Source organism: Dulcicalothrix desertica PCC 7102, from assembly GCF_003991905.1.
GTDB classification, from domain to species: domain Bacteria; phylum Cyanobacteriota; class Cyanobacteriia; order Cyanobacteriales; family Nostocaceae; genus Dulcicalothrix; species Dulcicalothrix desertica.
The window spans coordinates 1-115343 of sequence record NZ_RSCL01000005.1 but is presented as its reverse complement, the minus strand read 5'-3'; the positions used below and the strand labels follow the sequence as shown (position 1 = coordinate 115343).

General features: G+C 38.8%; 87 protein-coding genes and 2 pseudogenes (1 of these 89 running past the window's edge). 46 read left to right on the top strand and 43 right to left on the bottom strand.

Annotation, left to right across the window (positions count from 1 at the left end; genetic code table 11):
• Nucleotides 1-546: the 5' portion of a prephenate/arogenate dehydrogenase gene (locus DSM106972_RS11875; RefSeq protein ID WP_127080906.1), read on the bottom strand. The gene continues 291 nt to the left of window position 1, outside the view; only the first 546 of its 837 coding nucleotides appear in the window; it begins with the start codon at nt 544-546; its stop codon lies beyond the left edge, outside the window.
• Nucleotides 547-590: 44 nt separating this feature from the next.
• Here DSM106972_RS11875 and DSM106972_RS11870 point away from each other — a divergent pair, with 44 nt between their 5' ends.
• On the top strand, nt 591-2156 hold the full coding sequence (locus DSM106972_RS11870) for a pentapeptide repeat-containing protein (protein ID WP_127080905.1): 1566 nt from the start codon (nt 591-593) through the stop codon (nt 2154-2156).
• 22 nt (nt 2157-2178) lie between these two features.
• The gene (locus tag DSM106972_RS11865; RefSeq protein ID WP_019490080.1) at nt 2179-2760 is read left to right on the top strand and encodes a DUF1517 domain-containing protein; all 582 of its coding nucleotides are present in this window, start codon (nt 2179-2181) and stop codon (nt 2758-2760) included.
• Between the two features lie 25 nt (nt 2761-2785).
• On the opposite strand, the gene DSM106972_RS11860 is transcribed toward DSM106972_RS11865, so the two are convergent.
• Nucleotides 2786-4519 carry a hypothetical protein gene (locus tag DSM106972_RS11860; RefSeq protein WP_127080904.1) on the bottom strand — a complete coding sequence of 578 codons (1734 nt, stop codon included), beginning with the start codon at nt 4517-4519 and terminating at the stop codon, nt 2786-2788.
• 310 nt (nt 4520-4829) lie between these two features.
• Here DSM106972_RS11860 and DSM106972_RS11855 point away from each other — a divergent pair, with 310 nt between their 5' ends.
• Nucleotides 4830-5717, top strand: coding sequence for a hypothetical protein (locus DSM106972_RS11855; RefSeq protein ID WP_186538340.1), 888 nt, complete (start codon nt 4830-4832; stop codon nt 5715-5717).
• A gap of 88 nt (nt 5718-5805) precedes the next feature.
• Here the strand turns inward: DSM106972_RS11855 and aroF are convergent, their stop codons facing one another.
• The 3 genes from aroF to rpsO form a co-directional block, all read right to left on the bottom strand.
• Entirely contained in the window at nt 5806-6864 is a 1059-nt protein-coding gene (gene aroF / locus DSM106972_RS11850; RefSeq protein WP_127080903.1) for a 3-deoxy-7-phosphoheptulonate synthase, read from the bottom strand.
• 194 nt (nt 6865-7058) lie between these two features.
• Nucleotides 7059-7544, bottom strand: coding sequence for a PAM68 family protein (locus tag DSM106972_RS11845; protein ID WP_073616159.1), 486 nt, complete (start codon nt 7542-7544; stop codon nt 7059-7061).
• Between the two features lie 18 nt (nt 7545-7562).
• Nucleotides 7563-7832, bottom strand: a complete 270-nt coding sequence (rpsO, locus tag DSM106972_RS11840; RefSeq protein ID WP_127080902.1) for a 30S ribosomal protein S15 — start codon at nt 7830-7832, stop codon at nt 7563-7565.
• 258 nt (nt 7833-8090) lie between these two features.
• On the opposite strand from rpsO, the gene DSM106972_RS11835 reads away from it, so the two are divergent.
• The 5 genes from DSM106972_RS11835 (at nt 8091) to DSM106972_RS11815 (ending at nt 15985) form a co-directional block, all read left to right on the top strand.
• Entirely contained in the window at nt 8091-10094 is a 2004-nt protein-coding gene (locus tag DSM106972_RS11835) for a response regulator (protein ID WP_127080901.1), read from the top strand.
• A 5-nt stretch (nt 10095-10099) separates the two neighbouring features.
• Nucleotides 10100-14152 (top strand): PAS domain S-box protein, encoded by a 4053-nt coding sequence (locus DSM106972_RS11830; protein ID WP_158632812.1) that lies wholly within the window; start codon nt 10100-10102, stop codon nt 14150-14152.
• Nucleotides 14127-14504 carry a response regulator gene (locus DSM106972_RS11825; protein ID WP_127080899.1) on the top strand — a complete coding sequence of 126 codons (378 nt, stop codon included), beginning with the start codon at nt 14127-14129 and terminating at the stop codon, nt 14502-14504. Before DSM106972_RS11830 ends, DSM106972_RS11825 begins: the two co-directional genes overlap by 26 nt.
• A 439-nt stretch (nt 14505-14943) precedes the next feature.
• Entirely contained in the window at nt 14944-15327 is a 384-nt protein-coding gene (locus DSM106972_RS11820; protein WP_127080898.1) for a response regulator, read from the top strand.
• A gap of 223 nt (nt 15328-15550) precedes the next feature.
• On the top strand, nt 15551-15985 hold the full coding sequence (locus DSM106972_RS11815; protein ID WP_127080897.1) for a hypothetical protein: 435 nt from the start codon (nt 15551-15553) through the stop codon (nt 15983-15985).
• 261 nt (nt 15986-16246) lie between these two features.
• Here DSM106972_RS11815 and DSM106972_RS11810 read toward each other — a convergent pair whose 3' ends face one another.
• The 3 genes from DSM106972_RS11810 to DSM106972_RS11800 all read right to left on the bottom strand — a co-directional run bounded on the left by DSM106972_RS11810 (nt 16247) and on the right by DSM106972_RS11800 (nt 19388).
• Nucleotides 16247-17938, bottom strand: coding sequence for an alpha-amylase family glycosyl hydrolase (locus tag DSM106972_RS11810; protein WP_127080896.1), 1692 nt, complete (start codon nt 17936-17938; stop codon nt 16247-16249).
• Between the two features lie 162 nt (nt 17939-18100).
• Complete coding sequence (locus DSM106972_RS11805; protein ID WP_127080895.1) at nt 18101-18955, bottom strand: cyanophycinase; 855 nt, start codon at nt 18953-18955, stop codon at nt 18101-18103.
• A gap of 217 nt (nt 18956-19172) precedes the next feature.
• The gene (locus DSM106972_RS11800; RefSeq protein WP_127080894.1) at nt 19173-19388 is read right to left on the bottom strand and encodes a hypothetical protein; all 216 of its coding nucleotides are present in this window, start codon (nt 19386-19388) and stop codon (nt 19173-19175) included.
• Between the two features lie 190 nt (nt 19389-19578).
• Between DSM106972_RS11800 and DSM106972_RS11795 the strand changes: the two genes are divergently transcribed.
• Complete coding sequence (locus tag DSM106972_RS11795) at nt 19579-21489, top strand: ATP-binding protein (RefSeq protein ID WP_127080893.1); 1911 nt, start codon at nt 19579-19581, stop codon at nt 21487-21489.
• An 89-nt stretch (nt 21490-21578) separates the two neighbouring features.
• On the opposite strand, the gene DSM106972_RS11790 is transcribed toward DSM106972_RS11795, so the two are convergent.
• Nucleotides 21579-23234: an alpha-amylase family glycosyl hydrolase gene (locus DSM106972_RS11790; RefSeq protein ID WP_127080892.1), complete on the bottom strand. Its 1656-nt coding sequence runs from the start codon at nt 23232-23234 to the stop codon at nt 21579-21581.
• A gap of 272 nt (nt 23235-23506) precedes the next feature.
• Nucleotides 23507-23878 carry a DUF1823 family protein gene (locus tag DSM106972_RS11785; protein ID WP_127080891.1) on the bottom strand — a complete coding sequence of 124 codons (372 nt, stop codon included), beginning with the start codon at nt 23876-23878 and terminating at the stop codon, nt 23507-23509.
• Nucleotides 23879-24036: 158 nt separating this feature from the next.
• Here DSM106972_RS11785 and DSM106972_RS11780 point away from each other — a divergent pair, with 158 nt between their 5' ends.
• Both DSM106972_RS11780 and DSM106972_RS11770 read left to right on the top strand, forming a co-directional pair.
• Nucleotides 24037-24348 (top strand): polyribonucleotide nucleotidyltransferase, encoded by a 312-nt coding sequence (locus DSM106972_RS11780; RefSeq protein ID WP_127080890.1) that lies wholly within the window; start codon nt 24037-24039, stop codon nt 24346-24348.
• A gap of 145 nt (nt 24349-24493) precedes the next feature.
• The gene (locus tag DSM106972_RS11770; RefSeq protein WP_127080888.1) at nt 24494-24793 is read left to right on the top strand and encodes an acylphosphatase; all 300 of its coding nucleotides are present in this window, start codon (nt 24494-24496) and stop codon (nt 24791-24793) included.
• On the opposite strand, the gene map is transcribed toward DSM106972_RS11770, so the two are convergent.
• The 4 genes from map to DSM106972_RS11750 all read right to left on the bottom strand — a co-directional run bounded on the left by map (nt 24790) and on the right by DSM106972_RS11750 (nt 29926).
• Nucleotides 24790-25614, bottom strand: coding sequence for a type I methionyl aminopeptidase (map, locus tag DSM106972_RS11765; RefSeq protein ID WP_127080887.1), 825 nt, complete (start codon nt 25612-25614; stop codon nt 24790-24792). The two genes, DSM106972_RS11770 and map, sit on opposite strands and share 4 nt — an antisense overlap.
• Nucleotides 25615-25744: 130 nt before the next feature.
• Nucleotides 25745-28621: a M16 family metallopeptidase gene (locus DSM106972_RS11760; protein ID WP_127080886.1), complete on the bottom strand. Its 2877-nt coding sequence runs from the start codon at nt 28619-28621 to the stop codon at nt 25745-25747.
• A 262-nt stretch (nt 28622-28883) separates the two neighbouring features.
• Nucleotides 28884-29333, bottom strand: coding sequence for a VOC family protein (locus tag DSM106972_RS11755; protein WP_127080885.1), 450 nt, complete (start codon nt 29331-29333; stop codon nt 28884-28886).
• 83 nt (nt 29334-29416) lie between these two features.
• Nucleotides 29417-29926, bottom strand: a complete 510-nt coding sequence (locus DSM106972_RS11750) for a TIGR02652 family protein (RefSeq protein WP_019490062.1) — start codon at nt 29924-29926, stop codon at nt 29417-29419.
• A 289-nt stretch (nt 29927-30215) separates the two neighbouring features.
• Here DSM106972_RS11750 and DSM106972_RS11745 point away from each other — a divergent pair, with 289 nt between their 5' ends.
• The 4 genes from DSM106972_RS11745 to DSM106972_RS11730 all read left to right on the top strand — a co-directional run bounded on the left by DSM106972_RS11745 (nt 30216) and on the right by DSM106972_RS11730 (nt 33842).
• The gene (locus DSM106972_RS11745; RefSeq protein ID WP_127080884.1) at nt 30216-30734 is read left to right on the top strand and encodes a gamma carbonic anhydrase family protein; all 519 of its coding nucleotides are present in this window, start codon (nt 30216-30218) and stop codon (nt 30732-30734) included.
• A gap of 124 nt (nt 30735-30858) precedes the next feature.
• Nucleotides 30859-30984 (top strand): photosystem II protein Y, encoded by a 126-nt coding sequence (locus tag DSM106972_RS11740; RefSeq protein ID WP_019490060.1) that lies wholly within the window; start codon nt 30859-30861, stop codon nt 30982-30984.
• A 46-nt stretch (nt 30985-31030) separates the two neighbouring features.
• Nucleotides 31031-32338 (top strand): bifunctional folylpolyglutamate synthase/dihydrofolate synthase, encoded by a 1308-nt coding sequence (locus DSM106972_RS11735; protein WP_127080883.1) that lies wholly within the window; start codon nt 31031-31033, stop codon nt 32336-32338.
• A 337-nt stretch (nt 32339-32675) separates the two neighbouring features.
• The gene (locus tag DSM106972_RS11730) at nt 32676-33842 is read left to right on the top strand and encodes an MFS transporter (protein ID WP_127080882.1); all 1167 of its coding nucleotides are present in this window, start codon (nt 32676-32678) and stop codon (nt 33840-33842) included.
• 166 nt (nt 33843-34008) lie between these two features.
• On the opposite strand, the gene DSM106972_RS11725 is transcribed toward DSM106972_RS11730, so the two are convergent.
• Nucleotides 34009-35166 (bottom strand): ABC transporter substrate-binding protein, encoded by a 1158-nt coding sequence (locus DSM106972_RS11725; protein ID WP_233786975.1) that lies wholly within the window; start codon nt 35164-35166, stop codon nt 34009-34011.
• On the opposite strand from DSM106972_RS11725, the gene DSM106972_RS53350 reads away from it, so the two are divergent.
• The 7 genes from DSM106972_RS53350 to DSM106972_RS11690 all read left to right on the top strand — a co-directional run bounded on the left by DSM106972_RS53350 (nt 35165) and on the right by DSM106972_RS11690 (nt 41524).
• Entirely contained in the window at nt 35165-35536 is a 372-nt protein-coding gene (locus tag DSM106972_RS53350; RefSeq protein ID WP_233786976.1) for a hypothetical protein, read from the top strand. The genes DSM106972_RS11725 and DSM106972_RS53350 overlap by 2 nt on opposite strands.
• A 24-nt stretch (nt 35537-35560) precedes the next feature.
• On the top strand, nt 35561-36667 hold the full coding sequence (gene pilM, locus DSM106972_RS11715) for a type IV pilus assembly protein PilM (RefSeq protein ID WP_127080879.1): 1107 nt from the start codon (nt 35561-35563) through the stop codon (nt 36665-36667).
• 4 nt (nt 36668-36671) lie between these two features.
• Nucleotides 36672-37454 carry a PilN domain-containing protein gene (locus DSM106972_RS11710; protein ID WP_127080878.1) on the top strand — a complete coding sequence of 261 codons (783 nt, stop codon included), beginning with the start codon at nt 36672-36674 and terminating at the stop codon, nt 37452-37454.
• On the top strand, nt 37451-38218 hold the full coding sequence (locus tag DSM106972_RS11705; RefSeq protein WP_127080877.1) for a pilus assembly protein PilO: 768 nt from the start codon (nt 37451-37453) through the stop codon (nt 38216-38218). The genes DSM106972_RS11710 and DSM106972_RS11705 overlap by 4 nt, the downstream gene beginning before the upstream one ends.
• Nucleotides 38219-38515: 297 nt before the next feature.
• Entirely contained in the window at nt 38516-40822 is a 2307-nt protein-coding gene (locus DSM106972_RS11700; RefSeq protein ID WP_127080876.1) for a type IV pilus secretin family protein, read from the top strand.
• 63 nt (nt 40823-40885) lie between these two features.
• Nucleotides 40886-41155 (top strand): papain fold toxin domain-containing protein, encoded by a 270-nt coding sequence (locus DSM106972_RS11695; RefSeq protein WP_186538342.1) that lies wholly within the window; start codon nt 40886-40888, stop codon nt 41153-41155.
• Nucleotides 41156-41170: 15 nt separating this feature from the next.
• The gene (locus DSM106972_RS11690; protein ID WP_127080875.1) at nt 41171-41524 is read left to right on the top strand and encodes a hypothetical protein; all 354 of its coding nucleotides are present in this window, start codon (nt 41171-41173) and stop codon (nt 41522-41524) included.
• Between the two features lie 151 nt (nt 41525-41675).
• Here DSM106972_RS11690 and DSM106972_RS11685 read toward each other — a convergent pair whose 3' ends face one another.
• The 5 genes from DSM106972_RS11685 to DSM106972_RS11665 all read right to left on the bottom strand — a co-directional run bounded on the left by DSM106972_RS11685 (nt 41676) and on the right by DSM106972_RS11665 (nt 44707).
• Nucleotides 41676-41852, bottom strand: a complete 177-nt coding sequence (locus DSM106972_RS11685) for a type II toxin-antitoxin system TacA family antitoxin (protein ID WP_201800710.1) — start codon at nt 41850-41852, stop codon at nt 41676-41678.
• A gap of 262 nt (nt 41853-42114) precedes the next feature.
• Entirely contained in the window at nt 42115-42504 is a 390-nt protein-coding gene (locus tag DSM106972_RS11680; RefSeq protein WP_127080874.1) for a helix-turn-helix domain-containing protein, read from the bottom strand.
• A gap of 125 nt (nt 42505-42629) precedes the next feature.
• Nucleotides 42630-42821: a hypothetical protein gene (locus DSM106972_RS11675; RefSeq protein WP_127080873.1), complete on the bottom strand. Its 192-nt coding sequence runs from the start codon at nt 42819-42821 to the stop codon at nt 42630-42632.
• A gap of 209 nt (nt 42822-43030) precedes the next feature.
• A complete protein-coding gene (locus tag DSM106972_RS11670) occupies nt 43031-43378 on the bottom strand; it encodes a PIN domain-containing protein (protein WP_127080872.1) in 348 nt (115 codons plus the stop codon).
• Nucleotides 43379-43552: 174 nt separating this feature from the next.
• Entirely contained in the window at nt 43553-44707 is a 1155-nt protein-coding gene (locus tag DSM106972_RS11665; protein ID WP_127080871.1) for a CobW family GTP-binding protein, read from the bottom strand.
• Nucleotides 44708-44848: 141 nt separating this feature from the next.
• Here DSM106972_RS11665 and cysS point away from each other — a divergent pair, with 141 nt between their 5' ends.
• The 4 genes from cysS to DSM106972_RS11645 all read left to right on the top strand — a co-directional run bounded on the left by cysS (nt 44849) and on the right by DSM106972_RS11645 (nt 50391).
• Nucleotides 44849-46312, top strand: a complete 1464-nt coding sequence (cysS, locus tag DSM106972_RS11660) for a cysteine--tRNA ligase (RefSeq protein WP_127080870.1) — start codon at nt 44849-44851, stop codon at nt 46310-46312.
• Nucleotides 46313-46467: 155 nt separating this feature from the next.
• Complete coding sequence (locus tag DSM106972_RS11655; RefSeq protein WP_127080869.1) at nt 46468-47910, top strand: TldD/PmbA family protein; 1443 nt, start codon at nt 46468-46470, stop codon at nt 47908-47910.
• Between the two features lie 74 nt (nt 47911-47984).
• Nucleotides 47985-49331, top strand: a complete 1347-nt coding sequence (locus tag DSM106972_RS11650) for a TldD/PmbA family protein (protein WP_127080868.1) — start codon at nt 47985-47987, stop codon at nt 49329-49331.
• A 175-nt stretch (nt 49332-49506) separates the two neighbouring features.
• Nucleotides 49507-50391 carry an Rpn family recombination-promoting nuclease/putative transposase gene (locus DSM106972_RS11645; protein ID WP_127080867.1) on the top strand — a complete coding sequence of 295 codons (885 nt, stop codon included), beginning with the start codon at nt 49507-49509 and terminating at the stop codon, nt 50389-50391.
• A 68-nt stretch (nt 50392-50459) separates the two neighbouring features.
• Here DSM106972_RS11645 and DSM106972_RS11640 read toward each other — a convergent pair whose 3' ends face one another.
• The 5 genes from DSM106972_RS11640 to DSM106972_RS11625 form a co-directional block, all read right to left on the bottom strand.
• Nucleotides 50460-53519 (bottom strand): FtsZ/tubulin family protein, encoded by a 3060-nt coding sequence (locus DSM106972_RS11640; protein ID WP_127080866.1) that lies wholly within the window; start codon nt 53517-53519, stop codon nt 50460-50462.
• A gap of 73 nt (nt 53520-53592) precedes the next feature.
• Nucleotides 53593-53928 carry a hypothetical protein gene (locus tag DSM106972_RS53345; protein WP_233786977.1) on the bottom strand — a complete coding sequence of 112 codons (336 nt, stop codon included), beginning with the start codon at nt 53926-53928 and terminating at the stop codon, nt 53593-53595.
• 90 nt (nt 53929-54018) lie between these two features.
• Nucleotides 54019-56325 carry a tubulin-like doman-containing protein gene (locus DSM106972_RS11635; RefSeq protein WP_233786978.1) on the bottom strand — a complete coding sequence of 769 codons (2307 nt, stop codon included), beginning with the start codon at nt 56323-56325 and terminating at the stop codon, nt 54019-54021.
• A 46-nt stretch (nt 56326-56371) separates the two neighbouring features.
• Nucleotides 56372-58210: a VWA domain-containing protein gene (locus tag DSM106972_RS11630; protein WP_233786979.1), complete on the bottom strand. Its 1839-nt coding sequence runs from the start codon at nt 58208-58210 to the stop codon at nt 56372-56374.
• 125 nt (nt 58211-58335) lie between these two features.
• Nucleotides 58336-58590, bottom strand: coding sequence for a helix-turn-helix domain-containing protein (locus tag DSM106972_RS11625; RefSeq protein WP_127080865.1), 255 nt, complete (start codon nt 58588-58590; stop codon nt 58336-58338).
• A gap of 708 nt (nt 58591-59298) precedes the next feature.
• Here DSM106972_RS11625 and DSM106972_RS11620 point away from each other — a divergent pair.
• Together DSM106972_RS11620 and DSM106972_RS11615 are read left to right on the top strand one after the other, a co-directional pair.
• Nucleotides 59299-62358, top strand: a complete 3060-nt coding sequence (locus DSM106972_RS11620; protein ID WP_127080864.1) for an amino acid adenylation domain-containing protein — start codon at nt 59299-59301, stop codon at nt 62356-62358.
• Between the two features lie 444 nt (nt 62359-62802).
• Nucleotides 62803-68202 (top strand): trifunctional serine/threonine-protein kinase/ATP-binding protein/sensor histidine kinase, encoded by a 5400-nt coding sequence (locus tag DSM106972_RS11615; RefSeq protein WP_127080863.1) that lies wholly within the window; start codon nt 62803-62805, stop codon nt 68200-68202.
• 80 nt (nt 68203-68282) lie between these two features.
• Here DSM106972_RS11615 and DSM106972_RS11610 read toward each other — a convergent pair whose 3' ends face one another.
• The 7 genes from DSM106972_RS11610 to DSM106972_RS11580 all read right to left on the bottom strand — a co-directional run bounded on the left by DSM106972_RS11610 (nt 68283) and on the right by DSM106972_RS11580 (nt 75281).
• The gene (locus DSM106972_RS11610; RefSeq protein WP_233786980.1) at nt 68283-68960 is read right to left on the bottom strand and encodes a DivIVA domain-containing protein; all 678 of its coding nucleotides are present in this window, start codon (nt 68958-68960) and stop codon (nt 68283-68285) included.
• Nucleotides 68843-69421, bottom strand: a complete 579-nt coding sequence (coaD, locus tag DSM106972_RS11605; protein WP_019490036.1) for a pantetheine-phosphate adenylyltransferase — start codon at nt 69419-69421, stop codon at nt 68843-68845. The genes DSM106972_RS11610 and coaD overlap by 118 nt, the downstream gene beginning before the upstream one ends.
• Before the next feature lie 135 nt (nt 69422-69556).
• The gene (locus DSM106972_RS11600) at nt 69557-71314 is read right to left on the bottom strand and encodes a CocE/NonD family hydrolase (protein WP_127080862.1); all 1758 of its coding nucleotides are present in this window, start codon (nt 71312-71314) and stop codon (nt 69557-69559) included.
• On the bottom strand, nt 71296-71730 hold the full coding sequence (locus DSM106972_RS11595; protein ID WP_127080861.1) for a hypothetical protein: 435 nt from the start codon (nt 71728-71730) through the stop codon (nt 71296-71298). Before DSM106972_RS11595 ends, DSM106972_RS11600 begins: the two co-directional genes overlap by 19 nt.
• Complete coding sequence (locus DSM106972_RS11590; RefSeq protein WP_127080860.1) at nt 71727-73319, bottom strand: GH3 auxin-responsive promoter family protein; 1593 nt, start codon at nt 73317-73319, stop codon at nt 71727-71729. Before DSM106972_RS11590 ends, DSM106972_RS11595 begins: the two co-directional genes overlap by 4 nt.
• A gap of 112 nt (nt 73320-73431) precedes the next feature.
• On the bottom strand, nt 73432-74577 hold the full coding sequence (locus DSM106972_RS11585) for a mandelate racemase/muconate lactonizing enzyme family protein (protein WP_127080859.1): 1146 nt from the start codon (nt 74575-74577) through the stop codon (nt 73432-73434).
• Nucleotides 74574-75281, bottom strand: coding sequence for an iron-containing redox enzyme family protein (locus DSM106972_RS11580; protein WP_127080858.1), 708 nt, complete (start codon nt 75279-75281; stop codon nt 74574-74576). The genes DSM106972_RS11585 and DSM106972_RS11580 overlap by 4 nt, the downstream gene beginning before the upstream one ends.
• 232 nt (nt 75282-75513) lie before the next feature.
• Between DSM106972_RS11580 and lgt the strand changes: the two genes are divergently transcribed.
• The 6 genes from lgt to rlmN all read left to right on the top strand — a co-directional run bounded on the left by lgt (nt 75514) and on the right by rlmN (nt 80976).
• On the top strand, nt 75514-76401 hold the full coding sequence (lgt, locus tag DSM106972_RS11575; RefSeq protein WP_127080857.1) for a prolipoprotein diacylglyceryl transferase: 888 nt from the start codon (nt 75514-75516) through the stop codon (nt 76399-76401).
• A 171-nt stretch (nt 76402-76572) separates the two neighbouring features.
• A complete protein-coding gene (gene cobM / locus DSM106972_RS11570; protein ID WP_127080856.1) occupies nt 76573-77373 on the top strand; it encodes a precorrin-4 C(11)-methyltransferase in 801 nt (266 codons plus the stop codon).
• A 30-nt stretch (nt 77374-77403) separates the two neighbouring features.
• Complete coding sequence (locus DSM106972_RS11565; RefSeq protein ID WP_127080855.1) at nt 77404-77757, top strand: phenylpyruvate tautomerase MIF-related protein; 354 nt, start codon at nt 77404-77406, stop codon at nt 77755-77757.
• A gap of 117 nt (nt 77758-77874) precedes the next feature.
• Nucleotides 77875-78426: a heme NO-binding domain-containing protein gene (locus DSM106972_RS11560; RefSeq protein ID WP_127080854.1), complete on the top strand. Its 552-nt coding sequence runs from the start codon at nt 77875-77877 to the stop codon at nt 78424-78426.
• Between the two features lie 13 nt (nt 78427-78439).
• Nucleotides 78440-79867, top strand: coding sequence for an ATP-binding protein (locus DSM106972_RS11555; protein ID WP_127080853.1), 1428 nt, complete (start codon nt 78440-78442; stop codon nt 79865-79867).
• Nucleotides 79868-79896: 29 nt separating this feature from the next.
• On the top strand, nt 79897-80976 hold the full coding sequence (rlmN, locus tag DSM106972_RS11550; protein WP_127080852.1) for a dual-specificity RNA methyltransferase RlmN: 1080 nt from the start codon (nt 79897-79899) through the stop codon (nt 80974-80976).
• A gap of 76 nt (nt 80977-81052) precedes the next feature.
• Here rlmN and DSM106972_RS11545 read toward each other — a convergent pair whose 3' ends face one another.
• Entirely contained in the window at nt 81053-82021 is a 969-nt protein-coding gene (locus tag DSM106972_RS11545; RefSeq protein ID WP_127080851.1) for an NAD-dependent epimerase/dehydratase family protein, read from the bottom strand.
• 357 nt (nt 82022-82378) lie between these two features.
• On the opposite strand from DSM106972_RS11545, the gene DSM106972_RS11540 reads away from it, so the two are divergent.
• On the top strand, nt 82379-82966 hold the full coding sequence (locus DSM106972_RS11540) for an HD domain-containing protein (RefSeq protein ID WP_127080850.1): 588 nt from the start codon (nt 82379-82381) through the stop codon (nt 82964-82966).
• Between the two features lie 207 nt (nt 82967-83173).
• Nucleotides 83174-83878, top strand: coding sequence for a manganese catalase family protein (locus DSM106972_RS11535; protein ID WP_127080849.1), 705 nt, complete (start codon nt 83174-83176; stop codon nt 83876-83878).
• A 151-nt stretch (nt 83879-84029) separates the two neighbouring features.
• Here the strand turns inward: DSM106972_RS11535 and DSM106972_RS11530 are convergent, their stop codons facing one another.
• Nucleotides 84030-85076: a WG repeat-containing protein gene (locus tag DSM106972_RS11530; RefSeq protein WP_127080848.1), complete on the bottom strand. Its 1047-nt coding sequence runs from the start codon at nt 85074-85076 to the stop codon at nt 84030-84032.
• Between the two features lie 206 nt (nt 85077-85282).
• Here DSM106972_RS11530 and DSM106972_RS11525 point away from each other — a divergent pair.
• Together DSM106972_RS11525 and DSM106972_RS11520 are read left to right on the top strand one after the other, a co-directional pair.
• Nucleotides 85283-85459: pseudogene (locus DSM106972_RS11525) on the top strand (element excision factor XisH family protein); the annotation flags it as partial.
• Nucleotides 85447-85782: a XisI protein gene (locus DSM106972_RS11520; RefSeq protein WP_127080847.1), complete on the top strand. Its 336-nt coding sequence runs from the start codon at nt 85447-85449 to the stop codon at nt 85780-85782. The pseudogene DSM106972_RS11525 and the gene DSM106972_RS11520, both read left to right, overlap by 13 nt.
• 59 nt (nt 85783-85841) lie before the next feature.
• Here DSM106972_RS11520 and DSM106972_RS11515 read toward each other — a convergent pair whose 3' ends face one another.
• Nucleotides 85842-86762 (bottom strand): amino acid ABC transporter substrate-binding protein, encoded by a 921-nt coding sequence (locus DSM106972_RS11515; protein WP_170213570.1) that lies wholly within the window; start codon nt 86760-86762, stop codon nt 85842-85844.
• A gap of 877 nt (nt 86763-87639) precedes the next feature.
• Between DSM106972_RS11515 and hetI the strand changes: the two genes are divergently transcribed.
• Nucleotides 87640-88389, top strand: coding sequence for a 4'-phosphopantetheinyl transferase HetI (hetI, locus tag DSM106972_RS11510; RefSeq protein ID WP_127080845.1), 750 nt, complete (start codon nt 87640-87642; stop codon nt 88387-88389).
• Nucleotides 88390-88558: 169 nt separating this feature from the next.
• Here the strand turns inward: hetI and DSM106972_RS11505 are convergent.
• Nucleotides 88559-89116: pseudogene (locus DSM106972_RS11505) on the bottom strand (DUF4058 family protein); the annotation flags it as partial.
• Between the two features lie 150 nt (nt 89117-89266).
• Here DSM106972_RS11505 and DSM106972_RS53340 point away from each other — a divergent pair.
• Nucleotides 89267-89458 (top strand): hypothetical protein, encoded by a 192-nt coding sequence (locus tag DSM106972_RS53340; protein WP_127080844.1) that lies wholly within the window; start codon nt 89267-89269, stop codon nt 89456-89458.
• On the opposite strand, the gene DSM106972_RS11495 is transcribed toward DSM106972_RS53340, so the two are convergent.
• The 7 genes from DSM106972_RS11495 to DSM106972_RS11465 form a co-directional block, all read right to left on the bottom strand.
• Nucleotides 89455-90957: a thioester reductase domain-containing protein gene (locus tag DSM106972_RS11495; protein ID WP_127080843.1), complete on the bottom strand. Its 1503-nt coding sequence runs from the start codon at nt 90955-90957 to the stop codon at nt 89455-89457. The genes DSM106972_RS53340 and DSM106972_RS11495 overlap by 4 nt on opposite strands.
• Before the next feature lie 68 nt (nt 90958-91025).
• Nucleotides 91026-92690, bottom strand: a complete 1665-nt coding sequence (locus DSM106972_RS11490; RefSeq protein WP_127080842.1) for a PfaD family polyunsaturated fatty acid/polyketide biosynthesis protein — start codon at nt 92688-92690, stop codon at nt 91026-91028.
• 119 nt (nt 92691-92809) lie between these two features.
• Complete coding sequence (locus DSM106972_RS11485; RefSeq protein WP_127080841.1) at nt 92810-97474, bottom strand: PfaB family protein; 4665 nt, start codon at nt 97472-97474, stop codon at nt 92810-92812.
• 122 nt (nt 97475-97596) lie between these two features.
• Nucleotides 97597-99321 (bottom strand): SDR family NAD(P)-dependent oxidoreductase, encoded by a 1725-nt coding sequence (locus DSM106972_RS11480; RefSeq protein WP_127080840.1) that lies wholly within the window; start codon nt 99319-99321, stop codon nt 97597-97599.
• A gap of 57 nt (nt 99322-99378) precedes the next feature.
• On the bottom strand, nt 99379-99879 hold the full coding sequence (locus DSM106972_RS11475) for a carboxypeptidase regulatory-like domain-containing protein (RefSeq protein ID WP_127080839.1): 501 nt from the start codon (nt 99877-99879) through the stop codon (nt 99379-99381).
• Between the two features lie 83 nt (nt 99880-99962).
• On the bottom strand, nt 99963-105305 hold the full coding sequence (locus tag DSM106972_RS11470; RefSeq protein WP_127080838.1) for a type I polyketide synthase: 5343 nt from the start codon (nt 105303-105305) through the stop codon (nt 99963-99965).
• Between the two features lie 1046 nt (nt 105306-106351).
• Nucleotides 106352-107668, bottom strand: coding sequence for a ParB N-terminal domain-containing protein (locus tag DSM106972_RS11465; protein ID WP_127080837.1), 1317 nt, complete (start codon nt 107666-107668; stop codon nt 106352-106354).
• Nucleotides 107669-108316: 648 nt separating this feature from the next.
• Between DSM106972_RS11465 and DSM106972_RS11460 the strand changes: the two genes are divergently transcribed.
• From DSM106972_RS11460 to DSM106972_RS11435, 6 genes are all read left to right on the top strand, one after another.
• On the top strand, nt 108317-109555 hold the full coding sequence (locus DSM106972_RS11460; protein ID WP_127080836.1) for an ABC exporter membrane fusion protein: 1239 nt from the start codon (nt 108317-108319) through the stop codon (nt 109553-109555).
• Nucleotides 109556-109609: 54 nt separating this feature from the next.
• Complete coding sequence (devC, locus tag DSM106972_RS11455; protein WP_127080835.1) at nt 109610-110788, top strand: ABC transporter permease DevC; 1179 nt, start codon at nt 109610-109612, stop codon at nt 110786-110788.
• A 16-nt stretch (nt 110789-110804) separates the two neighbouring features.
• A complete protein-coding gene (locus tag DSM106972_RS11450) occupies nt 110805-111773 on the top strand; it encodes an NAD-dependent epimerase/dehydratase family protein (RefSeq protein WP_127080834.1) in 969 nt (322 codons plus the stop codon).
• A 77-nt stretch (nt 111774-111850) separates the two neighbouring features.
• Nucleotides 111851-112822: a glycosyltransferase family 2 protein gene (locus DSM106972_RS11445; protein ID WP_325052180.1), complete on the top strand. Its 972-nt coding sequence runs from the start codon at nt 111851-111853 to the stop codon at nt 112820-112822.
• Nucleotides 112823-112954: 132 nt separating this feature from the next.
• Nucleotides 112955-114859, top strand: coding sequence for a glycosyltransferase (locus tag DSM106972_RS11440; protein ID WP_127080832.1), 1905 nt, complete (start codon nt 112955-112957; stop codon nt 114857-114859).
• A gap of 127 nt (nt 114860-114986) precedes the next feature.
• Nucleotides 114987-115316: a DUF2141 domain-containing protein gene (locus DSM106972_RS11435; protein WP_233786982.1), complete on the top strand. Its 330-nt coding sequence runs from the start codon at nt 114987-114989 to the stop codon at nt 115314-115316.
• The last annotated feature ends 27 nt before the right edge of the window (nt 115317-115343 follow it).

Below are 115343 nucleotides of genomic sequence, written 5' to 3'. Positions count from 1 at the left end.
TACGGGCAAATGAGAAATCCAACTAACCGCTCGGTCGTGCTGTTCTGGAGCGCAGTAGTAAATATTGGAGTTTAATTGCTTTACTAATTCGGACACTACCTCAACAGCAGACGCAGGTGTTGCAGATGTTGGTGTTAACACGTATGGTCTTTGTACGAATAAGTTTTTTAAGGCTGCTTCAATACCACTATCAGCCGTTCCTGCCATTGGATGTCCACCAACGAAATTAGACCATAGTGGTGATGCTGCTTCAACTATCGGTGTTTTTACTGAACCGACATCCGTTAAAACAGTCGATTTTGGCAATACCGTTATCAATTGCTCAATACTGGGCACAATAAGCCCAAGAGGTGTACATATAAATACCACCTCTGCGGCGCCAAGTACATCAATGTCAACTGACGAAGAGTCAACACAACCGATGGCAACTGCTGTCTCTATAGTTGAAGCACGTCGCGACACACCAATTACATGATGTCCGCAAGCTCGTAAATCTAAACCCAAGGAGCCACCAATTAATCCAAGTCCTAATATACCGATATTCACAAGTTATAAAAAAAAAGTAAGTTGGCAATTTAAGGGTAGCGCGAATGAAGGCAGAGGAGTTCCTAGAAAAATATGCTATGGGGGTGCGAGACTTTAGCGGTGTTGACCTCAGCGAAGCAAACTTAAGCGGTGCAAAACTCAACGGTGTCAACTTGAGCCAAGCAAACTTAAGTGTCGTTAATTTATCAGGCGCCAATCTTAATACCGCCAATTTGAGGTACGCCAAATTAAATGTTGCGAGACTTAGCGGCGCCCATTTAATGGGTGCTGACCTTAAAGGTGCTAGCCTTAATGTTGCAAATCTGATTCGCGCTGACCTCAGTCATGCCATACTTCGTAAAGCTTCGCTAGTTCGTACCGAATTAATTCGTGCGAATCTTAGCCATGCCGACCTAGTGCAAGCGAATCTCAAAAATGCTGACCTCCGCGAAGCGACATTGCGACAAGCAAACCTCAGTCGAGCAAATATGAGTGATGTTTGTCTTAGAGGTGGTTTTTTAACAGGAGCGAATTTAGAACAAGTTAATTTAATTAATAGTGATTTATGTCGCGCCGACTTAAGTGGCGCCAATCTTCGTGATGCTGAACTTCGGCAAGCTAACCTTAGTCGAGCAAATCTTAGTGGTGCCTCTTTTAGCGGCGCCAACCTTCGTTGGGTAGATTTATCAGATACAGACTTAAGTTGGGCAGATTTAAGCGGTGCAAAATTGAGCGGTGCAAACCTGAATAATGCTAATCTCAGTAACGCCAATTTAACAGGCGCCAGTTTAGTTCATGCCAATTTAACGAGCGCGAAATTAATTAAAGCTGAATGGGTAAGCGCTGATTTAACGGGTGCAACATTGACAGGCGCCAAACTTTATGCAACAACTCGCTTTGGATTAAAAACAGATGGCATAATTTGCGAGTGGATTGATTTAAGTCCAACAGGAGACTCTTCGATAATTCAATATTTCACTCCAGAAGGGTCACGTGATTTTTTTAACGCTACTTCGCCAACAATTAGCATTATCGTTGATAAACCACTTGACCATGAAGCCAACTTTGCCATATCGGGAGCTTACTTCCAAATTGCCCAGCAGTATTTAAAGCTAAAACAACCACCAAGCTTAGAAAATAGTAGGCGCCGAACAGTTTTTACATTCCGAATCGATAGTGATGAAGCATTATTACCTACAGCCTGTATTGCAGTTTTGCCCTTTCAAGATGCCAAAAGTACCCAGCGAAATCTAATTTCTGTAGTCGAGATGATGAAGAGTGATGATACATCTAACGATGCCTCCATCCCATTCCATCGCATTCAAAGTTTTAACCAACAGCTAGAAGAAGCACTTCGTCAAGCTGATACAATTAAACAGGTCAAGAATATTCTTGCACTCACACAGCGCCTCTCTTTCTTTCAGGCGCCAACACAAGTGATTTTAACAAATTCGAGTTCGCAAAATCTTATAGTTCATGAACACCCTAATTTTGGCAAGCGTTTAATCAATCGTTCTGATGTTAGCGATGCTGTTTATGACGATAAATATGACGAAGCTGTAAAATTTATACCTTTCTCTGTAAGTACAGTTATTGATTTTATTAAAGGGTTTCACTATATAGGTCAATAGATAGTTTTTGAAAGGAGTATTTATGTTCAACCGAATGCTGGGTAAGACTCGTTATGTAGTTTGCCGCTTGTTTGTACATTTAGCTGGGTCAGAAGTGGCGCCAATATTAGGTACATTAAACGATGTCGCGCGCTTCGTTTTGCAAAACGAGGGCGACATGCAAACAGTAAGTGAAGGACTAGTAAGGGTTTGCGAGAGCTTGCTGCAATACGATGAATATTGGACATCGGCAGCTAACGAAGGCGATGTATTTTGGAGTGAAGGGGAAGCGGGAGATTTTGTCAACGAACTATTTACAGACTCTGCCCAACGTTACCTGAGTGAACCTGATTATACTTCGCCAAATACCAACGAACCATTATCGGCGCCTGCTACCCGCAACGTTGTTGTCATGCTAACAGCAGCTTTTGAAGGAGAAGTACCTGAGCTTGAAACCGACTTATCCAATATCCAAGCATTAAAAGAAGGTTTAAAAGCATTAATTAGCTTACATTACAAAAATAAAATCCGCGCAGCACAAGTACACTTCTCACCCGCACAGTTCGGTGATGAACTTACTAACGACCAACTATTACAACATTACCCCGAACTAATTCCCCTATAATTACCGTAAGGTGGCTTAAGCCACCCTACCCTTTTTTTATACATTCAGCCTCCAGCAAAAACAAATCCCCACTTTCAAACACACTACAAGACTTTATCAACCCAGACAAAACAAAATTACTTCCTTGTAATAGCTTAGAATCAGCTATTTTTGCAGCAGTTTGATACTGCTGAATCCAAGTATTTTTACTTATATACTCTGGTTCAAAAGCATTACGTTCTAAAAGCCAATATTTAACACGGTATTTATCTATAAAATTCATCACCTGGCTGATATCTTGACTATATTGAGCATTAATTAAGTCAGTCATACGCTGACTAAATTGAGCATAATACTTTGTATGGAAAGGTAAAGCATATTCTTTACCTACTAAAATTGATTGCTTTGCAAAAGGTGGTATATTATCTGCTTCTTCTGCTAACGATGCAACTAAGCTATTGGTCGGTTGCTTCTGTAAGAATTCATATAGTGCTGGTGCGCTACCTACTACATATAGAGTTTTGGGAAAAGTTTTTAGAGTCGTTGGATATAAAATTAGTGCGGTGCCTACTATCGCAGTAAGTAAATATATCAAAATTCGTTTTATACTTTTATTCGACTGGGTTTGTCTTACCCAATCAAAAGCAGATTCTAACAACACACCTAACACAACTCCGGCGCCAATCGCAAGTACCATCTTAAAGGTGTGATGAGTATATCGACTGGGAAAGTGCAGCTTGAATGATAAAGCATGAGCAATAAAAAACATTGCTACAGATGCTAAAACAACCTGCAATAATACTTTGACTTGATTCGTTATTTTTAACTTGGTTGAAAATCTTGGTTGGTATATAAGTATGACTGGTAACAAAAGCCCAATCAAAAGTTGAACCGGGTTTAGCAAAGCAAAAAGACCACTGTCTCTACCATCAAGCCAAAAACTGACAATATTATCGTTATAATAACTGACTCTGCCACCTCTAAAATAGTCGGGCATCGTTCTTGCCATTGCATCGGTAATTGTTGGGCCAAACTGTGAGGACTGGAAAGCATAAGGTGTAACTGTAATCAACGCAGCAGCCAAAGCAAGCCCAAATAGTATATAATTTTGCCTCTGTTGCGAAAAGCGAAAACGCATGTTTTGCCAATCCCATAGTCGCAAAAACAAAATTCCCAATTCGATAAATGTAATTAAAGGGTAAATCAATGCTTGAATTATAAACGCTACTATAACTCCCGGCGCCGAACCCCGCATTAAATAATACAAAAATGCTAAAAATAACGGGTAAGTAAAATCTCTAGGACAAGCAGAGAATAAATCATCGTGAAGACCAAGACTTTGATTCAATATTAAAGTTGCTAAAAATCCTGCCATAGGTACTGGCAATATTTGCATACAAACAGCAAATCCATAACCTGTTGTAGCTAACCCTAATACAATTGGTAAAATTTTACTCAGTACAATTGCATCAACTCCCAAACTCATCATCAACCGATAAATTCCACCATATGCAATTGGTGTAACAGATTGAAAATAATCGGCAATTAAATCATTAGGGAATAACTCTGGGTTTAAATAACGATACATCCAAGATATATATTCCCGTGCATCATCTCCAATGACATACTCACTACTAAAACCTTGCCGTATTCCTAAACCAATATAAACAGCGGCAAAACACAAGCTTAAAATCAACCAAAATAATAAATATATTCTATTTTGTCTTTTATTTTCATTTAACTTTGCCGTTAAAAATCTTTCTAATTGAGGAATTAACATATTTTAAATTATGCAATTATAGAAATCTATATATATAGATATAGGCAGCAAAATTTTACCTTAACCAGAAAAAGGTAGCAAGAATACTACAACCAACCCCCTCTTCTTTTTGCTACTCATGCTCTTAAAATGAAAGAGAAACCCGGTTTCTACGCAAAATTATTGTTTTTATTACAATATCTCAATAAAGAAACCGGGTTTCTAGGGTTTCTAAATTAAAAACGTTGTTCGGTAGCCCACACTGAATAAAGAATGTAAAATTTTGTTAAGCTCAAAATGGGATGACTATAATATGCTCCTGAATGTAATCATGAAAGTTTTGCGTAAATTTACAGTCGTTGTTTTGGCGCTGTCGTTGTGTGTTACAACCGTAGGTTGTGGTGGTGGAGCTAATCAAGTTAGTTCACAAGCAACACCACAAGCTCGAAACCAGAGTGCAAACTCAGTTTCTCAGGTTTCGGCAAACCTTGCAGACGGTCAATACGAAGTACAACAAGCGAGCTACAACGATGGTGATGGTGTGTACACGCTGTTTTTGTTGAACAGCACACCACCAACATATAGAACCGAAAATTTACAAATGGCACGCTTGACCGATGACGAAGTAAAGCAAGGTAAGAAGAGTTACCTCAAAGTCGAAAATGGCAAACCTGCTTTATACATAACAGAGGATTTCAAAATCGAATACGTTCATAACGTTACCGAAAATCGCGTTAATCCTCAAACTGGACAGCAAGAGACTGTCGTTGTTCGTCAGCAAAATAGTTTCTGGGCGCCGTTTGCGGGTGCATTAGCTGGTCAAGCAATTGGCAGCTTATTATTTAGACCGCAGTATTACGTACCTCCTGCGTATCAACCAGGTGGTTTAATTACTGGTTACGGTGGTTACGGTCGTACATATGGCGATGCAGTTTCGAGTTATCGCTCACGCTATAACGCACCTCCTGCGGTAGAAAGAAATCGCACAGCGTTCCGTACCACAGGCAACTTACGAAGAAATTATCCGAATAACCCAACAGTAAGAACTCAACCACGAGTTAATACTGGTAGTCGTGCTACAGGTTCTGGTTTTGGTAGCAGTACCTTACGACCATCTGGAAATTCGAGTTCTGTAAGAAGAAATCCAAACAGTGGTTTCGGAAGCGGCAGACCTGCGAGAGCTCCTCGTTCCGGCGGTTTCGGCAGCAGAAGAAGATAATGTGTAATGTAGAGACGCGACATGTCGCGTCTTTTATTTACAAAACGTGTATAAGGCAAAGACGTGATATATCACGTCTCTACATTTTTTAAACTGTTGCAGCAACAGGTTGGCGCCAACGTCCAACAGCTTTACCAACAACAGCTAATTCTTGCATAAGTCTGTCGAAAGCTTCAGGTGTCAACGATTGAGGCCCATCAGATAGTGCTTTTTTCGGGTTAGGATGGACTTCTATCATTAACGAATCTGTACCCGCTGCAATTGATGCCATTGCCATTGAAGGTACAAACTCTGACCAGCCTGTACCATGACTAGGGTCTATCATAATTGGCAGGTGGGTTAGCTTTCGTAATACAGGTACTACAGATATATCAAGGGTATTACGGGTATATTGACGGTCAAAAGTGCGAATACCACGTTCACATAAAATTACGTTTGGATTTCCTGCTGCCAATATATACTCAGCAGCCATCAACCAATCTTCAATTGTTGCCGCCATTCCTCGCTTCAATAATACTGGCTTCGGTTGGGCGCCAACTTTTTTGAGCAGAGAAAAATTTTGCATGTTACGGGCACCAACTTGGATAACATCAGCAACCTCTACAATTTTATCTAGGTCAGCAGCATCCATCACTTCGGTAATAATTCCCAGCCCACTCGCTGCACGCGCTGCTGCCAAAAGTTCAAGCGCACTTTCACCATGTCCTTGAAAAGCATAAGGCGATGTTCTTGGTTTGTATGCACCACCACGCAAAAACTTGGCGCCTGCCGCTTTCACACGTAACGCCACATCAATAATCATTTCCTCGTTTTCTACCGAACAAGGCCCCGCAACTACCGATATTGGATGATTCTCACCAATAATAACGGCGCCATCAGGAGTATTAACTATTACTTCTGATGCCTCACCGTGCCGATATTGCCGACTTGCACGCTTGTAAGGTTGCTCAACACGCAACACTTGTTCTATCCAAGGACTGACTTCTTGAATTTGTAAAGGGTCTAAGTCAACAGTTTCACCAACCAAACCAATTACAATTTTGTGTTTACCAACAATTTTTTCGGGTGTCAGTCCCCAAGTCGTTAGTTCCTCGTTGATGCGGTTTATTTCCGCTTCTGGGGAACCCATTTTCATAACTACAATCATGGTTATTTTCCCTGATTTAATAATTTTTTTTACTAACAAACCGGGTTTCTAGGCAAAATTGTCATTGTTATAACAGATTTCAACGAAGAAACCCGGTTTCTAAGATTTTATATCTATCGAAAATTATTGTAGAGACGCGATTAATCGCGTCTCTACTACTCAGCACTCAGCACTCATTACTCAGCACTATAAAATTACACTTTTTTTTGCCTAGTTGCGCGCCAACCCTCCACCATTCGTCCCCAGTTGGTACTAAATTCGCTAAACCCAAATAAAGTTCCAGGATGTTCGGTGTCCCACGAAGCTGATAGAACACCATAGGTAATACCCAACACTCCTAGACCAAATAAGCCCATATTGACCAACAAAACCGCGATGGGGGGCAGTTTGATATGAGCGTATGCAGAAAGCAAGTAGCTAACAACTAAACTGGCAATACCCAAAAATGTGGGAATACCAGAAAATGCTGCTACACGCTTGACCATTCGGTCACTAACTACTTTTGGAATAGCCATCTCCTCTTTTTTATAAGGAGCTTTTCTATTTTCTTTTTTCTCAGATTGCTTTACAACAGCTTGTTTAACAGGTTGTTCTTTCTGTCCACTTGCTTTTTTGTTAGCTTTCTTTGGTTTGCTTTTTGGTTCAAATGGCAAGTTGTTACGTTCTGGTTCGGCACTCATAGGCGTTCATTTTATACTCTATCCACGGATACCCAGACGAGCAATTAAAGCTTGGTAACGTTCGCGGTCTTCTTGCATGATATATGATAGAAGGCGCTTGCGTTGACCGATTAACTTCAACAAACCACGACGGGAGGAATGGTCTTTTTTATTACCTTGCAAGTGTTCTGATAGACGCATTATGCGTGCTGTCAGCATTGCTACTTGAACATCAGAAGACCCAGTATCGGTTTCGTGTACTTGGTACTGTGTAATTAGTTCTTGTTTTCGCTGTTGCGTCAGAGCCATGATTGAATCTTTCTAAATTGACAGTTAAATTGACAGTTTTTAGCTAATGCAGCAGTTTCTAATATTATCACAATGTATTGGCTTCGGGAAAAACAAACCCAAAAATCGGTGCCGACAACAAATTTATCCGTTACATCCGTTACATTTGTTGCCAAGTGTTAACCTAAATTTATCATCAAGCAAGTATATTGTCATAAGTAAGTTTAGATACGAAGTATCAACGTGCCGGTTTTTACCCACGTACCAAGTTAGTGAATTATGAGAATTTTAGTAGTAGAGGATGACGAACTTATTGTTCAATCGCTTGTTGCTACGCTCACTCAGTCGCATCATACGGTTGATACCACGTCTGACGGAGTATCAGGTTTGGAATTTACTCAAGTTTGTAATTATGACTTGATTGTTCTTGATGTGATGCTGCCTAAACTCGACGGTATTAGCTTGTGTCGTCAAATTCGCGCTAGTGGTGCTAGCGTACCAATTATTCTTTTGACTGCTCAAGACAGCAGCAATAATAAAATAATTGGTTTAGATGCTGGGGCTGATGATTATATCACAAAACCATTTAATTTACAAGAATTAACGGCTCGCATCCGCGCGCTTCTGCGTCGAGGTAATACCTTAGTACGAACTCAACTAGAGTGGGAAAATCTACGATTAGACCCGTCAAGCTGTGAAGTTACCTATAACGACCAATTAATACGTCTAACTCCCAAAGAGTATAGTTTACTTGAACTATTCCTTCGTAACCCTGCACGCACGTTTAGTAGTGGCGCCATTATTGATCATTTGTGGTCACTCGAAGAAACACCCGGAGAAGATACGGTGCGAGCGCACATGAAAGGATTACGCCAAAAACTTCGTTTCTCAGGAGTGACAAATGACCCAATCGAAAATGTTTATGGTATTGGTTATCGTTTAAAATCTCTGTTGGACGAAAAAAAGAAAAAGCCAAAGTCAAAAAAACCTCTTCAAAATACCACTTCTAACCAAACTACAATATCAAATCCTCCATCCATCAAGCAGAGCCAACAAATTTCTGCAATTTGGCAACGCTCACAAGAAAAGCTAAGTAACCGAGTCACTAACATCGAATTAGCAGTAGCAGCTTTACTTCAAGGTGTACCAGACTCGGAGATGATTAATAACGCTTATCAAGATGCTCACAAGCTGGCTGGTTCTTTGGGTATGTTCGGCTTTGAGTGTGCTTCGCGCTTGTCAAGTCAAATCGAACAATTGTTACAAGTTGCAACATCATTATCTCACTCTTCAAAACTACATTTATCAGAATTAGTTGTAAGCTTACGCCAAGAGTTACAGCAAGCCTCTACAATCAATTCAGGCGCCGAGGTTAAAAATAAACCATTACAAGGGCATTTAAATGACTTTACAGAATTAACAACAAGGCTTCAACAATCGCAAAGCAGCGCACGAGTACTAATTGTTGATGATGATATGAATATACTGGAAACCCTTTCAGAAATATTAAAGCCTTGGGGATTAGAGATTACCACATTAGATAACCCACTTCAATTTTGGGATACTCTAATTGCCACAGCACCAGATTTAGTCGTGTTAGACGTAGAAATGCCATCTATTAGTGGTATCGAACTGTGTCAGCAACTACGAAACGACCCGATACATAGTGGTTTACCAGTACTATTTCTCACTGCTCATTCAAGTTCAGATATTATGCTGCGAGTATTTGCAGCAGGTGCCGATGATTATGTTACAAAACCTGTAGTTGGTCCCGAAATAGTCGCGCGTATCCTCAACCGTATTGAACGAACTCGTTTGCTGCGAAACTTTGCCCAAATTGACCCTTTAACCGGACTTGTCAACCGCCAAAAGTTAAAGAGCGAAATTAATCAACTTCTCAAAGAAGCCCAATGTCATAACCAAGCTTTATACTTAGTTGCCCTTCAAATTAATAATCTCCAACAAATAAATGATAAACATAATCATTCTATCGGCGACCAGGTATTATCTTTAACAGGAAAAGTACTTAAACAAACATTTAATCAACAAGTTGTTTGTCGCTGGGCAGGTGCAGAATTTATATTGTGTTTGTATAAAACACCACTTGAAGAGAGTAAGAATTTAATATTCAACTGTATAAGGGACATTAAGGAAAAAGTATTAAATATTAATAAAGGTCAAGAAGTCGAGGTATCTATTAATATGGGTATATCTCAGTATTCGCAAGACGGCACAAACTTAGAGGCGCTGTATCATATGGCAACATCCCGATGCAAAGGGTAAAAGCAATGAGAAATAGAAGTGCGAGAAAAAAAGTTAAAGAGCGAAAACTGTGGCTACCGATTTTGGTAGGCACCTGTGTACTTATTCTTAATTTATTACTATGGCAGGGTTTGTTATTTCAAGAACAACTGCAAATTAAAAGAAATGTTGAAATAGTGACAGTAGATATAGGCGAAGATATTGCTTCTGAAATTAAAACTCGAACTCATGCGCTGAAGCGAATGGCAGAACGTTGGGAGTTAGAAGGTGGAACTCCTAGAAGTCAGTGGGAAGACGACGCAACAAATTATTTACGCGATTACAAAGGGTATCAAGCACTTGAATGGGTAGACAATTTAAGCTTTATACGTTGGATAGTCCCTCAAAAAGGTAACGAAGGAGTAGAAAACCGCGCTTTGCTGTTTGAATCAAATCGTCAAATTGCCATGAACACAGCAAAACAAACTGGGAATTCAACTATGACGCGCGTAGTTTCCTTGTTTCAAGGTGGTAGAGGCTTTTTGATTTATGTACCTTTATTCTTAAAGAATGGTACTCAAGAAAATACTCAAGTCGGCGCCTCTTTACAAAATTTTGATGGGTTTATTGTTGGTGTCGTTCGACCTCAACCTTTTTTGGATGCGATTATCAATAAAAATTTAATGCAGGAGTACGCAATTGCAATTTTCGACAAAGACCAACAATTTTATACCAACGAACTTTACCAGAACATTAGTAAAGAATTTATTAATAAATGGAGCTTTTACACTGAAGTAAATTTAAATGGTGTAAATTGGCGCCTGCGCGTGGTTCCAACTTCAGCACTCCTCGCCCGACAGCATTCTCCTCTAGCTGATATGATTTTAGTTGGCGGTTCAGTAGCTGCAATTTTAATTGCTATCGTAGTATATATGACTTTTAATTTACGTCTATATGCTAATAGAGTCGAACAAATTAATCTGAATTTATCTCATGAAATTAGTGAAAGACAAAAGGTAGAAGCATCGCTACAGCAATCTACTACACAACTAGAAGACTTGTATAATAATGCACCCTGTGGTTATCATTCTCTAGATAAAAACGGTATATTTATTCAAATTAATGATACTGAACTCAATTGGCTAGGCTGTAAACGTGAAGAAGTAATTGGTAAAAAAATTACTGATTATTTTACTACTGAGAATGCGCTTGAATTTGAAAAAAGTTTCTCAGTCTTAAAAGAGCGTGGGTTTCAAAGAGATTTAGAGCTGTTATTAGTTCGTAAAGATGGCACAAAAATGCCTGTTTTGGTCAGCGCTAGTGCTATTAAAGATGCAGCAGGTAACTTTATAATGAGTCGAAGTACGCTTTTTGATATTAGCGAGCGTAAACAAACACAAGACGCACTTTCAGAGAGTGAAGAGCGTTTTCGCGGTGCATTTGCAAATGCATCAACAGGAATGGCATTAGTTTCAACCCAAGGTCAGTGGTTACAAGTCAATCAGTCATTATGTGAAATGATTGGTTATTCTGAAAAAGAATTATTGGCAACAACGTTTCAAGCAATTACACATCCAGATGACTTAGATATTGACTTGAGCTATGTTCATCAAATGCTCAAAGGCGAAATTTCTACTTATCAGATGTCCAAACGTTATTTTCACAAGCTTGGGCATGTAGTATGGGTTTTACTAAGCGTCTCACTAGTTTGGGATACAACAGGTAAACCATTATATTTTGTCAGTCAAATTCAAGATATTACTGCTCGCAAACGTGCTGAAGAGGAACTACGCTGGCAAGAAGCATTACTGCGAGCAATGGCTAATGCTTCCCCATTAGCTTTTTATGTTGTAGATGAACGTACTGGTGAGGTTCTTTATTATAATTATCGTTTTTGTGAAATTTGGGGAGTTGACTGTATTGACGCTCAAATCATTAAAATACAACAAGATATTGCTAATAATAAATCTAAAAGCTGTTCTGATTGTAAACCTACATCAACAGGCACCTCGGCATTTCACAATGTATACAATCATATATCTATTGAATCAATTGAAGAAAATCGCGAAATTGTTGAAGACGAAATTTTTCTTGAAGATGGACGGATTATTCGCCGTGTGAGAGCGCAAATTCGTGACCAGCAAGATAATTATTTCGGGCGCCTTTATATTTTTGAAGATGTCGCCGACCGTAAACGTGCAGAAGTTAAGTTACGTAATCTGAGCAATGCGTTAGAAAGTGCCGTTGAAGGTATTGCTCAAATCGATACACGTGGATGTTATGTTGGGGTCAACCATGCATATGCCGAAATGTTGGGCTATGAACAAGAAGAACTTGTTGGGATGGAATGCAAAATAAGTATTTATCCAGAAGACTTAGAAAAAGTTACATATGCTTACCAAGAAATGCTTAATAAAGGTAAGTCAGAAGTTGAAGCTAGGACATTACGTAAAGATGGTTCGATTTTTGACAGACAAATAGTAATGGTTAAAAATTGTAACCAAGAAAAATTAATCGGTCATTACTGTTTTGTTAAAGATATTAGCGACCGTCGCGAAGTCGAACGTCTCAAAGATGAGTTTGTTTCGGTGGTCAGTCATGAGTTACGCACACCCTTAACATCTATTCGCGGTTCTTTGGGTTTGGTGGCAAATGGTGTTTTGCAATCTCAACCCGAAAAAGCGCAACGAATGTTAGAAATTGCCGTAAATAACAGCGACAGATTAATTCGTCTCATCAATGACATTCTCGATATTGAACGTATCGAATCGGGTAAAGTGATGATGAACAAGCAAATTTGCGACGCTGCTTTACTCATGACTCAATCGACAGAAGTTATGCAAGCAATGGCAGAAAAAGCAGGGGTAAGTATAACACTTAATCCTGTCTCAGCAAGATTGTGGGCAGATGCTGACCGAATAATTCAGACTTTCACAAATTTACTCAGCAATGCGATTAAATTTTCACCCCCTGGTAGTACAATTTCGTTTACTGCCAAAGTTGGTAACGAGCAAACAGAAAATATTCCTCACATAATCTTTGAAGTTAAAGACCAAGGACGCGGTATACCAGAAGACAAGTTAGAAGTAGTTTTTGGGCGTTTTCAACAGGTTGATGCTTCGGATTCTCGCAAAAAAGGAGGTACAGGTTTAGGGTTGGCAATTTGTCGTAGTATTATACAACACCATGATGGAAATATTTGGGTGGAAAGTCTATTATCCCAAGGCAGTAGTTTTTATGTCTCTTTACCTGTAATATCGGCGCCGAAACCGACTATTTTATCTAATGAGACAAATACTCCGACAGTGCTTGTGTGTGATGATGATTACTCAGCTCGAACAGTTATACAAACAATGCTGGAAGAAGGAGGTTATCAAACAATAACGGCAGCATCGGGTTTAGAAGCGATTGAAATAGCCAAACAGTCATTGCCTGATGTTATTTTTCTCAACTTAATGATGCCAGGAATGAATGGTTGGGAAGCTTTGACTATATTAAAACAACAGCCAGAAACCCAAGATATTCCTGTAATTATACTTAGTGGTTTTATGCCAGATGCGAAATTAGCTACAAACCATCCAGAAGTAAACGATTGGATAGTCAAACCACCCAATGAAAAAAACTTGTTTGAAGCACTCGAACGTGCGTTATCAAAATCTGATCATAATTTGAATGATAATTTGAAAGTTTTGATAGTAGAAGACGACATCGACTTAGCGCAGGTTCTAATTGCGATGTTCGAGCGTTATGGTATAGAAACTCACCATGCTCGTAATGGACGCGAAGCGATTCAGTTGAGTCAATCTTTAACACCTTATTTATTAGTCCTTGATATTGCACTGCCCGATGTTGATGGGTTTGCAGTTGTGGACTGGTTACGACACCATAACCATTTGCATCAAGTACCCTTAGTCGTATACAGTGCTATAGATTTGACTGAAGCTGACTGCGCGAGGTTAAATTTAGGGCAAACTTTATTTTTAACCAAAGCGCGTGTTACTCCCGAAGAGTTTGAACAGCGTGCTATCGGATTACTCAATTGTATAGTCTCTGGTAAAAAGGAAGGGCGCCGTAATGGCAAAGCGCATTCTCATCATTGATGACGAAGATGATATTCGCGAAGTTGCTCAACTAACCCTAGAAGAGGTTGGTGGGTTCGAGGTCTTAACCGCAGAATCTGGGAGCGAAGGAATTATAAAAGCAGAAACAGAACAACCTGATGCCATCCTTCTTGATGTCATGATGCCAGAAATGGATGGTATCACAACCTTTAAACAGTTGCAAGCAAACTCTCTGACTAGTAATATTCCCGTTATTTTACTTACAGCTAAAGTGCAAGCAAGTGACCAGCGTCGATTTGCAGAACTGGGCATTACCGGAATGGTTCCAAAACCCTTTGACCCCATGACTCTCACCGACCAAGTAGCGGAGGTATTAGGTTGGCAGTATTAACTCTAAGAAACCCGGTTTCTTATTATCTTTCTATCTTCACAGCTTCTTCACTTTTAAACTTTAATCTTAAAAATAAGCCAGGTTGAGCAGATAAATTTGAATTGAATAAAATTTATTATTCGCACAGCCTGATTCAAGAACAAAGTAAATTAGCTCTTTATCGTGCTGTTATATTGCGCTTAGTTTGATTTAATTCCCTATTACAACTCTTTTATAATGTTCTTGTTTTTTGCTGGCTAAATATTCTCCCATTTAATATCTAAGGTATTCTACTTTGTGTTTTCACACGGTTAATGTATCTTGGATATTTTTATTTTCATAAAATTTATTATATTGCCCCAATTAAGAACAGCACATGTTGAAATATACTGACCTTAACAGCATCACTAACACATTTAATTCAACTGCATTTTCATACGCATCTAGGGAAATAATCGCAGTGAAAGTTAAACATATTTTAATTATTGATGACGAAGAAGATATTCGAGAAGTTGTTGAATTGACGCTTCAAACAATGGGTGGTTGGCAAGTGTTTACTGCTGCTTCGGGAATTGAAGGTTTGGCAGTAGCAAAGACAGAACAACCAGACGCTATACTTTTAGATATGATGATGCCTGACCTAGATGGTATGGGTACTTTAGCTATTTTACGAGCAACTCCACAAACGCAGCATATTCCAGTTATTTTAATTACGGCAAAAGGAAAAAATGTTGACCGAGATAAGTTAGCTTCACTAGAAGTGACAGCTATTATTGCCAAACCTTTTGACCCCATGACTCTAGTTGAGCAAGTATCTCAAAAATTGGGTTGGAGCGATAGCTAAAAAAATAAATAATCAAAGTCACCTTCACTGGTTCTTCACTTTTTCGCTGTAATTTAGAAACTGAAGGTACTAATTAACGAGATTAATCAATAACAAGTCTCTGGTTAGCTCTACGAACGGTACTTCAAAACTCACCAGAAATTGCACTATGTGGGAGATTCTAAGTCTGTTATTATCTCCCATTCTTTTTTGATCAATCACTTAATTCTTGGAACACTAATTTATGTATAATCAAGATTTAGAGCAAGAGTTTAAAGATTTCGATACAGCAGTTAATTTACTCGTTGATGTTTTAAAGCTTCAAGATAAAGATTTAGTCAAAATTTGCGAAGAAGCGTTAAGTAATTTACTTGGCAGCGAAGAAGCAACGCACATGCTCAATGCAGCAATGTTCCAGCTTGCAGAAACTGCTCCCGATACTTGTTATTGGACTTGGCATAATTTTCCAGAATTACAAGTATGTTTGGACTTAAAAGAGCATGTTTGTATGTTTGTTGTTCAAAAGTTAATCAAAAAAGGTTTTATTTTAGGTAAAGATTTCAGTACTGATATACATGGTGAAATTTTAGTTAGTCGGGAAACCAGAGTTTCTATAATGCTTGACTCTGTTCCATCAGAATGGAAGTTTATCAAATCGGTGCTGCAAATTGCTGAGTAATATTTATAGTTTAAGTTTTCTATTTTATTTTTCCTATTTTCATTTTCTAAATTTCGTAACATAACTTTGCGTGTAGTGGCTTAAATGTGGTGAAGATGTGACTTTATATCGTTAATTTTATTAAAATTTTGATTTTCTCTAGATTATAAGGGGTTGAAGGTTAAGGGTAAATTTTACCTTTAACCTTTTTTATTTGAAAGAACGAACCGCAAAGTACCCTAAGGACGCTAAGGAAGAATTAAGAAGAACAAGATGTCAAAGTTAATTCATGAAAACTTTTGCTTCGTATGGCTTTAACTCTGTAATCAAAACATTTTGATTTTCTTCACAACTTGCTTCAACATTGCAATCTGACATGAAATCTTGCCATGTGCCAGCATCGGGGAAGTGAGTAATTTTATACTCGCTAAAGTTTTGGTCTGAAAAGTTTAGTACTGCTACCAGGCGCCCTCCCTGGTCATTCCAACGCACATAACATAGTACTTTTGCATCAGGGTTTTCATGGAAAAATTCGATGTTGTCAGATTGTAAAGCCAGATTATTGACTCGTAAGTGAATCAATTTTTTGTAGTATTCAAATAAATCTTTGTTTTCCTGACGTTCTAATAATGCCCAAGCTATTTTTTTGGGCTGGGTAACAGTTTGACTCTTACGCTTGTGTTCTCCAAACTCTTCTCCCATCCACAGCATTGGCACACCCATTGCCGTTATTAATAATACTGCTGCTAACTTGGCACGTGTAAATGCTGCTTCATCAAAAATGCCTCTATCCCCTAATTCCCGAAAAAGATGTTCTCGGTCGTGGGTTGCCAAATAATTTATGACGTTCACTGTGCTATCATACCCTTGCCTTCTAGGGTCTAACACTTGTTTGAGATTTTCTAAATCAAACTCTTCACCACAAATAGTGGGAGTAGCAAAATAACGAAAACTTTCATGCCAGCACGCATCTAATGGACCATTTGGACTTGTTACATCACTTGTATCAGGAATGTGTTCGGCAATATTATAAAACGGTTTTGGCGCCCCCTGAACTGTACAATTTTTCTTAGCTTGAGTGGCTAACCAATTCAAAAATTCAAAGTCAGCTAACTGACGCACTGCATCATAGCGAATTCCATCTATATGATATTCTTCTACCCAATATTTTACGACATCACCAACATATTTCCATGCTGGCTTTACATCTAACTTTTCATCGTAATTACTGTAATTAAACTCTGGACCCCAATAATTACCAGGGTCTTCTGGATAGTGCATGTGTTCGTAATACCAGTAATTACGGTCGATTAACATTAATGGACATTCTTCATCGGTATGGTTATAAATTCCATCCATTAATACGCGAATACCACGTTTGTGACACTCATCAATAAACCGTTTTAAATCTTCTGTAGAACCATAGCTTGATTCAGTCGCGAAAAAGTGACGTACTTTGTAACCCCAACTATAATCACCAGGGTACTCATTTACCGGCATTAATTCAATTGCATTAATACCTAGTTCTTTAAGGTAATCTAATTTTTCGATGGCATCTACATATTTACCACGTCTATGCTCGTCAACTTCTCCACCTGTAAAATCTGCGACGTGCATTTCATATACTACTAACTCATGATTTTGAGGTAATGGTTGGTCATCGTACTGCCAAACATAAGTATCTACAATTTTTTCACCGTCTTTAATTCTTACTATACCGACAGTACGTTCTTCATCAACATCTGTAGCGTAGGGGTCAATAACATCAATCCATTCATCTGGTTTGAAGTTTGGACTTTTGGTTTGAACTCGAAATTTATATTGATAAGTACCGTCTTCTATATTTACTTGAACCCTGAAATAACCATCTTCTCCTTTTTGCATGGGTGTTTCTTTCCATTCAGAAAAAGACCCAATTAAAGCTGCCCCATTGATGCGAGGAGCGAAAAGACTGAATTCGATTGAGCTTGCCATTGTATTTTATATGAGTGCAAATAATACTATATATTCTTAGAATTATTTAAAATTCGATTCCTTCTATGGGTAGATGTAGGGGTATAAAAAAAGGAGGAGTAGGGTTAACTACTTCTCCATTTGATGCATCTACTAAACTTTTTAGTATTTATAATTAATTATTTAACTTACACTGGCAGCTAATTCATTACCTTCGTTATTTACCACAGAACGACCATCTAAAATTGGCTTGTGAGTTTTGAGGTCAAATTTATAACCGTGCGGTAATATATGAAGACGGGCGCCGCAAAATGCAAGAGGTTCATCGCGAAGTATTTCATCTACGTTATTGTGGACTAATTCGTTTTCATCCACTACGGTGATAACACCTTCACCTACTACTTCCATTTTGTCACCTGTTATTACCATTGCGGTATTTTCATCGATGCCAAAACCTAATACTGCTGGTTGTTGGGCAAGTGCTGATATTAGGCGCCCTAAACGACCGCGTTGTGAGAAGTGCTGGTCAATTACAATACCAGGCAAAAATCCCATACCGGGGCCAAGGTCTACCATATTTATACGAGGATTAGTTTCTGAGTCTCCCTCAACAATCATTATATCAGGCATTACCGCCGCGCCTGCACTCGTTCCTCCTACTACTATTCCTTCGGCATAACGTTTATGAATTGCAGCATCAAGATCAGTATCTTTAAGAATACTAGTAATACGTGCTTGGTCACCACCTGTGAAAAATACACCTGTAGCTTCTTCAACAGCTTTTAATGCAGTAGATGATGAAGCATCTTCGCGCGTTTCAGTATCAATAATGCGAGCTTGTTCGGCGCCAAGACGTTCAAAAATACGAATATAATTTTCACCAACTTCTCTTGGTAATTCTGTGGCTGCGGTCATAATGACAACTTTAGCTTTTGTACCTCCTGCACGCCGCACAAATTCGCGAAGAATAATACAATCTCCTTCCTTATCCTCTGCTCCTCCAATAATCACTAGTTGACGTTGAATTTCGTTTGCCACAGCATTGCCTCCTGATAAATATTGATAATGCTTAATAAAGTTGTTAAAAACTTTGGTTGACGACTACATTTTGGCGCCTTGCCATTATATTGTCACAGATTGATGATATTTTGATCTCATTCCAACGGCACATTATTTGATTAAGTTTCATACAAACACGAAACCCGGGTTTTAAATTACCGGGTCTCACTTATTTAATTAAATTTTATGAATTTTATCAAATTAATTCCTCAGCATCCCCATTACCTTCTAATAAAGCGTTTAAAAATGACTTGGCATGTTCTAATGTTAGATGTCTTGGTTTTCCCTCAATAACAATTTGATACTCCGATACATCTGGGCCATCACCATATCCGGAAATCAGCTTGCGATGAAAAGCTTCCTCAGCAAGCTGTCTGACTTCATTTCTGAGGCTAGCTTCTGTTGCATTCATACGCTGTGTCCCAACTTTTTTGTACTATTTTCAAGTTTTAACAGAAATACGTGTATAATAACACCTCCCAATGGATATAAATTTTAACAAACGCGGTAGAGTAGTTGACGAGATGTAAAAACTTGATACTCACATTAATTTAAGCGGGTTATTATTGTGAAGGAAGGGTGTTTTGCCAAGGGTTTATACAATGATTCAAGATAATACCACCGAAGCAATTCGTGTTAACGCGCGTAAGACTGATGTTTTTGATATTTTCAACTTTAAAAATTACGCTGGACCAAACCCTTATCTAGATACAGGGGCACTTGTATTTGATTTTGCGTTGACTGACGAGCAGGAAGTCCTGGCTTTAGAAGATTACGTCAAAGCTATATCCGCACGCTACCCTGAGTTACGTGATGAAGAATACTCTTCACATGCTCATCTGTTTGCACGTACAGCTTCTGAGGTAGCAAAGCTAGATATGGATTTGCACGTCAACCGTTGGAGTATTAGAGAACATGGAAATCACCATCAAATTGCGATTCAATCACTATACGCACGTACTACCCGTGGAGTGATTTATTTTGTTTGGGATTGGTTTGAAGCAATTACCAGAGATAGCGATGTCGCTTTTGAAGAACAGTTGACGACACTGCAAAATCGTTTTCGTTCTTCTGTTTACGGTGGTCCCACTGTTTATGCTTTGCTGCGAACTGCTGATAGAAAGGGTATTCCAGCTTTTTACCTGTGGGAAGAAGGGTTGATGCAATATGGTTTTGGTAAAAAGCATGTTCGAGGTGTGGCAACAACTTTCGATGGTGATAGCCATTTAGATTCCGACTTTACCACTCGTAAAGATGACTGCAAAGCGTTTTTAAAGACTTTAGGATTCCCTGTTCCCCAAGGTGACATTATAGTTTGCGAACGCGAAGCGCTATCTGTTGCGCGTGAAATTGGTTATCCTATTGCCATAAAACCTGTAGTAGGTCACAAAGGTATTGGTGTAACAGCAGATGTTCAGGGGCCGAAAGAGCTTGAAGCAGCATACGGACGTGCGCTCAAAGCAATACCCGAAGACCAACCTACTCGAATAATCGTCGAAAAAAGTATAAAGGGAAGTGATTTTCGTTTATTGTGCGTTAACGGCAGGTTTGTTGCTGCTGTTGAACGTCGTCCCGCTTCGATTATTGGTGATGGTTATTCAACAATAGACGAGTTGATTCAAAAAGAAAACCAAAAACCTGTACGTCGTGACACTCCAACTTCACCAATGAGTAAAATTCAATGCGACGAAGCAATGGAGATTTATTTAGAAGAACAAGAGTTATCGTTAGCTAGTGTCATTGAAAAGGGTAAACGTGTTTTTCTACGTAAAGTAGCAAATCTTTCAGCCGGAGGAGTCAGTATTGATGCCACACCCACAATGCACCCTGATAATATTATCTTGGCGCAGGATATAGCCCAGCATTTTCGTTTAACTTGTTTGGGTATCGATGTTATTTCTGAAAATTTAGGCAAATCTTGGAAAGAAGGCAACTTTGTTATTTTAGAAATTAATGCGGCGCCTGGTGTTATGATGCATCTCAACCCGGCGGTAGGTGACAGTGTTGATGTACCTTCCCACATTTTGGAAACATTCTTTAGTTCAAAGGATGATGCCAGAATTCCAATTATTACGTTTAATAAAGTTTCAATTCATGATTTGCAAGAGACTATTGACCATATTCTCTCACAACATCCTGACTGGACAATCGGCGCCGTTTGTCAAGATGCGGTGTTTGTAAATCGTTCGCGAAAAATTTCAAATCCAGATTATAATACCAACGTTCAAAGCTTACTGCGAAATCCCAAGCTTGATTTACTCATCGTTGAATACAGCGAAGAAATTTTAGAACGCGACGGTATGTTTTATTACGGTAGCAACATGGTTGTTTTAGATAATCCTACTGAGACCGAAATGATGCTATCGCGTGATATTTTAGATGGCTCCACATTAGTCGTGAAAAAAGGTGACAGTATTATGCTGCACCGCAAAGGACTAATTGAAGAGTATTCGCTAGGAGAAGATGAACCGTTTACACGGGTTTATTTGAAGGAAATTGGTACTATTGTGTGAATTTTGGCAACGGATGTAACGGATGTAACGGATGGTTGATTCGTTTCTGACGAACTATTTATCCGTTACATCTGTTTTATGCGTTGCCATTATTGCCAAACAAAAACTTTTGCTTCGTATGGTCCTAAATCGGTCATAATTCCATCATCACCAGCTTCAACGTCGTAATTAGCTGTCCACTCATGCCAAGTACCACCAGATGGAAAACCAGGTACATGATATCCAGCGAGGAAGTTTTCAGAGAAATTAGCTACAACAACCACTCGTGAACCTTCATCGTTCCAACGACTAAAAGCAAGCACTTTTGCCTCTGGGTTTTCGTGGATAAAGTCAATATTTTCTGTATATAGCGCGTGATTATTTTTACGTAAATTAATCAAGCCCTTAAAATAGTCAAATAAACCATGATTTAAATCATTTCCAAGCAGCGTCCAATCGATTTTAGATGCATCAGGTGTTTTTGGTTTATATTCGCCAAACTCTTCACCCATCCATATTAGTGGAACACCAACAGCTGTCATCAAAAGTGCTGCACCAAGTTTAACTCGACGAAATGCTTCTTCATCAAAAATTTGACGATTTCCTAACTCAACCATCAAATGGTCATGATCGTGGTTGCTCAGGTAATTTACTACATTTGTGGCGCCCATAAAACCTTGACGTTTACAGTCGATAACGTCTTTGAGTTGTTCTAAGTCAAATTTGTCACCACAAACATGTTCTTTTATACAGTGATAGAAACTATCATGCCAGCAACCATCCATTGGGCCATCAATATTGGTAATGCTGGTAGTTTCAGGAATGTGTTCCGCAATATTATAAAACGGTTTGGCGCCAGCAGCGTTTTTAGCTTCTTGGACAATCCAATGCATGAAGTCATAGTTAGCCATTTGCCGTGCAGCATCGTAACGAATGCCATCAAGATGGAACTCACTAACCCAATATCTAACTGTCTCCCCAATAAACTTACGTGCGGGATAAGTCTCTAACTTTTCGTCGTAAAATTCATAGTTAAACTCTGGGCCCCAGTTGTTGTCAGGGTCACGTGGTTCATGGTGATACCAAAAATCATGGTCGATTTGTGTTAAAGGACTTCCTGCTTCAGAGTGATTATAAATACCATCGAGAATTACCCGAATACCTCTAGCATGACACTCATCAACAAAGCGTTTTAAGTCTGCCGTTGAACCATAACTTGACTCGGTAGCAAAAAAGAAGCGTGGGTTATAACCCCAGCTATATTCACCAGGATATTCTTTAACTGGCATCAACTCAATTGCATTGATTCCTAGTTCGGTAATATAATCTAACTTCTCTATTGCGTGCTTATACTGTCCGCGTGGGTTAGGGTCATCTTCACCACCAGAAAAATCAGCAATATGCATTTCGTATATTACTAACTCATGGTCGGGAGGCAATGGTTTATCGTCGTGCTGCCAAACGTAAGTATCAAGAATTCGTTCTCCATCCTTAATTTTGACTACACCGTTATCTTGTCCTGTTGACTCATCGATGTCTGTTGCATAAGGGTCGGTTACGTCAACCCATTGGTCTTCTTCAAAAAACCAAGACTTTGACTGAACCCGAAATTTATATTGATACTCTCCGTCTTTTAATTCTACTTTTGTGCGGAAATAACCATCATCCCCTTTTTCCATCTCAATTGGTTCCCAATTTGAAAACGAACCAATTAAAGCGGCGCCTTTGTTATAAGGTGCAAATAGATTAAATTCAATGGATGCCATAACAGAAATACTATTATATAATTGTAAACAAGCTGGGGTATAAATAAACACTTACTTGGCTATTAAAGCGTTAAAGAACGGGAATAAAATAGCAATAATAGGCAAATGGAATGTTTATTTAATTACCCATAATTATTAATAGTATTTTCAGCTTTCGAGTAGGGATTTGCCTATCTCGCTGTAGAAATAATTAAATTATGGTTGCCTCTATCTAGAGAAATAAACAAGGTATAGGTGTGTAAAAAAAGTTTAAATATTCATAACTAGCAAGATTAATATTGAATACCATTAAGTTCCATGTAACTTAGTAACCAATTAGCAGCAGTAGCTCTGCGTGTTTGTTTGGGTCCAAATTCACCAATTTTGTAACCTTTAAATCCCAGCTTTTCTTTAAGTAACTGTTTATTCTCTTGAGGAATTGAACGAGTTAGCTTCATTGCTGCGGGACGACTATCAAAAAAATCTGGAGGTTCTGGAAAATCTTGGCGCCACTCTTCAGCATATGTAGGTTCCCAGCGACTTGATACCTCATTGTATCTATAGCCTAAGTAATACCAAACTAACTGGTTAACAGTAGCCTCATCAACTGTTTCATTTAGAATTGCCCAAAGTGTTTCGGTATTCAGAGGTGGTAATTCATTCATACAATTCAGACTCATTAGAGAATTATAAACACAAATATTTACATCCAAAGGGAGAGTTGTAATTGACAGCTTGGATGCAAACTACATTTAGAAGCATTGCATTAATAGTGCTTTATCTGAATAATTTTTCAATTTTATTTAATTAAGACAGGAATATTATGGGACTAGGCGATTTTTTTAGAAAAGCTGTTGGACGTGAAACCCGCGAACGTGACGATTATAAAGACGAACGTTCGTACCGTCGTCGTGATGATGAGCGCGAAGATAATCAAGACGAGCGTTACTACCGTGATAGAGACTACGATAACGACCGTGCGTCTAACTATCGTGATAGAGATGATGACCGTGATTATCGTGATTCTGATTATCGTCGTGAAAAAGATGATGACGATGACGACGATGATGAAGAGTATGGGCGTAGGTCAAAACGGCGCCGTGATGATGATGACGATGATGATGATGATGATTAATTTTGGGAAATTCCAAATCACAAATCAAGATACATCTTGTGGGGTGGGCATCCTTGCCCGCCCTTACTCATTGAAACAGGCAGGGATGCCTGTTCCACAAGACATTAAGATAGTAGACTGATTATTAAGTAAGCATAATCAGCCTATGTCAAATTCTTCATCATCAACAGACATAATATGCGCTCATGTTTATATCTCTGGGCGGGTTCAAGGAGTTGGTTATCGTTACTCAACAGTTGAAACAGCAACACAATTAGGGTTAAAAGGTTGGGTACGTAACTTACCTGATAAGCGCGTCGAAGCAGTATTTGAAGGTAAACGTGAGATTGTAGAACAAATGATTCGCTGGTGTCATTTAGGACCACCAGCAGCACTTGTCGAAACTGTCAAAGTTGATTATTTGGCGCCAGAAGGTTTTGAGAGATTTGAAGTTAGGCGCTTTTAAAGATTGGTGCGGTCGGTTAGAATTTCATACCCGGTTTCAGTAACTAATACGGTATGCTCAAATTGTGCTGAGAGCGAATTATCTACTGTTACTGCTGTCCAACGGTCAGCCAAGGTACGTGTAATTTTAGAACCGGCATTTAAAATTGGCTCTATTGCTAATGTCATACCCGCACGCAGTTTGACGTTGGGCATTTCGCGAGTGCGATAGTTAAATACCGCTGGTTCCTCGTGTAAATTGCGTCCAACTCCATGTCCAGTAAAGTCTTCTACTACACTAAAACCATTCATTTTTACATGGTCTTCGATGGCGCCTGCTAAATCAAGTAAACTTTTCCCCGCTTGTACTTGCTCGATACCTTTATATAAAGCTTCTTCAGCAACGCGAATTAACTTAGCTGCTTGTGGTGTTACTTCTTCAACGGCAATCGTTATACATGAGTCACCATGATAGCCTTCGTAATAGGCGCCTGTGTCAACTTTTAAAACGTCTCCAGCACGAATAACTTTTTTAGCGCTAGGAATACCATGTACAACTTCATTGTTTATACTCGAACAAATTGAAGCTGGGAAACCATGATAACCCTTGAAACTGGGGGTTGCACCCATTTCGCGAATCCGCTTTTCTGCATGAGCATCCAAGTCTGCTGTCGTCATTCCTGGTTTGACCAGTTCAGAAATTTCTTTAAGTACAGTCGCCACAATTTTGGCAGATTGCCGCATAATCTCAATTTCACGCGGTGATTTAATTTCAATACCTCGACGTTGGCGTTTCGGAGCGGTTCTAACTGGTTGAGAAAGCAGATTGCTTAAAATGTTCATGATTACCAATAACTATCTTTTCTTTGCCACAGAGACTTTTTTAGTAAAATTCTGTAGTTAAGCAACAATATCATCTGTACTTAACTTAACTTATTTTGGGTGCTAATGTTTTGTGTGCTTGCAAGACTACTTAATTTGGCTGTATACCTTGCGTTGCTACAGCAGGTCCAGCAGTGACAACCACAATTTTATCTGGGTTCAGTAACTCGCGAGCAGCTTGGTTAACTTGAGAAAGACCCACCTGATTGATTTTTTCGGTAAAATTACGTAATTCCTCTACATCTAACCCATAAACTTGATTCATCAAAATTTGGTGTACTAATTCTTCAGGATTTGCTAGAGACACAATATAGTTACTAACTACGGTGCGTTTTGCGGTTTCAACTTCCTGTTCTGTTACACCAAGCTTGTGAATATCTTGAAGTAATTGACGTGTACTAGCAATAGCTTTCGCTGTGTCCTGGGGGCTGGTTTGCATTTCGATTAAAAACGTGCCAGAGTTTTTACCAGCTAGAAAATTACTGAATATACCGTAAGTTAACCCTTGACGGTCACGTAATTCGGCGCCTAAGCGACTCGATAAAGTATCACCACCCAAAATTTGATTTAAAACCAGCGCAGAATAATAACGTGAGTCATTACGATTTATCGCAGTATTACCCATATAAGTAATTGTTTGGGCTTTACCTGGCAACACCGAATTGACGCGAATAACGTTATCAGGCATTGATACACTTGGATAAAGTAATGTTTCTGCTTTGCCATCAACTGACCAATCACCTAACTCACCTTTAAGGCGTGATTTTACTTCTGCTGGGTTAAAATCTCCAACTAAAGCTAACACCATCGCATCAGGACGATAATACTTGGCTTTAAAATCAATTACATCTTTACGAGTAATTCGCCGTAAACTTTGCTTTGTAGGAAATTTGTGCAGCGGATGCGGTTTTGGATAAATTGATTGTACAAATGTTCTTCTCGCTACTTCTGATGGGTCATCTAAATCTTGTTCTAAGGCACTCAAAGCATGTTTTCGACTTAATTCGAGTTCTCGGTTTGGAAAAGTCGGATTTTTAATTACATCAGCTAAGGTATGAAGCAGTACAGATAAATCTTCTGCCAAGCTATCACCCTCAATTCGTACACCTTCGCGCGAGGGGTTAAAATCTAAAGAAGCTCCACGTTCTTCTAGAGCTTTGGCAAGTTGTAATACGTCTTTGGTTTTAGTGCCACTAAGTAAATTATCTGCAACTAACTCAGAAAGTCCAGCTTTATTATCGCAGTCAAATTCTGAGCCTGCTTTGATATAGCCACTTAATGTCACCGTTGGAGTGCTTTTATCAGGCAACATCAATACTCGCAACCCATTTGGAAACATTACTAGTTCTGGTACACTTTGTAAAGTCTCTGACGGCGCCTCAAACTGGGGTAAATATTTCAACACATCAGCTTTATCTAAAACACCACCACTTGACGAAGTAAAACTTTCGTGAGTTTGGTTTGAATTAATTTTATTATTACTACTACTATTCTTGGCAATTACTGGTGCCTGGGTAGGTAAAAAGTAACCAAAGGTTCGTGACTCAATATTAAGATAATGTTTAGCGACACGCTGTACATCCTGTGCTGTCACCTTGCGTACAGCATCCAAGTAATTATCCATAAATAGATGATTACCTGTGACGACCTCATCGTTACCCAACTGCATCGCTTGACTAGTAATATCGCGATTACCCAAAATTACAGAAGACTCAAACTGTGCTTTTGCGCGTTTTAACTCCGACTCGTCAACACCCTCTTCAGTAAATTTACTAATTACTTTTGTGACTATCGAATCAATTTTTTTTAAATCTTGCTTGGGAGTAGCTAATATAGTAATCTCATACCAACCAAAGTCTTTGAGACTTGCAACCGAAGCATCAACATCAGTTGCGATACCTGAATCAACCAACGCTTGATAAAGTCTAGAATTTCTACCATCTGACAAAATATAGTCCATTACATCTAACGCAGGTGCATCTGGATGTTTTATATCTGGCAGAGGATAAACACTTTGCAATATTGATGCGGCGCCTGGTTCTTTTAGAATAATAGGGCCTGTAGAGACACGATTAATCGCGTCTCTACGTATTCCATTTTTATACTCAGCACTCAGCACTTTCTTCTCAGCACTGTTATTAAATATTCTTTTAACGTCAGCGATGGTTGATTCGGTTTGAAAATCACCAACAATAACTAAAACGGCATTATCTGGTCTATAAAATTTATTATAGTACTCTTGAACTTTCTCAACTGTAAATTTTTCAACGTCAGATTTTTTACCCCCTACCGATAGTCCGTAAGGATGGTCAGGGAATGCAGCGTGCATTACAGCATGGCTAAGACGATATTCGGGATTATTTTCATAACCTTGTAATTCAGAAATGACGACTCGTTTTTCGCTTGCGAGTGCAGGAGCATCAATGAGAGAGTTGTGCATTCTATCTGCTTCTAATTCGAGCAAAGCGTTTAACTTTGTACGTTCAACAGTGTTGTAGTAAGCTGTTTGGTCGTAACTTGTAAAAGCGTTGGAGTCGCTACCAAGCGTACTAAATAATCTTCCAAATTGAATTGGGCGCCGAGCAGTACCTTTAAACATCATATGCTCAAGTTGATGAGCAATACCATTGACACCCTGTTCTTCATTTCGAGAACCAATTCTATACCAAACTTGCACCGTTACAACTGGAGCGGTGTGAACTTCTTTCGTTATTACAGTAAGACCATTTTCTAATACTATTTTACGTGCATCTTCATTCATTGATTGCTTTTGTGGATTACTTATATTTAAACTTTTAAAGTTAGATGTTATCTCTTTACGTGTATATACTTGATTAGATATTTGATTAGACGCAGCATTTGATTCGCCACTAACAGAATAATTGCTTAGTAGCACAACCACAATCAACCAAAGACTTAATAGTAGCAGTGGAAAACGATATTGGTATAATTTATAAAACACGAACATGCATCTTACGATATTATCTGTAAACTCAACTACAGATTTTTTTATGACTATAGTATAATCCTAAAGACAGATTATGTCGCCTCGGCAACATTACAGATAAGATTATTCTCCCATACAGATGAAACAAAGGAAATACGGTTAAATTCGAGTTTATCGCGATATTTAGCGCATTAACACCTATCTAATAAAATTATAATAACAAACTCAATAGCAGTGAAAACACGTAAACGAAGTTGCTTTTATAACTTTAATCTAGTTAAAGTTACTGGGAATTTATTTTTGAAAGAACACGAATAAATTCCAAAGGCAAACCGTCTGCATCGGCAATAAAAGTAACTTCGTAGATGCTGCTGCCTATTTGCTGCTGTGTTGGCTCTAAAAGGACTTTAAATGGTAATAGTCCATCAGGATAACTTTGAGAAGGTACAGCAAAGCGTTCTTGTAACGAAGCCAACCAACTGGGCAAATCAGGCGCCAATTCAGTTAAATCGAATGAGAGATGATAATACCCTACATAGTGTTCGTCTGCAAATGCATCTGGAGCAGGATTTGGTTCAGGGATTTGAATTAATTCAATTCTGCTACCTAATCCTTCCATCCAACAAGCCAATGTGTAACCAGTAGTAAAACGTTCAGCAATAGAAAAGCCCAACTGCTCGTAGAAAGCAATAGCGCGATGAATATTTGCCGTCCGAATTGAAGCGTGATGCATAACGGGTAGGGGCGGGTTAACCGAGATTTTGGATATTATCAGGATATAGTAAACCCGCCCGGTACATGAGGTGCGGGTTCGATTTATTCAAACAACCGAAAATATGGATACCTAACAGGGACTCCTGGTTCTTTTTCTAAATCAAAATTAATAACTTCCCAACAAGGTTCAGTATCTGGGTCGGGGCTAAACTCTACGGGTAAACCGTAAAGTCGCGCAGATGCTCCCTCTGACTGTCCAGAACGCCAGGGAGTACTTCGCTCTAAATACCCACCCATTAATTCCTGATAACGTCGGGCAATAATAACTCGTGTTGCCCGATAACCTTGTGTATAAAGTTTATCCAAGGCTTCATGAATTTCAAAACGAATTCCATCTGGGTGCGTGTGCTGGCGATACCATTCGTTGTTCCATCGGCGCCAGTGTCGTCCTGACTGGAGATGGATGAGTTCTCCGGTTTTGGGGTTGGCTTCAAATGCACCATGTCGAGGGCATAAATAGGTATCAGTAAGTGTCAGTGCCGGAATAGTTTGACGGCAATGAGGACACTGAATTTCGGGACCAAATATTGGGTACTGCAAAGCTGAGTTCATCATGAAGTGCATTTAAACATATTTTTTTATCACCAGTTGATCACCAGCATTGAAAAATACTAGTTATATTTTTAACTTACTACATAAGCATAATCACCAATATAAAAGTAATGAACTGGGGTGGAAGAAATTGCGAACGTAACACACATATAGCATTTCATGGTTTTGGTTCGTTAGTTTTTAGCTTTAAGTTTAGATTTACAAATAAAAACTATAATCTAATACTTATAACTAATTCTTTCCACTTGGCTATCAGCACTTTCGTTCCTTAATTTACCTATATTCTATCGTGTCAACATCTTCCTACTGGTCTTTAAGCGACATTTCTCAAGCTTCTTTCGTCGCTCCTACTGCTTCGGTTATTGGTTCTGTAACAGTGAAAGCGGGTGCGAGCATTTGGTACTCTGCCGTAGTGCGGGTAGATGTCGAGCGAATTGAAATTGGCGAATGTACGAACATTCAGGACGGAGCCATTTTACATGGTGACCCAGGAAAGCCAACGATATTAGAAGACTATGTTACCGTTGGGCATCGTGCGGTAGTTCACTCAGCTTATATTGAGCGGGGCTGTTTAATTGGCATTGGCGCCATTGTTTTGGATGGTGTAAGGGTAGGAGCGGGCAGTATTATTGGCGCCGGTGCTGTTGTAACAAAAAATGTACCACCGCAGTCACTCGTTATGGGAGTCCCCGGAAAAGTCGTGCGTGAGGTTTCTGCTTCAGAAGCAGCAGAATTAATCGAACACGCCGAACGTTACAAAAAGTTAGCTTTGGTACACGCAGGTAAAGGTTATGACCTGGGATTTTAGGAAATTGTAAATATTCTTTACATAAAACCGAAGAAGAATTTGAAAAATTTACCATTTTAGCTAAAAATAAAATGAGAAGAATTGACAAAACTTAAATCTTTAACTTAAAAGAGGGGACTTGATAATGGATATCGATTATCGTGTGGCAGTAGTGTTGGCGCCTATCGCAGTTGCAGCAGGTTGGGCAGCATTCAACATCGGAGCGGCTGCATTAAGACAGGTTCAAGCCTTTTTGAACAGAGAAGCATAAAATCAAAGCCCCCAGGTTCTTCGCCTGTGGGCATTCATTATAAATTGTGAACATCGACGCCATAATCAAACCATTCCAACGCTTTGGGGTACATCTAGGACTCCAAAGGATACATAAGCTTTTAGAGAACTTAGGAAACCCTCACCTGCAAGTTCCGGTTATTCACGTAGCGGGAACAAACGGTAAAGGTTCAGTATGCGCTTACCTGTCTTCGGTTCTCACAGAAGCAGGTTATCGAACAGGACGCTATACTTCTCCTCATCTTGTTGATTGGACAGAGCGTATTACCCTAAACCAAGAACCAATATCAAAGCCAGATTTATCTAGTGTGATACTTCAAGTACAAGCCAAAATTGACCCGAATGAAGAATCACCCACACAGTTTGAAGTAATTACCGCAGCCGCTTGGTTATATTTTGCCCAGCAAAACGTTGATATTGCCATTATTGAAGTTGGGTTAGGAGGGCGCCTAGATGCGACTAATGTTAGTCCTCAACCACTGGTATCTATCATTACATCTATAAGTAGAGAACATTGGCAGCAGCTTGGCCCAACTGTTGCTGACATCGCGCGCGAAAAAGCAGGAATTATCAAAGCTGGTTGTCCTGTAGTAGTAGGGCAGTTACCGCTTGATGCCAAAGAAGTAGTACTGACGCGCGCTCAAAAATTAGATTGTCCCACTTATATACCGCAACCCGCTTTGCAGCTAGATGAAGGATGGGCACAATATTCATCAATCTTTGAGTCAAAACCAATTAAATATCCTTTGCCATTAGCAGGGCAAATTCAGCTATTTAATTCTGCCTTGGCATTAGCTGTATTAGAAATTTTACAACAACAAGGCTGGCAAATTACAGAAGGCACCATTATTCGAGGGATGGCAAAAACAAAATGGCCCGGTCGAATGCAGTGGACTCAGTGGCAATACAATAATACAAACTATAAATTGCTGCTTGATGGCGCCCATAATCCAGCTGCTGCTGTAGTATTACGTAATTACATAGATTCTCTAAATCTCAAATCAGTGAGTTGGGTTATGGGAATGCTTTCGACCAAAGAACACGACGAAGTATTTAAAGCATTATTACGACCGAATGACCGATTATATATAGTGCCAGTACCTGACCATAGTTCAGCAAAACCCAATGAATTGGCTGAACTAGCTTTAACTATTTGCCCAGAGTTAAATTTTTGCCAAACTTATCCAGATTTAAAATTAGCGCTGGATGCTAGTTTTGCATTACCACTAAATTATTTTGACTTTGATAATTCTATAGATAAGGCGCCTTCATATTTAGTAGTTCTGTGCGGTTCGCTGTATTTAATTGGTCATTTTTTAGGAATGAGAGAGTGAAGAAAATCCCCTAACCCCCCTTAATAAGGGGGGAACAAGACGGAGCATTATAATTATGTCATGCTGAGGAACGTAAACGGAGTTTTGCCAAAGGGTAGCATCTTATACCATTTCTATATTAAGATACGCTTTATTCCTCTTACCCCCCTTATTAAGGGGGGCAGGGGGGATTTAATTATTTGCAGCTTCATCTTAAATTGGTATTACAAACTTAAATTTAACTAAGATTCTTCACTACGTTCATAATGACATCGATTTAATTACTGGTTGACTAAAAAAAATAAACATTAATTTCAAAGCTTAATTACAAAATAATATAAACGTCGAAATAAACACAATGAATAAACCAGTAAATGCACTACCTGTTCGTTTGACTTTACTATTTGTTAGTACGCTTACGGTTATGGCAGGCGCTACTATTGCCCCGTCATTACCTGCGATGCGGCAATTTTTTGCTTCGGTTAATAATGCTGATTTTCTTGTTAGGTTGGTGTTAACGGCGCCTGCTTTATTTATTGCTATTGGCGCCCCTATTGTTGGTGTATTAATTGACAAATTTGGACGCAAGCCATTACTGACACTTGCTTTAGCAGTATATGGTATAGCCGGAAGTTCTGGTTTGTGGTTAGATTCTTTAGGGTTTATTTTAGTTGGACGCGCTTTGCTAGGGATGAGTGTGGCAGGTGTGATGGTAACTGCTACTGCTTTAATTGCTGATTATTATGTAGGCGCCGCACGGGGACAGTTTCTGGGTTTACAAGCTGCGTTTATGGCATTAGGAGGAGTTGTATTTCTGACGTTTGGCGGCTTTTTGGCTGATGTTAATTGGCGCCTGCCATTTTTAATTTATTTGGTCGCTTTAATTTTAATCCCCTGTGTTGTTTTTTTATTGCCTGAACCGATAAAAAATAGTTCTGGTGATATTTCAAGTGAAGAAACTAATACGGAGTTACCGATAGCTGTAATTGCTACTACTTATATTGCTGCACTTTTATCGCAAATAGTGTTTTATATGATACCAGTGCAGTTGCCGTTTTATCTTAAAGATTTGGTGAATGCAAATGCGTCGCAGAGTGGATTGGCAATTGCTTTTGCCACGTTTTTTTCGGCGGTAACTTCGTTACTTTATCAACGTATAAAATCGCGTTTTAGTTTTTTAAGTATTTATGCAATTGCTTTTCTAAATATTGCTGTTGGATATGGGTTTATTAGTTTGGCAAAAAGTTTTCCGGTTGTGATGGGTGGGTTGGCAATTACGGGTTTGGGGCTTGGGCTGTTGACACCGAATATGACTTTTTGCCTCACTTCTATAACTCCTCAGATGGCGCGCGGACGAGTTTTAGGTGGGTTGACTACTAGCTTTTTTCTGGGACAATTTTGTTCTCCTTTAATTAGTCAACCTTTGAGTTTGAAAGTTGGTTTGAGTGCTACTTATGGCGCCGGAGCGGTGATGATGTTGGTGATGAGTTTGATTACTGTGATTATGTTGGTGCGGTGGAAGTAATTTATTTAATGTTGTAGGTTATAAAATTTTGTGGGATGGGCTTTCTCTTGCCCCGTCCTTTGAAATCGGTTATTCGAGTTTTTGCGTTGAGTTTGAGAAACCGGGTTTCTTTTTGTTTGGTTGAAGATTGTTTTGCTTAGTGTGAAAGAAACCCGGTTTCTGGGTTTTAACTTTGCTGACTATTCCATTCTTTTTCGGCGTCTGCGATTGCTTGGTCTACGGTTTTTTCATCTAGCATTGCTGCTTGGAGGTTATCGTAGATTGCTTTTTGTAGAACGTTGAAGTTCTTTAATGTTGGTGTTAGTACTTCTGCTTGTTGTAGTTGGGTGGCACTTACAGTACGCGCTTTGTCGTAGGTTTCAGCATTTGCTGGTAATTCTTTAAAGTAGCTGTCAGCTAATGCTTTTACGGTTGAGGGTAAGACGTTGGCAGCTTTGGCAAAAGCTAATTGGTTTTGGTCGTTGGTTAGATATAGGGCAAATTTTACTGCTGCGTCAGGTTTTTTGGTGTCGCGGGGGATAACGACGTTCATGACTGCGACGTTTTTCTTGCCTGTTTCACCTGTAAGCTGAGGTGCTATGGAACTTGCTTGAGCTATTTTAGGCGCATTTTGGGCAATTGTTTTAAGAAACTCTGGGCCAGAAGTTAACATTGCTGTTTCTCCTGACTGGTACAAGTTTATGCCGTGCCGGTGTCCTTTCGTAAGTGCTTCTTTGGGAAGTAAGCCGTTTTTATACAAGTCTACCCAGTACCGAAATGCTGCTTTACCTTGCTCTGTGTTAAATGCTGCTTTGTTCGATGCATCCAGCAAATTTACTCCCATTTGTACGAAAGACTCAAGTACTTCCCCTGAATCTTGTGGGACAAATGTTACAAAAAAGGCATACTTACCTGTTTTGTCTTTAATTTGTTTAGCAACTTGTGCGAGTTCAGTATATGTACTGGGCACTTTTGCTATCTCTGCCTGTTTTAATAAATCAGTGTTATAAATGGTTAACCGAGTCGTGAGGTACCAGGGTATACCGAAACTCTTGCCGTTTAACGTACTCGCTTTCCATATGTTGGGCAGATAGGAGGAACGAACATCAGCAGGAATTTTCGCGTCTAAGTCTAACCAAGCGTTTCGTCCAGCTAATTGCGATGCGAAGCCAGGATTTAGGTTCACCACATCAGGTGGCGTTTTTGCGGAAACAGCTGTTAAGATTTTGTTCTCCATCCCATCCCAAGGTATATCTACCCAGTTAACCTTTATACCTTGATTTTGCGATTCAAAACTTGTAATCAAGTTTTGAAAGTAGTCGTTAAACTTTGGTTTCAACGACATGGTCCAAAACTCGATTTTGGCGCCGCTTTCTGAGGTTTGGCTTGTGGTATTGGAGGTGTTGCCTGTACTACAACTGACAATCCAGGTTGTCAATAAGCCAAGTAAGGCACACACTGTTAGTTTTTTAAACTTTTGGACAGGAATCATTGTGAAAGATGGTTTTTGGGTTAATAAGGGTAAAAGACGAATACAGAATTGCGGTGATTATAGGTTAAATAAATTAATTCGTAAGTGGGTATGTGTAACTAAATCATTATTTGAAACCAAAGAAACCGGGTTTCTGTTCCGAGATTTTGGTTTTTATGTAGACCTTTACAAAGAAACCCGGTTTCTGGATAGTTCGTACTTTAATCATAAAAATATTTCATAGTTCTTCAGTTCTGCGGTCAAAACTGTGCTTAAACGCTTTAACAGTCCATTTGGGAAATCGAATAAAGGGGTGGGCATCGAGCTGGCGCCACAACGGGTTAATATTGCCCGTATTCGCAAACAGCGTCAAGGTCTAAAACTAGATGCTTTAGCATCGGTTCCTGTTCCCGAAGGTGTCTTCGTTGACGGTCAAATTGCCGACCCACCAGCGATGGCACAAATTATCCAGCAGGCACTTGCCGAAAGTAAAATCAAAGTTTCTAGAGTCGCAACTGCCGTACCTGGTCGTGATTCTATTGTGCGTCTAATACCTGTGCCAGCAGAGTTAGACGATAAAGAACTGCGAGAAATGGTGCTTAACCACGAAGCAGGGTTGTATTTGCCATATCCTCGCGAAGAAGCTGATGTAGATTATCAGAAACTTGGTTACTTTGTCGATGAAGATGGCATTGAAAAAGTTCAGGTATTACTTGTAGCAACGCGCAAGGATGTAACTGATACGTATATCAGGACATTTGAGCAGGCAGGGTTACAAGTAGATGTTCTAGAGATAAGCAGTTTTGCACTGATTCGGACGATTCGTGAACAACTACGGCAGTTTGGCCCACAGGAAGCAGCTGTGTTGGTTGATATTGAGTTCGACAGCACGGAAATTGCGATTATTGTCAACGGTGTACCACAGTTCTCACGAACAGTACCAATTGGTACGTATCAGATGCAAATGGCGTTATCACGTGCGATGAATTTACCAGCATCGCGCGATATGGAACTGTTACAAGGGATGACAATTCCTTCGAGTGGAATGGATGGTGGTAAAACTGGGCAAACTGCTGTTAACCCTGGTATGGCAGCGATGATGAGGGTTTTAGGAGAACTCACCGATGAATTGCGTCGTTCGATAGATTTCTACTTGAATCAAAGTGAAAACCTAGAAGTCGCGCAAATACTGCTCGCAGGTCCAGGTGGTGGACTAGCACAAATGGATGAGTTCTTTACTCAACGCTTGAGTTTGCCTGCTACCCAAATCGACCCAGTTGGCGCCAATTCTCTTGCTATCGACGATGAAAAATACCCAACAATGCAACGTCCTGGACTAGGGATAGTTCTTGGTCTTGGAATGAGGGAGGTATAAGCAAATGTACAGTTTAGATATTAATTTTCTCAAAGACCGGGCGCCAGCTCCAAAGAATGATGGCACCAGAATCAAGAAAGCTCCTATGTCACCAGGAGATTTAACTCCTTTGTACATTGGTGGAGCAATTGCTGCTTTCACATTGGCACTAGTTGGAACTGGCTGGTGGTTTTTGCAATCGCAGAACGAACAATTACAGCAAAATATTGCCCAATTAGAGCAAGAAAACCAAAAATTGGAAGCTGAAATTGGGAATATTAATAAAATCAGACAAGAAATCACTCAAGTTAAGAGTGAAACCCAAGCTCTGGTGACAGTATTCGACCAAATTCGTCCTTGGTCTGCCATACTTCAGGATGTTCGAGAACGTATTCCTGCTTCAGTACAGTTGGAAAACGTTAAACATATTGCGGCTTCCTCGGCGCCTGTGGCAGCATCAACACCTCCAGCAGCAGGGCAAACACAAAGCCAAGCAGGAGCAATCGAACTAGGAGGATTTGCGCGTTCGTTTGCTGATGTCAACGACTTTTTGGTGATATTACAACAATCGCGATTCTTAAAAGCAAAAGAAGTGCGAATCACAAACGCCGAGTTAACAGAAGCTCCGGCGCCTCCAGGTGGACTCCCCCAAGGAGCAAAGCTACCAAAGGTAGTGAAATACACTATCCAATCTAGTCTGAGTGATGTTCCAGCATCTGAACTGATGCGCGAATTAGAACAAAAAGGTACAGTTGGACTAGTGGCTCGTATTCGTAGTTTGCAACAAACAGGAGCGCTTCAGCGATGACTTATAGTGAAGATTTAGATTTTGAAGGTGGTGGTGGGTTTGAAGAAGCTGCCCCTCCGTATCCCGTCATTTTTGGTATAAGTTTTACACCAAAAATTGGCGGTATCTTAATCGGTCTTTTGGGACTTGGTGGAGCAGCTTTTGTAGGAATGAACATGGTTTTACCAAGTTGGGAAACATTCCAACAGCAGCAAACCAAGCAAACCGACTTACAAGGTCAAATTCAGCAGAAAAAAGACAGCATCAAACAAATTGACACTGTAAAAAAAGAACTAGCTCAAGCTAAAGTTCAGCAAACACAGGTATTAGGCTTATTTGCCAACGAAAATACCTTAGACACACTGCTAATTGATTTAAACCGACTAGTAGAATCAGGTAACGATTTGCTACCAGGAAACGCCGTCAAAGCCAAAATGCGGAAATACACACCCGACGCTCAAAAGACTGAAATCATTAGCGATGGAACTTTTGGCCCATTAGTCAACGGCAAATTAAAGCGTAGCAAAATAAACATTGAATTTACGGGTACATACGATCAAACCCAGTCAATTCTTCGCAATATCGAGCGATTACAGCCATTATTGCTAGTTAAAGACTACGACTCAAAACTCAACCAAGAAGTACCTAACGACGCACTAGGAAAACCAATCCGAATGATTGGCCCAGTCCAAATTTCTACAAACTTCCAGCTACAAGCGCTAATGCCACTCACACCCGAAGAAACAGCAGCAGCGCAAGCAAAACCAGCAGAACCGCCAAAATAATTAGGAGTTAGGAGTTAGGAGTTAGGAGTTAGGAGTGCTGAGTGCTGAGTGCTGAGTGCTGAGTGTCGCAAAATGTCATGCTGAGGAACGAAGCATGTTTAATACCAATGTCATGCTGAGGAACGAAGCATCTCTCTTATCTTTGCGTCCTTCGCGTCCTTAGCGGTTCGTCCCTCTATTTCTATATACGTAAAAAAAACACACGAACAGGTTCAATTCAATTCAAATAATTGCAGCAAAGTGAAACTTTGCTTCAAATCCTACTTACACAAACTTTTACTTTATTTTCAGTGAGGAATGAACGTGAAACTTCACGGTAATATAAATAGTGCTTTCGTCCTTGGCGCCACTGCTGCAATCTTCGCAGCACAGCCAGTTTTCGCGCAAGTTACACAAGTAACCCGCGTAAAACTAAACCCCGTTGATTCTGGAGTCAACGTAGTATTAGAAGCTTCTTCTGGTGAACGCGCCCAAGTATTTACAACCAAACGCGGTAACACCCTAGTCGCCGATATAATCAACACCCAATTACGTTTACCAGAAGGTAACAACTTTCGTCAAGATAATCCTGCCCCTGGTATTGCCTCAGTAGTAATTAACCAACTCGATGCCAACAGCGTTCGCGTCGTAGTCACAGGCAATAACGGTACTCCTGGCACCCAACCAGTAGCACGCAGTCGCGACGGTTTAACCCTCAGTTTCACACCTGGTGACGGAACTGTAGCAGCAACACCTCCCACAGTACCCACAGCACCACTGGCGCCACCTGCTGGCATTAGTAACGCTCAAACCGCACCCACAACAGGCCCCGGTCAACCTTCCAACGTTGCACCGCCATTCTTACCACGTGCAGTGGCGCCACCAGTAGGAGACATCGCAATTTCCGCAATAGACGCATCACCCAGCGTAATTGATTTAGGAACACAAGAACGAGTACCTCGCTTAGTACTACGTGATGCACCCGTTCGTGAAGTCTTATCATTACTTGCGCGCGCTGCCAACATGAACTTGGCATATTCATCAGTAGACCCAACCGCAGCAGGTGGTGGACAACCAGCAGCATCTGGACCTGGAGAAGGACTCAAAGTATCGCTCGACATTCAAAACGAACCCGTACAAGACGTATTTAACTATGTCTTACGCTTAAGCGGACTAGAAGCAAACCGCAGTGGACGCACAATCTTCGTAGGTCCCAGACTGCCAAACTCCAGCCGCGATACAGTAATGCGGAACCTGCGACTTAACCAAGTAACAGTCGATGTAGCATTGAACTTCTTAGTTGGTTTAGGCGCCGAAAGTGCCATCAGTAGAGAGCGTCAAGTTACAAGCGTAAGTGCAGTACCTGTAGGACAGGGTGTAGCCACCACCCAAACTCAAACTACTACAGAAACAAGAGTTGAACGTTTGTCATTAGAAGATTCAAAGTATTCTTCGCCTATACTTCGAGGTTTACAAGCACTAGGTGACCAACGTACAAACTCTCTAACTTTAATTGGTACGCCAAAGCAAGTTGAATTAGCAATGGCACAGTTAAGCCAGTTGGATGTGAGACGGCGCCAAGTAGCAGTCAACGTTAAGGTTGTTGATGTTAACTTATCAGGAATAAAGGATTTTAATACCAGTTTTTCTTTCGGCATTGGTAATAATTTCTTTACCAGTGATGGTGGTTCTGCATCACTAAACTTTGGTGGTTCCAGACCAGCAAGCAGTGCTGAAGCAAGCGGCAGTTTAACTGGCACTCCTGTAATTCCGAACCCAATTCAAGGTGATAACGTATTTTTGCGTGATGGATTTTTCAATCCGCAAAGTGGGCAACGGCCATCAGCAGAACCACCTGTTAGCTCCAATCCTTTAGGAGTTGGTATTACAGACTTTACCCCAGGTACCCCTCCAACAGCTACAACTCCTGGAACTCCAGATACATATACATTTGGTTTACCGTCGCTCTATCAATTCCCCAAACGTTTTCTCGCTTCGATACAAGCTCAAGTACAGAATCGTAATGCCAAGATATTAACTGACCCAACGTTAATTGTTCAAGAAGGTCAAACAGCTAATGTAAACCTCACGCAGCAAGTTGTTGGTAACTTTAAACGCGAAATTACACGAGGTGATGGTACTTCGACTGAAACAATTACCGTTGATAAAGAGAATGTCGGTTTAACTGTAGCTGTTAAAGTAGACCGGATTGATGACAACGGCTTTGTTTCTTTGTCAGTTGCTCCAAACATTCGGGCACCTCAAGCTTCAGAAAATGTAAATTTAAGTAACGGTAGTAGTAACAGAATTTTCTTAGTCTCTGAACGCTCTTTAAATTCAGGCTTAGTGCGTTTGCGCGATGGACAAACTCTGATTCTTAGCGGTATTATTCAAGACCAAGACAGAACAACCGTTTCCAAACTACCTATTTTGGGTGATATTCCCATTCTTGGTTCGTTGTTTAGAAGAACAAACCGAGAAAATTCACGTAATGAGGTAATTGTCCTGCTAACACCTCAAGTTCTCGATGACTCCGAGCGTTCTTCCTACGGTTACAACTACAACCCAAGTCCTGAAGTGCGACAAATGCTCGAACGTCGTGGTTTACAGGTACCAAGAAAGTAGTTCTTATTTGTAAAATTTTACCTGATTGTGTAGAGACGCGATGTTCCTCGCGTCTCTACATTTGTGTGTCTTATAAAATTAAGGGAAATAAGACAAATAAAAATATACACAGGAAGTCAAGAAGAACCGTTTTGTAATATTTATCATGAGATTCAAGAAAACATATCAACTAATGGGCGCCATGAAGCTATAGCTATATATATAAACGGTGAAGAAGTTATTTTTGATAATATTCACCCTCAAGGAATAGCGAGAGATGATTGGCTTAATAACCTATACTGTCCCATAATGGATGTAGGTGGAGATTTTATAATTACTGAGATTAATTTTTAAGTAGGATATTAGAATATGAGCAATCTTTACGAACTCATCTCAAAAATTCAAAAAAGACCTTCTATGTATCTAGGCAAACCAGCGATTAGTAATCTCCGCTCTTGTATAGCTGGTTATATACTAGCTCGTCGCGAATTAGCAGTTGCTCAAACCGAGCAAGAAAAAGGTTTTACTGAATTTCAATCATGGGTTCAGGAGAAGTTTAATATTAGTTCGAGTCAATCATGGGACAAAATAATTCTTTTTTATTCTGAGGATGAGCGTGAAGCATTAGAGCGTTTTTTTGAATTGTTTCAAGAATATTTAAAACTTAATCATCTTGAATTTAAATCATTTGATTCATCGTCAGAGCCTTTTATAAAATCGTGAAAATATAGTATGTAAGTCTAATTAGTCATTAATACGTAGATGTACTATATATTAGTTACGCTCTTTATACTAAAAGAGCGAGGTGCCTATTCCACAAAAAAGCATATTTTAAACTTTCTTTTCAAGTAGTAAAGAATTAAATCTTGCTTTATCATGACTTCCCATACTGTTCTATGTACTTGTGAATGGCATCTTTTAGTTTTCCTTTTAACTCAGGTGGGTTTTCCATAACAGAAATAAACAAATCTCTGTCTCGGTCTGACAATACTAACCGCTCTTGAGTTATTTCCAAATTATCAGAAGTATTTTGATTTGATGTTTCTGACATAACTAGTTTATAGTGTGACTATAGTTTTATCTGATTGTATAGCTGAGTTTGGCGGTGAACACTTCGCAATAGGCGCCTTTTAATTTTATACACTATTCCACGTTATAGAAATAAACTTAGAGGATGTTTGAAAAGTGTCCGTGAATGTCATGCTGAGGTACGTTAACGCAGTTTTCCCGCAGGGTAGCATCTCAGTATATGTCTAAAACCCTAGATTCTAGCCTGCGGCAAATGCTCCGCATTACGTTCCGTAAGACTCCACTCAGAATGACAATTTATACCTTATCTGACTTTTCAAACATCCTCTTATATCTAGTTGAAAAAATTCAGCAAGTGCTTTTGCCTGAGATTCGGAAATATTGCGTTTTTGATTAATTATTTCTAAAACAGCTTCTTTTGAGCCAATTACTTCAACTAATTTTTCTGGCTCTAACGAACGTGCTTCCATGAGGTGTAGCAACATTGAGTTACCTGTACCTTTAGGTATTGGATAGTGACTTTCTTCAAATTTTTCAATTAGTGTAACTAGTAGCTCCAAAGGTGTTTCTTCTTCTAGAGTTCGATTTACACGATGCTCTAAATCTTGGGCTAAAGCAATGGCTTCTTCATTTTGTTTTTCTGTTGTGATGGTTTGTGGTTGGTTTTTAGTCATATAGTTAGTAGAAGGGACGAGCAAGGATGCCCATCCCACAATAATTAATTTACATTTTATCAACGTCTAGTAAATAATATCAGTTGAGAATCGTTTTAATTTTACTTTCAACTAAAGTGTATTTTTCATTCAACATTACTAGACTTATTTTTAACTTTTTTCCACCAATCACCTAGGGAACTTGATTCGGCAGTAGTGCGATAGTATTTGATTTGCTCTTCTGGAGTAAGGTTGTTGATATTCTCAAAGGCTTCCTCTTGAGCTTTTTGTTTGAACTCTAAACAATCAAAATCTTTTTCAATTTTCGTCTGACTCATTGAATGATACCTCTCTAGGGGATACAATGGTTAAAATTCAATAACCGTTCAGCAGATTAACTTGATTATATAGTCTCATTCTATCAAGTCGAACTATGTGTTTAAAATTCCATGACACAATACCATCAGCTCTCAATACTGCTCGGTTAACGTATGTTCTTACGTGACATGTCACGTCTCGGAGCGGGCTTTTACGTTTCGCAATTGTCTTAACCGAGCAGTATTGCATCAGCTCTAGCGACTGTAGCGGCAGCTACATGAGTCGCGTCATTTATAGACTTAGCTGTAACAACACCTGCTGCAATATAAGCATCTCGCAGAGCGATTATTTCTTTGGTTAGCGGAACATTTTCAATTGCATCACTATTTATTGATGTTAATATATCTCGAACATTGGCGGGTGCATTTACCAGTTCACTAATTACCAAGTCACTCAGAAGCATTACAACTTTATTGTTTCTTATAGAATCTATCAAACGTTGTGATTCCGTTGCAAACTCTACATCTAAACAACCTCCAATTACAGAGGTGTCTACGTAAATTCGTAATAGCTTCATCCAGATAACCTAATATATTTTATATATAAAATTTTACTTCTAAAGGTGTTTTTTCTTTTGTAAAACTTTTTGGTTCGTATTCAGTTATATAGTGATTGTGAGGGACGGGCAAGGATGCCCATCCCACAAGAGTTAACTTACATTTTCTTGGTAGAGACGCGATTTATCGCGTCTCTACTTGCCGAATCCTTGCCCGCGCGTTGCAGAAGTTGTTGTTAAGCAGTTTTCAATTTGTTTAAGTAGTGTTTCTTTGTCGAGGTTTTGACCTATTAATACTACTTGGTTTTTCTTGGCGCCTTTCCATTCGTCGTCATCCATTGTAAAACGTTTGCCGCATAGGTGGAATATGTGTCGTTTAGGACTTTCTTCAAACCACATTATTCCTTTGGCACGGAATACGTTTGTAGGTAGTTGGTTGTCTAGAAAATATTGGAATTTTCTAATTATGAAGGGTTTATCGCTTTGGAATGAAATTGATGTAAATCCATCGTTTTCTAGGTGGTCGGAGTGATGGTGATGGTGGTCGTGGTCGTGACTATGGTCATGACCGCAGGTTGAATGGTCGTGGTCGTCTTCGTGGTCATGACCGCAAGCTGAGTGGTCATGGTCGTGTTCGTGATGGTCGTGGTTATGTTCGTGGTGGTCGTGGTGGTCGTGTTTGTGTTCGTCAACTTCAAAATATTTATCTGACTCGAACAAACCGACGCTGAGTATTAACCCTAATGGTACCTCAGAGTTTTTTGTACGGATGATACGGGCGCCTTCTTTGACTTCGTTGATTTTTCTTTCTAAGTCTGTTAATTCGGTTTCTGTTACTAAGTCGGTTTTGTTAAGTAATATTACGTCACCGTAGGCAATTTGACTGTGTGCTGCTTCGGAGTTGAATAAATCTAAGCTGTAATTTGCTGCGTCAACTACGGTGATAATTGAGTCTAAGCGAGTTAAATCGCGTAGTTCGGTGCCTAGGAAGGTTAGTGCAACTGGTAAGGGGTCGGCGAGTCCGGTTGTTTCTACTACCAAATAATCGATATTAGAGTCGCGTTCGAGAACTTTGTAGACAGCATCGACTAAATCGCTGTTGATGGTGCAGCAAATACAACCGTTGCTTAGTTCCACCATGTTCTCGTCGGTGGAGACTACTAATTCGTTATCTATACCAATTTCGCCAAATTCGTTTACTAAAACGGCTGTCTTTAAACCCTGCTGGTTTGTCAAAATGTGATTAAGTAAAGTTGTTTTCCCACTACCTAGAAAACCAGTAATAATTGTTACTGGTAATCCCTGTTTGGGTGCGTCCATTACTTGAGATTCAGAGGTAAGCGTTTGCATAATGTGATACAAAGAAATTCAATTTAGATAAATGTGTAGCGTAATGAGTACGGAAAACATTAGCATAGAGATGTTGGGGCATCTTCGTCCTAACGACTAAACATTATTATTGCTCAAACTTTAAGAGACTCGTAAATTGCCATGACCCTAACCGTTTACAATACCCTCAACCGTCGTCAGCAACCATTTGAGACTGTCGAACCAGGAAAGGTTAAAATGTATTGCTGCGGAGTGACAGTATATGACTACTGCCACTTGGGTCATGCACGTTCGTACATCGTTTGGGATGTACTTCGTCGTTATCTCCAGTGGCGTGGGTACCAAGTACGCTACATTCAAAATTTTACCGATATTGACGATAAAATTCTCAACCGCGCGCGTGAGCAAGGTTCGACGATGGAGGCAATATCAAATCAATTTATTGATGCCTACTTTGAGGATATCCGTCGTTTGAATGTAATAGACGCGGATTATTACCCCCGTGCAACCGAACATATCCCAGAAATCGAAGCTTTAATTAAGAATCTTGAAGATAAAGATTTGGCTTATGCAGCAGGTGGTGATGTTTATTACCGAGTCCAAAGTTTCCATACTTATGGGAAGTTATCAGGACGTAACCTCGAACAAATGCAAGCAGGCGCCAGTGGTAGAGTAGATGTAGAAGACCCAGAAAGCCAGAAAAAACAATATCCACTAGATTTTGCTTTATGGAAAGGAGCAAAACCTGGAGAACCTAGTTGGGACTCACCGTGGGGTAAAGGTCGTCCTGGTTGGCACATCGAATGTTCGGCGATGATTAAATCTCAGTTCGGTGAAACAATTGATATTCATGGTGGTGGTGGTGATTTGATATTTCCGCACCACGAAAATGAAATTGCCCAGTCGGAAGGCGCCATAAATAAACCTTTGGCAAACTACTGGATGCATAACGGCATGGTAGTTGTCGATGGCAAAAAAATGTCCAAGTCCTTGGGCAACTTCACCACTATTCGCGACATGCTAGATGGCAAATGGTCGAAGTACCCCCAACCTATTGACCCAATGGCGATTAGATTTTTTGTACTACAGGGGCATTACCGTAAACCATTAGATTTTACCGAAGAAGCAATTACAGGTGCCGTCAATAGTTGGAATACTCTGAAAGAAGGGTTATTATTTGGCGAACAGTTTGGTGAGAAGCTTGGTTTTACAAACGATGGAAATCAACTTGATAAAAGTTTAATTCAGCGCTTTGAAGAATGTGGGGATGATGACCTTAATTTTTCAGGTAGCTTGGCTGTGCTTTTTGAACTAGCTAAAAAGTTGAATCGTGAAGGTAATATCCTAGTACATGGCGGTAAAATTGAAACCCCCACCGCAGAACTACAGATAGCTTGGCATACATTAGTTACACTTGCTCATGTTCTTGGTTTAGAAGCCACGTTAGAAGTTGACAAAATTAATAGTACTGGCTTAAGCGATGGGTCAATTGATGAGTTAATTAAACAACGCACCGCAGCTAGAGCTAGCAAGAACTTTGCTGAAAGCGACCGCATCCGCAACGAACTGCAAGCACAAGGTATCACGTTAATTGATACCAAAGAAGGTACCACCTGGCATAGATAGGCAACGGATGTAACGGATGTAGCGGATAGTTTATCCGTTACATCCGTTCATAATCTGTTGCAAAATTCTGTTACTTTTGGTAAAAGCAGAAGGTTATTACTTATGAAAGTAAGTCGGCGCCAAAAACACTTTTTTACTTAAATTAATAAATCTGTATGTTATCTGAGCTAACAAAAGCAGTAAATAATATTGATATTACCGCTGATTGGGTTGGTATTCGAGCAGTAAAAGATACATCTGCTACGCGAAATGTTCGTGATGGAATACCACAGCGCAACGGCAAATCAACCACTCTAGGAGCAATGGTTGAGGTTTTAGTTGATGGCTGTATTGGTTATGCTGCAACAAATTCGTTACAACATGATGCTTTACAATTAGCGGCAGAAACAGCATATAAACAAGCTCGTTCAGCACAAAAATGGTCGGTATATAAATTTGCACCGACAACCGCGCGTCCAAAAGTAGTAGGTGAATATATTTCTCCTTATACACAACCCTTTGATGCAATTGGTTCTGGAGAAATCAATGATATACTCGTCCGCACCTGCAAAACACTCAAAGTTAGCGACAAAATTGTTCAAACTGTTGCAGAAGTCGTAACTACCGACCGAGAAACTTGGTTTGTCAGCAGCAACGGTTCGGAAGTATATCAAAAATTTCTATTTATTAGTACGTATTATGGTACAACTGCTCAAGATGCTGGAATAGTTCAACAGCGTACTAGTAACGGTTGGCAAGCACATACATATCAAGGTGGATTAGAACGTTTCCAAGATGATCACCTTTGGCATCGTGTGCAGCGTATTGGTGAGGAAGCTATCGAATTACTCGGCGCCGAAGAGTGTCCTGATATTCGCACGAATTTAGTTTTGGCGCCTGACCAAATGATGCTACAAATTCACGAAAGCGTTGGACATCCTTTAGAAATTGACCGAATATTAGGGGATGAGCGCAATTATGCGGGTGGTAGTTTTGTTAAGAAGAGCGATTTTGGTAATTTGGTGTATGGTTCTAAGTTGATGAATATCACCTTTGACCCAACTGTACCGGGTGAAATAGCTAGCTACGCTTTTGATGATACAGGCGCCGTTGCAACACGAGAATATTTAATTAAGGAAGGAGTACTGCAACGAGGTGTGGGCAGTTTAGAAAGTCAAGCACGAGCGGGTATACCTGGTGTTGCTTGTGCGCGTGCGTGTTCGTGGAACCGTCCAGCAATTGACCGCATGGCAAATTTGAATCTGGAACCGGGTGAAGGTACATTTGATGATGTTATCAAAGATATCGAACATGGCGTTTATATGGAATCGAACCGTTCTTGGTCGATAGACGACCGTCGCTATAAATTCCAGTTTGGCTGCGAGTATGCCAAGCTCATTGAAAACGGGAAATTAACCAAAACACTTCGTAATCCTAACTACCGCGCGACTACTCCCGAATTTTGGGGAAGTTTAGTTAAGGTAGGTGGCGCCCCAACTTGGGAAATGTACGGAACTCCATTTTGCGGCAAAGGAGAACCCAACCAAGCCATATGGGTAGGACATGGTTCTCCTGTTTGTGTATTTGCTTCGGTTGAAGTATTTGGCGGAGGTACATAGAAACTTATACTCCGTGCCGTAAGGTGGGCAATGCCCACCATACAATAATTCCTAATTCTTAATTAAATCAACCCATGAGTATCTCGGAACTATCTACTTTAGAAACAAGCTTTAATAAGTTAGTTGAAACACTAATAGCTAAGAAATTAGAGAGCGAAGCATTCACTGTTAAATTAAGCAGTGAGCGCAGTCAATTTACTCGTTTTAATAATGCGAAAGTTCGCCAAACAGGTAGTGTTGCTGATGGCTATGTTCAACTTACTTTAATGGATAATCAGCGCACTTGCTATCGTCATTTTCCGTTTACAGGAAATTGGGAAATTGATTGGCAAACTGCATATGCTGCTTTATTAGAATTGCGTGAAGAATTACCTTATTTACCAATTGACCCTTATTTAGTGTTGCCGTCAGGTAATAATACTAGTAGCGAAGTCAATACTGGTAAGTTATTAGAATTAGATGCGGTTGTATCAACTATATTGACGCCTGTTTATGAATTAGATTTTACAGGTATTTATGCAGGTGGTATAGTTATTAAGGGATATGCTGATTCTTGCGGACAAAAACACTGGTTTGTCACAGATTCGTTTACATTAGACTACTCGATTTTTAGTTCGGAAGGACAAGCTGTAAAAGGGTTTTACGCAGGCAGTAAATGGGATGAGAATGGTTATATTGGCAAAATAAATGATGCGAAAAAACAGTTAAAATTGCTCGCGCATCCACCAAAAGAATTACCAAGAGGAGAATATAGAACCTATTTTGCTCCCGCAGCAGTTTCCGATTTAATATCAATGCTGTCATGGGGTGGAGTTAGCGAAGCGGATATTCAACAGGGACATAGTTCTTTAGCTTTACTATGGCGTGGCGAAAAGCAACTTTCTCCGTTATTAAATCTTAAAGAAAACTTTCAGCTTGGCTTAGTACCACGATTTAATGAGTTAGGTGAAATGGCAGCACCTGAATTATATGTTATCGAAAAAGGTACTTTGGCTTCGACACTTGTAAATTCCCGTACTGCTAAAGAATATGACAAAGTAGCTAACGGCGCCAATACTAATGAGTCGTTACGTTCCCCAGAAATATGTCCTGGAAATCTTAGTTTCGATGATATTCTTACTCAGTTAGGTACAGGTTTATATGTATCTAATTTGCACTATCTAAATTGGAGTGACTTACCTACTGGTCGTATTACCGGAATGACTCGCTATGCTTGCTTTTGGGTAGAAAATGGCGAAATTATGGCGCCTATTGAGAATTTGCGCTTTGATGAGACTCTGTATAAATTCTGGGGTGAAAACTTAGTTGATTTTACTAATTTCCAAGAATTTATCCCTGAAGTGGGCACTTATGACTCGCGACAACTAGGGGGAAATATGGCGCCGGGAATGTTGGTAGATAATTTTACTTATACATTGTGATCATCCCCCCCAACCCCCCCCGCGAATTTGGGGGCTAAGAAAAAAACCTCTTAAAGCCCCTTGATAATTATATAGGCACCAATATAATAGTAAATAATTACATGAGAAGGGCGCCAATAACCCATACAAATGATACTATTGTTCTTAAATAGATTATTAATTGGGATGGTTTATTGTGACCTTTATAAATCCTAAAACTGATTTTGCTTTTAAAAAAATCTTTGGTTCTAAACAAAGTAAAGATATTCTAATTGGTTTTCTAAATGCGATTTTGTATGAGGAGAAACCAGTGATTTTAGATTTAGAAATTCTTGACCCATATCAGGCGCCGCGCATCAAAGGTATGAAAGATTCATACTTAGACGTAAAAGCGACTATCACAGGAAATAAAACCGTTATTATTGAGATGCAGGTTTTAAATGTGTTGGGTTTCGAGAAGCGAGTGCTATACAATGCAGCTAAAGCCTTTTCAATTCAGCTTAGACTTGGTGAGGACTATACACTATTAAATCCAGTAATAGCCTTGACTATTACTGATTTTGACATGTTTGAAGGAAATAATAAAGTTATATCTCGCTACCGATTAAAAGAAAAAGACGATTTAACCGATTATAGCGATGATATTGAACTAGTATTCGTCGAGTTACCCAAATTCAACAAACAACTTTCCGAATTAGAAACGTTATCAGATAAATGGCTGTACTTTCTGAAAGCAGCAAACACACTTACGTCAGTTCCACCTACTATGGAAGAAGTTCCAGAAATAAATCATGCGTTTGAAGTTGCAAGAGAAAGCAAATTAACCAGAAAGGAGCTAGATGTGCTAGAAAAACGAGAAATGTTTCTTCACGATAGCAAAAATGCAATTTTAAAAGCACAACAGGATGGTGAAGCTAAGGGTCGAAAACAAGGTAGAGAAGAAGGTAGAGAAGAAGGAGCAAAAGAAAAAGCACTTGCTATTGCACGTTCGCTGCTTGGTGTTTTAGATGTACAAACGATTAGCCAAACTACGGGGTTAAGTGTGGCAGAAGTTGAACAATTACAAAAAGAAACATCGTAAATAACAAATAAGAAAGTAACTTAAATTATTGTGGGATGGGCATTCCTGCCCGTCCCAATTTATTTTACCTAATTCAAAGGATTATACTCCTTCTTCAAATTATCTAATATTTTACGCTCATTACGAGTTAAATCATTGGCCAAAGTATTACCTAATTTCTGTAAATTTTGGTAAACCAAATCATGTTCAAATGCTTCTATACTTTCTCGAATTTCCTCATATAGCTCTTGAAAAGTAAACTCGGTTGCTAAAGCTAAGGCAATTTGTTCTCGGTCTTCACCTAGCAATTGACCTTTGACTTTATATTCTCCTTGAGATTGTGATATTATATTTAGAGCAATTGCTAACATTAAGCTAGAATAAGCTAATATCAACTCACGATTTGAACCAATTTCATCTGGTATTAAATCAGGTATATTGTCTAGCTCATCTGACTCTTTTTGTTCGCTTTGCGCGCGTTCATAGCAGTCTCGGTAAAACTCAATTTGACTGAGAAAATAAGCTGGGAAGCCTAATGAACGAGTCAAAATGCATAATCGTAGCTCGTCTTCTGCTTCTAAAGCTGTTAAAGTTCTACTTAAGCGACTGTAATGTCCAAATATTTGCTCTTTATCTTTCGGCGCCACCCAAAGATTTGTTTCACGTTGAGAAGTTGGGTTTAAGTTTGTATCAATATCTTGAAGTCGCAGTAACAGGTTAGCACTATCATGAAGCTGATTTAAACGCAAGGTGGCAGTATTTGCCGAAATTAAATCTGATTTTTTTAATACTTCACCTATTGACAAATTACTTAGTTGATCGAACTGTTTCTGAGCAAATGGGATAAGCTGGTTTTTAAAGTCTTCGGCAGATATTTTCCATGACTGAGAGCGACTAACTTTTTCTTGAATAAATTTCTCTGTTGAATTTGATGCTAGAAAAGTTTGATAGTATGCATCAATATCAGTATCAGTTAAAACAGTCAACCTAGTTTCGGAAAAATTTGTTTTTGCCTGCTCGCGCTCTTGCACTAAATTATTGTATATTTGAGAGAAATTATCAAGAGTTTGACGTAATGTCTCAGTTCTTTGTTTAGCTGTTCTAATCAAATAATTTAATGTTTCAACACGAAGATTTTGAGCATAAAAGTCGTACTCTAGCTTTAATTGTTCGTTATAACTCCGACGTAGTTCTACTGCGTTCGCTTTTAAACTACTTTCTAATCGTTTAATTTGTTTCTGGAGCTTTAACAAGCGGTCACGAATGGTGGTGCTATATTTAAGCCAAACCAAACCTAAGTAAGTTAATATTGCTACTGTACCCCAAAGCAAGTAAGTAACTAAGTTTTCCCCTATCTTCTGTAATAATAACCAAAGTGTTGATTGGCTAAAAATTCCTATTAGAATTACAAAGCCTAACAATAGGGCGCCAAGAAGTGTTGGATATATAATTAGATGCTGATTGCGGAAATGTTTTTCTTCTGCGATTAACTCGTTTTTTCTATCTACAGCTGCTTCAAGTTGATTTTCAGTGGCAGTTAGCTGAGAAAGTGAAGTAACAACTGCTTTTTCTGCTTGTTCACGAGCTTTTGTGCGAGCGAGCGCACGAATTTGGTTAGCTTGTGCAATTTCTAGATTTGATGCTTTTTGATACTCAGTAATTACTGTTCTTAGCTGTTCATTAATTGTTTGTATCTCTTGCTGTTGTTCTTCTGAGCTACTTTGAGTGAAGTTATCTTGTAGTTGTTGCTGTTGCAATTTTAAAGCTAAAACTTCGTTAAGTAATTCTTTAGTCTTTTCGCCGTCAATTATCACTTGCAACTTTGAGTCAAGAAACGCTTCTGCCGCACGCAGTTCTGTAATGAGATTATGAGATTGGTCGCGCGCTTCATCGCTTTGTAGTTCCAAATATAAATAAGTCAACCTGTTTAGAAGCATAACCGCTTCGTGTAAACCACTCTTGCTTGCGTCAGCATAGCCATTAATAGTATTGTCTAAAAAAGTGGTAAGTGTTGTTTGTACTTGTTTAGATGAGTTTTCTAGTGCGCGTTTATAAGAAAGTAATTCTTTGTTTTCAAATTGCCGATAAGCACGCTGTAACTCCATTCCATATTCGCTCGACATCCCAGCACGTATGTCAATGCGCGGATTAAAATCTTGCCAAATTGGTTTGCCGTTATCTCGTTCTAATTCAAGAAAAGTATCGCTAAAATCTTCGCTTAGTACAAACTCTTTGGCATCTAATAACCATTTACGGTTTGTTTCTGGAGCAAATTCTACTTTTGGTAAAAACTGCTTAATCATGATATCAGCAGCTAAGGCAGCACTTAAACGCTTCATGGCTATTTCTTTAGGGAAAAATAATTCTCCATAGCCAAAAGTACTGTACGCAGGTATTTTACCACGCACTTTTTGGGCGCCTATCAGCAAACCGCTTGTTTGTGCCTCAACAGTCAGAAAACCAGCAAGAGTATCAGCATAGCTACTTAAATTATCTTTAAGTTCACCAATGCGTCCATCAATTAGCCAGCAATTATCGAAGGGAGTAGCTCTTTGACTAGCTGCAACTACAACTCCAGTATTCATTTTGTAATCTAACTCTTTGAGGAGCGCATATGCAGCACTGTAATCAGCAGTTGTAACTTCGGCGAATAACTCTGGTAATAATAGTAAAGCTTCTAAACTGTAAGGTATATCTGGAGAGTGCGTACTAAATAACCAGCGAATCAAACGTACTAGCTCAAAAACGACTCCTCTAGCTAACTGATTACTGGCTGACAACATCAGATATATTTGATGTCCGCTGCTTATTTCTAGTCCTTGGCGTTTTGCTGCGATAACTTCGGGAGATTGATTTACTGATTTGAGTAGGTTAATTACTTGATTTTGCAGTTTACCAGCAGCTTGGGTAAAGGAAGTAAGGATTTGGGAGGCAGAAGTTTTATTATGAGTTTGTGCGAGGTTAAAACTTGTGTCAGCGAATTGGTTTAATTCAGGACTAAAGCTAAAAGCTTGTCCGTCCCAATTTAGAGTATAAGTCTGTATTAAACTGCTTTGAATTGTGCTTGATGTTTGGAGTTGCCGCTTAATGGCTGCACAAAATGCGGCACTATGGGGGTCGAGTGCTAGTAAAATTGTTGGTTTTGGCATGGGAATAAAAAATAAACCATAATAGCCTAGGGTTTCAACCCTAGGAAAACAAAGTTCACAAAGCTAAGTAGGATTAGCTAATTACATCTAATTCTTCTAGGTATGTTTCTATTTCTTGAATTTCCATTTCTACCTGTTCTTTTACTTGGGAATCAACCTGACAATCCCTTAAACGCTGATTGAGATAATCAATGTAATTCGACAAAGAAGATTTAGCTGTGTCTTGGTCTTTGTGGGTAAGATGCTCAACTTTGTCTGCAATTTCGTTAACTAGAGGCAAGTTGCTTTTGAAAGCTTTAAATGCTGATTTGCGATTCTCTCCCAAAAGCAACATTCCATCCTCTAATTTTCGGGCTTGCTCTGTATGGACAAAGTATTTTTTATTTTTGTTAACAATTAATTTATACATGTCAGGCGCCAGTGCCAAAGCAAACCAACGCAGCGCTCCTCCGTCATCTTCCGGTGGAACTAGATTAGGAAGGTTTGTCCAATTACGGTCTCAGTGTTTGAAGACTTTATTTGGGTCTAGGTAAGCTTGCTCCATATCCTTCATTCCGTTAAAGGCAAATAATGGAACACCTATTTCAACTCGGAACAGTGTAAGCTTATGGGGTTCACCCGTTGGTACAAAAGCAGGATTAGTTCTTCCTTTTGGTAAACGACTCGAAAGAGGTGGACTGCTAAAAATAGTGTTGTTACTTTCGACTCCGTAATAGTAAAACTCTGTGATTATGTGCTGCTGCTGAGTCGGTATTTCCGCATCGTCGTATTGCCATAGAGGTACTGCTAGTCTGCCAAGTTGTTGCAAATCTTCTCCCGCATCTTCTGGGTTACTATCTGCCAAAACTTGCTCAACAGTCATATTAGTGAGTGGATGGTAAATCTCGTCTAAAAATGCCACTATTTCATTTTTAACATCAGTAGCTTTTTTATCTGACCACTTAGTTAAGGTTTCAGATTGTTCTCTATACCAACGAATAAAGTCTTCGCCACTAATTTTAGGACGTTTTGATTGCAAATTGACGCGGGCAATTGTATGGATAAAAGGATTATCGTTAGTTGCTTGACGGTTAACTTCGCTATAACTTTGTTCTATATCTCTGTAAACTTTATCTAGATTGCTGTGAATACGCTGGCACTTTTCTTTAATTTCCTCTACTTTCGCTCGCAGTATACCGAAAAGTTCAGCAGCTTTGTCACATCGTTTCCAATGTATGTAAATTTTCCATTTTTGGTCAGCACGCTCTTTATATCTTTGACAAGCTGCTTGAATATTATTCTTATTTGAGAAAAGTGCTTCTGCTGCTTGTTTAATTTTCTCTTCTTGTGGCTCTAATTTTAATGCGTTAAAACTAGATTGCGCTTCCTGTGACTTACGCTGCACACTCTGCTGCAATTCATCAAGTTTGGGGTAAAGTTGAGTCAAAAATTTTAAAGTATAAGCTAGACCATTCGGACGGTTGAAAGCACGCTCCCACCATGCTTCTATGGCGCCAGTTGTAACTTGCTCTAAGCGAGAAAAATTTGCTATTAGTTCTTTTGCTGCTCGTTGCTCCATTTGGTCTGACTGACGCTTGTAAAGTTCTTTTATTGTTGGCAACGCTGTACGGTCATAACGCATTTCGCCAATTCTAAACTCTTGTTTAAACTGTCCTCCATGCTCACTTTCTGTCAACGCATTTAAAACAGTAGCAGCTTCTGTTAAATTAGAGTCAATCAGAAAACGTGCGACTTCGCTATCCATATCAACAGACAGTGTAGGTGCCATCAACTCGTTCTTAAGCAAGCTTTGAGCGTCCTCTAATTTCATTCGCTCATACTGTTGTACTGGCAGAGTTAGAGTAGCGAAGCCAAAACTACAGTAATTTATCTTGCGTCCTCGAACTTTTTCACCAGTTGCTAAATAAGCGCGAATATTATCGGCAACGTTAGCAGCGTCTAGACCTATTTGAGAACCAATCTGGACATATAAACCATCTGCGACTAAATTCTGCAAATCATCAGGACGCGAAACAACAGTTCCTTTTTTATTAACACCATCAATTAAAAACACGGCATCAAACGGGGGACGGTCGGCTCTCACCTTTGCTACACCGTAGTCTATTTCAATTGCATTGGATGGTGTCAAGCCCCAAAAATGTTCGATTTCCTTGAGGGCGCCATAAGCGTTTGACTTGACTAAATGAGTTTGAGGAAGATTCGCAAACACTCTTGGTAAAACAAATACTCCCGTAATATTAGAGAAGCTATTGAGATATTGCCGAGCTAAAAATGCTATATCTAAAAACGTCCCACTTCCTGTTCCCCCAGCTAAACTGCCAACAATGAAAATCTCGACGCCATCGCGATTGGAAACTTGAAAGTTGTCTGAAAATGCTTGTGCAGAAGTACGAATTTCGCGTACAGTGTTAATTGCTTGAGCGATTAAACCGTTTATGTCGCCCACTTTTGCAAATAACGCTAACCTTCCACGAGCTCGAATTTGTCCGGCGCCACTGATTAAACTAGATGTTGGAATGTCTTTAGGCCACCATTCAGCAATATTATCGTTACGTGTGTAAGGTATTGGATTTGCTACAGATATTGCATAAAGCTCATTTGGTTCTAAAATAACCTTGTTGCCATCTGGTGACTTTTCCCGTTCTTTGATATTTTCGGTAGTATCAATAGAAAGGAAACGAATAATTTCTGGTACATAACCGTAAGCGTCTATAAAGCGCTTTTTAAGCTTGAGTACAACTTCATAATCTGTACCACCTAACCCAATTACAACAGTAGGACGAAAAACAACAGTAGGACGTGACATTTAATATCCTCTCACATTATTAATAGTTGAATAATTAGTTGAATAATTAATAGGCATCTTCCCCGCTACTGACTTCAAAGGGACGTTGATGCTCAATCCAGTTAAATTGCAGCTTGACTTTACCGATTTCGATTACATCGTCATCGTAGAGTTCAGAAGTAGTTACTTCCTTAGTATTGACAAAAATTACACCTTTTAAACATCGTAAATAGATATTTTTTTTGCCTAATTGCCAGACAGAGAATAATTCGGCATCGGAATTAGTAGCAGCAATTGCTGGTATTATATTACTCAGCTGCACTTGAACTTTGTGGAGGTGAGTCAGACTAATTTCTTCGTCTTCCGAGGATTTTGGTATTGGTTCCAGTACAAAAAGTGCCCCTTCTAAGTATTTGCGATTACGAAAATCTTGGAGCAATTCAAAGGGAGTTTTGCGCTGAATTAAGCAAGTTATTGTTAAAGCAATTAGCAATACCAGCAGTAGTAAAAGCGTCCACAGGACTATTTTTCGCCACATTGGCATAAAAATATGTATTTGAGCTTTTGTACTAGTGGAGCTTACAATTGGGTTATCAGGGGTCAATACTAATGTGAAGTTACGGGCGCCTTCAAAACTGTTATCATTAACTTCTAACTGCACAGGAATTTTTGTCTCTCCTGCTTGTAAAGATATAGATGTTATTGAAGCTGGCACAGAAACATCTTTAGTTCCATCTATCTGTAATTTTGCGGTTCCAGATATATTGCTTTTGACTAGTAAAGTTTGAGTTGCTGTCGTTTTACCTGTTTCTACTGAGCCAAAATCTAGAGAAGCAGGTTGGACAAAGAGTTCTGATTTAATAGTTACAGGTAGGTCTATTTTAGAAGGCGCCACTTTATAGTTTACAGGATTTAGAACTAAACGTAAGTTGCTGGCGCCTGCTTGTATATTTTCTGGAATTTGTAAACGGACGGGAATAGGTGTTGGTTGATTAGCTGCTAGGTTGATTGTGCTACCAGGTGAAATCAAGCGAATGCCACCTTGCGACGCTTCAAGTTGCAAATTTACCTCAACGTTTACATTACTAATGCCAGTTATATTAAACGGTTCAGTAGTTGTTCCAGGTAATACTGGTTTTAAATTAGCAGTGGGTAAATTTACATCTAGTTTGGGTTGGACTAGAACAGGTCGAATATTTTGAGCTAGTTGGTTTAACTGTACTTCTCCAGGGTCACGTAATACCCTTCCCTTTCCACACAGCGCTGGGTTATTGGCAAAGTCATTAAGCTGCTTTTCGTGTTCCTTTAACCCAAGAGACACAAAAAATATGTAAGGTTTACATTGCTGCTGGCGTAAAAATTGAGCATTACTAGGGATGGGAACAGGATTTGGAATACCCTGCACTTGCTCTTGCCCATCAGTTAAAAACACTATACTGACACTACGGCCGAGAGCATCCGGACGCGCGTTTAACATAGCAGAATGTTGCAGTGCTATTTGTACTGCTTTACCTGTATGTGTACGCATACCATCCGCTTGAAGTGTCTGGATTATTTGTTTAAGCTTGCCTCGGTCTTGATTGCTCGTAATTTGAGCATTTTCAGTTTGTAAGGTAACATCTCTATCAAAAGTGTAGATAGTGACGGTATCGCCTATCTGAGCCGTGTTAATAAATTCATTAATAGAATTTTTAACTTGCCCAAAAATGTTTTTTGTACCATTGACACCACGCATTGAAGCAGAAGTATCTACTACCACAATCCAGTCAATTCCACCTTTTTGAGTAGTTTGAGCTTTTGCGGCGCCTGAGTAATAAATTAGCATTAGAGCAAAAGCAATAATGCCCGGTATTGACCCATATTTAACCCAATGCTTTAAGTATTTGACACCCAATTTAACATCCATAAAGCGCTCCAGGCATTTTCAAACTGCTATGCTGACAGCAGAAATTAACATCGAAGATTAATTATTTCGATACATCTGCTCTCAATATGCAGTGAAAAATGTTTTATTCTGCTGAATTTTTAAACTTAATCGGAATCTTTTTGATAATCAGCCAATAACTTTTGACCTTTCTCGCCAAGCTTTGCAACCAAAGCCTCAATTTGCTGTACAGCAAGTTTAGAGGGTTTAGTATGCCCGTTTTCCCAACGGTTTACAGTAGGAAATGTAACACCAAGAACAACCGCAAACTCTTCTTGTGTCAATCCCATAGAAAGCCTAAGCTCGTAAATAAATTTGCCGATTTTAGGCTGGTTAACTGATATTTTATTTTGAATTGCCATTCAACTTAATATCACATGAAATAATGGTTTTTAACAAGTGATTTATTAAACTATATAATAACTGCTATATTTTGGAATGTCACGTTTTTAAAAAATAAGGTAATTTTACTGATCCAACAAAATTTAATGCATTTACTAAATAAGTAAATACACATAAAATAAATTCAAATAAAGATTATTATTTATTCTTTATCTGTAAACTACCAACCTTGTTCTTGAATAATTTGCTTTTTAAGCTTTTTCGACTGGATAGTTATTTTCGCCACGCTGCACTAGGGAAGTCAAGTTTACTCAATACAAGTATGGCAATTGAATAATAAATTAGTTGTAATTATAATGCAGTTTGGATTCTTTCCAATTTTCTCAATTTTATTCATGGTACACTTCGCGGTTGGTCGCCTTCAGACGTTTTCCGTAGTTTTACGGTAATAAATTACATACTGCTCGCCCTTCGTTGCCCTGTATTCTTGATAAATTTATAATTATGTAATAACTATGCAGCTAATAACTGCATTCTCTTCAAGATTAATTTAAATTAAATTACGTAGTTTCTGGCTTATCAATTTGATTTTTGTAATGGTTTAATGTATTTAATTAGGACTATAAATAAAATTTTAAGGGTCATCATAAGTTCAGTGTTGTTGCCAAAATTTCATATTTAAAATCGATTTTTATTAGCTGTGTAAAGAGAAGCTAAATAATAGTTAAATGAACAATCAAAACCTACAATTGCATTACACAATTGTCTCTCTTATTGAGTTAATTTTCCAACAGTATCCAAATAGTGTAGCGTTGGTATTTGGAGAACAACAATTAACTTACAGAGAGTTTCACCAACGAGCAGAATGTTTATACAATTACTTGACAGCACAAGGTCTACTGAAGCCTAATACTTTAATTGGGTTGTGTGTGGAACCTTCATTTGAAATGGTCATCGCTATCTATACAATTTTGAAAGCAGGTGCTGCTTTTGTTCCCCTCGACCCAGATTTACCCCGTCAGCGTTTGAGTTACACAGTGGCTGATGCCAAATTAACTACGATTTTAACTTCTCGAAAATTTGCCTTTGACATTGAACCAGCGCTGCGGCAGAGTAGTTTAAATGGGCGTATGTGCTTTCTTGACTCTGAGGAGGTATGGCAAAACCAAGATGTCTCAAGTCCTGCACCAACAGTCGAAGCTGACCAACTTGCTTACATCATTTACACTTCCGGATCTACAGGTACACCCAAAGGAGTTGCAATCGCTCACCGTGGTTTACTAAATCATACTCTTGCCAGTTGCGATATTTATGATATTCAACCTAAGTCACGAATACTTCAGTTTGCATCTATTAGCTTTGATTCATCAATAGCAGAAATCGCAATTTCGCTATGTAGTGGAGCAACGTTAGTGTTAGGAGCTAGGGAGGAAATGCTTCCGGGTCAACCTTTAGCAAGCTTTATAGCTAAACATCGGGTACAAATGATGATTTTGCCTCCCTCTGTATTGGCAACCTTGACACAGTTCCGCAATGAGCTTTCTGATTTACGATTAATTATTGTTGGTGGTGAAGCTTGTCCGTTATCGCTCGCCAAGTCATGGATTTCATCGACTACCAAGTTGTTTAATGTTTATGGGCCTACAGAAATAACTATCTACGGAACAATGTATGCCTTTAATGCGGATGACATTAGTATGCCTATAGGCTATGCATTACCTAATGTAGAAACTTATATTCTTGATGAAGAACTTAAACTTTGTGCCGCAGGTGAAAAAGGTGAACTGTATGTAGGTGGTGTAGGTATTGCTGTAGGTTATTGGAATAAACCTGAGTTAACAAGTACTCGTTTCTTAGATAATCCTTACAGTTCGGGTAAGATATATAAAACTGGTGATATTGTTTATGAAGATACCGATAAGCCAGGGCTGTTGCATTTTGTTGGTAGAATTGATAATCAGGTGAAAATTCGTGGTAACCGTGTAGAAGTAGAGGCAATTGAAAGCTTACTGACACAGCACCCAGATGTACTTTCAGCAGCAGTCAAAGCGATTAGAACACAAACAACAAACTCAGATTTACCTGAAAACTACGGTATGTCGATGCTTGTTGCCTATATTGTTTCCCGTGCGGGTAAGTTTATTACAGAAAAGCACCTACAGCGTTTTGTTGCAGAACAACTACCAGAATATATGGTTCCTACCCGCTTCGTCTTTATGGACGAATTACCTTTGTTACCTAATCGCAGTAAAGTAGACCGCAACGCTTTACCAGAACTGCAACAGGCGCCATCTTTTGACATCGATATAAAAGACAATAAAACTAAAATAGCCGCAATTTTTGACGAAACCTTATTTTTGACTCCGGGAAGTTGCACACCCGATAGTAATTTCTTTCATATGGGTGGTAGCTCGCTGTGTGTTGCCCATTTATTGTTTGCAATTGCTCGTGACTTTGGGGTCAAAATTCCTTCTCGCTTAATTTACGAATATGCCACACCATTAGATTTAGCTAAATTACTAGAACGGTACCATCTTCAAACCGAAGATGTAATGGATAATGATAGGCATCTTTATTTAGACGATGCGAAATTATCTTTAGAATTACATACGTCTTGGCAACAACCAGAGCAAGTTAAATACAATTGTGCATTGGTTACGGGTGTAACAGGTTATCTTGGCTCTCATTTGTTACATGAGTTACTTCAAAAAGGTCGCTATCAGAAAATATACTGCTTGGTGCGAGCAGAAGATTATACAGAGGCACTTCTTCGACTTCGCACTACTTTTATTAAGTATCAGTTACCAATCTTAAAACTATCTCAGGTGGTAGTCATTACTGGAGACATACAACAACCACAATTACAGCTACCCGTAGATATATATAATAAACTAGCTGAAGAAATTGATTGCGTTTACCATGTAGCCGCTGATACTAACTATATCAAACCTTATTCGGCAATGAAAAAGCCTAATATTGAAGGTACTGCGAACATTATCTCTTTCGCATCATATAGGCGCCATAAAATACTGCATTATGTATCGACTTTAGCAGTTTACGGCTCGACAACTTCTTTGCTGGGTATAGAAGAAGTTTCAGAAGATCTAAACATTAGTATTACAGCACCGATTATGTCGGTAGAATATGCCTATGTTCGAGCAAAATGGGCTGCCGAATATATGGTACATATGGCTAGAGAAAAAGGGTTAGCAGTTTCTATTTATCGTCCTGGGTTTATTTCCGGACACGAGCAAAAAACAGGAGTGATTAACCGTGACGATATGTTTTATCGTTTTGTCACAGGTTGTACTCAAATGGGACTATGCCCGTACCTGCCCTTAAAATATTGGAATCCCGTACCAGTAGACTATGTTGCTACTGTTATTGCCCATATTAGTTTAGATGCCGACCATACAAGTAAAAATTATAATATTCTTCTTCCACGGGAGCATGAGTTAAGTAATGACCGTATATTTAAGGTAATTAATTCTTTGGGTTATTCAGTGGAAAGCGTTTCACTCAAAAATTGGCTGAATGCGCTCTCCAGCATATCACCTCAAAACGCAATACATCCCTTAATCTCATTTCTACAGGAAAAAGTGTACCAAAATCGTAGCACTATTCTAGAGGTACATCACTGTACACCTATATTTAGGGCGGATAATACCTCAAAAGCTATCGCACAATTCGGTATCGAATGTCCAAAGTTTGATACAACCCTGCTAGGTCATTATTTACCTAATTTTGTTCGAGATGTAACTAAAGAACCTGTGTTCATATGCCCCTAGGCTAGGGTGTTGATTTTGTTATAATGCGCGGTATAATTTGGCTAATCGAAGTATTGTGTTCAGTAGTAAAGCCCAAAATCCTGATTTTATAAGCTTTTTACGCTGGCGCCACGAGACACAAAAACTGCATGAACTTTTTTCTAAGGCTTATACACAAAGTAAACACCCTACCCCTAGGCTTATCATTGGTATTGAAAAAGACATTTAACTTAATGTAATTTTTAATACATACTATATAAGTAGTAATGGAATAGAAATGTACGCTTTTACCCTGATGCCTACATTCCTGTCCCTTTGCTACTTGCACACGACGGCAAGCGGGCAACATCGATTAAAAATATAGAAAATCATAGAAAAAATAACAACTATTGATTGAAAATGCTTAAAACTGGGAACCCTAAATATACATAACATCCAGATAAGTCTAGTAAAAAAGGTTCTATTATGGTGTCATCTCTGTTGCTTCCAGGTTATGAGCTAACTGAAGTCATCCACGAGGGTAGCAATAATATTATCTATCGGGGGATATCGCGATTATATGGGCAAAAAGTCATCCTCAAAATTCTTAAAGATGAATATCCTTCCCTCGAAGCAATTGCTCGTTTGAAGCACGAGTACAAAGTTACGGAAAATCTTGATTTAAAAGATGTTGTTAAAGTACTGAGACTAGAAACCCATGAAAATCGTTTGGCACTGGTATTGGAAGATTTTGATGGACAATCGCTTAAGCAACTACTTTGTACAAAAAAGTTAGAGATAAATAGTTTTATCAGTATTGCAATTCAATTAGTACAGGCTTTAGTATCGATACACACTAACCATATAATCCATAAAGACATCAAACCTGGGAATATTATCATTAATCCAGAAACAGGAGTTGTAAAAATTACCGACTTTAGTATTGCGTCACGTTTGTGTAAAGAAACCCCTCAACTTGCTAACCCTAACCAACTAGAAGGAACTTTGGCTTATATTTCTCCAGAGCAAACTGGGAGAATGAATCGTTCTTTAGACTACCGCACTGACTTTTATTCTTTGGGTGTCACTTTCTATGAGATGTTGACAGGGCAATTACCTTTTCAAAATCAAGACTTACTAGAGTTAGTTTATTGTCATATTGCCCAGCAACCTACTGAGATAGAGAGATTAAATTTAGAAGTACCTGGTGCGATTGTCGCGTTAGTTAAAAAACTAATGGCTAAAAATGCTGAAGACCGCTATCAAACAGCTAAGGGGATATTAGCTGATTTAGAGATATGTCGGAAACAGCTACAGACAACAGGCAAAATTTCTGATTTTACGCCCGGTCGTTTAGATATTTTAAGTCAGTTACTTATCCCACAAAAGTTATATGGGAGAGAAGCTCAAGTTAATTTACTTTTAGAAGCTTTTGAACGAGTTAGTACAGGAAGTCGTGAATTAGTTTTAGTTTCTGGTTATTCAGGAATTGGTAAATCATCTGTCGTCAACGAAGTTAATAAACCGATTACTCGTGCTAAAGGCTTTTTTATCAGCGGGAAATTTGACCAATTTCGACGCAATATTCCTTATGCACCTTTAATACAAGCTTTTAGTGCATTAATACGGCAACTACTAACAGAATCTACTTCTAAACTTGAAGAATGGCGCCATAAAATTTTAGCTTCTGTTGGTTCAAACGGACAAGTCATTATTGATGTTATTCCCGAAGTCGAACTAATTATAGGAAAACAACCTGATGTATCGCAGCTAACATCAACCGAATCACAAAACCGCGTTAATAGTATCTTGCAAAAGTTTATCAGTGTTTTTACGCAGCAAGATCACCCTTGTGTTATCTTTTTAGATGATTTGCAATGGGCAGATTCCGCTACATTAAAATTAATGCAAACATTGATTACAAATTCTGATAGTAAATATCTACTAATTATTGGTGCTTATCGAGATAATGAAGTTAGTCCAACCCATCCACTAATTCAAACAGTCAATGAAATTCAACAAAAATCTATCATTGTTAATAATATTGTTTTAAAAGAACTCGGTTTAGATGATGTAACTCAATTAATAGCTAGTACATTGAATGATACAACTACAAAAATATATACATTAGCAGAGCTAATTTATCATAAAACGGCAGGTAATCCTTTCTTCCTGACTCAATTACTTCTAGCACTTGATCAAGAAAAACTTTTAGAGTTTGATTTTAATAGTATTTCTTGGAAATGGGATATAGAAGAAATACAAGCAATTGGCATCACCGATAAAAGTGTTGTAGAAATAGTAGCTAGTAGAATTCAAAACCTGCCAGAAACAACACAGGAATTACTAAAATTTGCAGCTTGTATAGGTAATAGATTTACTCTAGACGTACTTTCTATTGTAACAGAAGAAAATACTATAGTTATAGCAAATCAGCTTGATGCTGCTTTACAATCCGGGCTGATTTTACCTTTAAATGACTCTTATCGTATTCCTTTAGCCTTTAATCAAGAAGAATCAGCTTATTTTAGTTTTAATGCCAAACAAGTAGTTTATAAATTTTTACACGATAGAGTTCAACAAGCAGCCTACTTTTTGATCCCCGATACTCAAAAACAAAAAACTCATGTAAAAATAGGTAATTTACTTTTAGAACAGACACCATCAGAATCATTAACAGAACATATTTTAGATATCGTTAACCAGCTAAATTACGGTGTAGACTTACTTAGCTTACAATCTGAGAAAAAAGAACTAGCAAAATTAAATCTTCAAGCTGCTAAAAAAGCAAAGCTATCTGCTGCTTATGAAGCATCTACAAAATATTTAAATGTAGCCTTACAACTTTTATCAATAGATAGTTGGTGCAAAGATTATGAATTAATGTCAAATTTACATATAGAAGCAGCCGAATCAGCTTTTATAACAGGTAATTTTGGTCAGTGTAATGACTTAATAAACATTACTTTAGAACAAGCTAACAATATTACAGATCAGGCGAGAATATATCAAATAAAAATGCAAATGTGTATGACATTAAATGAAATGTCTACAGTTATAGAAATTGGATTAAAATTTTTAGAAAAACTAGGTATACACCTGCCTAATCATCCTTGTGAATCTGATTTTGTTGAGGCATTATTGAAAACAAAATCAGCATTGGAAGGAATAAAAATAGAAAAGTTAATTCTGAAACCAGAAATGATCGACCCTCACAAGCTAGCAGCAATGCCAATTTTAATGTTTGTGATTAATGCTGCTTCGCAAAGCGGTTCTTCATTACTATTTGCAATCGCAATTTTTGCAATGGTTCGGCTATCAATAGAATATGGAAATTCTCCGATTTCAGCTTTTGGCTACGGTGTTTATGGTTCAATATTATGTGACAAGCTTGGTGATATCGAAACAGGTTATAAATTTGGAAAATTAGCAACAAAGCTAGTCTTAAAAACAAATTTAAGTCCCTTGAAAGCAAAAATATGCTTTATCTTTAATGGAATGATTCGGTATGTAAAAGACCCTATTGAAGAAAGTAATAAAGACCTATTAGAGGGAATGCATAGTGGATTAGAAAATGGAGATATAGAATTTGGTAGTTATTGCGGTACTATTGAAGCTTTGAATTTATATTTTAAAGGTGTAAATTTAGAATCACTAGATCATAAATTCCGAAGTTATATAGATTTAGCGCGCAAGTTAAAAATTGAAGCCCTAGCTGTGGGTTTGAGTATTTTCAGACAAACTTCTTTAAACTTACAAGAAGATTTATCACATATGTCCGTCTTACATGGTGAAGTATTTAATGAATTAACCATGATATCTGAAGTCGAAAAAAATGTTTCTTATCAAGGGTACTTATATTCATGTAAAACATTACTATCATACTTTTCCCGCGATTACAAATCAGCCATAAAAAATGCAGAAATAACATCTAAAATTCATCAAAACAATATAGGTCTTTTCTTATATTATGTAAATACTTTTTATTATTCACTATCGCTACTAGCTGATTTGCGATCTGGTTTACCTGCTGGACAAAAAGAACAACATCTAAATCAGGTTATAGCTAATCAGAAGCAAATGAAGCAATGGGCTAAACATGCACCAGAGAATTTCAAACATAAATATGAATTAGTAGAAGCAGAAAAAGCAAAATTTTGGGGTAAAGATTTATTAGCAATGCGTTTGTATGATAGTGCGATTTCCGGAGCAAAAGAAAACGAATACACTCAAGAAGAAGCATTAGCAAATGAGCTTGCAGCATGTTTTTACCTTGATTTAGGCAAAGAAAAAATTGCTAAAGTATATATGACAGATGCCTACTATGGCTACATTCGCTGGGGTGCAATAGCCAAGGTAAAAGATTTGGATGAACGCTATCCCAATTTAATAATTCGCAGTGAATATGTTAAACAACTAACGCTAGACTTAACTAAAACTATCACCGCTACAAAAACAAGTTCTTCGGACACAACAACTAGTAATCATAATATTTTGGATTTAGCAACAGTTATAAAAGCTTCTCAAGCAATAAGTAGCGAAATTATCCTAGATAAGTTATTAGAGAAACTTTTACAGATTATTCTGGAAAATGCTGCGGCTCAAAAAGGTTGTTTAATATTACTCAAAAACGATGAATTATTCGTTGAGGCAATCAAAATCCAGGAAGCATCGGTAATCTTGCAATCAACCCCTGTTGATATAAGCCAAGACATTCCTATTTCTTTAATTAATTATGTTGCCAGAACCCAGGAAAATTTAGTATTAGATAATGCTGTTTCTGAGGTAATTTCTCAATCAGACCCTTATATACAGCGTTTTCAATCTAAGTCTGTGCTATGCTCTCCTATTTTCTATCAGAGTAAATTTAGCGGTATTTTGTATTTAGAAAATAATCTAGCAACAGGAACATTTACAAGTGATCGCATTAATATTCTCAATCTCATTACATCTCAGGTCGCAATTTCTTTAGAGAATTCCCAATTGTATCAACAAGCACAAAACTATGGCAAACAATTAGAATCTTCGCTTTCCGATCTCAAGCAGATGCAGTTGCAATTGGTACAAAGTGAAAAAATGTCTGCTTTGGGTAATTTGGTATCGGGTATTGCACATGAAATCAACAACCCTATTGGTTTTTTGACTGGAAACTTACAACCCGCTTCAGATTACGTGCAAGACCTATTAGAATTAATTGATTTATATCAAAACTATTATCCCCAACCAATAGCAGAAATTACTAAAAAAATAAAAGCAATAGATCTAGAATACGTGCGCGAAGATTTACCCAGATTAATTGATTCGATGCAAGAAGGTGTAAATCGCATTTATGATGTTAGTATGAGTTTACGAACATTTTCTCGTGCAGATACTCAGAAAGCTATCGCAAGTAATATACATGAAGTTATTGATAGTACAATTTTGATTCTTAAACATCGTTTAAAAGCATCAGCAACTCGTCCAGAAATACAAATAGTAAAAAGCTATGGAAATTTGTCAACAATACAATGTTTTCCTGGACAACTTGGTCAGGTCTTTATGAATCTAATTGCTAATGCTATTGATGCCTTGGAGGAGTCTAATGCTGGAATAAGTTTTAATGAGCTTCAAAGTAATCCTAATACGATTACTGTTACTACTAAGATTAACCCAGATGAAAAGTTTGTTTTAATTATAATTAAAGATAATGGCGTAGGGATGACAGAGGAAGTTAAACAACATATCTTTGAACACCTGTTTACTACCAAACCTGTAGGTAAGGGTACTGGGTTAGGTTTGGCAATTGTTCGTCAAATTATCATAGAAAAACATAATGGAACTATTGAGGTAAATTCGACACTGGGGCAAGGGTCGGAGTTTATAATCAAGCTTCCTGTAAGAGTGTAAAGTTGCCCCGTTAGGATATGTTCGTAGTAAGCACTCAAGTTAAAGCACTAAAGTGCTTACTACGAATTTTTTCCTTTTTATTACTTTTTCTTTGGTGGTAATCTCGATGCATTGAGTGAAGAGCGCCCATTACGGATAATACGTGTCATTTCATTTAAATCTTGCTCGATGTGTTCGAGAACACTATCAGCATAATCATCGGCGCCTTGTTCTATTTGTTGGGCTTCTGCCATAGCTTCGGCTCGCATTTGTTCTATTTCTTGTTGACATTGACGACGTTTCAGGTCAATTTCTTCGAGAGTTTGCTGCATTAATAATTCACACTCAAGCTGAACTTTCCGCTTTAACTCTAAAGCTTCGTGTTCTGCAGAGCGAATAATATCACTTTCTTCTAAAATTTGCGCGCGCTTGGTTTGAGCAGCATCGACGATACGCTGTCCATACTCTTCTGCTTCGAGCAAAATTTCCTCTCTTTGCTGGGTTATAACCGTTGCTTCGTTAAACGCTGCTGGTAACGTCGAACGAATATAATCAAGTAGGTCAAATAGTTTTTCCTCATCCACTACGGTACGTTTAGTAAATGGAATCCGGAAACCAGCAATAATCATTTCCTCAAAATGGTCGAGTGATTGCTGAATATTTAAACATCCATCTCCGTCTGGTTGTGAATTTCCAACAGTGTGTCCATTGGAGGATTCGTGAGGGATGGGATGTTTTCCGTTATGCTCTGGTTCGATTGGTATTTGTGGGCGTAGCATTGGTATATATCTAGGGCAACGTGCGGAGGAACAAGGTGATTGACAGAGCCACCAAACTTTGCAATCTCTTTTACCACACTACTACTTAAAAAACTATATTCATTTGATGTTGCCAAAAAAACAGTCTCAATTTGGGTCGAGAGCGTTTTGTTGGTATGTGCCATCTGAAGTTCTACTTCAAAATCAGAAATTGCACGCAATCCCCGCAGTAGTACTCCCGCTCTTCTCATTTGGGCATAGTTTACAGTCAGCCCATCAAAGCTATCAGCTTCAACGTTTGGTAGATGCTTGGTTGATTTACGAATTTGTTCAATTCGCTCTTGCACTGTAAAAAGAGGTGTTTTGTTCGGGTTACGTAGCACAGCTACAATAACTCGTTCAAACAGCTTCGCACCACGCTGGATGATATCGAGGTGCCCCAGTGTTACGGGGTCAAAACTTCCGGGATAAATGGCAATCACAGTTGCAGGCGCCTTTAATTGCTGGAGTGATAATTATACCTAAAGTTTCTTGATTTTGACTCAGGAACTCATGTAAATTTAATCACTCTTCGTATAGCTTGAGATTTCTGCGTCAAGCATTGGATTTCTCGTTAATTACGTATAGTTAGGAATAATTGGTAGTACAAGATATGAAGGCGCCTTCTGGTCATGGTAAATAACTTGTTTTGCGGTAACTGGGTTAATTTCCGTGGCAATTGGGTGCCCAGTATTTGGATTGCGGTCAAATCGCGGATAATTACTACTAGATACTTCTAGCCTGATTTTATGTCCTTTGAAGAAAACCTGACTTGTTGCCCATAGTTCAATTTCTATTTGAGTTGGTTGCTTTGAAGTGTATTGTCTGCGGATTATTCCTTCAGAAACGTTGTAAGCGGAACCATCGGGATAAACATCAACGAGTTTTGCTGTAAAGTCCGTCGAGGGCGCCGTTGTTGACACGTATAAAATTAGACGTATTGCCCCAGTAACTTCAATATCTTCTTGTAAAGGTGCTGTTGTGTAATTTAAAACGTCATTTCGATTTTCTATATCGTTTTGCCTTTCAATTCCAGCGCGTGGGCCAAGCATTGTACCCCCTGCGCTTGGTACTGGGTTCAATGGATTATATATGTAAGTATCTGGTATTTCTGTGTATTGTGGTGTTAGATTTAATATCCCATCACCGCTAAGAGTATTGGCTTTACCATTACTGTGTAAATAATGTTTTGTATAAATAGTGCGGGCTAAAGGAAATTCTTGCTCTTGGCGCCATATATTTTTACCCATTACATAAATTTGTACCGGAGCTTCTAATTTAGGATTATCGAGTAGATGCTCATCGAACCAGGGAATAGTTGGCGCCAAACTTTCGAGACGGTAGTTGCGAGGTGTGTAACCATTGGGAAAAGTAACGGTGCGCGCGTGTGCCCAAGGACCAATAATTAAACGAGTGTTTTTAGCAACAAGAGGTTTAGCTTCGCTTTTAATTTTGAGAAAGTCTGTAATTTGGGTGGGTAAGAATGGGTCGTACCATCCTGCCATTAATAACGCAGGCGCCTGTAAAGTGTTAGTTCTATTTTCACCATCTATCGTTTTCCAATACTCATCTTTTTCTGGATGACTTGCCCAGTCGTTAAAAAATGGAATATCTTGGACTGCTCGGTCATCTGCTTTAATTAGGGGAAAACCTTTATATCCTGGTTTTAAAACTTCCTCAGATGCAGGATTATCTTGTTTGCCATAGCTGGTAACTGCCCAATATAAAGCGCTTTCTAGAGAAAAGGCGCCTCCAGGATAAAACATACGATGAAAATCTGTGCTACAAATTTGCAAAATTAACGCTGATAAACCAGGATTTACTTTATCCGCTAAAACCCATTGTGTATATCCAAAGTACGAACCACCCCACATGCCAATTTTGCCGTTATACCAAGGCTGTTTTTCTAACCAAGCTAAAGTTTCTATTCCATCTGTCTTTTCGCTTTTAAATGGAAAATATTCCCCTCCAGATTCGTAGCGTCCTCTTGTTCCTTGAATTACAGCAGTATAACCGCGCGCTGCCCACATGCGTCCAACGACATTGGCAAACGTAGTATTTGTAAAATTTTTAGAATAAGGTATTCGTACTAAAATAGTCGGAGTTTTTTCAAGTTGTTGTGGATGGGAAATATTTGCTACTAGCTTCACACCATCAGAAGCAGTAAGAGGAACACTATACTCTACCCAAACTCTATATTGAGCAGAACCAAATCCTAATTGTGAAGCTAAGAAAAAAGGCGCCAGTATTGGAAATGCTGCGATGATAATTGTAGTCAGCAATGCGAGCAAAGCGAAAGTAACTATAAGTATTTTTTTTATTCTTTTTCTTGCCATCTTGCAGAAAATTTTCCCCAAGTAAATAAATATCCAGCTAGCACAAAATGAAAAATAATCGGAATAGTTCCTTCTCCAAACCAACGACGTTCTGGATATAAGTACATAGTTATTACATATCGTATAGCCATGATAACAGCATATGGGTAGCTGAACCATTGAAGCAACTTGCCGAATTTACGTCTTGGTTTTGCGAAAAAGCCTTTATTTCTAGAGATATCTGTATTGATTTTTATTTGTAATATTATAATTAGTATCTGTGTTGGTAGTAGAATTGGATAGGGTAGCAATCCTGAGTACCAATGAGGCATTGGTGGTAGAAATGAAACGTTGAAATATGCTACTAAAATTTGACCAAGGACTCGAAGGAAAAATAGTAAGCTAAGAAGCCATAAGGTAAAAGGGTAATTTTTCATAAATTTTTATTATTTTCATGGCAAAGTATTTTCCATTTATATTGGACGTTTCGTTTATTACTTGCTATTTCTTTTCTTGTTTCTGCTTCTGACCAACCGGGAGGCATTATATATAAACATGGCAAATGTAATCGTTTTGATTGTCGCTTTTGTTTGTATTCGCAGTTGACATTACACAGTTGCAAGTCTATTGCTGTAATTATTTGCTGTAAGAGATTTTCTTGTATGGCTTGTGTTAATTCTAAATCTAGTTCTAAATAAATTTTGTAACGCTGATTTTCAATATCAGGTGTAAATCTATATGTTACTATTGGTAAGTTATATTTTTGTCTTATTGTTTCCATTGCCATCAAGATATGATTGACGTGCATTTTTTCGCCTGTCATATTAGTCATATCCTGACTTTTACGAATGAATGCTAGTAACGGCGCCTTTTGATAAAACCCTGTAACTTCTACAATGTCATGAATTTGATAGCGGTAAAGTCCAGCAGTTGTAGTTAATAAAATACCGTAGCGTTTGCCTAATTCTATTTCATGGCTTAATAATATTGTTGGATTGTCTGAGTCTAATTCCTCTTCTGGAATAAATTCATAATAGTTAGTAGTTAGCGCTAATATTCCGCTAGATGTATTATCTTGATAAGGTAGTGTTATTCTAGCTTCACTTGCTAAATACCCAATGTCGCGAATCGGAACGGCGCCATAATAATTTTCTAGCTTTTGTGCTTGAATACCAACTGTTCCACCAGTCCAACAACCAATTAACTGGAGATGGCGCCAGCAATCTTTAGGTAGTAAAGCATTTGTTCTATCGGTTATTTTTTCTAGTTCTTTTGCTCTCTTGGGTTGAGGTTTAATAGATTTATTACCGAAAGTACCGTTATGAATAGCGCGAATAATATCTTCTTTATATGTATTCGCGATTTGTGCTATACGTATTAAGGTTGTAGGGTTGGGTGTGGAAAGATAAGAAACTTGGCGCCTAAAAGTAAAACACGCAATAGCAAAATATCTTTCGTCATAGTCTTTTAGTTCAAAGGTTTCATAAGGTACAGCATACGAACGTTTGATAATATAAGGTATTCGCTGATAAATTCTCCCCGAAATACTACCATAGCTCATTCCTGAATCTGTATATCCTTCAACTGCTGGACTTACTACCCCTACTATTGCACGTGACAGAAACTGAGGATGGTTTACCAAACTTCGGTAAAGCCATTGTCTCATCAACTCAGAACCCAGTCTTTCAGATGTTTCTGTAACGGGTATATACTTGGGTTTACCAGTTGTACCACTCGTTAAAGTCAACATTGTACATGGTTCACTTGTCAGGATACCTGGTTTCCCTGCAACAATAAGGTCAACATAGGGACGAAATCCTTCATAATCTCTAATTGGAACGAATTTATAGTAGTCACGAGTTGTTTTGATTTGAGAAAACGTATGTTCTCTACCAAAAACAGTGTCAGCATTAGGCGCCAAAATTGAATGCAGAAGTGATAATTGTGCTGCTTCTGGATTCAATGCTGCGACATCAAGCTGTTTTGCAAGGCGCCTACCAAAACGAACAAATGTGCTGAGTATCATTGGCAACGGATAATGAGCGGATGTAACGGATAGTTTATTTTATCTAACTGATTTTTGTTTGTAGCTTAATTGTAGTTTATTTGTAGTTTGATTGTCACCAATAACGCATCCGTTACATCCGTTGTATCCGTTGCCAGGTATACTTTTCTAGTATTTCATCTTTAACTTCAATTCCTAGTCCAGGTTTACGCAATAACCCACCTTTACCACCATTACCAAAACGAATGCTTTCACGACTAATATCTTCGCACAGTAGCAAGTCACCGTAAGAACCCTCAACGAAAGTTACATCATCTAGCCATGCAGCTAAATGCCTACCTGCTGCTGAAAGTATCGCAGTTTCTCCTACTTGGCATCCGAGTTGGATTTTTATTCCTGCGGTTTGGGCTAATTGTGCAATTCTTATTGTTTGGGCAATACCACCACATTTAGAAATTCTTAAGTTAAAAAAGTCACAGGAAGAAGCTGCAATTAAAGCCTCAGCATCTTCAATTGTTACTAGTGATTCGTCTACCATTTGGGGGATAGGCGCCATTTCTCTCAATTTTGCCCAAGTTTGTGGTGTACTACGTTCGATTAATTGTTCAGCAGAATCAATATTTAACTGGGCTAATTCCTCACATACTCTAACGGCGCCATCAAAATCATATGTACCATTACCGTCGATTCGTAGTGAGGTTTCTTGTCCGACTGCTTGACGAATTGCATAGAGACGCGAAAAGTCCTCTTCTCCAGTCACTTTGACTTTGATGTGTTTTAAACCAAATAATTTAAACGATTTAGCATTTTTAACGGCTTTTTCTATTGAACTTGATGTGATGGCGCCGCTATAAATAACAGTATTACGCTTAGGTGGTAAAATGGTAGATAGGGATAGGTTTTGACTTTTTAGCAAACAATCGAGTAAAGCCAATTCAAAACCAGCTTTAGCAGCATTAAACGCAATAACACCTTGACTTTTTGCCGTGGGAATTGTCTCGCTGATTTTATATAACCAAGATATATCTGGTTCTGGCTCTGGATAATCAATGTGTTTGATATGTTCCCAAATTGCCGAAGCCATAAACTGTAAACAAGATTCTACAGTTTCTCCTGTAACATAGGGACGCGCTACAGCTTCACCATAACCAATTGTACCATCTGCCGCTTTCAATTTCACAACGATGGAATCTGAATAAGTCCTAGATTTAGTGCTGTGAGAAAAAGATTCTGTAAAAGGGATTTTGAGCGGAGTTATAGTTACTTCGATAATTTTCATGTTAACATCTCCGTTTCTTTTGCTAGTGCAATTTCTCCAAAGTATCGCTTGATAAATATATTCTCACGAAACGTTATATCTAAGATAGTTTCTAAGTCATCAATTTCAAAACCGTAATATTCAACGTAATTAACCACGGAATCTAAACCTTCTTCAGCATGACGTATATCAACTTCCGAATGATGAAAAAACCATTCTAAGCTTTCTTTATCAAGTTTTCGGTACTGTTGCAGAGCCATTCCCATTTTTCCTGAAAGACGGGACAGCATCCATTCAAAACAAGTTACTTCTAACGATACCGATAGTGCCAGTTCTTTTAGTGTCCCATACAGCATTGGCTCGGAACACATTCGATGTAATTCTGCTTGTGATGAAGCTTCTATTTGTGCTTGCTTGGCATTATCTAGTCCTACTGCACTCGCTAACTTTCTCAATAAATCAGGATGGCAAATTCCTTCAGCGTCAAGTCCCAGCTCTTCTAGCATATTATGTTGAATGGTACTTGCAACAGTCGGAGGCGCCGCTGCGTAAAGAAATGCTAGTATTTGAGGACTCTTAAGGTGCGTTTTACAAAGGTTGGCAATAAATTCATCATAAAATTTAATATCTGCTACACCTGATACTAAGTGTTGAAAGCCTTCGGACAGTTCAAAGAACCGAGTTTGATTGGCATAGTGGGATTCTATTAAATTACGTATCAACATAGTTTAATATATTTTGTAACCTGACAATAATTAATTATACTTAAACTAATGTATATGTTGGGTTGCGCTTCACTTCACTCAACCTACGAACTACGAACTACAATCTAACCTGTACAGACGCAATTAATTGCGTCTCTACGACTTTTAACCCCTGTACGGGAGGGTTTACTTATATTCTGGTTAATAATAAAAAATTTCGTAAACCCGCCCCTACTACTCATAACTATTGATTATGCTATTAGATTTTCCGATTTTGCCTTTGGCGTTTCTATTCACTTCCCCAGGTCCAATTTGGTTTAAATTTCAAATTGGACCATTTCCAATTACGATTCGTTGGTATGGTTTGCTAATTGCTTCTGCGGTGCTTATTGGTGTTACGCTGTCGCAATATTTAGCGAAGCGTCGCAAGGTAAACCCCGACTTACTCAGTGATTTATCGATTTGGCTAGTGGTTGGCGCCATTCCAGCTGCACGTTTATACTATGTGATATTTGAGTGGTCAGAATATGCTAGACATCCTGAGCGTATTTTAGCTATATGGCAAGGTGGTATTGCTATTCACGGGGCAATTTTAGGTGGAACGGTTGCTGCACTTATTTTCTGTAAGCTTAAACAAGTCTCGTTCTGGCAAATGGCTGATTTAGTGGCGCCATCGCTTATTTTAGGACAGGCAATAGGACGTTGGGGAAACTTCTTTAACTCTGAAGCTTTTGGTAGTCCTACTAATTTACCTTGGAAACTGTATATTCCACCCGAAAGGCGCCCTGTAGGATTTACTAATGTTGAATTTTTTCACCCTACGTTTCTTTATGAGTCATTATGGAACCTAGGGGTATTCGCTTTGCTACTAACTTTATTCTTTAGGGGTTTGCAGGGTAAACCTAGATTGAAAGTTGGTACGTTGTTTCTAACGTATTTGCCAGCGTATAGCCTGGGTCGCTTGTGGATAGAAGGACTGCGAACTGATAGTTTAATGCTGGGTCCATTACGAATGGCGCAAGTTATTAGCTTGATAGGAATTGCTATGGGGTTAGCGGGATTATGGTGGCTTTATATTAAAAATCGTCCTTTACCCGATGTTGTCTCGAATGTTGATGAGGTAATAGAAAACAGGGAGTAAGAGCGGTTGGGGCAGTCCCCTAAAAATAAAAAATGCCCCAGAGTTTTTTTTCTCTAGGGCTTAACCAGGGTGCATCTACCAATCACTTCTACTATATATAGGGTCATCATCCGGAAAGGTACTGAGAATTTCTCAATTTTTTTTTTCTAAAACTTCTATTTTTGGGAAAATATGCGCGAATCTACGCTAGATATATGTAATAAAAATAATAATAAATACCAAAAGAATACTGTATATATTATTGGCGCCGGACCAGGAGACCCGGAACTGTTAACGATTAGAGCGAAAAATCTCTTGGAACACGCTGATGTTGTTTTATTTGCAGACTCTTTAGTTCCTCTTTCTATCCTGCAATTTTGTCGAGAGGATGCAGAAATTATTCCTACCGCGCGTCAAAGTTTGGAAGAGATTATCGAAGTGATGGTTGATAGGGTAAATTCGCAAAAGTTAGTAGTACGCGCGCACTCTGGAGACCCCAGTTTGTACAGTGCTATTCACGAACAAATGCAGCTTTTAGCTGAAGCTCATATTAATTTTGAAATTGTACCGGGTATTAGTGCTTTTCAAGCTGCTGCGGCAAAGTTGAAAGCTGAGTTAACTGTACCTGGTTTGGTTCAGACTATTATTTTGACGCGCGTTAGTGGGCGTACAGAGGTACCATCATCTGAGGAGTTATGTTCGTTGGCAGCGCATCAAGCTTCTTTGTGTTTATATTTGAGTGCGCGTCATGTTGAAGATGCTCAGGTTAAGTTGCTTAAATATTATCCAGCAGATACGCCTGTGGGTATTTGCTATCGGTTGGGATGGGATGATGAGAAAATAAGGGTTGTTCCTTTGGAGCAGATGGCTAGTTGTACGCGCGAGGAGAATTTGATTCGCACGACTTTATATATTATTAGTGCTGCGCTTGGTTCGGTTAATGCGCGTTCTCGTCTTTATGATGCTGAATATAATCGCTTGTTTCGCACATAAAATCTATTCATATACGACATAAAATCAATTATGCCTCTAATTAAAATTCAAACATCAATTCCGGCGCCTGAAAAATCTGAAGTTGAAATAATGCTCAAAGGTTTATCGGCAAAGTTGGCGAAGCATACGGGGAAACCTGAATCTTATGTGATGACTGCTTTTGAGTCTGATGTACCGATGACGTTTGCGGGAAATACTGAGCCTGCTTGTTATATAGAGGTTAAGAGTGTTGGCGCCATGAAATCTGAGCAAACACAGGCAATGAGTCAAGATTTTTGTCAGGAAATTAACCAAGCTTTAGGTGTGCCGAAAAACCGTATATATATAGAGTTTGCTGATGCGAAGGGCTATATGTGGGGCTGGAATGGCTCGACATTCGGTTAATAATATCATTTTCGTTGTGTTGTTGTAGAGACGTTACATGTAACGTCTCTACATGTTTGTTTTAGTACGAAATTGGGAATCCTGAAGTGGAAGGGATATAAAACTTTAGGATTTATTATGTACGGATTGGTTAATAAAGCTATTCAAGAATTGGTGTTTAGCCGTTTTGGTGAAGAAACTTGGCGCCAAATAAAGCAAAAAGCAGAAATTCCAACAGATACTTTTTTAAGTATGGAAGCTTATCCTGATGATTTAACACATCGCTTAGTTGTTGCAGCTAGTCAAGTGTTAGGTATATCTACTGCGTCTGTGATGGAAGCTTTTGGTGAGTTCTGGGTAAGTTATACGGGTAAAGAAGGTTATGGTGAGATGATGGATATGGGTGGGGACACCCTACCTGAATTTTTAGAAAACTTAGATGAACTGCACGCGCGTGTTGGGATAAATTTTCCTAAACTTGTACCTCCTTCGTTTGAGTGTCACGAAGTAGAGGAAAATCAACTTGAATTGCATTATCATTCTAGCCGCGAAGGTTTGGCGCCGATGGTTACGGGACTAGTTAAGGGTTTGGGGCAAAAATTTGATACTGAGGTTAAGGTTACTCAGACTACTAGTCGTGAACAAGGTTCGGAACATGACACTTTTGTAATTGAGTACAAGCCTAACTAGTACTATTAAAAACATGATTGTTCCTACCTTTAGCTTGGCGCCAGAATTGTTTGCGCGCAGCTTTCCCTTTCATATTATTTTTGATTGTGAATGTAAAATTTTGCAGGTTGGAGAGGTATTGCTGCGTATTCACCCAGAGAATTTAATTGGGTGCAATCTTTCCCAACATTTCAAAATTATACGTCCTGCTATAAAGGGGGCGCCTGATTTTGCTACAATTAGCAAACAGTCACGTTCATTATTTTTACTAGAATCGTTACATAATGGAATACAGCTAAAAGGGCAAATGATTCCTGACCAAGAACAGAGTGTCATTTTTTTTCTATGTTCGGTTTGGGTTACAGAAACAAATGCACTTGCTAAATTTGGTCTAAAGCTAAAGGATTTTGCAATTCATGACCCAATTATTGATTTTTTATTTTTACTACAAGGTCAAAATACAGCTTTAGAAGATACGAAAAAGCTGACTATTGAATTAACCCAAAAACAAGAGCAATTACAACAAGCACTTACAATTCAAGAAGTATTAGCGCAGACTGCTGAAGCACAAGCACAAAAATTAGAACAGTGTTTATTAGAATTACAACGAACTCAATCACAGCTAATTCAAACCGAGAAAATGTCAAGTCTAGGTCAACTAGTAGCTGGGATTGCCCATGAAATTAATAATCCAGTTAATTTTATTCAAGGTAATGTCAATTATATCGAAGAGTATACCCAATCTCTACTGAATTTACTTTCTTTATATCAAAAGTATTTTCCTTCGCATCCAGAAATTGAAGAATTTACAGAAGAATTAGATTTAGAATATATAATTCAGGATTTATTCAAAATTTTGTCTTCAATGAAATTAGGAGCCATTAGAATACGCGATATTGTTTTATCACTAAGAACTTTCTCACGTCTTGATGAAGCTGAGATGAAAACTGTTGATATTCATGAAGGCATAGATAGCACATTATTAATTTTATCACATAAATTTGAAAAAAAATTTAATTTTTCTCGTATAGAGATAATTAAAGATTATGGTAATTTACCATTAGTTGAATGCTATGCTTCTGAGCTAAATCAGGTTTTTCTCAATATCCTTACTAATGCGATTGACATCTTACAAAATAATAGAACTTTAGATTTAGCAAAAATTATTATTAAGACTTGTTTAGATTGCAATTTAGTTTGCGTAAGTATTAAAGATAATGGAATTGGAATCGATGAGAAATTACAAGATAAAGTATTTGACCCATTTTTTACGACTAAACCAGTAGGTCAAGGAACTGGTTTAGGATTATCTATTTGTTATCAAATCGTCGTCGATAAACATCATGGTCAACTTAATTGTATTTCAAAACCTGGACAGGGAGCAGAATTTATCATCAAAATTCCTTTATGCCAAAGCCGTCAAGCTAGGGAGGTTGATTCGGTGCAAAAAGTTCTAGGATAGAATATGCCGATGTTAAATAGTGATTTGTTATGTCTGTCTCTCCTGCTTTACCTGTTGTAAACGCTTCTACTCAAGAACCACGAACTACTATATCTATTCCACCATTACTCGGCGCCAATGTGGACGAGTTGACGAATTGGGTGGTTCAACAGGGGCAACCTGCATTTCGTGGTAAGCAGTTGCATGACTGGATTTATAATAAAGGTGTGCGAACGCTAGCTGATATTTCAGCGTTTCCTAAACAATGGCGTGCGGAACTAGCTAGTATTCCCATTGGACGTTCGACGGAACATTACCGTTCGGTTGCTTCGGATGGCACAATCAAATATTTACTGCGACTTGATGATGGGCAAATAGTTGAAACCGTTGGTATCCCTTCTGATAATCGTCTCACGGTGTGCGTATCGACTCAAGTCGGTTGTCCTATGGCGTGTGACTTCTGTGCTACAGGTAAAGGTGGGTTTAAGCGTAACCTCACACGTGCGGAAATTATAGACCAAGTTTTAACGGTACAACAAGATTTTCAGCGTCGCGTTAGCAATATAGTATTTATGGGGATGGGTGAACCACTATTAAATATAGATAATGTTTTAGGCGCCATTCATTCTATAAATAAAGATATTGGGATTGGACAGCGTAACCTTACAGTCTCAACAGTTGGTATTCGTAACCGTATTCGCCAATTTGCCCAAAACAATCTGCAAGTTACTTTAGCAGTAAGTTTACACGCTCCTAATCAAGCACTACGTACACAATTAATTCCTAGTGCCCATTCGTACCCAATTGAAGATTTACTTGCTGAGTGCCGTGAGTATGTAGAAATAACTGGGCGCCGAGCTACGTTTGAATATATATTACTTGCAGAAGTTAATGATTTACCTGAACATGCATTGGAATTATCAAGGCGCCTGCGCGGTTTCCAAAGCCATGTAAATTTAATACCTTATAATCCAATTAGTGAAGTAGATTATCAACGTCCGAAAACTGAGCGTATTAATAATTTTGTAAAAGTTTTGAAAGATAAGCATATTGCTGTGAGTGTTCGTTATTCGCGCGGTTTGGAAGCTGATGCTGCTTGTGGACAGTTGCGGGTTAACAAGGTTGGTTAAATATTAATACAATTGTGTTTGGGACGGGCAGGGATGCCCGTTCCACAAGATAATTTTGTTCAATTAGGCTTTAAAATTAAGGTTGTGTCATTTCTAATAGTCCTTGTTGGCGTGAGATAACTGGTGTGTAGCCAAGTTCGCGTCGTGCTTTTGTATCATCTACGGTAACTTCAGAACCTATCATAGATAAGGCTGTTCGAGTGACTGGAGGTGAACCTTTGAGGTTTAACAAGTTCCAAGCAGTCTCTAAACTCCATGCGAATTTCCAAACTAACCAATGCGGTACGCTAAGTCTTCCTGGCTCAACTCCTTGAGTTCTGACTAGCTCTGTAATAAAGCTGCGGAACTCTACAGGTTTGCCGTCGGTAATAAAGTAAATTTCACCTCCCTTTCCTCGCTCTGCTACACAAATAAGTCCTTCACACAAGTTTTTGACGTGGCAGGTAGAAATAGGATAGCGACCTCCAGATATCCAAGCAAAACTACGATTACGCATAGCTTTGACAAAGCGTGCCATTAATGTTGTGTCTCCTTTTCCCCAGACAAAACGGGGACGAACTACCATTGTTGTCAGTTCATTTGAATTTGCTTCAACAACCTTTTTCTCTGCAATTGCTTTAGTAAGTGCGTAATAACCTAATTGTTTTGCAGGAAGAGGATGAGTTTCCGAGGCATTGATGATTGGTTTTCCTCCGATCAAAACAGCGTCGCTACTGACATAAACAAGGCGCCGTACACCTGTTGCTCTTGCTGCTGCGATGGTTTGCTCTGTTCCATTAATATTGACTTTCTGGAAATCTTCTAAAACTCCCCAGTCATCTACCTTTGCAGCTGCGTGAAAGACTATTGCACATCCAGACATTCCAGACTTCAGTGCTTGTAAGTCATTGATATCCCCGCTTATGGGAGTGGCGCCACAATCTCTTAGAATAGGAATTTCTGACTCCCATTTGACGAGTGCGCGAACTTCAATACCTTGTTGAACAAGATTTGTAATTAGGTTACGTCCAACAAATCCAGAACCACCAGTTACAAAAACACGCATTATTTTATCTCCTAAAATTTAGTATGCTTACTTTTTGGGACTTATTTTTTACAATTTATTGCCCACCTACTTACATGAAAGTTATTTCACGGTTATTGCTCCCCACCGTAATTAGGCGTTAAATCAATTTAAAACTTTCATAAAATATATTTGAGTAATAGGAAATTGTTCCTATATAACAACAGCTAGAATTTTGTATGAAGTTAAAGTCTATCTCAACACTACTTCTTACGACCGCATTTCTTGTTACAATTGCATAATTAATACATGTACAAATATAACAAAAACTGGAAATAGCCTTTTCCAGGCGTTGGCTATACTAAAAATTACTTTGAATCTTGTATTTCATTTAAAAGTATGACGAAAAACCCCAAATTAACATCCCGTTTTGAAGCTGCATTAGTATATGCAACCCAACTTCATGCTACCCAAGTACGTAAAGGTAGTGGTATTCCTTATATCAGTCATTTATTAAGTGTGGCAGCATTGGTAATAGAAGACGGGGGTGATGAAAATGAAGCTATCGGCGCCTTGCTTCATGATGCAGTTGAAGACCAAGGAGGCGCCAAAACTCGTGAAGAAATTCGTCTTCGTTTTGGTGATGAAGTAGCAAACATCGTTGATGGATGTACTGATGCGGAAGTAATACCAAAGCCACCTTGGTTTGAACGTAAACAAAAATATATTGATAACTTACGGTATGCTTCACCTTCGGTAAGACGAGTATCGCTTGCAGATAAATTGCATAATGCACGTTCGATACTAGCAGATTGGGATAAAACAGGGGAAGCGGTTTGGAGTAAATTTAAAGGTGGCAAAGAAGGAACGCTTTGGTACTACCGCAGTTTATTAAATATTTATAAAGAAGCTCAACCAGGTTTTTTAACTGATGAACTAGAGAGGATAGTGACGCAGTTAGAAGAAGCTAGTGGTTTGTGTAATTAGAAAGAATGCAATGAGTTCAAATTGATAGATGCTCACAAAGTTGGGTTTAATTGCATAAATTAGCTAATACTTTTGATGTATATATTTAATATATAAATATCACTACAGGCAGAGGATTAAGCTTCATATTTGTAGTGAAATTGAATGTGAGTTTAGTCAATTTTAACTGATTTTTCTTCACGACAGTACACGCATAGGAATGTAGGCATGTTTTTTCATAAGAAAGACCCGATTCATACTGTAAAGATTGATGAACCAAACCCTCGTTTTGCTCAACTACTTTTAGAGCAATTTGGTGGTGCCACTGGAGAATTAACAGCAGCTTTGCAATATTGGACACAATCGTTCCACTGCGAAAATGCAGGGATTCGGGATATGCTGCAAGATATTGCATTAGAAGAGTTTGGGCATTTAGAAATGGTGGGCAGAATGATTGAAGCTCATACCAAGAATGTTGATCAAACCGAAGCATATAAAAGTACTCTATTTGCGGTGCGCGGTGTGGGACCTCATTTGCTAGATAGTCAAGGTAATACTTGGACTGCAAGCTACGTTAACGAAGGTGGTGATGTAGTACGTGATTTACGAGCTAACATTGCCGCTGAAGCTGGCGCCCGTCAAACTTATGAAGAGTTGATTAAGCTATCTACCGATGAAGGTAGTAAAAAAACATTAGTGCATTTGTTGACACGAGAAATTTCTCATACGCAGATGTTTATGAAGGCACTAGATTCTTTAGGTAAGCTAACCGACCCGATGTTTGGCAATATTCAACCTGATAACACAGTTGATATTTACTATAATTTGTCTTCTGGGAATCAGGAAAATGGTGTAAACCAAGATGAACGCGGTCCTTGGAACTCTGAGCCAACATTTAAGTACATCGCTGACCCAGTTAAGGCTGGTTCATAAGTTTTTCCAATAACCTGCAATTGTGGAATGGGCATCCTCTGCAATTGTGGAATGGGCATCCTCTGCAATTGTGGAATGGGCATCCTTGCCCGTTCCGAATTAAAGGGCGGGCAAGGATGCCCGCTCCACAAGAGCAAAATTTTACTAAGTGCTAATTGGTGGGGTTCCAGATGAATTCACCTTGTTTATTAATGTAACCGGCGCCACCACGGGCGTACACTAAAGCTAATTCATCTGTGAATGCGAGTGCTAAATCAAATTGCGGTGCAATAACCATTTTTCCGCTTTTGTCAATAAAGCCATATTTATCGTTGACTTTCACTGCTGCTAACCCTTGCGAGAAATTTGTGGTTTTATCATATTGTGCAGGAACTACCATTTCACCCTTCGCATTGACAAAACCCCATTTTTGCCCCACTTGTACTGCTGCTAAACCTTCGGTAAATTCCCAAGCATCGTTGAACAGAGGTTCTATAACATATTTACCTGATTGGTTAATATATCCGTATTTATCGTTTACTTGTACTGCTGCTAGACCTTCGGTAAATCTCAAAGTGCTTTCAAACTCAGGTTGAATGACTATTTGACCATCAACATTTATATATCCCCACTTATTACCTACTTGCACAGCAGCTAGTCCTTCGTGAAAATGCAAAGCTGCTTCAAACTGCGGTTTAATTACTGTTTTACCTGTGTAATCAATATATCCCCATTTATCGTCAATTTGTACTGCTGCCATTCCATTTTTAAAAGCTAAGGCACCGTCATATTGCGGTTGAATTACGACTCTTCCTTCAGAGTTAATAAATCCGTATTTATCTTTAATTAAAACTAATGCTACACCGTTTGCAAAAGCATATGACAAACGGTATTTTGGCGAAATTACTTTTTTACCCTTCGTATCTATATAACCATATTGCTCGCCAACTTTTACTTGTGCTAACCCATCAATAAAACCCCAAGCTAAATCATACTGTGGAGGGATGACAACCTTTCCATTTTTATTTATGAAACCGTATTTACCATTTTGGACAATACGATATAGCGGGGATGAAATTTGATTATTTCTTGATGAGTAATTAGTTTTATTTTCATAGTTGTTTTTGAGAGTCGATGCTGTTACTTGCTGGTCGTAGCTAATAACATTTATGGCGCCGAAAACAGCCATATATATTGATAATGCCTTAATTTGCTTCATAATTAATTACACCAGTCCAGAGATACTAACAGATTGATTCTGCTTCTCAACTGTGACATGATGTGTAAAAAATTTGTTTCTCACGGAAGAAAATTAGCAACGGATTATTAACGGATGTAACGGATGATTAATTCGTGAAAGCAGCCGCCTAACAGTATTGACTATGGTACTATTTTACTAGTGTTTACTAGCTACAGTTTCTTAACTATCGCACTGGTCTTAGAGAAAAAGACCCAGAGCGTAAGTTGTATTTGGCTGTTGATACAATAACTTATAATGATTTTTTTACACTTCCGTTTACACAGCTTCAAATCCAAGAATATAAATTAAAGATAGTAATTTATGATACTGATACTGAGGAGATTGTGAGATGGATAAGTTAGAGAGATATAGAGAATATGTTCAAGAATTTCTGGTAACACAAGGTAGTTATAAGCCTTCTTACGGAGATGTGGAAGTAGAGCAAGTTTTTGATACAGTACGTGACCATTATCAAATTGTTCATGTTGGCTGGGAAAATAAGCAGCGTGTATATGGCTGCTCGATACATATAGATATAAAGGATGAAAAAATTTGGATTCAGTGGAATAGCACAGAGATAGATATTGCCTCGGAACTAGTTTCTATGGGAGTACCTAAGCAGGATATTGTGATTGGTTTTCATTCTCCTTTTAAACGGCAATTTACAGATTATGCTGTGGGTTAGCAGCCTTTGCCGGGAGCTTGACTGTAGCACACCTGAGACGGATGTGCTACATAATTTTATTACAAGTCGTTTTTAGGAATTTCTTGACGTGACTCAATAACTAGCTGCATTGTCTCTATTGCTAAATCACGTAAGTCTTGGTTTAGAAAAATGGTACCTTTGGCGCCGAATGAGCGGTCAAATATTGCTACGTTACGAGGATTACCGTTTATGACTCCTTGCATAAATTTAATTAGCGCAAAGTTCACAGAGTCCAGAAATCTTGAATTGTTCTCTGGTACCATACACGCAATACCTTCACGCGAGAAAGGACGGTCGGGTACTATTTTAAAAGCATCATGATTCTTCTGCAATTGCAGCCACCCTTCAGAGAGAATACCATCCGATGCAAAAGCGTCTATTTTTCCTTGTTGCAGTGCTGTGTAAGCTTCGTCACGACTTTTGAAGTTTACAAGCTGTGCTTTAGGTTGCACTTTACGAATTACCTGTTCGTTTGTAGTTTGCGGCAATACTCCAACCCGCTTACCTAACAATGACTCAGGCGTACCGAGTGTGCTATCTTTTTTTACTAGTAACTGTGTACCTGTGACGGCATAACTGACGGAAAAATCAACTTGCTTGTCACGTTCCCAAGTAAAGCTGCTGGCATCGCACACTATATCAACTTTGCGAGTTTGAATTTGGGGGATTCGCTGTGCAGGAGTAAGTTTAACTAGTTTGAGTTGAATTTTTCTGCCTAGTTGTTTCTCCAATTGTTCCTTAACCATTACCAGCATGTCTATCGAGTAACCTACTGACTGTCCTTTGCTATCTACATAAGCAAAGGGAATTGCGTCTCTGCTAGTACCTGCTGTTAATACTCCTGTGCGCTTAACTCTTTCCATGACTGTTTCTGCTTGTGCTGGACTCAGTACAAAAGTACCGCTAACCAGACTCAGTAATGTAACGGCGGCAAGAAATAGCGATTTATGTTTATGCATCCGTGTCTCGAACATACTATATGCCTGTTTTTTGTTGATGATGCATTAAAATACCGCATTTTACTCGCGCGCGTACATCACAATCTGATACAGATTATCTACACTCGCTCGTGAAGGCGCCTGTTTCTCTCTAGTAACCCATCGCTTTACATATCAAGGAAACTATTTATTGATTATGCTTTTATCAATGCACTTGTTAATGCTTTTACTGATATTTACCTATTACTTATAAATAAAAGTATGAGATGTTTTAAAAGCATACAGTGTTTATGAAATTGTGGAGGGATGTTACCTTTAGTAAATCAATTAAATGTTTTTATTTCAGATTTTCATAACTTTTTCTATTTACTTTCACATAAAAGTAATTACAATAGAGAGTTAACAGCGGTATGAAGCATCAATAACTATTTTTAGCTCAACTGACAGGAGAGTTGCTACACAATTGGAATAGTTAGTGTTGCATGACCTAAGTGCTAGCTAAAGTTAGTCTAATTATCATTTATATGCTTCTGTATGTGTAAATTTACAGAGACATTTTTTGTGTAGAACTAAATTTTCTAGATAGATATTATTACGTTAATTTTTTTGAGGATGTCTGAAAAATACTCGGCTAGTAATATAGATTGTTGTAATCTCCTAAAGTTCCCATTAAAAAGGGAATTGCGTATTAAATCTCATAGTCCCCCTTGTCGGGAGTATCGCAATTACTGCGTAAATTTTCAGTTAAAAAGAGCATAACAGACGTAAAGAAACCTGGTTTCTACGCAAAATTGTTGTTGTGGTTCGGATATATCGGTGAAGAAACCAGGTTTCTATGGTTTCTGGGTTGCCGTTCCCTATTGCCAATTCCCTCAAGTATCAATAATCTAAAATAGACATGCAAAATTCTAAACTGCGTACCTTGGTGACAGATAGCAATTCTCAGTGGCTAACTGCTCCGGCTGAATTATCCTTGTTGCAAGACGAGATTCATGTTTGGCGAATGGAGCTTGACCAGCCAGAGTCTAAAATAAAACAATTTGGCAAGCTTCTTTCTGAAGACGAACTCGCGCGCGCTGAACGTTTGTACTTTCAACAGCACCGACAACGTTTTACAGTTGGTCGCGGTATGTTGCGAACCATATTAAGCCGTTATTTAAATGTCACACCACAAGAAATACAGTTTGCTTATGAAGCATTTGGTAAGCCGGTACTAGCAGAACCATTTAAAGATAGTCAAGTGTGGTTTAATTTGTCTCATTGTCAAGGGATGGCGCTGTGTGCAGTATCTCTTAACCGACCAATTGGGATAGATTTAGAGTATATTCGACCAGTAACTGATGTTTTAGTACTTGCTCAACAATTTTTCTCAGCTTCGGAGTTCGCGGTGATGAAATCGCTTCCTCCTAACCAAAAGCAAGAAGTATTTTTCCGTTACTGGACTTGTAAAGAAGCATATCTTAAAGCTACCGGCGCCGGAATTTCTCAACTGCAACAAATAGAAGTTTCGCTAACTCCTAACGAAGGAGCAAAAATTAACAGTGCTTCAGATTGGAGTTTGCTGGAATTAGTACCTGCACGCGGTTCTGTTGCTGCTATCGCTGTACAGGGCGCCAAGGGTCATCTAAAGCGCTGGCTATATAATTAGCAACTCCCAAAATTAAATGAACCATCTGGAATGGGGCTAATCTTGTGGAATGGGCATCCTTGCCCGTTCCAAACTGCTTGTTTTATTTCAAAGCTTGCCCGTTCCAAACTGCTTGTTTATATTTCAAGGGCGGGCAAGGATGCCCACCCCACAAGAAAAATTTTGCCTTTTACCTTAATCCTTGCGTGCGTAAAAGTGTATCTAGCCAATCTTTATCTGTTTTAGACAAGCCAGGAACAGGTTCTTGATGATAATCAATAACTAAATCATAGCTAGCACGGTCATATAACTCGTTTAATATAGTTTGTAAATCAAGTATCGGTTCTACATCTCCTTCACGTAAGGGTAGTAGAAAAGATGGGATAGGGTTTTGTATATTAAAAGCATATAAATCGGCTTGGGGGCGCCGTTCACTACGACTAACTAAAATCCGATAATGGCTTTTAATGGTAGTTCCTATAATTGGTAATGGTACTCCACCTCGTAATAAGTCTACCTCTACTAAATGCGTATTACTACTTAATACTCGCTGTCGTTTAGTTTCATAAGCTGAACGCCCCTCACCCGACCGTTTATTTTTGGGGGATAAAATTTCAATTGTGGTGACTACTTCTTTTGTTTCTACTCGTTTTACTTCTAAATATCTTTCCTTAATTTCTTCAGCAATAGGGAGAGTAACATTTATTGGTTGAACTCTAGGTGTAGCTACGGTAGCATTAGTTGTATTGGCGCCTGTTGTTTGACGTTATTCATCTTAATTTTATAAGTGATTTTATATACGACTAACCGCGTATATACTTAATTTTTTTTAAATTATTTTTTATATAACTGTTCAATACAGACTGACGTTATAGTCAAAACGGCTTACAAGTTTACTTTGAAATTTCGTGAAAATCTTGAAGATGCTACCCTCCGGGAAAACTGCGTCCTTCGTACCGAGCGCATGACAGAAGTACCAATTTTACCCATTCGCAGTATATATATTAATGCACGTAGAGACTTTACATGTAACGTCTCTACGCGCGTGTGTTTGTGCGTTTCGTGCGTGTGCCTACTAGAGGCGCCTTAAATTTGGGGCATCTTTAAGAAACCAGATTGAATTAGATAACTAGCGTAAGTCATGAATAATCTTGAATCAACTGGCGCGCAAGTTATGGAACTGTCAGCAAGCGCTTTTTGTGTTGCTTCACAGCTAATTATTGGTCGATTTGATTTTAGGTATAAATCGGGGATGGTGAGTTGTTTTTCTGACCAACGCTCAAGTAGAAATGGTCGGAGTGTGTATAGGGGGTTGTCGGGAGAAGTTATATTTAATAGTTGGTTTTGCCATTCTTGGTAGGGAACGAATTTGATGGGGATACCAAATTGGCTAATCCAGTTTACCAGGTCTTTTAACGGCGCTGGTTCTGGATGCTGTAAGTTAAATGCTTTGCCTAATGATTCTTTTTGTAATGAGAGATAGACGATAGCTTTACTTACATAGTCTACTGGGGACATATCCATCATGTAATCGACATCGGGGAAGCACCCCATTTGGATACAACCTTTTGCCATTAAATTAATGAAATCATCTATATTACCGACACCTGTTTGGCTATGTCCGGCAATTAATGGGGGACGATGGATAGTAACGGGAAGTCCACGGTCACGCGCGACTTTGACGAGTTTTTCTGCTACCCATTTAGTTTGTGAGTACCCAAGGAAAATACCTGAATATTCGTTAAATTCATCGTCTTCTTTGACGACTTTACCAGCGTAGAAGGGAGACTCAAACACAGCAACACTTGAAACATAGTGCAGTGGTTTCGTTTTTATTGTGCTTGCCAAGCGTATTACTTCTTGAGTACCGAGGACGTTGGCTGTTTTTAGCGCTGAATATGGATATACATAATTGAGTGTTGCTGCACTATGGTATACGGCATCCATGTTTGCCGCGAGCATTTCAAACCCTTCTCGGCTAATTCCTAGTAGCGGTTGTGATAAGTCTCCTAGAATGGGTGTGATTCTGCTATCAAAGTCCGAAGACCAGATTGCATATTTTTGTAAATTTTGCTTGAGTTTATTCTTTCCTGCTGATTCATCCGCAGCACGCACTAAGCAGTAAACGTCAGCATCTGTTTGTGTTAATAATTCATAAATTAAAAAGGCGCCTAAAAAGCCAGTACCACCTGTTAAAAATACGTTGTCTGGGTAGGATATAAAATCACTAATGTAAGGTGAAGCTGGGTAAATACGTGGGTCTAGTACTACTTCTGCTTGTAAATCTACAGTTACGCTTTGTGTTGCACTACTTGAATCTTCAGTATTTTCTTGGCAATCTTCGGCTAAACGTTCTGCTAAGGCTTCAATTGTTGGGTAGTGCCATAATAATACGGGTGATATTTCTACACCAAACACTTCTTGTGCTTGTGTAACTAATATCATCGCGCGGGATGAGTCTAAACCATAATTTTCTAAAGGTAGCTGTACATCAATTGTATTTGGCGCCACTGATAGCAATTCAGCGAGTTTTGACACCATCCATTCTTGAATACCTTCTGCGGTAAACAACTTGTTGGGAGTAACCATTTATTTGCCTCTGTTTAAAATGTTTTTTTGGTACAGACGCGATGTTCCTCGCGTCTGTACAGGGATATTTAATTTAAAGTTGAGTTGACTGGATAGTATTGAGTGTAGGAGTCGTGGAGTTGTAGACCTTGTAGTTTTAGGCTTTGGATACGGTATAAGTAGCCTGCTCCGATCATGATATGGTTGGCTATATCTACTACATGGCGGTTTTTGACTTCTTCTAAGTATGAACCTCTTACCCAGTCGTTAAAACCACCCATTGCTGGCCCACACCAAATTTGATAGTCTGCTTCGCGTCCTTTTTCTCCTGAGTTTGACCAGCGTGAAGATAACCCTAAGTACCAACGGAATATCAATGCCATTTTGAATTTGGGATTGTTTACTGCTTTGGCTAGTTTCTCAGGGTTGCGTTGTGTTAAGTATGTAACTGTTCCTTCCCAAACTTCGGCAATACTTTTGCGGAAGACTTGCTTTTCCAGTTTTTCACGTTCGGCAAGGGGAATTTCTTCGATTGAGTTATAAGCTCTATATAGTTCATAAAGCTTTTGCGCGCGCATGGGAAACATTGTGCCGCGTTTGAGTACTTGTAGTTTGACGCCCATTTCAAACATGTCTGCTGCTGGCGCCATCATTACGTCTGCCATTTCTGCTTGTGCAAGTAGTTTTTTTGTATACTCACAACTACCTGATTCTACGCACGATTGATTGATGGAACCTGTGACGATGTAAGCGGCGCCCATCATAAAACCTGCTAGTGCTGATTGGGGATTGGCAATTCCACCAGCTACTCCAATACGAATTGGTTGTTTATAATTATACTGCGCTTGAATTTCATCACGTAAAGCTATCATTGAAGGCAATAAACACACTAATGGTCTATTATCTGTATGACCACCTGAGTCTGCTTCGACGGTAATGTCATCTGCAACAGGTACTTTTTCTGCTAGTAATGCTTGATGTTCGGTGATTAAACCTTGTTCTACAAGCTGTTTGAGTATACGTTGAGGTGCAGGTTGCAAAAATTTGCTTGCTACTTCTCGACGTGAAACTTTCGCTATAATTTTGTTTTTGATTTCAATTTCGTTATTAGTATTTAATCCTAATCCGGCTGCACGGTAATGAACTATATTAGGAGTTAAATCTAGAAATGCTGAAGCTTCAATAGTGCGTACACCGTATTTGAGGTATAACTCTACAGCGCGACGTTCAATTGAAGGTTCGTTAGGACTATGAATTAAATTAAATGCGTAGGGCCCATTCGGTAATGCGGTTTGAATGGTGTTAATAGCTGCTTCTAGTCGGTCGGGAGTTAAACCTCCGGCGCCGAATGAGGCAAGTATTTTGGCTTTACCTAATGCTATTATCATTTCTTCTGATGCAATACCACCTGCCATTGCACCAGTGCTATAAGCATATTTGACACCGTGAAATGATAGAAAGTTGGGGTCTCCTAGGTTTGATGTGGTAGTAGGCGCCACTACTGCAAGTAATTCTACTGATTTATCAGTGTTGTCTGTGGCGTAGGTGTAGCCATCATTTGTAACGCCTATTTTCCCCTCATGCCTAATAATATAACAAGGTTGATTTAAGCTTAAGAGTTTATTTCTAATGCTTTGAGGGTCGAACGATACGCACGAAAGTGAACCTTTCCATGTTTGGTTTTGATAAAAGGAAAAGGCGTGAAAGTTTAAGCCGTTATCGTGTAAATTTGTGACTGTATCTACAGTTTTCACGTAATGTATTCCTTTGAGGTATTCAAATTAACGCAGAGGGATGAGTAAAAGTGCTGAGTGCTGAGTTAGAAATTAGGAGTTAAGAGTTAGAGGTAACACTCAGCACTCAGCACTCATTACTATTCTTTTAATAAATTTTGGGCGCAAGCAATTTGTAATTCGATGATTTCGCTCATTTGCTTGCTAAATTGTTGTCTGGATTGTAAGAAGGCTGCGTGATTTTTACTGATGCTAGAGTTGTTTGTATTGAGCTTGGATAAGTGCTGCGACATGCGCTGTGTTGAAATGTTAGAACAAGGTGTTATTTGCTCTAATTTTTGTATAGTAATGGGTTGGTTATAAGATGGTTCTGGAGCTTGTTTGGTTGCTTCAGATAACTTTTCAAATTCTATTGCGGGGGTCGAATTTAAACTGTTATTCGTAACCTTTTCCATTATGAATTCCTTTTGTGTTATTTGAGGCAATTTTGGAGGTTGGTTAGTGATGGGGTAATTTTGGAATTTTTGACGGTTTTGTGCGTCAAGAATTTTTTCGATGATGTTTTGTCCACCTGTGGTGACGGTTTTCATGGTGACTTTATTGGTTTTGGCGGTTTCTTGGGTGTAGAGGGGTTCGAGGTTAAGTTGGACTTGATGGGAGAGTAGTTTTGCTAATGCTCTAACTATGGAGGTGTGGTCGTCTACTCCTCGACGGTTTAAGGGAATGGTGATGTGCGGTTTGTTTTCTAATATCTTGTCTATCCAGCGTGAGCATACATTCCCTGAACCTGTTTCTAAGAAGATTTTGGCGCCGTTATCATAGACTTGGTTAACAAGACGGGGAAAATCAAGTGGTTCGCATAAACATTTGCCAATACTTTGAGCAATTGTATCGGTGTTTAATGCTATTTCTTGGTAGCTAGCACTTGAATAGAATTTTACATTTGGTAATTGTTGCGCTGGTAAGGTATTGAGTTTGACGATTTCTGAATATTCCGAACGCATTGCTTCGTTGTGAATGGCATGGTTAAATGGCGCCTTAAATGCGTTACAACCAAGTGCTTTGATGGTGCGTTCTATGGCTTGGGTGTCACCTGCTATGACAACTTCTTCGGGTGTATTGATTTGTGTTAAATAAACGCGCGGTTCATTTTTGAGGTATTCGCGCACTTTATTTGGGTCTGCCATTAATAGGTAAGTACTCCAAAAACTATCATCGTTTGATTGATGTACTGTGGGCATTCCCCAATATTCACGCACGGCATTTTTGGCGCCTGATACTCTATCACTAAATAATGATGAAGTGTGAAAAGCGTTGATACCTTTGCTAAAGTCACTCCATACTCCAGAAGATGACATCATACTTGTTTCACCCAAGCTATAACCAAATACATGCTTTGGTTTGACCTGGAAATCGTCACACATAATTGTTGTCATTAAGCGCGCGAACCCCATATCTGTCTCGAAAATAGCAAGCGAGTCTTCGAGATATTGTTTTTCGAGGGTTTCAAGTTGACGGGTGGTAAGTTTGTTGAGACTACGTGGGAAGACTAATTGAGCAATATCAGCTACGAGACTATAAAGACTTTTGATTACTTTGTCTTCATGAACATGCGGAAACAAACGGAATAAATTGCGACTAATGCCAATGTAGGAATTAATTGCAGCCGGGTAAATATAAGCTACTTCACCGTGTTTACCGAGTGGCTTCGGAGTAAAATAACTACCTAGAGGTGTTTGCCAATCTTCCCCGGTTTCAAATGCTTTTTTTAGTCCTGTGAGCGCGTTGTCTATTTCTTTGCTTACTTCTACTTGGTTACGTCCAACTATTGCGAGAGTATAGTCTGGGTTGTTACTGGTTTTAAAGGTTGTGAAAGTTTGATTAGCTAGTTTTGCAAGATTGATGGAATTATTGCCAATTTGGTTTTGGAGATGATTGAGTTTTTCAAGTAAGTCGTTTGAATTGCTTCCTGCGATTGGGAATAAGTAAAATGGCGTTTGTTCTAAATACTTACTTGGACGCTCTACTTGTTCGGGTTCTTCAGATAAGATTACGTGAGCATAAGTACCATCTATGCCAATACTGTTAACGGCAGCAACTCGCTTTTTGACATATGAGTTTAAAAACCAAGGACGTGATTCGGGAGCTACGTAAAAAGGACTTCCTTGCCATACTGCTTGGTTTTTTACACCCGTCCATTTGGGTGTTCCAGGAATGTATCTATGATATAGACATAATGCTGTTTTGATTAAGCTGGCAATTCCTGATGCTACAAATGTATGACCAATATTCGATTTGACGCTTCCCAAAGCACAGTTCAATCCATGCTTACCACGATACGCTTGTAGTAACCCGGCAATTTCTGCTTCGTCTTCTTGTGCTACACCACTACCGTAAACTTCTACATACTCAACTTCGTTTGGTTGAACGTTAGCTATTTGTAGTGCTTGCTGTGAGACTTTGTGTACTTGTGCTGAATCCGGAGTAGTGAGACGCTTGTCTAAAATATCTGTTGTGGTGGTGTGCTGTTGGCAAAGACTAACTGCATCAATTACTGCATAAGTACGATGTTTTTCTTTACTATCATGACGCATTAGTACCACGGCGCCTGCACCTTCACCAATATTCCAACCGTTGGCTTTTTGGTCGTAGCTGAGAGTATTGATACCAGTGTTAATTGGCGCCATTTTGTTGCGTAACAGTACATGTTCTAAACCACCAGCTAAATCAACTGCTCCTACCAATACTGCATCAACTTCCCCAGTTGTTAATAAATGCTGGGCAATCTCCAATACTTTGAACGTGGAATTTTCACCCGCAGTTATAGTAAAAGTTGGGCCCGTAAAATCCCACAACGCACTAATTCGACTTGCCATGATGTTAGATATGTAACTAACATGCTCGCTGATTTCGACTTTGTGGTGAACTGCATCTTTAACAACTGTTTCAAGCTCATTAACTGTATCTTTATGTAAGCAAATTTCACTCTTCTCTAAACCTTCTTTAACTTGCCAGTCTAAATTCCACCTTTGCTGCAACTGATGCACAGAATATTCGGTTTCCGTGGCAATTAACACCGCGACATTGGCGCCTTCAGAGATTTTCGCATCTTGTAACGCCCGGTCAGCGACTTTCAACAGTAATAATTGCTGCGGATTCAATTTTGCTAATTCTAATGGTGGTATTTTATACCCTAATGTATCAACATCAAAATTCTGAATATATGCTCCCTGTGGTGCTTTGCCATCAGGTAGACCGTATTGAGACAACAAATCATGTTGCTGTTCTATACCATGCCAACGCAATGCAGGCAAAGGAACAAACAGAGAAGTACAGTCATAGATACTGCGGTCAAATGCATCTAAACCGTTACAATTACCGAAAATTCCATCCATTCCCACAATTGCCATCTTCGTAAGTGGAAGTGGTTCAGAAGAATTTGTTGGATGTGTAGTCATTCCTTGTTCGAGAATGATATGGGCATTTGTACCGCCAAACCCAAATGCACTAATTGCCGCACGCTTAATATTTGCTTTACTCGACCAATTAGTAGCACTACGAACAACATTTTTGGCAGAAATGACGTTATTTGCTGTTCCCGTCGGTTCTTTAACATTAATAGTGGCAGGAATGACACCTTTGGACATACTCAAAAGTACCTTAGCCAAACTAGGAGCTGCTGCTGCTGTTAAAAGGTGTCCAATATTAGCTTTCACCGAACCTACAAGCGGTGAAGCTTGATGCTTGCCAAAAAAAGTTTCAACTGAATTAAACTCTGTAGTGTCACCAAGTAAAGTACCTGTAGCATGACACTCCATATAATCAATATCGCGTGGGCTTAAATTCGCTTCACGATATGCGCGCTCGAAAGCTAAAACTTGACCTTTGGAATTTGGACTTAAAAGGTGTTTACCACGTCCATCGTTAGATAAACCATTTCCAGCAATAACCGCATAAATTCTGTCACCATCTCTTACAGCATCACTATAACGTTTGAGTACAAACATTCCAGAGCCTTCAGCAGTTATCAACCCGCGCGATGATTTATCAAGCGGACGACTACTATCATTATTTTCGGGATAACCTTGAATAGTCGAAAACAACATCCTGATAAATAGTGGGTCAGCAGCGCTAATACCACCAGCCAGCATCATATCTGCTTTATGCGTCCATAAATAATGCGATGCTAACCGTATCGAATATAAAGGTGAAGAACAAGCTGCGTCTATACTCATATGAATATTCGATAAAGATAGCGCTTGGGCGATCACAGCCGCTGGCAAACCCGATATCATGGCATTATGAGTTGAGGCGCCACCGTTACCAAGTGAAGGTAAATCAAAGTCTGTTTTTAGCAACTCACCAACAGCAGGCGCCAAAATTTGCTTATAAATAGGAGCAAACAAACGATTGGAATACTTCGTAGGTAAAGAAAGAGTGCCTAATATGACCCCGCACTTTGCGAGTATTTCAGAATTATTTAAATAACCACTATCTCGGAGTGCTTGCTGTGCAACATAAAGCGACCATTTAAAAGTGTTGTCGAGACTGTCAAGAAAAGCTGGAGGAAGTTTGTAACCTTTGCTATCAAACTTAAAATCACGAATAAAGGCGCCTCGCAATGAGTAAAATTTATCAGGATTACCTTTTACTGGGTCATAAAATACACTTGGCTCTACACCAATTTCTTCAGCAGTAATTGTTGAAGTAGAGTCTTTTTGCTCGATTAAGTTATGCCAAAACTCATCAGGGTTTTTGGCATCGGGAAATAGGCAAGAGTATCCGACAATAGCAATTTTTTCCACGATTTATAGCTCTGTTAAAAATAAGTGAAATGACATGAGTTGATCCCCCCCTAACCCCCCCTTAATAAGGGGGGGAACAAGAGCAAATTCTTAGCCCCCTTTATTAAGGGGGGTTGGGGGGATTATCCTAACAATTTAGGCAAAATAATTCCTTTTGTTCCTAGCAATCGCAGGAATACTTTACCATTAGCATCATGAATGATAAAATCAGCACTTATTCCTGTTGCTGTTTTTTGCTTAACTTCGCAGGAGACATAATATAGTTGATTAACAGGAATTTCTGCAAACTGTTCAAATTTATCCATTTGACCAGGTAAACAGATTTGATTATGGTAGTGATATAACCAAATCCATAAGGGGTGTGTACTCAAGTCAGTTGCATAAGGATTAAGCCAATCAATTGGAAATTGACCAGCAACTTCGCTGCTAATAGGTTTCCATAGACATTCAGCGGTAATTTTTTCAGGGGAGATATTTAGTATACGTTGGATTTCTTGGAAAGTGGCGCCATGAAATAACGATGATGGGTCTTGCTGGTAAAATTGTTTACCACGCAATGTAATTATATTGTCTTCCTCAGAGTTAAAGTTATTATAGATAGGACAAGGAGGAAGTTCACGAACTAACTTAATTGCTGCACTAAAGTGATAGTTAAGTTTACCATTTGGGAGTTCGCTGACAATTTGGGCTTGTAGATTAACTTCTTGTCCGTCTACCTTGCTAATTTCTTTTAATTCTACAATATGTTCGGGCGCCATAGCTGGGCTAAAAGTAATACCCTTTAGCACCTTGAAATTAGAGTCATTAAAAAATATATATCCTGGATAAAGTTCTTTACAAACATTAGAAATCCAAGATACAGCACAAGTTGCAGGTAAAACTAAATTACCAGAAATTGTATGGTCAAGTAAAAAAGGGTTCGCTTCAGCTAGCAGACGACGACGTACTTTATAATTGCGTAGCTCTGTACTAAGAGGTATAGGAGGTAAAATCATTGGACTACCAATAACCACCTGAGTACTATCGTGATAAATGGGGTTAAGTTCATTAACCAACATTTGAGTACCTGCATCTACAGGGATAATATCAATACCTCGACGTGCAAACTCTTTCTTTAACTCCGGTGTCACCATACCGCTATCCCAACCACCCCAGTTAATAGCGACAACATGACATTCAGGATTTTGTTGCTTAACTAAGTGAGCAGACTTATTGAGAATTTCATTTGCAATAGCGTAATCAGACTGTCCGATGTTTCCGTAAAAACCTGTCACCGACGAAAACAACACCAAATGCTGTAACTGACTCGCAGGAATACTATTAAGTAAATTTTCTAAACCTTGAACCTTAGCAGTATAAACCTTCTCAAAATCCTCGCTAGTTTTTTTCTCAATTAATTTATCAGCCAAATTACCTGCACCGTGAATAATACCAGTAACAGCACCAACCCTAGCTGCTGCTTGCGGAATTTTCGCTTTTAAAGCAGCAACATCAGTTACATCCACACTTAAATACTCAGCATTACCACCAGCTTCTTTAATAGCAACTAAAGTTTCCTTAATTTCGCGACTCGAAGCAATCTGATTATATAACTTTTGAATACTCATCGGAGTCGGTTTACCACCAGTGGCAATAAAATCCTCCATAATGCGCTTCTTCAAAACAGCCTCATCAAAACAACCCTTAGCAAAATCAGGTTCATTATCAATTAACTCAGACCGACCCAACAAAATAAACTTACAACGATGCTGTTGTGCCAGCTTAATCACACATTTAGCAGTAATACCCTTAGCACCACCGCTAACAACAAAAACAGAAGAAGGATTTACTTGAACAAGTGTTGTCATATTTAGAAAAGTTAGGAGTTAGGAGTTAGGAGTTAGGAGTTAGGAGTTGTTTGGAAACTATCGCAAATCATCAAATGAATCACTACGTGGGGTTCTATCATAAACAGGACTACGACGAGGAGAATTTCTAAGGGACAGCGAAAGTAAAACGAAAAATGCTATCATAATCACAGCAATAACAGGCGTTAAATTACTATCACTTTTACTTTGCCGACTACTTGATTGATTACTTTGTTGACTACTTTGTTGATTACTTTGCTGACTACTTTGTTGATTATTCGGCGCCCCCAATCGAATATCCCCTAAATCTTTCTTATCCGGCGCCAAATTAATAAAACCCCCATAAGATTTATACCCAGAAGCTTCAATAAAAATCTCAGCGCGTACATTTTTAGATTTATCAGGACTAATCTGAAATTTATAAATCCCCTCCAAATCTGTGTAAGATGTCAGAGAAATATCATCAGTTCTTAGAGAAACTTTGGCACCGCGAATTGGAGCTTCTTTTCGATAGTCGATAACTCGACCAATGTAATTGATTACACTTTTCTTAGACATGTCACACACCGGAAGAGAAAATGTAGAGACGCGATTTATCGCGTCTGTTATCGCGTCTGTTAATGCGTTTCGTTATAAATTTATTAATCTTTAGCAATTAACGTCACGCGACCCTGACTACCATAAGCGACTTCAGTCAGATAACGATTTGGGTCATGCAGTTCAGCAATAATGCAACGTGCGGATGTATCAGCATCTAGTTGAGGACTAAGGTCAATTGCTCTACAAAAAACATTTGCCCATTCCCAAATCATTGTTTTAGTTAGTCCAAATAAACCCGAACCAACGGCGCCGAAGTTTACTTGGTTAGTTAGCCCAAATGCTCCATCAAGACGGGCAACAGTGCAAAAACAAGCGCGCTCAACTTGTGCTGCTTCTGTAAGTGATTTCTTCAAGTATTTTGCTATAAAGAAAATATGTTTGACGATGGCTTTTTCTCGTGGACTGTAGAAAATACCTTGGGAATTACTAGCTTGAAAGAGTGGGTGAATATGAATGAAGGCGCCAACAGAACCGTATGTAGTTGCGATTTCCTGTAGCTTTTGTTGCAAGTGCAGTTCGCAAACGTCTGTCAGCATTACTCTGTCGATACATAAAGGCAAAACCGATTTTTCGGGGACGAGTGTGGGAGGAAGGTTTAAGACTACAACTTTCCATCCCTTCTCGTTTAAGCTTTGAGCAACTTTTGCTGTCGTTGATGTACCATCATCAGTAATAAGAGCTACATACCCCTGTGGTAAGCTAAAATCTAACCAATCTGGTTCGTTTAACTTTTTGAGTTGAGCAGGTAGTCGTTGAATACCTGTATTTATAATCGCATTAACGACATTCCCAACATCAACTACATCAGCTACATCGGTTCGTCGGTCAATCGTATCAAACTGATACTTTTTTTTTTCACTTCCAGATAGCTTCTGGAGATACTCAACTATTTGACCTATCGTTCGGAGTTCCGCCATTTCCTCCATGTTACTTGGTTTGGGCAAGTCGGGTAATTGTTCTTGTAAGGCGCCCATTATTTCTACCCGTTTAATCGAGTCAATCCCTAGGTCAGCTTCCATATCCATGTCTAGTTCAAGCATTTCTATGGGATAACCTGTTTTTTCACTTGTAATAGCAAGTAATGTTTGGTCGAGACTTTCAAACTTAGATTCAAACTCAGATTTTGTGCTTGGTATTGTTTCTAGTTCTAAAGTTGGAACTGCAACTTCTTTGATGGTTGTTTGAGTTTGAATTAAAACGTTACTTGGCGCCGTAGTTAGAACTTCTGAGACAGTAGGTGCTGTTACGGGGGTCATATCTGCGGTGGTTCGCACTTCGACTTTAGCAACTTCTACTGATGCTGTTTTGTAAGAATTAGATTGTAAGTATTCGACAATTTGACCTATGGTGCGTTTTTCGCTCAGTTCTTCGAGGTTTGGTTGAGGTAGTTCGGGATACGCTTCTTGTAAGGCGCCCATTATTTCTACCCGTTTAATCGAGTCAATCCCTAGGTCAGCTTCCATATCCATGTCGAGTTCGAGCATTTCTATGGGATAACCTGTTTTTTCACTCGTAATAGTTAGTAATTTGTCGCTTAGGTTTGATAGGTCAGGTGTAGCTGCTACAGTCCGAGGTGCTGTTACTTGCTGCTCAACTACCTGATTAATAATTGCTGGTTCTTCTTTTGGTTGTACAGGTGGTGTTGGAATTTCGGGAATAGTTACTTTTGGTGCAACTGGTTCTACTATTTTAGTTACAGGTGCGACAGGTGTTTCGATGCGGGCAACTTCTGGTTTTGCTGAAGGCGCCAATATCGGTTGAACTTTGGCGGAGCTTACCTGTTTAACATCACCGGATACAACAGCCGCATATTCTTGCTGGATGAGTTGGAAGAAGTTTTTGGTATGCTCAACTTGATGTTGAAGGTATTGTTCGTGAATACGTAGGGTTTCACTTTGCTGTGAGTGAAACTGCATCATGCTTCGCTCTAAGCTTTCCATGATGACAGGTTTCATTTCTGGGTTGGGGTTGGAAGTTGACGGAGCAAATAACGCGTTTTGTTGTTGCATCAGTTGGAAGAAGGTTTGTGCATATTCCTTCTGATGGTTCAAGTACAGTCCGTGAACTTGTAAATTTTCACTTTGGTTTTGTTGGAATTGTGCTAGGACATATTCTAAGCTTTCCAAAACCCGTTGGTAATAAGCAAGGTTGTTTGCTGTTGGTTGCATTGGTAATAAGCTTACCTCTTTAGCGACGGGTGGTGTTGGTTGCAATGGCTCTTGTGTTGGTTGTGGAATGGGGGATGAGGCGCTAATGGGTTCTATTTGTGGTTTGTGGTGATGCCCATTGGTTTCGGGTAAGGAAATTTCTGTTATTGCCATACTCTTTGTGTCGATAGTTGCTGGTTTAGGAAGTGATACTTGATGTTTGTCTTGCAGTGCTTCGATACGAGTTTTTTGGGTTTTCTCTGATAAGTAGTTAACGCCGTTGATGCGAATGTTTAAAGCTTTGTTGGTTTCGCTTGTTAACTGTTTTGGAATTTGATATGGGTCGAGGTCTTTAAGTGGCATTCCTGCTACGCGCAATTGTACGGCAGCTTCGCGTAGAGTTCGGTAACTATTTTTTTGAGGTACACCGTTGAGTGCAATAGCTAGGTGAGGACGGTTGCCAAGAATATCTTTAACAAGATTGGTAAGAATTTTCTTGGGTCCAAATTCAACGAAGCAGTAACCACCAGCAGTATAGATGTTTTCGATTTCTTGTTTAAAGAGTACCGAGTTGGCAAGGTGGGTTTCTAATAGACGTTGAATTGTCTTTGGTTCGTTTGAGTAAATATTACCAGTGACGTTGCTGTAAACTGGAATTTTGGGAGTTTGGAAGTTTACAGATTTTAGTGCTATTGCAAATGCTTTCTGTGCGAAGGCTATTTGCGATGTGTGGAATGCCGCTGATACTGGTAGTAAGATTGCGCTGTAACCTTGGTCTTGCAAAGCTTGTCTAACTTTGCCTATTTCTACTGTTGGTCCTGCTAGTACAATTTGATTTTGAGAGTTGTAATTAGCAATGCTTACGTGCGGATGTTGTTTGAGTATTGCTTCGACTTTAGATAATTCTTCTCTTACAGCTAGCATGGCGCCTGCATCGTAGTCAGGGTCTTGTGGTGGCGACATTGCCCGACCGCGCGCTTTAACTAAGAAGCAGTAATCTTCATCGCTAAATACACCTGCTGCCCATAAAGCTGTTAATTCACCAAAGCTATGTCCAGCAGTAAAGTCAGATTTAAAGCCTGCTTGTTGCAGAATTTTATACATCCCTGCACTTAACATACCAATTGCTGGTTGGGTATATTCGGTGCGTTGCAGTGTAGCAATTTGAGTTTCCTTCTCTGTAGCATCAAATACAGGATGAGGGAAAACGATTTCCGACAGTGGTTGACAGTTGTCTTTTAATAACAAACTATCCATGTAGCCATAAAGACGCTGCATTTCAGGGAAGTTCATTACTAGTTCGCGTCCCATATCTAAGTATTGCGAACCCTGTCCAGAAAACAGTGCTACAACCTTACCGTTTAATTCCATCCCTGTTGCACGGTAGTGAATACCTTGGGGGTGTTCCCATGCTGGTGTTGCTTTGGAACGTAGTAAATCTACAGTTTGTTGTAATAACTTAATTGCTTCTGCACGTGACTCGGCAACAAATCCAACTCGTGCCGCATTTAGAGGAATTTCTTTGGTTTTACATTCCTCGACTAATTCGAGATATTGTTTTTCTCCAGCTTCAGATTGTAATTTGCTTAATACTTCTTCGCAATGTGTAAGTAACTGTGCTGGGTTCGGCGCCGAAAGTATTATTTCTGCTGGTGTTGTATGAATACGGAAAGGAGATAGCACTGGCATCTCAGTTACCGACGAGGCGCCTGTATATTCTTCAAGCACAACGTGATAGTTAGTACCGCCAAATCCAAACGAACTTACACCCGCGCGTCGAGGAGGTGTACCTTCTGCGCGTACCCAAGGACGAGTTTCGGCGTTAAGGTAAAATGGCGAATTTTTGATATTTAATTTGGGGTTTGGTTCGGTAATGTTAATGGTCGGTGGCAATACTTTGTGGTGCAGTGCTAATGCTGTTTTGATTAAACTCGCGGCGCCTGCTGCTGCTTTAGTATGTCCAATTTGTGATTTAACGCTACCGATAGCAATATACTGTTTTCTGGTATTGTCTTCACCAAAGAAGTCGCGTAAAGAGCCGAATTCCGTGGGGTCTCCTGCCATTGTCCCCGTACCGTGTGCTTCAATTAAACTAACGGTAGCAGGGTTAAAACCAGCATCATCATACGCGCGTTGTAGTGCCTTAACTTGTCCTTCTTTGCGAGGTGCATAAATACTCTTATAGCGTCCATCACTCGAAGTACCAATGCCTTTAATTACCGCGTAAATTTTATCACCGTCGCGCTCGGCATCTGCTAGACGCTTGAGAACGTACATCCCAATACCTTCGCCCAGCATCATCCCGTCTGATTTTGCATCGAAGGGTTTAACATTATCGCTAGGTGAAACTGCTGGAGTTTTGCTAAACGAGATGTAAGCCATGATAGAGTTGTCGGTATCTACCCCACCTGTGAGCATCATATCGCTACGCCCTTCGGTTAATTCGCTAATCGCCATTTTGAGGGCGCCGAACGAACTCGCACAGGCAGCATCAACAACGCAGTTAATACCACCAAAGTTAAGACGGTTAGCAATACGTCCTGCGACAACGTTTCCTAACATTCCAGGGAAAGCGTTTTCATCCCACTTGATGTAAGAACTTTTTATCTTTTCAATGATTTTTTGGGTATCTTCTTCAGATAACCCACTATCTTTAAGTGCCCTTTCCCATACAGGATATTCTAAGCGCGCAGCGAGGGGAGTGGCTAGCTGTTTTGAGCCTGCAACACCAAGTATTACTCCCACATTATCGCGATTAAATTCACGGTTCGTACTATAACCCGCGTCTTCCATCGCTTCTTTGGCTATTACCAAACTTAATAACTGGGAAACATCAGTGACTTCTAGGATATTTGGGGGTAGCCCAAATTCCATCGGGTTAAAATCAACATAAGGAATAAAACCACCGCGTTTACAATAAGTTTTGTCGTCTTGTGTGCGCGGATTTGGGTCATAATAATCTTTGACATTCCAATGTGTATCTGGAACATCGGTAATACAGTCAACTTTATTAATAATATTTTCCCAGTATTCGCGCAGAGTTCTTGCCTGTGGGAACAGATTAGCCATGCCGATAATAGCAATAGGATTATCTTGCAGCTTTCTGTTTAAATGTATCGGCGTAGTTTGAGCTGTCATCCTCTTTTTATCCTCAATAAACTTGAACAATACCTTTTCACAATTACTTATTTCGTCGTTTAACTGTGACAAGGCTGTATCTATCCAAGAAGCAGACATAGGCTAATCTTTGGTAGTGTTGATAAAAAATTGGTAATGTCTGTTACCAACCAAAAACGAGCTATCTGTTTCTTACAGCAGCTATTTATTTGCAATGACCAAAGTTTTTCGCGTCAACAGAATCGTCATTTGTTAATGTTACTTACTAATAAGTAATAATTAATAAGTAATAATTCATAACTAATGACGACTAACTTTTAACGCTGTTTAAGTTCAATCTAACAGCAATTGTAATACCATTTGGTTGAAAAGTGACACAGATTTTTGTATTGAAGAGTTATCGAACTATTCTACTTTATATTTACTACATAATAAATAATGATAATGTTATCCAATAACTAAGCGGACTAAAATAACTTGCACTAAGTAAATGATTTTTGAATAGTGATAAACTATTTACAATTGGCATTCTTTTGGCAAAGTTAAATAATGTCATACATCCCTAATATATTGGTGTACATCTATCTAGAATTTAAAATAGTAAAACTACTTCAGCACCTGTTACAAGCTTCAAACAAAATGATATTAATCACAGAGCGTGTTAAATAACACTTTTTTGATCTTGTTACCAAAGAAACCGGGTTTCTATGCAAAATCATTATTTTTTTGCAAGATTTCAATAAAGAAACCCGGTTTCTGGGATTCGCACGTGTTCATAATTACATCCTCTTCACTAAAAGCGCATATAGCTAGATCTAGTTTTGAGCTTTACAATTACTTCAAACACTAACACATATATAAAATTTCGGATAAGAGTTTTAGAAATTTTATAAAAATGTGTAATAGTTATTATGTGAATGTTAAGGATAATAAAGCTGTATATCTAGTAACTATTTATTGATATATATTTAGGTTTGTTCGGTTATATATAGACACAATTTATATGTTTTTTGAGTAAAATTTACCACTTGAATTTGTATGGTGGGCACTGCCTACCTTACTGGGGTATTCATATCAAACATGGGGGCGGGCAAGGATGCCCGCTGCACAGAGGGTTTGCTCCACAAGAAGGTTTGCTCTACAAGAGGGTTAATTGTGTTGTTGGGTTACAAGCTGGTTTTTCTGGCTTGTTTATTAGTGAATTTTTGCCACCGCGCGATTCCACGATTAATTAAGTCAGGACTTTCATCACCGACAAAGCAAATACGTCCTAGTCTTTCACAAGCAATGAGTGTTTCACCATGTCCCATGAATGGAGATATCACAAAACTGTTGGGATTTGTGTACATGTTTAACAAATAACTAATAGCTGCTTCGATACCTTCGATACAAATTGTTGGTTCTGGCTTGGTAATTGTGTGGTGAGAAAAAACACTTATATAAAGTTGATTAAGCACTAATTCATATTGGAAAGGCATTTTGTTATTACGACAAAAATTATTGATGTGTCCTTGAGAACGTAATACTGCGACAACACGCGCTTCGTTGATAAGATAATCATGTTCCCAAAACGGTGATAGGGTGGCAATTGCGAGTGCTGCATCTGATGGTAATAAGTTAATAAACTGCTTGCCTGTAGTTTTACCACGGTAAACTAAATGCTTGTGAAGCATCCATTTTTCACCTGTGTCTACATTACTGATAGCTTTGATAATTGGTTTATCGTTTTTGCTGCTTGTGGTTGATTTGTTTGATACTGCTTCTTCGAGTGCTTGTAGCTGTAGTTCTTTTTGTTGGTCTCTAGCTTGTTTTGCTAGTTGAGCTTGATGTTCTGCTTCGGTTTTATCTCCTTTTGCCATTGCTTCAGAGAATGCTTTTTCTGCTATTTCGGCACAATTACGTTCCGAATTGGCAATTCTAGCTATTTTGAGTTGAACGGTACGACTTTTTTTGAACGGAGTCGTAATTATTTTCTGTTTGACATCGGGGTGAATATCTCTTGCGATTTGTTTACCTTGTTGAAAAGAGCGTTCGCTGTATCCAAATCCTCTGGCTAGTTCCAATGTTGTTCTGGGAGGTAGCGAAACCGTTTCACCACCCTTTTTTGTGTATTGGTTATCCCCTGGTTTGAAGCGTAGACCCATACGCTCAAGAATTCTATCGCGTTCTAACCAGAGTTCATACCGCTCTAAAGGTTCTAGTTCATTACGAATAAAATTCTCATCGATTTCTGCCAGTCGTGCTTGGTCTGCATCTTCATAACTTACGACTTTACACTCTACATGCTTATAAGAAAGCATCTTACAAGCTGTGAGTCGATGTAACCCCGCAATTAAATTAAAGTTTTGGTCAATTGTAATTGGGTTCAACAATCCGTTGGCTCGAATTGATTGCATCAACTCAACTACTTTGTCATCCTTGACTGGACGACGATTGGCGCCAACGTTTATTTGGTCGATTAATACTGCTAGCACTTTAGGCATAATTCTTTTTCTTTCATAGTGCTAAGTTATGAGAAACCAGGTTTCTTTTTCATATCTTGTAATAAAAACAACGATTTTAGTAGAAACCAGGTTTCTATGTTTATTTTGATGTTTAAATTCTACTGTACAGTTGTTTGCTGGTTAAATAACTGTATTAGCAGCAAATATAATTACTGCTTTTAATCAGAAATATTGGCAATTACAGCAAAAAATCTGTAATTAGCGTAACGCTTTGTTAAGCAATTTCTGAATAAAGTAAACAAATGAGTATTTAATCAAGTGTTTACCATGATTTGTTGATTATCTCATGAAACACATGGTTTTTACAATCAAGTAATTCATGATAACTTTATACTTGCAACAAGAAATGGTATACCAATAACATTTGCTTGGCATTTACTTTACATTTGCTTGACAATATTTAAATTGTTTGCAATATTTAAAAATAGGTTTATTAGCTTATTGCTATTAATGCTTTATTAATTGACGACAAGCCTCTACATTTGTAGTCATTTACAGCAAACCTCAGTTATTTCTCTTGTGGGTCAGGCATCTTGCCTGACATTGTATATTCTCTAACACATAGCACAGGCAGGATGCCTGTGCCACGTGATTTTAATTCTTTGCGTACTTTACATAGAAAACAATATGACTGTAGATAACGACAGCCAGTTTTACACGAAGCCTCGTTCTCGTGCCCCGATAATTTTAGCTATTTCTTTGGGAATTAGTGCGGCACTCATCTCTTTTTATGCAGTTACGCGGTACATAATGTCGCAAGGTGAAAAACAGGTAGTCCAACCTGTTAAAACTACTCCTGCTAGAGTTGCTGTTACTGCATTAGGTCGTATTGAACCATTAGGTGAAGTCAGAAAGTTATCGGCGCCAAGTTCATTAAGTGGAGTAAGAGTTGAGAGAATTTTTGTAAAAGAAGGTGATGCTGTACGAGCAGGACAAGTTATTGGTTGGCTGGAAGGATATGCCAGAACATCAGCAGCATTTCAGCAAGCATTAGATAAAGTCGAAGTTGCGCGTGCCAAACTAGTTCAGACCTCTTCAGGCGCCAAAATTAGTGATGTAAATGCTCAAAAAGCCACAATTTCACGCTTACGGGCTACTATTAAAGGCGAAATTGCAACGACACAAGCTACTATTGCCCGTTTACAAGCACAGTTAAACAATGCACGTACTGAGAATAATCGATACCAACAGTTATATCGACAAGGCGCCGTTTCTGCATCTGTAGCAGACGATAAACGATTACAATCACAAACTATCACTCAACAAATTCGCGAAGTTCAAGCTGGTCTAAATCGCACAACCAGTACACTTAACGACCAAATTAAGGAAGCAGAAGCAAAATTAGCAAGTCTTAACGAAGTACGTCCTGCTGATGTTCAACTAGCTATTGCTGAAGTAAAAAGCGCAACAAGTGCCGCAACTCAATCTAAAGCAGAACACGAATTAACTTACATAAAATCTCCTATTAGTGCCAAAGTTTTGAAAATTCACGCCAAAACAGGAGAAGTTATTGGTAGTGATGGAATTGCAGAAATTGGCACTATATCACAAATGTACGTATCAGCAGAAGTTTATCAAACTGACATTAAAAAAGTTCAGATAGGACAAAAAGCAAAAATTACTAGCACAGCATTCAACGGTGTAATTCAAGGAACCGTTAGCGAAATTGGTTTACAAGTAGAGCGTCAAAGTATTTTGAGCGTCAATCCTTCTGCGGATACAGACCGGAGAGTAGTCGAAGTAAAAATTCGGCTCGATAACCCTGTTGATAGTCAAAGAGTAGCAGGTTTAACTAACCTACAAGTTGATGTTGCCATTCAAATCCAAAATCCTGTACGGGCGGGTTCACCTAAATTTTCCTTATAAACCCCGGATATAGATAAACCCGCCCCTGCCCCTTCTAACTCCTAACTTCAAATAATGGTTTTTAAAACTCCTCTAGCTTGGTTACAGCTAATTCAGCAGAAAGGACGTTTCACCGTAGCTGTTGCGGGTATGGCATTTATTGTATTATTGATGTTCGTACAACTCGGTTTTCAAGACGCACTTTATTCGAGCGCTACCGCAGTTCATCAACGCTTACAAGGTGATTTATTCCTAGTTAGTTCTCAGTATAAAGCACTAACATCAAATCAAAGTTTTCCTCGCGCGCGTTTGTATCAAGCATTAGGATTTGATACCATCGAATCTGTCAGTCCAATGTATTTAGAGTTTGCCAAATTTAGAAATGAAGTGACTGGGGAGAAATACCCAATATATGTTATAGGAGTAGAACCAGGAAAATCCGTAATTAACCTTCCTGAAGTTGAAGGTAATATGGATAAGTTAAAAATTCCTGATGTGATACTTTTTGACAGAGACTCGCGTCCTTACTTTGGTGATATACCTCTTCAATTTAGCTCAGAAAAAGCCGACCCAGTTGTAGTAGAAGTTTTTCCTTTCAATAACTCTACTGGCTATCGAGTTAGAGTTGGAGGTTTATTTAGTATTGGTCCCTCGTTTGGAGTTGATGGAAATTTAATTGTTAGCGACTCAACCTTTTTAAGGATTTTTGCTAGTCGTCCATCTGATAGAATTGATTTAGGTGTAATTACTCTAAAAGCAGGCGCCGACCCCGAAAAAGCATTGAAAAACCTACGTCAAAACCTTCCTAGTGATGTCAGGGTTTTCACAAAACTTGGATTTAATAGCTACGAAAAGCAATATTGGGCTGCAAGAACACCTATAGGCTTTATTTTAAACCTGATGTTGACAATGGGTTCAGTAGTTGGGGTAGTAATAGTCTATCAAATTCTTTACAGCAATATTTCTAGCCAATTTGTTGCTTATGCGACTTTAAAAGCTATTGGTTACGAGAATAATTATTTATTAACGGTAGTTTTGCAGCAAGCAATAATCTTAGCTATTTTAGGTTATCTTCCAGGCTTCATATTTTCTCTTGGCTTATATGACTTTGCAATGGATACAACCAAATTACCAATAATGATGACCTTTCAAAATGCGGTAATTGTGTTCGTTTCCACAATCTTAATGTGTCTAATCTCTGGTATTTTAGCCATTAACAAATTACGTCTAGCTGACCCTGCCGATATCTTCTAACAACTCACTCTTCTTTATGAATCAAACCATACTTATCACTGGCATCAACGAATGTATCGGACAGCGTGCGGCAGAACTCGCAATTCAGCGAGGAATGAAAGTCAAAGGATTTCAATTAACACCAGATAAAAATAAACAAAACCAACTAGGAATTGACGTAATTACTGGTGATATTAATGACTCCGCAATACTTGAAAAAGCTTGTCAGGGTGTAGATATAGTTTTACACGCAGCCGAAATTACAAAAGAAGGAGGTAAGCTCAAAGACTTTCAGAAAGTCAACGTCGATGGTACCGTAACTTTAGCACGTGCAGCGAAAAAAGCAGGCGCCAAAACCTTTATTCACATGTCGAGCGTTTTAGTGTATGGGTTCGACTACTCGAATAACATCGCTGAAGACGGCAAATTAAAGGGTGATAATAACCCCTACTGCCAAACCAAAATCGAAGCAGAAGATGCCATTCTCAAATTTAACGACCCATCATTTGGGGTAGTTATCATTCGTGCAGGAGATGTATATGGTCCAGGTAGCATACCTTGGGTAGTTCGCCCTGTCACAATGATGCGTCAGAATATGTTCGCTTGCGTCAACGATGGCAAGGGTGTAATGAACCACGTATATATAGATAACCTTGTAGAAGCTGTATTTCTTGCCATCGAAAAACAACCATATGGCGAAATATTTAACATCACCGATGGAAGTGAAACCACCTGGAAAGAATATTTTACCCGTTTGGCTGCAACAGTAAACTTGGCGCCACCATTTTCACTACCTAAAGACGAAATCAAATTATTCTTGCAATTGCGTCACCAAGGACAAAAACTCTTCCGTAAAGAAGCTGACATATTACCAGAGTCAGTAGACTTTATGACTCGTCCCTACGCTTACTCAATTGCCAAAGCGAAAAATCTTCTAAATTACCAACCTAAAATCAACCTCGACGAGGGTATGCAGCTAACCAAACAATGGTTACAACAACAATAAGTATAAAGTGTTGAGTGCTGAGTAGAAAGCACTCATAACTCTTAATTGGGAATCTCTACAATCCTAAATCAGTAATTATGAATAACCAACCTAAACTCAGTATTGGACTACCTGTATACAATGGTGAGAAGTTTTTGGCTTTCTCATTAGACTCACTTCTATCACAAACATTTCAAGACTTTGAACTTATTATCTCAGATAATGCATCAACCGATAGGACGCAAGATATATGTAGAGCATATATACAAAAAGACCAACGTATCAAGTACTACCGTAACCATACTAACATCGGTTGCGCGCGCAATTTTAGCCGTGTTTTTGATTTATCGTGTGGTGAGTACTTCAAATGGGCATCGTATGACGACTTGCACGACCCAACTTTTTTAACGAAATGTATTCAAATACTCGATAATGACCCTAGCGTAATTTTATGTCATTCCCAAACCGATTTTATCAATGAAAAAGGTGAATATATTGGTGATTATGAGATTTATTTCAATACTGATTCACCCAAACCTCATCGTCGCTTTCATGAATTATTAGTCAAGCATTTTTGCTATCAATGTTATGGAGTAATTCGACGCAACGCACTTTTAGCTACACCCCCAATGGGGGGTTACGGTGCCGCAGATGCCATCTTTTTGCTAAGACTTTCACTACTTGGTCGATTTTATGAAATTCCTGAACATCTATTTTTCGCCCGTAATCATTCGCAACAATCTTTAACTATGTTTTGGAAAGAGCATATGAAATTTAAAATGTTACCCGATTTTTATGCTTATGCTGTGTGGTTTGATTCAGCAAACAGAGGAAAAATACTCTTACCACATTGGCGAATCTTTTGGGAGTACATGCGGTCTGCATGGATGGGTGATATGAATTTATACGGGCGTTTATGTTGCCATATCAGCATTCTGACTCGATTAAGCGGTAGCGAATTATTATTAGTTAAAGATTTATTATTAGCTTCTCAAGCTCTTATAAAACGCATACCTAGATTATCTGTATCTATCAAAGTCGAGTGGCATACACCATCTATTTCATCATAAACCATCTTGTGGGATGGGCATCTTGTGGGATGGGCATCCTTGCCCGTCTCCTAAATCTAGTTTTTAAATTTCAAGGCGGGCAGGGATGCCCGCTCCACAAGAGAAAATGTTTTAAGAAAAGTGTGATTAATTATGGATTCAAATAAAATCAAAGTTGTGATGTGCGCTGATTATCTTGGGACTGGCGCCGTAGAAGGTAGTACTACTGGTTTCCAACAAATGGTCAATGACTGGATTAACCAATCGGCAAAAGATATTGATATTGAATTAATAGTTTATTGTCTTGGTACAAAAACACAGCAATATCACCCATTTTATAATGTTACCATTAAACAAAGTAAACCTAATATTACTACTCGTGCGCTTTTTCCATTATCTCCACCCAGTGTTTTCCCTTTCTTAGTTGATTTAATTCCAATTCATCCTAGTTTAATTCAAGATATTATCAAAGAAAATCCTGATATAATTCATACATTTGGAACTTTTACAGCTACCGAAACTTCAGGTTATATAGCTGCTAAAATTATGAAATCTAGAGGTAAAAAAGTAAAATTAGTCAATACTGTATTCACTGAAGTAGATACTTATTTTCCGAATTATTTTAAAAGTATTATTTTTGACTTTTATAAGCTTATAGATTCAAAATTTATATTAAAAATAATTATAGAAAGTGCGAGAGGTGGTATTTATACATCAACTAAGCTAAAATACTTGAGTATAACATTCTTATTTAAATTTTGGACTTACTTACAATCTGGGTTATCTGCATTTTTGTTCTTTCGATTATTTGAATTACTGGGAATACTGCAAGATTCAATAGTCAAAGCTGTAAAAATGATAGTCAAACTTATATTTCCTGATAAATATAAGCAGTTAGAAGTAGAAATTAGTAAGTATGTAAACCATCTTAGACACTCAAGGTCGCATAATTTAATACAACTAACATACGATTTTATTAGAAGAGGCGATGAATGTCCAAAAAGCCCATTAGTTGGTATTGGTGGTCTTCTAGCTAATATTTTAAGATTTTTTCTCAAACAACAGGTATCTCTTTTTGTTAATCGTTGTGATGCTGTGACTATTTCACGACCAGAGGATATAGCTAGATATTGTATCAAGGCGCCTGTTTGGGAGTTACCATTAGGATGTGATTTATCGCGGTTTAAGGTTTATCAACCATCTGTAGAGACTTTTGTCGAACGAGTCAACTACGCACACGAATTAGAAATGCTTTCTAATAAAAGCGCTTTGGCATTAATAGATATTGCCACGAACCCAGAGAAAATATCTAAAAGATGTATTTTATACGTCGGTAGGTTAAGCGACGAGAAGAATATTTCAATTTTAATGGATGTTTATGAACAGTTGCTTCAGTGTAAAGGCATGAAAGATAAAGTTCATTTTATCTTTATCGGCGCCGGATATGCTGCATCTGAGTTAGAAAAACGATTTGGAGACAACGTAACAGTCACAGGACTAGTGCCAAATCATCTCTTACCAACGCTATATAACTTAGTTCGTTTGCGTCATGGTTTCTTTGTTAGCGCTTCAGACACAGAAACATATGGTATTACACACGAAGAAGCAGCAGCTTGTGGAGTTCCATTAGTCGCAATGGAAAAAGGAACTAGGAGACATTTTTACTGTCCAGGAGACAGAATTGGCAACTTCAAAATTGAAAAAGACGAACAAATAGCTAGAACAATCGAAGATTTAATTGTAAACGCTACCAATAACTTTACCGTTGCCCTCAACGGTTTATGTATTCCTGATTATTCTGAAGATAGAGGTTTATCAACCCTATTGACAAATAATACAGTTATAGAATCCGTACAAAAATCTTTACTGTGTGCAATGTATTGTATGGCAGTTATACCAGAATCTACTTCAGCAAAAATGTCCGAACATGCATCTAAGTTAGCACAACTAGGTCAATTTGGCTCAGAAGGAACATGGCAGTTGCTACGTTATATATATCTCAATGATTGGAAATCATTCTATACCTCATATAACAAAAAGCAGCATTCCTATTTTTAGCATTTGTAGGGTGGCACTGCCCACCTTACGTATAAGTTATAAAATCAAATAGTAATCTTATAACAAAAGTATTAAATTATTTAAATTATGATTTTTAGAGCATTTCAAGTTTACAAAGGTTATAAACATGAAAATAATTATATGGAGTCTTTATTCGTTAGTCACCATAGCAGCGTTTAACGTTGCTAATATTGCGAATGCCTTAGAAACTCCAACACTAACAGTAGTAGTAAATGGAGTACGTCAACACAAAAGTCGTGTTTGCTTACGAGTTTTTTCTAACGAACAAGGATTTCCTTTAGATAAAAAAGGTGAAGTACAAAGTGGTTGTATACCAATTACAGGCAACGTCGTGAAAAAACAGTTCCACGGTTTAAAACCAGGAAAATACGCTGTAGCTGTAATAGGGTGCCCGCCGAGATACGTGCAAAATGGGACACGATGCAAAGTTTTGTAAATATAGTTGCAAGTAGTCAGACTTTAT

Excerpts from the sequence above, each read along its gene's own strand:
- DSM106972_RS11870 (WP_127080905.1), top strand. The coding sequence starts at position 591 with ATGAAGGCAGAGGAGTTCCTAGAAAAATATGCTATGGGGGTGCGAGAC.
- DSM106972_RS11865 (WP_019490080.1), top strand. The coding sequence starts at position 2,179 with ATGTTCAACCGAATGCTGGGTAAGACTCGTTATGTAGTTTGCCGCTTG.
- DSM106972_RS11860 (WP_127080904.1), bottom strand. The coding sequence starts at position 4,519 with ATGTTAATTCCTCAATTAGAAAGATTTTTAACGGCAAAGTTAAATGAA.
- DSM106972_RS11855 (WP_186538340.1), top strand. The coding sequence starts at position 4,830 with ATGAAAGTTTTGCGTAAATTTACAGTCGTTGTTTTGGCGCTGTCGTTG.
- aroF (WP_127080903.1), bottom strand. The coding sequence starts at position 6,864 with ATGATTGTAGTTATGAAAATGGGTTCCCCAGAAGCGGAAATAAACCGC.
- DSM106972_RS11845 (WP_073616159.1), bottom strand. The coding sequence starts at position 7,544 with ATGAGTGCCGAACCAGAACGTAACAACTTGCCATTTGAACCAAAAAGC.
- rpsO (WP_127080902.1), bottom strand. The coding sequence starts at position 7,832 with ATGGCTCTGACGCAACAGCGAAAACAAGAACTAATTACACAGTACCAA.
- DSM106972_RS11835 (WP_127080901.1), top strand. The coding sequence starts at position 8,091 with ATGAGAATTTTAGTAGTAGAGGATGACGAACTTATTGTTCAATCGCTT.
- DSM106972_RS11830 (WP_158632812.1), top strand. The coding sequence starts at position 10,100 with ATGAGAAATAGAAGTGCGAGAAAAAAAGTTAAAGAGCGAAAACTGTGG.
- DSM106972_RS11825 (WP_127080899.1), top strand. The coding sequence starts at position 14,127 with ATGGCAAAGCGCATTCTCATCATTGATGACGAAGATGATATTCGCGAA.
- DSM106972_RS11815 (WP_127080897.1), top strand. The coding sequence starts at position 15,551 with ATGTATAATCAAGATTTAGAGCAAGAGTTTAAAGATTTCGATACAGCA.
- DSM106972_RS11810 (WP_127080896.1), bottom strand. The coding sequence starts at position 17,938 with ATGGCAAGCTCAATCGAATTCAGTCTTTTCGCTCCTCGCATCAATGGG.
- DSM106972_RS11800 (WP_127080894.1), bottom strand. The coding sequence starts at position 19,388 with ATGAATGCAACAGAAGCTAGCCTCAGAAATGAAGTCAGACAGCTTGCT.
- DSM106972_RS11795 (WP_127080893.1), top strand. The coding sequence starts at position 19,579 with ATGATTCAAGATAATACCACCGAAGCAATTCGTGTTAACGCGCGTAAG.
- DSM106972_RS11790 (WP_127080892.1), bottom strand. The coding sequence starts at position 23,234 with ATGGCATCCATTGAATTTAATCTATTTGCACCTTATAACAAAGGCGCC.
- DSM106972_RS11785 (WP_127080891.1), bottom strand. The coding sequence starts at position 23,878 with ATGAATGAATTACCACCTCTGAATACCGAAACACTTTGGGCAATTCTA.
- DSM106972_RS11780 (WP_127080890.1), top strand. The coding sequence starts at position 24,037 with ATGGGACTAGGCGATTTTTTTAGAAAAGCTGTTGGACGTGAAACCCGC.
- DSM106972_RS11770 (WP_127080888.1), top strand. The coding sequence starts at position 24,494 with ATGTCAAATTCTTCATCATCAACAGACATAATATGCGCTCATGTTTAT.
- map (WP_127080887.1), bottom strand. The coding sequence starts at position 25,614 with ATGAACATTTTAAGCAATCTGCTTTCTCAACCAGTTAGAACCGCTCCG.
- DSM106972_RS11760 (WP_127080886.1), bottom strand. The coding sequence starts at position 28,621 with ATGTTCGTGTTTTATAAATTATACCAATATCGTTTTCCACTGCTACTA.
- DSM106972_RS11755 (WP_127080885.1), bottom strand. The coding sequence starts at position 29,333 with ATGCATCACGCTTCAATTCGGACGGCAAATATTCATCGCGCTATTGCT.
- DSM106972_RS11750 (WP_019490062.1), bottom strand. The coding sequence starts at position 29,926 with ATGAACTCAGCTTTGCAGTACCCAATATTTGGTCCCGAAATTCAGTGT.
- DSM106972_RS11740 (WP_019490060.1), top strand. The coding sequence starts at position 30,859 with ATGGATATCGATTATCGTGTGGCAGTAGTGTTGGCGCCTATCGCAGTT.
- DSM106972_RS11730 (WP_127080882.1), top strand. The coding sequence starts at position 32,676 with ATGAATAAACCAGTAAATGCACTACCTGTTCGTTTGACTTTACTATTT.
- DSM106972_RS53350 (WP_233786976.1), top strand. The coding sequence starts at position 35,165 with ATGGTCCAAAACTCGATTTTGGCGCCGCTTTCTGAGGTTTGGCTTGTG.
- DSM106972_RS11725 (WP_233786975.1), bottom strand. The coding sequence starts at position 35,166 with ATGTCGTTGAAACCAAAGTTTAACGACTACTTTCAAAACTTGATTACA.
- DSM106972_RS11710 (WP_127080878.1), top strand. The coding sequence starts at position 36,672 with ATGTACAGTTTAGATATTAATTTTCTCAAAGACCGGGCGCCAGCTCCA.
- DSM106972_RS11705 (WP_127080877.1), top strand. The coding sequence starts at position 37,451 with ATGACTTATAGTGAAGATTTAGATTTTGAAGGTGGTGGTGGGTTTGAA.
- DSM106972_RS11700 (WP_127080876.1), top strand. The coding sequence starts at position 38,516 with ATGAACGTGAAACTTCACGGTAATATAAATAGTGCTTTCGTCCTTGGC.
- DSM106972_RS11690 (WP_127080875.1), top strand. The coding sequence starts at position 41,171 with ATGAGCAATCTTTACGAACTCATCTCAAAAATTCAAAAAAGACCTTCT.
- DSM106972_RS11685 (WP_201800710.1), bottom strand. The coding sequence starts at position 41,852 with ATGTCAGAAACATCAAATCAAAATACTTCTGATAATTTGGAAATAACT.
- DSM106972_RS11680 (WP_127080874.1), bottom strand. The coding sequence starts at position 42,504 with ATGACTAAAAACCAACCACAAACCATCACAACAGAAAAACAAAATGAA.
- DSM106972_RS11675 (WP_127080873.1), bottom strand. The coding sequence starts at position 42,821 with ATGAGTCAGACGAAAATTGAAAAAGATTTTGATTGTTTAGAGTTCAAA.
- DSM106972_RS11670 (WP_127080872.1), bottom strand. The coding sequence starts at position 43,378 with ATGAAGCTATTACGAATTTACGTAGACACCTCTGTAATTGGAGGTTGT.
- DSM106972_RS11665 (WP_127080871.1), bottom strand. The coding sequence starts at position 44,707 with ATGCAAACGCTTACCTCTGAATCTCAAGTAATGGACGCACCCAAACAG.
- cysS (WP_127080870.1), top strand. The coding sequence starts at position 44,849 with ATGACCCTAACCGTTTACAATACCCTCAACCGTCGTCAGCAACCATTT.
- DSM106972_RS11655 (WP_127080869.1), top strand. The coding sequence starts at position 46,468 with ATGTTATCTGAGCTAACAAAAGCAGTAAATAATATTGATATTACCGCT.
- DSM106972_RS11650 (WP_127080868.1), top strand. The coding sequence starts at position 47,985 with ATGAGTATCTCGGAACTATCTACTTTAGAAACAAGCTTTAATAAGTTA.
- DSM106972_RS11640 (WP_127080866.1), bottom strand. The coding sequence starts at position 53,519 with ATGCCAAAACCAACAATTTTACTAGCACTCGACCCCCATAGTGCCGCA.
- DSM106972_RS53345 (WP_233786977.1), bottom strand. The coding sequence starts at position 53,928 with ATGTATAAATTAATTGTTAACAAAAATAAAAAATACTTTGTCCATACA.
- DSM106972_RS11635 (WP_233786978.1), bottom strand. The coding sequence starts at position 56,325 with ATGTCACGTCCTACTGTTGTTTTTCGTCCTACTGTTGTAATTGGGTTA.
- DSM106972_RS11630 (WP_233786979.1), bottom strand. The coding sequence starts at position 58,210 with ATGGATGTTAAATTGGGTGTCAAATACTTAAAGCATTGGGTTAAATAT.
- DSM106972_RS11625 (WP_127080865.1), bottom strand. The coding sequence starts at position 58,590 with ATGGCAATTCAAAATAAAATATCAGTTAACCAGCCTAAAATCGGCAAA.
- DSM106972_RS11620 (WP_127080864.1), top strand. The coding sequence starts at position 59,299 with ATGAACAATCAAAACCTACAATTGCATTACACAATTGTCTCTCTTATT.
- DSM106972_RS11615 (WP_127080863.1), top strand. The coding sequence starts at position 62,803 with ATGGTGTCATCTCTGTTGCTTCCAGGTTATGAGCTAACTGAAGTCATC.
- DSM106972_RS11610 (WP_233786980.1), bottom strand. The coding sequence starts at position 68,960 with ATGCTACGCCCACAAATACCAATCGAACCAGAGCATAACGGAAAACAT.
- DSM106972_RS11600 (WP_127080862.1), bottom strand. The coding sequence starts at position 71,314 with ATGGCAAGAAAAAGAATAAAAAAAATACTTATAGTTACTTTCGCTTTG.
- DSM106972_RS11595 (WP_127080861.1), bottom strand. The coding sequence starts at position 71,730 with ATGAAAAATTACCCTTTTACCTTATGGCTTCTTAGCTTACTATTTTTC.
- DSM106972_RS11590 (WP_127080860.1), bottom strand. The coding sequence starts at position 73,319 with ATGATACTCAGCACATTTGTTCGTTTTGGTAGGCGCCTTGCAAAACAG.
- DSM106972_RS11585 (WP_127080859.1), bottom strand. The coding sequence starts at position 74,577 with ATGAAAATTATCGAAGTAACTATAACTCCGCTCAAAATCCCTTTTACA.
- DSM106972_RS11580 (WP_127080858.1), bottom strand. The coding sequence starts at position 75,281 with ATGTTGATACGTAATTTAATAGAATCCCACTATGCCAATCAAACTCGG.
- lgt (WP_127080857.1), top strand. The coding sequence starts at position 75,514 with ATGCTATTAGATTTTCCGATTTTGCCTTTGGCGTTTCTATTCACTTCC.
- cobM (WP_127080856.1), top strand. The coding sequence starts at position 76,573 with ATGCGCGAATCTACGCTAGATATATGTAATAAAAATAATAATAAATAC.
- DSM106972_RS11565 (WP_127080855.1), top strand. The coding sequence starts at position 77,404 with ATGCCTCTAATTAAAATTCAAACATCAATTCCGGCGCCTGAAAAATCT.
- DSM106972_RS11560 (WP_127080854.1), top strand. The coding sequence starts at position 77,875 with ATGTACGGATTGGTTAATAAAGCTATTCAAGAATTGGTGTTTAGCCGT.
- DSM106972_RS11555 (WP_127080853.1), top strand. The coding sequence starts at position 78,440 with ATGATTGTTCCTACCTTTAGCTTGGCGCCAGAATTGTTTGCGCGCAGC.
- rlmN (WP_127080852.1), top strand. The coding sequence starts at position 79,897 with ATGTCTGTCTCTCCTGCTTTACCTGTTGTAAACGCTTCTACTCAAGAA.
- DSM106972_RS11545 (WP_127080851.1), bottom strand. The coding sequence starts at position 82,021 with ATGCGTGTTTTTGTAACTGGTGGTTCTGGATTTGTTGGACGTAACCTA.
- DSM106972_RS11540 (WP_127080850.1), top strand. The coding sequence starts at position 82,379 with ATGACGAAAAACCCCAAATTAACATCCCGTTTTGAAGCTGCATTAGTA.
- DSM106972_RS11535 (WP_127080849.1), top strand. The coding sequence starts at position 83,174 with ATGTTTTTTCATAAGAAAGACCCGATTCATACTGTAAAGATTGATGAA.
- DSM106972_RS11530 (WP_127080848.1), bottom strand. The coding sequence starts at position 85,076 with ATGAAGCAAATTAAGGCATTATCAATATATATGGCTGTTTTCGGCGCC.
- DSM106972_RS11520 (WP_127080847.1), top strand. The coding sequence starts at position 85,447 with ATGGATAAGTTAGAGAGATATAGAGAATATGTTCAAGAATTTCTGGTA.
- DSM106972_RS11515 (WP_170213570.1), bottom strand. The coding sequence starts at position 86,762 with ATGCATAAACATAAATCGCTATTTCTTGCCGCCGTTACATTACTGAGT.
- hetI (WP_127080845.1), top strand. The coding sequence starts at position 87,640 with ATGCAAAATTCTAAACTGCGTACCTTGGTGACAGATAGCAATTCTCAG.
- DSM106972_RS11495 (WP_127080843.1), bottom strand. The coding sequence starts at position 90,957 with ATGGTTACTCCCAACAAGTTGTTTACCGCAGAAGGTATTCAAGAATGG.
- DSM106972_RS11480 (WP_127080840.1), bottom strand. The coding sequence starts at position 99,321 with ATGACAACACTTGTTCAAGTAAATCCTTCTTCTGTTTTTGTTGTTAGC.
- DSM106972_RS11475 (WP_127080839.1), bottom strand. The coding sequence starts at position 99,879 with ATGTCTAAGAAAAGTGTAATCAATTACATTGGTCGAGTTATCGACTAT.
- DSM106972_RS11470 (WP_127080838.1), bottom strand. The coding sequence starts at position 105,305 with ATGTCTGCTTCTTGGATAGATACAGCCTTGTCACAGTTAAACGACGAA.
- DSM106972_RS11465 (WP_127080837.1), bottom strand. The coding sequence starts at position 107,668 with ATGCCTAAAGTGCTAGCAGTATTAATCGACCAAATAAACGTTGGCGCC.
- DSM106972_RS11460 (WP_127080836.1), top strand. The coding sequence starts at position 108,317 with ATGACTGTAGATAACGACAGCCAGTTTTACACGAAGCCTCGTTCTCGT.
- devC (WP_127080835.1), top strand. The coding sequence starts at position 109,610 with ATGGTTTTTAAAACTCCTCTAGCTTGGTTACAGCTAATTCAGCAGAAA.
- DSM106972_RS11450 (WP_127080834.1), top strand. The coding sequence starts at position 110,805 with ATGAATCAAACCATACTTATCACTGGCATCAACGAATGTATCGGACAG.
- DSM106972_RS11445 (WP_325052180.1), top strand. The coding sequence starts at position 111,851 with ATGAATAACCAACCTAAACTCAGTATTGGACTACCTGTATACAATGGT.
- DSM106972_RS11440 (WP_127080832.1), top strand. The coding sequence starts at position 112,955 with ATGGATTCAAATAAAATCAAAGTTGTGATGTGCGCTGATTATCTTGGG.
- DSM106972_RS11435 (WP_233786982.1), top strand. The coding sequence starts at position 114,987 with ATGAAAATAATTATATGGAGTCTTTATTCGTTAGTCACCATAGCAGCG.